The sequence below is a fragment of the Methylobacter sp. genome (genome assembly GCF_023227905.1).
GTDB lineage: Bacteria > Pseudomonadota > Gammaproteobacteria > Methylococcales > Methylomonadaceae > Methylobacter_A.
On sequence record NZ_JALOCF010000007.1, the window covers coordinates 1 to 115,343 of the forward strand.

At 48.2% G+C, this 115,343-nt stretch carries 110 protein-coding genes, 1 tRNA gene and 1 pseudogene (1 of these 112 running past the window's edge); 72 read left to right on the top strand and 40 right to left on the bottom strand.

Annotated elements, in window-relative coordinates; genetic code table 11:
- Window positions 1-229: 229 nt before the first annotated feature.
- The 13 genes from M0R47_RS04395 to M0R47_RS04460 form a co-directional block, all read right to left on the bottom strand.
- A complete protein-coding gene (locus tag M0R47_RS04395; protein ID WP_292550848.1) occupies window positions 230-988 on the bottom strand; it encodes a metal-dependent hydrolase in 759 nt (252 codons plus the stop codon).
- 116 nt (window positions 989-1,104) lie between these two features.
- Window positions 1,105-2,232, bottom strand: a complete 1,128-nt coding sequence (dapE, locus tag M0R47_RS04400; protein ID WP_292550851.1) for a succinyl-diaminopimelate desuccinylase — start codon at window positions 2,230-2,232, stop codon at window positions 1,105-1,107.
- Window positions 2,229-3,167 carry an ArsC family reductase gene (locus M0R47_RS21865; protein WP_366513167.1) on the bottom strand — a complete coding sequence of 313 codons (939 nt, stop codon included), beginning with the start codon at window positions 3,165-3,167 and terminating at the stop codon, window positions 2,229-2,231. The genes dapE and M0R47_RS21865 overlap by 4 nt, the downstream gene beginning before the upstream one ends.
- A 19-nt stretch (window positions 3,168-3,186) precedes the next feature.
- On the bottom strand, window positions 3,187-3,429 hold the full coding sequence (locus M0R47_RS04415; protein WP_292550854.1) for a hypothetical protein: 243 nt from the start codon (window positions 3,427-3,429) through the stop codon (window positions 3,187-3,189).
- Between the two features lie 48 nt (window positions 3,430-3,477).
- Window positions 3,478-3,948 (bottom strand): DUF1456 family protein, encoded by a 471-nt coding sequence (locus M0R47_RS04420; RefSeq protein WP_292550857.1) that lies wholly within the window; start codon window positions 3,946-3,948, stop codon window positions 3,478-3,480.
- Window positions 3,949-4,055: 107 nt separating this feature from the next.
- Complete coding sequence (gene dapD / locus M0R47_RS04425; protein WP_292550860.1) at window positions 4,056-4,874, bottom strand: 2,3,4,5-tetrahydropyridine-2,6-dicarboxylate N-succinyltransferase; 819 nt, start codon at window positions 4,872-4,874, stop codon at window positions 4,056-4,058.
- 8 nt (window positions 4,875-4,882) lie between these two features.
- Window positions 4,883-6,082, bottom strand: a complete 1,200-nt coding sequence (gene dapC / locus M0R47_RS04430; protein WP_292550863.1) for a succinyldiaminopimelate transaminase — start codon at window positions 6,080-6,082, stop codon at window positions 4,883-4,885.
- A 3-nt stretch (window positions 6,083-6,085) separates the two neighbouring features.
- Entirely contained in the window at window positions 6,086-6,865 is a 780-nt protein-coding gene (locus M0R47_RS04435; RefSeq protein ID WP_292550866.1) for a M48 family metallopeptidase, read from the bottom strand.
- A gap of 83 nt (window positions 6,866-6,948) precedes the next feature.
- The gene (locus M0R47_RS04440; protein ID WP_292550869.1) at window positions 6,949-7,437 is read right to left on the bottom strand and encodes a hypothetical protein; all 489 of its coding nucleotides are present in this window, start codon (window positions 7,435-7,437) and stop codon (window positions 6,949-6,951) included.
- A gap of 53 nt (window positions 7,438-7,490) precedes the next feature.
- A complete protein-coding gene (locus M0R47_RS04445; RefSeq protein ID WP_292550871.1) occupies window positions 7,491-7,907 on the bottom strand; it encodes a YeeE/YedE family protein in 417 nt (138 codons plus the stop codon).
- A gap of 2 nt (window positions 7,908-7,909) precedes the next feature.
- Entirely contained in the window at window positions 7,910-8,347 is a 438-nt protein-coding gene (locus M0R47_RS04450; RefSeq protein WP_292550874.1) for a YeeE/YedE family protein, read from the bottom strand.
- Window positions 8,348-8,393: 46 nt separating this feature from the next.
- A complete protein-coding gene (gene hemJ, locus M0R47_RS04455; protein ID WP_292550877.1) occupies window positions 8,394-8,819 on the bottom strand; it encodes a protoporphyrinogen oxidase HemJ in 426 nt (141 codons plus the stop codon).
- Between the two features lie 3 nt (window positions 8,820-8,822).
- The gene (locus tag M0R47_RS04460; protein ID WP_292550880.1) at window positions 8,823-9,323 is read right to left on the bottom strand and encodes a TlpA disulfide reductase family protein; all 501 of its coding nucleotides are present in this window, start codon (window positions 9,321-9,323) and stop codon (window positions 8,823-8,825) included.
- Window positions 9,324-9,520: 197 nt separating this feature from the next.
- Between M0R47_RS04460 and M0R47_RS04465 the strand changes: the two genes are divergently transcribed.
- Window positions 9,521-10,030, top strand: coding sequence for a hypothetical protein (locus tag M0R47_RS04465; RefSeq protein ID WP_292550883.1), 510 nt, complete (start codon window positions 9,521-9,523; stop codon window positions 10,028-10,030).
- Window positions 10,031-10,362: 332 nt separating this feature from the next.
- Window positions 10,363-10,521, top strand: coding sequence for a DUF3309 family protein (locus tag M0R47_RS04470; RefSeq protein WP_292550886.1), 159 nt, complete (start codon window positions 10,363-10,365; stop codon window positions 10,519-10,521).
- Between the two features lie 122 nt (window positions 10,522-10,643).
- Here the strand turns inward: M0R47_RS04470 and M0R47_RS04475 are convergent, their stop codons facing one another.
- Together M0R47_RS04475 and M0R47_RS04480 are read right to left on the bottom strand one after the other, a co-directional pair.
- Complete coding sequence (locus M0R47_RS04475; RefSeq protein WP_292550888.1) at window positions 10,644-11,519, bottom strand: DMT family transporter; 876 nt, start codon at window positions 11,517-11,519, stop codon at window positions 10,644-10,646.
- Window positions 11,520-11,589: 70 nt separating this feature from the next.
- Complete coding sequence (locus M0R47_RS04480; protein ID WP_292550890.1) at window positions 11,590-11,985, bottom strand: cupin domain-containing protein; 396 nt, start codon at window positions 11,983-11,985, stop codon at window positions 11,590-11,592.
- Between the two features lie 241 nt (window positions 11,986-12,226).
- On the opposite strand from M0R47_RS04480, the gene hemF reads away from it, so the two are divergent.
- The 7 genes and pseudogenes from hemF (at window position 12,227) to cpdA (ending at window position 18,836) form a co-directional block, all read left to right on the top strand.
- Window positions 12,227-13,141, top strand: a complete 915-nt coding sequence (hemF, locus tag M0R47_RS04485) for an oxygen-dependent coproporphyrinogen oxidase (RefSeq protein ID WP_292550892.1) — start codon at window positions 12,227-12,229, stop codon at window positions 13,139-13,141.
- Window positions 13,142-13,383: 242 nt separating this feature from the next.
- Window positions 13,384-14,571: an acetylornithine transaminase gene (locus M0R47_RS04490; protein ID WP_292550895.1), complete on the top strand. Its 1,188-nt coding sequence runs from the start codon at window positions 13,384-13,386 to the stop codon at window positions 14,569-14,571.
- Window positions 14,561-15,469, top strand: coding sequence for an ornithine carbamoyltransferase (gene argF / locus M0R47_RS04495; protein WP_292550897.1), 909 nt, complete (start codon window positions 14,561-14,563; stop codon window positions 15,467-15,469). The genes M0R47_RS04490 and argF overlap by 11 nt, the downstream gene beginning before the upstream one ends.
- A 139-nt stretch (window positions 15,470-15,608) precedes the next feature.
- Entirely contained in the window at window positions 15,609-16,280 is a 672-nt protein-coding gene (locus M0R47_RS04500) for a TIGR04211 family SH3 domain-containing protein (RefSeq protein WP_292550901.1), read from the top strand.
- Between the two features lie 142 nt (window positions 16,281-16,422).
- Window positions 16,423-16,677 (top strand): annotated as a pseudogene (locus tag M0R47_RS04505) (dihydroxy-acid dehydratase); the annotation flags it as partial.
- A 29-nt stretch (window positions 16,678-16,706) separates the two neighbouring features.
- The gene (argA, locus tag M0R47_RS04510; protein ID WP_292550904.1) at window positions 16,707-18,023 is read left to right on the top strand and encodes an amino-acid N-acetyltransferase; all 1,317 of its coding nucleotides are present in this window, start codon (window positions 16,707-16,709) and stop codon (window positions 18,021-18,023) included.
- A 9-nt stretch (window positions 18,024-18,032) separates the two neighbouring features.
- Window positions 18,033-18,836, top strand: coding sequence for a 3',5'-cyclic-AMP phosphodiesterase (cpdA, locus tag M0R47_RS04515; RefSeq protein WP_292550907.1), 804 nt, complete (start codon window positions 18,033-18,035; stop codon window positions 18,834-18,836).
- A gap of 14 nt (window positions 18,837-18,850) precedes the next feature.
- On the opposite strand, the gene M0R47_RS04520 is transcribed toward cpdA, so the two are convergent.
- The 4 genes from M0R47_RS04520 to M0R47_RS04535 form a co-directional block, all read right to left on the bottom strand.
- Window positions 18,851-19,177, bottom strand: a complete 327-nt coding sequence (locus M0R47_RS04520) for a hypothetical protein (protein WP_292550910.1) — start codon at window positions 19,175-19,177, stop codon at window positions 18,851-18,853.
- Window positions 19,178-19,268: 91 nt separating this feature from the next.
- Window positions 19,269-20,051 (bottom strand): peptidoglycan-binding protein, encoded by a 783-nt coding sequence (locus tag M0R47_RS04525; RefSeq protein ID WP_292550913.1) that lies wholly within the window; start codon window positions 20,049-20,051, stop codon window positions 19,269-19,271.
- 158 nt (window positions 20,052-20,209) lie between these two features.
- Window positions 20,210-20,974: an ABC transporter permease gene (locus tag M0R47_RS04530; RefSeq protein ID WP_292550915.1), complete on the bottom strand. Its 765-nt coding sequence runs from the start codon at window positions 20,972-20,974 to the stop codon at window positions 20,210-20,212.
- Window positions 20,971-21,915: an ABC transporter ATP-binding protein gene (locus tag M0R47_RS04535; protein WP_292550918.1), complete on the bottom strand. Its 945-nt coding sequence runs from the start codon at window positions 21,913-21,915 to the stop codon at window positions 20,971-20,973. Before M0R47_RS04535 ends, M0R47_RS04530 begins: the two co-directional genes overlap by 4 nt.
- A 129-nt stretch (window positions 21,916-22,044) precedes the next feature.
- Between M0R47_RS04535 and ppx the strand changes: the two genes are divergently transcribed.
- Together ppx and M0R47_RS04545 are read left to right on the top strand one after the other, a co-directional pair.
- Window positions 22,045-23,544, top strand: a complete 1,500-nt coding sequence (gene ppx, locus M0R47_RS04540; protein ID WP_292550921.1) for an exopolyphosphatase — start codon at window positions 22,045-22,047, stop codon at window positions 23,542-23,544.
- A gap of 8 nt (window positions 23,545-23,552) precedes the next feature.
- Window positions 23,553-24,878 carry a hypothetical protein gene (locus tag M0R47_RS04545; protein WP_292550923.1) on the top strand — a complete coding sequence of 442 codons (1,326 nt, stop codon included), beginning with the start codon at window positions 23,553-23,555 and terminating at the stop codon, window positions 24,876-24,878.
- Between the two features lie 67 nt (window positions 24,879-24,945).
- On the opposite strand, the gene M0R47_RS04550 is transcribed toward M0R47_RS04545, so the two are convergent.
- Entirely contained in the window at window positions 24,946-25,950 is a 1,005-nt protein-coding gene (locus M0R47_RS04550) for a cytochrome-c peroxidase (protein WP_292550926.1), read from the bottom strand.
- Between the two features lie 404 nt (window positions 25,951-26,354).
- Between M0R47_RS04550 and M0R47_RS04555 the strand changes: the two genes are divergently transcribed.
- The 19 genes from M0R47_RS04555 to M0R47_RS04645 all read left to right on the top strand — a co-directional run bounded on the left by M0R47_RS04555 (window position 26,355) and on the right by M0R47_RS04645 (window position 42,528).
- Window positions 26,355-26,834, top strand: coding sequence for a carbohydrate-binding protein (locus tag M0R47_RS04555; RefSeq protein WP_292550928.1), 480 nt, complete (start codon window positions 26,355-26,357; stop codon window positions 26,832-26,834).
- 101 nt (window positions 26,835-26,935) lie between these two features.
- Window positions 26,936-29,050, top strand: a complete 2,115-nt coding sequence (locus M0R47_RS04560; protein WP_292550930.1) for a sodium-translocating pyrophosphatase — start codon at window positions 26,936-26,938, stop codon at window positions 29,048-29,050.
- Between the two features lie 109 nt (window positions 29,051-29,159).
- A complete protein-coding gene (locus M0R47_RS04565) occupies window positions 29,160-29,765 on the top strand; it encodes a LemA family protein (RefSeq protein ID WP_292550932.1) in 606 nt (201 codons plus the stop codon).
- 1 nt (window position 29,766) lies between these two features.
- The gene (locus M0R47_RS04570) at window positions 29,767-30,621 is read left to right on the top strand and encodes a TPM domain-containing protein (protein WP_292550935.1); all 855 of its coding nucleotides are present in this window, start codon (window positions 29,767-29,769) and stop codon (window positions 30,619-30,621) included.
- Complete coding sequence (locus tag M0R47_RS04575; protein WP_292550937.1) at window positions 30,615-31,121, top strand: TPM domain-containing protein; 507 nt, start codon at window positions 30,615-30,617, stop codon at window positions 31,119-31,121. Before M0R47_RS04570 ends, M0R47_RS04575 begins: the two co-directional genes overlap by 7 nt.
- Before the next feature lie 123 nt (window positions 31,122-31,244).
- Window positions 31,245-31,772: a YceD family protein gene (locus M0R47_RS04580; protein WP_292550940.1), complete on the top strand. Its 528-nt coding sequence runs from the start codon at window positions 31,245-31,247 to the stop codon at window positions 31,770-31,772.
- Entirely contained in the window at window positions 31,772-31,954 is a 183-nt protein-coding gene (gene rpmF / locus M0R47_RS04585) for a 50S ribosomal protein L32 (RefSeq protein ID WP_006889999.1), read from the top strand. Before M0R47_RS04580 ends, rpmF begins: the two co-directional genes overlap by 1 nt.
- A gap of 96 nt (window positions 31,955-32,050) precedes the next feature.
- A complete protein-coding gene (gene plsX, locus M0R47_RS04590) occupies window positions 32,051-33,079 on the top strand; it encodes a phosphate acyltransferase PlsX (RefSeq protein WP_292550943.1) in 1,029 nt (342 codons plus the stop codon).
- Window positions 33,076-34,044, top strand: coding sequence for a beta-ketoacyl-ACP synthase III (locus M0R47_RS04595; RefSeq protein ID WP_292550945.1), 969 nt, complete (start codon window positions 33,076-33,078; stop codon window positions 34,042-34,044). The genes plsX and M0R47_RS04595 overlap by 4 nt, the downstream gene beginning before the upstream one ends.
- Before the next feature lie 12 nt (window positions 34,045-34,056).
- Complete coding sequence (gene fabD / locus M0R47_RS04600) at window positions 34,057-35,007, top strand: ACP S-malonyltransferase (RefSeq protein WP_292550948.1); 951 nt, start codon at window positions 34,057-34,059, stop codon at window positions 35,005-35,007.
- Window positions 35,000-35,728, top strand: coding sequence for a 3-oxoacyl-ACP reductase FabG (gene fabG / locus M0R47_RS04605; RefSeq protein ID WP_292550951.1), 729 nt, complete (start codon window positions 35,000-35,002; stop codon window positions 35,726-35,728). Before fabD ends, fabG begins: the two co-directional genes overlap by 8 nt.
- Window positions 35,729-35,917: 189 nt before the next feature.
- The gene (gene acpP / locus M0R47_RS04610) at window positions 35,918-36,148 is read left to right on the top strand and encodes an acyl carrier protein (RefSeq protein ID WP_006890004.1); all 231 of its coding nucleotides are present in this window, start codon (window positions 35,918-35,920) and stop codon (window positions 36,146-36,148) included.
- 285 nt (window positions 36,149-36,433) lie between these two features.
- On the top strand, window positions 36,434-37,678 hold the full coding sequence (fabF, locus tag M0R47_RS04615; protein WP_292550954.1) for a beta-ketoacyl-ACP synthase II: 1,245 nt from the start codon (window positions 36,434-36,436) through the stop codon (window positions 37,676-37,678).
- Window positions 37,679-37,726: 48 nt separating this feature from the next.
- Window positions 37,727-38,587, top strand: coding sequence for an aminodeoxychorismate lyase (gene pabC / locus M0R47_RS04620; RefSeq protein ID WP_292550956.1), 861 nt, complete (start codon window positions 37,727-37,729; stop codon window positions 38,585-38,587).
- Between the two features lie 35 nt (window positions 38,588-38,622).
- Window positions 38,623-39,621 carry an endolytic transglycosylase MltG gene (gene mltG, locus M0R47_RS04625; protein ID WP_292550958.1) on the top strand — a complete coding sequence of 333 codons (999 nt, stop codon included), beginning with the start codon at window positions 38,623-38,625 and terminating at the stop codon, window positions 39,619-39,621.
- Window positions 39,618-40,289: a dTMP kinase gene (gene tmk / locus M0R47_RS04630; protein WP_292550961.1), complete on the top strand. Its 672-nt coding sequence runs from the start codon at window positions 39,618-39,620 to the stop codon at window positions 40,287-40,289. The genes mltG and tmk overlap by 4 nt, the downstream gene beginning before the upstream one ends.
- Window positions 40,286-41,293, top strand: coding sequence for a DNA polymerase III subunit delta' (locus M0R47_RS04635; RefSeq protein ID WP_292550964.1), 1,008 nt, complete (start codon window positions 40,286-40,288; stop codon window positions 41,291-41,293). The genes tmk and M0R47_RS04635 overlap by 4 nt, the downstream gene beginning before the upstream one ends.
- A gap of 2 nt (window positions 41,294-41,295) precedes the next feature.
- Window positions 41,296-41,646 (top strand): PilZ domain-containing protein, encoded by a 351-nt coding sequence (locus M0R47_RS04640; RefSeq protein ID WP_292550967.1) that lies wholly within the window; start codon window positions 41,296-41,298, stop codon window positions 41,644-41,646.
- A gap of 108 nt (window positions 41,647-41,754) precedes the next feature.
- Window positions 41,755-42,528, top strand: coding sequence for a TatD family hydrolase (locus tag M0R47_RS04645; RefSeq protein ID WP_292550970.1), 774 nt, complete (start codon window positions 41,755-41,757; stop codon window positions 42,526-42,528).
- Between the two features lie 376 nt (window positions 42,529-42,904).
- Here the strand turns inward: M0R47_RS04645 and M0R47_RS04650 are convergent, their stop codons facing one another.
- From M0R47_RS04650 to M0R47_RS04675, 6 genes are all read right to left on the bottom strand, one after another.
- The gene (locus M0R47_RS04650; RefSeq protein ID WP_292550972.1) at window positions 42,905-46,354 is read right to left on the bottom strand and encodes a hypothetical protein; all 3,450 of its coding nucleotides are present in this window, start codon (window positions 46,352-46,354) and stop codon (window positions 42,905-42,907) included.
- 106 nt (window positions 46,355-46,460) lie between these two features.
- Complete coding sequence (locus M0R47_RS04655) at window positions 46,461-47,417, bottom strand: DHH family phosphoesterase (RefSeq protein ID WP_292550974.1); 957 nt, start codon at window positions 47,415-47,417, stop codon at window positions 46,461-46,463.
- Window positions 47,418-47,420: 3 nt separating this feature from the next.
- Window positions 47,421-48,035, bottom strand: a complete 615-nt coding sequence (gene cysC, locus M0R47_RS04660; RefSeq protein WP_292550977.1) for an adenylyl-sulfate kinase — start codon at window positions 48,033-48,035, stop codon at window positions 47,421-47,423.
- Between the two features lie 27 nt (window positions 48,036-48,062).
- Window positions 48,063-48,275, bottom strand: a complete 213-nt coding sequence (locus M0R47_RS04665; RefSeq protein ID WP_292551135.1) for a dodecin — start codon at window positions 48,273-48,275, stop codon at window positions 48,063-48,065.
- Between the two features lie 2 nt (window positions 48,276-48,277).
- On the bottom strand, window positions 48,278-48,949 hold the full coding sequence (gene murU, locus M0R47_RS04670) for an N-acetylmuramate alpha-1-phosphate uridylyltransferase MurU (RefSeq protein ID WP_292550979.1): 672 nt from the start codon (window positions 48,947-48,949) through the stop codon (window positions 48,278-48,280).
- A complete protein-coding gene (locus tag M0R47_RS04675) occupies window positions 48,946-49,980 on the bottom strand; it encodes a phosphotransferase (protein ID WP_292550981.1) in 1,035 nt (344 codons plus the stop codon). The genes murU and M0R47_RS04675 overlap by 4 nt, the downstream gene beginning before the upstream one ends.
- A 135-nt stretch (window positions 49,981-50,115) precedes the next feature.
- Between M0R47_RS04675 and lptD the strand changes: the two genes are divergently transcribed.
- Genes lptD through M0R47_RS04690 form a run of 3 tightly spaced genes read left to right on the top strand, consistent with a single transcriptional unit; the run spans window position 50,116 to window position 54,816 of the window.
- Window positions 50,116-53,013, top strand: coding sequence for an LPS assembly protein LptD (gene lptD, locus M0R47_RS04680; RefSeq protein ID WP_292550984.1), 2,898 nt, complete (start codon window positions 50,116-50,118; stop codon window positions 53,011-53,013).
- Window positions 53,014-53,023: 10 nt separating this feature from the next.
- A complete protein-coding gene (locus M0R47_RS04685; protein ID WP_292550986.1) occupies window positions 53,024-54,310 on the top strand; it encodes a peptidylprolyl isomerase in 1,287 nt (428 codons plus the stop codon).
- 59 nt (window positions 54,311-54,369) lie between these two features.
- Window positions 54,370-54,816 (top strand): DbpA RNA binding domain-containing protein, encoded by a 447-nt coding sequence (locus M0R47_RS04690; protein WP_292550989.1) that lies wholly within the window; start codon window positions 54,370-54,372, stop codon window positions 54,814-54,816.
- Between the two features lie 22 nt (window positions 54,817-54,838).
- On the opposite strand, the gene M0R47_RS04695 is transcribed toward M0R47_RS04690, so the two are convergent.
- A complete protein-coding gene (locus M0R47_RS04695; protein ID WP_292550992.1) occupies window positions 54,839-55,504 on the bottom strand; it encodes an MBL fold metallo-hydrolase in 666 nt (221 codons plus the stop codon).
- Between the two features lie 65 nt (window positions 55,505-55,569).
- Here M0R47_RS04695 and rnd point away from each other — a divergent pair, with 65 nt between their 5' ends.
- From rnd to M0R47_RS04730, 7 genes are all read left to right on the top strand, one after another.
- Complete coding sequence (gene rnd, locus M0R47_RS04700) at window positions 55,570-56,736, top strand: ribonuclease D (protein WP_292550995.1); 1,167 nt, start codon at window positions 55,570-55,572, stop codon at window positions 56,734-56,736.
- Between the two features lie 215 nt (window positions 56,737-56,951).
- Entirely contained in the window at window positions 56,952-57,515 is a 564-nt protein-coding gene (locus M0R47_RS04705; protein WP_292550997.1) for an SRPBCC family protein, read from the top strand.
- A 10-nt stretch (window positions 57,516-57,525) separates the two neighbouring features.
- Window positions 57,526-58,587 carry a beta-propeller fold lactonase family protein gene (locus tag M0R47_RS04710; protein ID WP_292551001.1) on the top strand — a complete coding sequence of 354 codons (1,062 nt, stop codon included), beginning with the start codon at window positions 57,526-57,528 and terminating at the stop codon, window positions 58,585-58,587.
- A gap of 114 nt (window positions 58,588-58,701) precedes the next feature.
- Window positions 58,702-60,081 (top strand): aminodeoxychorismate synthase component I, encoded by a 1,380-nt coding sequence (gene pabB / locus M0R47_RS04715; RefSeq protein WP_292551005.1) that lies wholly within the window; start codon window positions 58,702-58,704, stop codon window positions 60,079-60,081.
- Complete coding sequence (locus M0R47_RS04720) at window positions 60,081-60,341, top strand: hypothetical protein (protein WP_292551008.1); 261 nt, start codon at window positions 60,081-60,083, stop codon at window positions 60,339-60,341. Before pabB ends, M0R47_RS04720 begins: the two co-directional genes overlap by 1 nt.
- Window positions 60,338-60,898 carry a uridylate kinase gene (locus tag M0R47_RS04725; protein WP_292551011.1) on the top strand — a complete coding sequence of 187 codons (561 nt, stop codon included), beginning with the start codon at window positions 60,338-60,340 and terminating at the stop codon, window positions 60,896-60,898. The genes M0R47_RS04720 and M0R47_RS04725 overlap by 4 nt, the downstream gene beginning before the upstream one ends.
- Before the next feature lie 30 nt (window positions 60,899-60,928).
- Window positions 60,929-61,885: a bile acid:sodium symporter family protein gene (locus tag M0R47_RS04730; RefSeq protein WP_292551014.1), complete on the top strand. Its 957-nt coding sequence runs from the start codon at window positions 60,929-60,931 to the stop codon at window positions 61,883-61,885.
- A 28-nt stretch (window positions 61,886-61,913) separates the two neighbouring features.
- Here the strand turns inward: M0R47_RS04730 and M0R47_RS04735 are convergent, their stop codons facing one another.
- The 4 genes from M0R47_RS04735 to uvrA all read right to left on the bottom strand — a co-directional run bounded on the left by M0R47_RS04735 (window position 61,914) and on the right by uvrA (window position 69,125).
- Entirely contained in the window at window positions 61,914-62,924 is a 1,011-nt protein-coding gene (locus tag M0R47_RS04735; protein WP_366513168.1) for a M14 family metallopeptidase, read from the bottom strand.
- Entirely contained in the window at window positions 62,921-64,357 is a 1,437-nt protein-coding gene (locus M0R47_RS04740) for a glutamate--cysteine ligase (protein ID WP_292551019.1), read from the bottom strand. The genes M0R47_RS04735 and M0R47_RS04740 overlap by 4 nt, the downstream gene beginning before the upstream one ends.
- Before the next feature lie 507 nt (window positions 64,358-64,864).
- Window positions 64,865-65,122 carry a hypothetical protein gene (locus M0R47_RS04745; RefSeq protein WP_292551022.1) on the bottom strand — a complete coding sequence of 86 codons (258 nt, stop codon included), beginning with the start codon at window positions 65,120-65,122 and terminating at the stop codon, window positions 64,865-64,867.
- 1,186 nt (window positions 65,123-66,308) lie between these two features.
- Window positions 66,309-69,125 carry an excinuclease ABC subunit UvrA gene (uvrA, locus tag M0R47_RS04750; RefSeq protein ID WP_292551025.1) on the bottom strand — a complete coding sequence of 939 codons (2,817 nt, stop codon included), beginning with the start codon at window positions 69,123-69,125 and terminating at the stop codon, window positions 66,309-66,311.
- A 102-nt stretch (window positions 69,126-69,227) separates the two neighbouring features.
- Here uvrA and M0R47_RS04755 point away from each other — a divergent pair, with 102 nt between their 5' ends.
- The 5 genes from M0R47_RS04755 (at window position 69,228) to M0R47_RS04775 (ending at window position 74,762) form a co-directional block, all read left to right on the top strand.
- On the top strand, window positions 69,228-69,554 hold the full coding sequence (locus M0R47_RS04755) for a hypothetical protein (RefSeq protein ID WP_292551028.1): 327 nt from the start codon (window positions 69,228-69,230) through the stop codon (window positions 69,552-69,554).
- A 198-nt stretch (window positions 69,555-69,752) separates the two neighbouring features.
- On the top strand, window positions 69,753-71,135 hold the full coding sequence (locus M0R47_RS04760; RefSeq protein WP_292551138.1) for an MFS transporter: 1,383 nt from the start codon (window positions 69,753-69,755) through the stop codon (window positions 71,133-71,135).
- Between the two features lie 25 nt (window positions 71,136-71,160).
- Complete coding sequence (locus M0R47_RS04765) at window positions 71,161-71,640, top strand: single-stranded DNA-binding protein (RefSeq protein WP_292551030.1); 480 nt, start codon at window positions 71,161-71,163, stop codon at window positions 71,638-71,640.
- A gap of 357 nt (window positions 71,641-71,997) precedes the next feature.
- Entirely contained in the window at window positions 71,998-73,194 is a 1,197-nt protein-coding gene (locus M0R47_RS04770) for a GTPase (RefSeq protein ID WP_292551033.1), read from the top strand.
- Window positions 73,191-74,762, top strand: a complete 1,572-nt coding sequence (locus M0R47_RS04775; protein WP_292551036.1) for a GTPase — start codon at window positions 73,191-73,193, stop codon at window positions 74,760-74,762. The genes M0R47_RS04770 and M0R47_RS04775 overlap by 4 nt, the downstream gene beginning before the upstream one ends.
- 126 nt (window positions 74,763-74,888) lie before the next feature.
- Here the strand turns inward: M0R47_RS04775 and M0R47_RS04780 are convergent, their stop codons facing one another.
- Together M0R47_RS04780 and M0R47_RS04785 are read right to left on the bottom strand one after the other, a co-directional pair.
- Complete coding sequence (locus M0R47_RS04780; RefSeq protein ID WP_292551038.1) at window positions 74,889-77,114, bottom strand: GGDEF and EAL domain-containing protein; 2,226 nt, start codon at window positions 77,112-77,114, stop codon at window positions 74,889-74,891.
- A 94-nt stretch (window positions 77,115-77,208) separates the two neighbouring features.
- Complete coding sequence (locus M0R47_RS04785) at window positions 77,209-80,133, bottom strand: chemotaxis protein CheB (RefSeq protein WP_292551041.1); 2,925 nt, start codon at window positions 80,131-80,133, stop codon at window positions 77,209-77,211.
- Between the two features lie 435 nt (window positions 80,134-80,568).
- Between M0R47_RS04785 and M0R47_RS04790 the strand changes: the two genes are divergently transcribed.
- The 25 genes from M0R47_RS04790 to M0R47_RS04910 all read left to right on the top strand — a co-directional run bounded on the left by M0R47_RS04790 (window position 80,569) and on the right by M0R47_RS04910 (window position 108,549).
- Window positions 80,569-81,918, top strand: coding sequence for a Na(+)-translocating NADH-quinone reductase subunit A (locus M0R47_RS04790; protein WP_292551044.1), 1,350 nt, complete (start codon window positions 80,569-80,571; stop codon window positions 81,916-81,918).
- Window positions 81,918-83,120 carry an NADH:ubiquinone reductase (Na(+)-transporting) subunit B gene (locus tag M0R47_RS04795; protein WP_292551047.1) on the top strand — a complete coding sequence of 401 codons (1,203 nt, stop codon included), beginning with the start codon at window positions 81,918-81,920 and terminating at the stop codon, window positions 83,118-83,120. Before M0R47_RS04790 ends, M0R47_RS04795 begins: the two co-directional genes overlap by 1 nt.
- The gene (locus M0R47_RS04800; RefSeq protein ID WP_292551049.1) at window positions 83,113-84,033 is read left to right on the top strand and encodes a Na(+)-translocating NADH-quinone reductase subunit C; all 921 of its coding nucleotides are present in this window, start codon (window positions 83,113-83,115) and stop codon (window positions 84,031-84,033) included. Before M0R47_RS04795 ends, M0R47_RS04800 begins: the two co-directional genes overlap by 8 nt.
- Window positions 84,030-84,710: an NADH:ubiquinone reductase (Na(+)-transporting) subunit D gene (locus M0R47_RS04805; protein WP_292551052.1), complete on the top strand. Its 681-nt coding sequence runs from the start codon at window positions 84,030-84,032 to the stop codon at window positions 84,708-84,710. Before M0R47_RS04800 ends, M0R47_RS04805 begins: the two co-directional genes overlap by 4 nt.
- Window positions 84,710-85,318: an NADH:ubiquinone reductase (Na(+)-transporting) subunit E gene (nqrE, locus tag M0R47_RS04810; protein WP_292435736.1), complete on the top strand. Its 609-nt coding sequence runs from the start codon at window positions 84,710-84,712 to the stop codon at window positions 85,316-85,318. The genes M0R47_RS04805 and nqrE overlap by 1 nt, the downstream gene beginning before the upstream one ends.
- Window positions 85,319-85,327: 9 nt before the next feature.
- Complete coding sequence (nqrF, locus tag M0R47_RS04815; RefSeq protein WP_292551055.1) at window positions 85,328-86,548, top strand: NADH:ubiquinone reductase (Na(+)-transporting) subunit F; 1,221 nt, start codon at window positions 85,328-85,330, stop codon at window positions 86,546-86,548.
- Window positions 86,549-86,677: 129 nt separating this feature from the next.
- Complete coding sequence (nqrM, locus tag M0R47_RS04820; RefSeq protein ID WP_292551059.1) at window positions 86,678-86,872, top strand: (Na+)-NQR maturation NqrM; 195 nt, start codon at window positions 86,678-86,680, stop codon at window positions 86,870-86,872.
- A gap of 34 nt (window positions 86,873-86,906) precedes the next feature.
- Window positions 86,907-87,302 (top strand): CBS domain-containing protein, encoded by a 396-nt coding sequence (locus M0R47_RS04825; RefSeq protein ID WP_292551062.1) that lies wholly within the window; start codon window positions 86,907-86,909, stop codon window positions 87,300-87,302.
- 68 nt (window positions 87,303-87,370) lie between these two features.
- Window positions 87,371-88,831 carry an exodeoxyribonuclease I gene (gene sbcB, locus M0R47_RS04830; protein WP_292551066.1) on the top strand — a complete coding sequence of 487 codons (1,461 nt, stop codon included), beginning with the start codon at window positions 87,371-87,373 and terminating at the stop codon, window positions 88,829-88,831.
- 58 nt (window positions 88,832-88,889) lie between these two features.
- Window positions 88,890-88,966 (top strand) — tRNA-Met (locus M0R47_RS04835).
- A gap of 170 nt (window positions 88,967-89,136) precedes the next feature.
- A complete protein-coding gene (gene rimP / locus M0R47_RS04840; protein ID WP_292551141.1) occupies window positions 89,137-89,622 on the top strand; it encodes a ribosome maturation factor RimP in 486 nt (161 codons plus the stop codon).
- Complete coding sequence (gene nusA / locus M0R47_RS04845) at window positions 89,612-91,129, top strand: transcription termination factor NusA (RefSeq protein WP_292551068.1); 1,518 nt, start codon at window positions 89,612-89,614, stop codon at window positions 91,127-91,129. Before rimP ends, nusA begins: the two co-directional genes overlap by 11 nt.
- Window positions 91,130-91,139: 10 nt before the next feature.
- Window positions 91,140-93,767, top strand: coding sequence for a translation initiation factor IF-2 (infB, locus tag M0R47_RS04850; RefSeq protein WP_292551071.1), 2,628 nt, complete (start codon window positions 91,140-91,142; stop codon window positions 93,765-93,767).
- A gap of 5 nt (window positions 93,768-93,772) precedes the next feature.
- Complete coding sequence (gene rbfA / locus M0R47_RS04855) at window positions 93,773-94,141, top strand: 30S ribosome-binding factor RbfA (protein ID WP_292551074.1); 369 nt, start codon at window positions 93,773-93,775, stop codon at window positions 94,139-94,141.
- 5 nt (window positions 94,142-94,146) lie between these two features.
- A complete protein-coding gene (gene truB, locus M0R47_RS04860; RefSeq protein ID WP_292551076.1) occupies window positions 94,147-95,118 on the top strand; it encodes a tRNA pseudouridine(55) synthase TruB in 972 nt (323 codons plus the stop codon).
- A gap of 122 nt (window positions 95,119-95,240) precedes the next feature.
- The gene (rpsO, locus tag M0R47_RS04865; RefSeq protein ID WP_292551079.1) at window positions 95,241-95,510 is read left to right on the top strand and encodes a 30S ribosomal protein S15; all 270 of its coding nucleotides are present in this window, start codon (window positions 95,241-95,243) and stop codon (window positions 95,508-95,510) included.
- 100 nt (window positions 95,511-95,610) lie between these two features.
- Window positions 95,611-97,689, top strand: coding sequence for a polyribonucleotide nucleotidyltransferase (pnp, locus tag M0R47_RS04870; protein ID WP_366513169.1), 2,079 nt, complete (start codon window positions 95,611-95,613; stop codon window positions 97,687-97,689).
- A gap of 216 nt (window positions 97,690-97,905) precedes the next feature.
- Window positions 97,906-98,418 (top strand): M23 family metallopeptidase, encoded by a 513-nt coding sequence (locus tag M0R47_RS04875; RefSeq protein ID WP_292551082.1) that lies wholly within the window; start codon window positions 97,906-97,908, stop codon window positions 98,416-98,418.
- 193 nt (window positions 98,419-98,611) lie between these two features.
- Complete coding sequence (locus M0R47_RS04880; protein ID WP_292551085.1) at window positions 98,612-98,953, top strand: hypothetical protein; 342 nt, start codon at window positions 98,612-98,614, stop codon at window positions 98,951-98,953.
- Between the two features lie 598 nt (window positions 98,954-99,551).
- Window positions 99,552-100,604, top strand: a complete 1,053-nt coding sequence (locus tag M0R47_RS04885; RefSeq protein WP_292551088.1) for an alpha/beta fold hydrolase — start codon at window positions 99,552-99,554, stop codon at window positions 100,602-100,604.
- A 66-nt stretch (window positions 100,605-100,670) separates the two neighbouring features.
- Entirely contained in the window at window positions 100,671-101,534 is an 864-nt protein-coding gene (locus M0R47_RS04890; RefSeq protein ID WP_292551090.1) for an acetoacetate decarboxylase family protein, read from the top strand.
- A gap of 36 nt (window positions 101,535-101,570) precedes the next feature.
- Window positions 101,571-103,139 carry a patatin-like phospholipase family protein gene (locus M0R47_RS04895; protein WP_292551093.1) on the top strand — a complete coding sequence of 523 codons (1,569 nt, stop codon included), beginning with the start codon at window positions 101,571-101,573 and terminating at the stop codon, window positions 103,137-103,139.
- A 60-nt stretch (window positions 103,140-103,199) separates the two neighbouring features.
- Window positions 103,200-104,924 (top strand): GMC oxidoreductase, encoded by a 1,725-nt coding sequence (locus M0R47_RS04900; RefSeq protein WP_292551096.1) that lies wholly within the window; start codon window positions 103,200-103,202, stop codon window positions 104,922-104,924.
- A 165-nt stretch (window positions 104,925-105,089) separates the two neighbouring features.
- Window positions 105,090-106,589, top strand: a complete 1,500-nt coding sequence (locus M0R47_RS04905) for a metallophosphoesterase (protein WP_292551099.1) — start codon at window positions 105,090-105,092, stop codon at window positions 106,587-106,589.
- A 1-nt stretch (window position 106,590) separates the two neighbouring features.
- Complete coding sequence (locus M0R47_RS04910) at window positions 106,591-108,549, top strand: CHAT domain-containing protein (protein ID WP_292551102.1); 1,959 nt, start codon at window positions 106,591-106,593, stop codon at window positions 108,547-108,549.
- Between the two features lie 261 nt (window positions 108,550-108,810).
- On the opposite strand, the gene ispG is transcribed toward M0R47_RS04910, so the two are convergent.
- The gene (ispG, locus tag M0R47_RS04915) at window positions 108,811-110,028 is read right to left on the bottom strand and encodes a flavodoxin-dependent (E)-4-hydroxy-3-methylbut-2-enyl-diphosphate synthase (protein WP_292551106.1); all 1,218 of its coding nucleotides are present in this window, start codon (window positions 110,026-110,028) and stop codon (window positions 108,811-108,813) included.
- Between the two features lie 86 nt (window positions 110,029-110,114).
- On the opposite strand from ispG, the gene M0R47_RS04920 reads away from it, so the two are divergent.
- Window positions 110,115-110,843 carry a metallophosphoesterase gene (locus tag M0R47_RS04920; protein ID WP_292551108.1) on the top strand — a complete coding sequence of 243 codons (729 nt, stop codon included), beginning with the start codon at window positions 110,115-110,117 and terminating at the stop codon, window positions 110,841-110,843.
- 152 nt (window positions 110,844-110,995) lie between these two features.
- On the opposite strand, the gene M0R47_RS04925 is transcribed toward M0R47_RS04920, so the two are convergent.
- The 6 genes from M0R47_RS04925 to M0R47_RS04950 all read right to left on the bottom strand — a co-directional run bounded on the left by M0R47_RS04925 (window position 110,996) and on the right by M0R47_RS04950 (window position 115,034).
- Window positions 110,996-111,466 (bottom strand): VOC family protein, encoded by a 471-nt coding sequence (locus M0R47_RS04925; protein ID WP_292551111.1) that lies wholly within the window; start codon window positions 111,464-111,466, stop codon window positions 110,996-110,998.
- Window positions 111,467-111,578: 112 nt separating this feature from the next.
- Window positions 111,579-112,109, bottom strand: coding sequence for an SRPBCC family protein (locus M0R47_RS04930; RefSeq protein ID WP_292551115.1), 531 nt, complete (start codon window positions 112,107-112,109; stop codon window positions 111,579-111,581).
- A gap of 68 nt (window positions 112,110-112,177) precedes the next feature.
- Window positions 112,178-112,627 carry a nuclear transport factor 2 family protein gene (locus tag M0R47_RS04935; RefSeq protein ID WP_292551118.1) on the bottom strand — a complete coding sequence of 150 codons (450 nt, stop codon included), beginning with the start codon at window positions 112,625-112,627 and terminating at the stop codon, window positions 112,178-112,180.
- 339 nt (window positions 112,628-112,966) lie between these two features.
- Entirely contained in the window at window positions 112,967-113,596 is a 630-nt protein-coding gene (ycaC, locus tag M0R47_RS04940; RefSeq protein ID WP_292551121.1) for an isochorismate family cysteine hydrolase YcaC, read from the bottom strand.
- A 108-nt stretch (window positions 113,597-113,704) separates the two neighbouring features.
- A complete protein-coding gene (gene aqpZ, locus M0R47_RS04945) occupies window positions 113,705-114,394 on the bottom strand; it encodes an aquaporin Z (RefSeq protein WP_292551123.1) in 690 nt (229 codons plus the stop codon).
- A 223-nt stretch (window positions 114,395-114,617) separates the two neighbouring features.
- Complete coding sequence (locus tag M0R47_RS04950; protein WP_292551125.1) at window positions 114,618-115,034, bottom strand: DUF4186 domain-containing protein; 417 nt, start codon at window positions 115,032-115,034, stop codon at window positions 114,618-114,620.
- A 42-nt stretch (window positions 115,035-115,076) separates the two neighbouring features.
- Here M0R47_RS04950 and M0R47_RS04955 point away from each other — a divergent pair, with 42 nt between their 5' ends.
- A protein-coding gene (locus M0R47_RS04955) for a DUF434 domain-containing protein (protein ID WP_292551128.1) crosses the window boundary here: on the top strand, window positions 115,077-115,343 show its 5' portion. 474 nt of this gene lie beyond the right edge of the window; the window shows 267 of its 741 coding nt (coding positions 1-267); its start codon is at window positions 115,077-115,079; its stop codon lies beyond the right edge, outside the window.

Genomic DNA, 115,343 nt, shown 5'->3' on the forward strand with positions numbered 1-115,343 from the left:
AAAGAAAAGTATCCAAAAGAAAGGCGGCCCGGTTGCCGCTTGTGTCCTGCGCTCCTCGCTTTTGCCGAGGGTCGGCAGAAGGGGCTCCTGCCCCTCTGCCAACGTGCGGCCTCCCTGCCGCACCCCTCACGGGCCATTCTCGGCAAAAGCTCCGGTGCTCGGCGCGGCAAACGGGAGATGTACATCCTGTGCGTAACATCAGTTATCAGCCTGAAATATTCGCTAAGGTTTATAGTTTCATAAGGCGGCGAATATCTCTCTGTTCTCGCTGCTTGTCCAGTCGATTGTCGGATACTTCAAAACTGACTTGTGCCAAATAATTATTCCATTGCGTTTTTTTCCATACTTTAATCAAAGGTGTGGGTGATGGCGCTATCGAGTACAGCATTAATGTGCAAATAGTCATTAATGCCGTGGCCGTCATGTTGTTATAGCTGAATAACTTCAATGCGGTGCCAAACGATTTTTTCATTCTTAAATTGGATAAATCCGTGCTGTAGAGTTCATCCAATAGCAAATGAACCACAAGCCCCAAAGCAATAAAAATACCGTTTAACCATGCAAGTAGCGCGCTCCAATGCAAAAAATAAAAACTGATGCAGGTCATTAGCAATGAAAAAAACAGGGCTGCCAATATTGAGTGAAATACGCCGCGATGATCGGTAAGCTTATTAAACAAGGCAAACATTCCGTAGCGAATGAACAGGTAAGTGCCTACTGCAATCAATATTAACTGATGATGAGGAGCGTAACTGCTTTTAACCGTATAGAGTACGGCCGCTACGCCCGTTACAGCCAATACGTTGAACAACAGTTTTACCGGTTTTGAATTGTTCGCATCAATATCAGGCAGCAGTCCGCCTAATGTGCCCAGAAAAACAAGCCACGGTATATGAGCGGGCGTAATCAGATGGATATTTTCGGCAACTAGCGCAGCCCCGATGCTGGCAGCCGTTGCGGTGAAGAGATGGGTATTAAAATTAGCCATATAAAACAGAATCCTTTTTGAAACTAAAATGCAGATGACATTTCCTGTCTGCCATTGCGAAGTTGCCAGCACGCAAGTCTGAGCTTGTGCGCCGGCAATTGTGATGCCTGCCCGGCCTAAGCCAGCAAATTAATCAATATGTTTTCATAGATGCTGGACAAAATCTCCAAATCCTCTAAGCCGACATTTTCATTGATTTTATGGATGCTTTCATTCAGCGGGCCGAGTTCGATCACCTGTGCGCCAGTCGGGGCGATAAAGCGCCCGTCCGAGGTGCCGCCGCCGGTATCGTCAACGGTTTCAAAGCCGGTCACGGTTTTGATTGCGGCATGGGCGGCATCGGTTAATGCACCGGGTCCAGTCAGGAAAGGATTGCCGGACAAGCGCCATTCCAGCTCGTATTTAAAATCGTATTTGTCCAGTATCGCGTGGGTGCGTTGCTTGATGGTTTCCTCATCCAGTTCGGTGCAAAAACGCAGGTTGAACTGCACGTTGACGCTGCCGGGGATGATATTTTCCGCGCCGGTGCCGGCATTGATGTTAGAGACCTGCAAGCTGGTCGGCGGAAAAAACTCATTGCCGTGATCCCAGACTTCTTCGGTCAGCTCTTTTAAGGCCGGAGCAAAACTGTGGATAGGGTTGTCAGCCAGTTCAGGGTAGGCAACATGGCCTTGAATCCCCTTGATACACAGTTTGGCACACAAAGAACCGCGCCGGCCGACGCGGATCACGTCGCCGATTTTTTTATCGCTGGACGGTTCGCCAACCAAACACCAGTCTATTTTCTCGTTGCGCTGTTCCAGCACTTCGACGACTTTAACCACGCCATTGGTGGCGATGCCTTCTTCGTCGCTGGTCATCATTACCGCGATAGAGCCTTGATGACTCGGGTGTTTGGCAATAAAGCGCTCGACGGCGGTAATAAAGCAGGCGATGCCGCCTTTCATATCGGCAGCGCCGCGGCCGTAAAGCTTGTCGCCGATAATGGTCGGCTCAAAAGGCGGTGAAACCCAGGCATCGACCGGACCGGTAGGCACCACATCGGTGTGGCCGAGGAAGGTCAGCAACGGCTTGGCGTCGCCGCGCCTGAGCCAAATGTTTTGGGTGTCGTCAAAGTCCAGGCGTTCTTCGTTGAAGCCCAGTTTGATTAAGCGTGCCGCCAGCACATCCTGGCAACCGGCATCTTTTGGGGTGACCGACTCGCGGCTGATAAGGTCTTTAAGGAGTTCCAGTGTGTCGCTCATAGTAATTCAGTATGTTTGTTCTCGGTTTTTGCCGCGCCTGCTCCCGGCAGGCTTGCGGCATACCCACCATCCTTGGCGGTATAGCCAATGATTAGTTTGTTGCCGATATCTAAAACCGGGCGTTTAATCAGGGTAGGGATGGTCAGCATTAGCTGCATGGCTTTTTCCTGGGTCAGATCGCTTTGCTGTTCGGCGCTGAGCTGTCGCCAGCTGGTGCTGCTGCGGTTAAGCAGTTTTGTCCAGTCTGAATGATCGACGAAATGCTGTAGCAGTTCAGGCGTCAAGCCGTCGGTTCTAAAATCGTGGAAGCGATAGCTTATGCCGTTTTGATCCAGCCAGATACGCGCTTTTTTAACGGTATCGCAGTTCTTTATGCCGTAAAGCGTATGATTTTGTTGGTTTTGCAAATTTACAATCTCCATATGAAAGTTTCGCAACATCGCACGAATTGATTTTGAAATGGAAGGGTGCGCAGCAATCCCGGACTCGTCGAGGTTAGATCCGATAATAGGCAAGGTGATTGAGGCTGTTTCAACGACTTGAGCCGACATGACGGTCAGCGTCTCCTTGAGCGATGCCTGGGCGAGAGTCGCTCTCGGCGACGCATTCAGTAACGCAACCGGCTTGTTGACAAAAGCCTCGCAGCCGACCATCCAGTCCAAGGCATTTTTCATGACTCCCGTTACGCCGTGAGCGTATTCGGGGCTGGCGATGATAACGCCGTCCGCTTTAAGAACGCGCGCGTAAAAATCAGCGACCGCAGGCGAATCGGTTATTTCAAGATCGGGATTGAACAGCGGCAGATTGCCCAGTCCAGTGTACAGCTCGACGCAAACATTGCTAGGTGCCAGGGCGACAACGGCCCTCAGCAATGCAGAGTTCAACGATGCGGCACGCAGACTACCTGAGATAGCCAGCAATCTGACAGGCGGCATCGTTGACTCTATAGGGTGCTTACAATTGGCTGTTCAGCAATTCGTCTATGCTGGGTAGTTGCTTGTCTGATTTACAGCGGTTTTTGTAAAGGTCGACGAACTCCATGAAGGCTTGTTCCAGATCAGCCAGGATTTCTTCTTCGTTTTCGCGTTCATCTTCGGGAACGTCGGGCGAATCCAAATATTCGTGTTGCAGGGCGACTTCGCTGTTTAAAGCGAGCGTGGCGTAAATGATGGCATTGTTTGAAATTTGTTCGCTCATGGTATTGACCTCGGTTAAGTTATTGAAAGGATGCAAACAGGGCTGTTATCAGTCCTGTTCTCTAAAACGAATAGTAAGACCTTGTAAAAAGTTTCTTAAAACCTGATCGCCGCATTCGCGGTGATGTTTATGGCCTTTTTGCCTGAAAAATGAGCTGAGTTCGCCTTTGGATAACTCAAAATCAGCCAGTTTCAGGGTGTTAAGCATGTCCTCTTCTTTAAATTCCAGGGCAATTCTCAGTTTTTTGAGTATGGTGTTATTGGTTAACGGTTCCGGTTTTTTTGCCTGAGCGGGAGGGTTCTCCTGCCTGCCTCTTCTATAAACAATCAGTCCGTCCAAAAACTGTTCCATCAGCTTATTATTAAGCGGAACGAAATCCGTTTCATTGTTTTTTTTGAGCAGATTGCGCAGCTCGTCCCGGCTTATTTCTGCATCGCTTAAGGCAAAGATCTCGATCATGGTCTGATCTTTAAGCTCCAAAGCGTAGCGTACCCGGCGTAATACATCGTTGTTAATCATTGTTTGCTATTAAGTGGTTGTGTCGATTGGGATGACGCAAATCATGCTTGCGTCACCCGAGAGATAGATGGCAATGGCTGCAAAGCGAGGCCTGCACCCGGCGGCAATTAATCTCTCAACAACTCGTTAATGCCCGTTTTGCTGCGCGTTCTTTCATCAACCTGCTTGATAATAACCGCGCAGTACAGGCTGTATTTGCCGTCTGCAGATGGCAGGTTGCCCGAGACGACCACCGATCCGGCGGGAATGCGGCCATAGCTGATTTCGCCGGTCATGCGGTTGTAGATTTTGGTGCTTTGACCGATGTAAACGCCCATGGAAATAACCGAGCCTTGTTCAACGATAACGCCTTCGACGATTTCCGAACGCGCGCCGATAAAGCAGTTGTCTTCAATGATGGTTGGGCCGGCTTGCAGAGGCTCAAGAACGCCGCCGATGCCGACGCCGCCGGACAAATGCACGTTCTTGCCGATTTGCGCGCAAGAACCGACTGTAACCCAGGTATCGACCATCGTGCCGCTATCGACATAGCCGCCGATGTTCACGTAGGACGGCATCAAGATGGCGCCGGGGGCAATATAAGAACCGCGGCGGGCGACTGCGTTCGGTACGACGCGAACGCCGGCTTTGGCGAAATCTTCTTCGCTGTAGTTTGCGAATTTGCTATCAACTTTGTCGTAATAACGCGTGTTGCCGCCGTCCATCAGCTTGTTTTCGTTGATTCTGAACGACAACAATACGGCTTTTTTCAGCCACTGGTTAGTAACCCATTCACCGCTGGTTTTTTCGGCGACGCGGGCTTTGCCGCTGTCCAGTAAATTGATCGCCTCTTCGACAGCTGCGCGCACTTCAGCGGAAACGCTGCTAGGGGAAATGTCGGCACGGTTTTCAAAGGCGTCGTTAATAATTTTTTCTAGTTGTGACATGGTTTCTTTTATAAAGAGTTAAGGAAATTTTTTATGCGTTGCGCGGCTTCTACGCATTCGTCCAAGGGCGCAACCAGCGCAATTCTGACGTGGTTAAGGCCGGGATTAACACCATCGCAATCACGAGACAGGAAACTGCCGGGCAGCACAGTGATGTTTTGCCCAGCAAACAGCTGCTGGGCAAACTCGGTATCGGCAGTCGGCGTTTTCAACCAGACGTAAAAACTGGCTGGCGGTTTGGTGATTGTGCAGACGTCGCCGAGGATATCGATGAAGGCGGCGAATTTTTCCCGGTACAAACGGCGGTTTTCGATAACATGGCGCTCATCCTGCCAGGCCTGAATACTCGCATGTTGAGTAGGCAGAGGCATTGCGCAGCCATGATAAGTCCGGTATTGAAAATAATATTTCAATATCTCGGCGTCGCCCGCGACAAAGCCTGAGCGCAAGCCCGGCGCATTGGAGCGCTTGGATAAACTGTGGAAAATAACGCAGCGTTTGAATGCCGTGTTGCCTATGTTATAGGCGGTTTGCAGCAGACCGGGCGGCGGATTATTTTCGTCATCATAGATTTCGGTGTAGCACTCGTCGGAGGCGATCACGAAGTCATGTTTCTCCGCCAGCTTAAGCAGCTTCTCGTGGCTGGATTGGTCGATCACCGAACCGGTCGGATTGCCGGGCGAGCAGATATAAATCAACTGGCAGCGTTGCCATATTTCATCCGGCACCGCATCAAAATCTGGCAAATAACCGGAGTCTTCCAGCGTGTTCAAATAATAGGGTTCTGCTCCTGCCAGCAAGGCCGCGCCTTCATATATCTGATAAAACGGGTTCGGCATGATAACGACGGGATTGGCCTTGGTCGGATCGATAAGGCATTGGGCAAACGAAAACAATGCTTCACGGGTGCCGTTAACCGGTAAAACCTGGGTTTCAGGATTAATGCCGTCAGCCGGAATCTGAAAACGTCGGCTGATCCATTCGGCTATCGCCTGTCTGAGTTCAGGTATGCCTTTGGTGGTCGGGTAGTTAGCCAAACCATGCAAATGGGTTAGCAGCGCTTCCTGGACCAAATGCGGCGTGGCATGGGTTGGCTCGCCCATAGACAGGGCGATGTGCGATTTGTCTGCGGGCGGAGTAATACCTTGTTTAAGTTGCGCCAGCTTCTCAAACGGGTAGGGATGTAAGCGTTTTAAATTAGGGGTCATTGATTAATTGCAATGCGGTTGTTTACCCGCAGCTTGGGCTTGCTGAAACAGTCCCATCGCTTGCGGCATGTTCTTTTCCAGGTCTTGAATGCGTGTGGCATGCGAAGGGTGAGTCGACATAAATTCTATGGGCTGCTGGCCTTGCGCTGCCCGATCCATTTTTTGCCACAAGCCGATGCTTTGTCTTGGGTCAAAGCCCGCTTTGGCCATTAAATCCAGGCCGATCTTGTCGGCTTCGCTTTCGTGCACACGGCTGTAGGGCATCAAGATGCCGTATTGCGCGCCGACACCCAACATACCGAGCGCTGCTTGCCCGAGTACGGTTTGTGGTGCGCTGACTGCCTGAATGACGCTCATGCCCGAACTAACCGCCATTTCTTGCGATGCCCGCTCATTGCTGTGCTTGGCAAGGACGTGGCCGACTTCATGGCCGATGACCGCAGCCAATTGATCCTGGTTGTCGACCAATGCGAGCATGCCGGTGTGTACGCCGATTTTGTTGCCGGGCAAGGCAAAAGCGTTAGGCGAGGCGTCCTCAAAGACCACTACTTCCCAGGTGCCGCCCGTTTCCTGAGTAATTGACCGAGCAATGCAGCTTGCCAACTGGTTATGTTGACTGTTGGCGCTGACAGGTTTTTGTTGCTTCAGATCATTAAAAGCCTGTAGGCCCATTTGATTAATTTGTGTATCGGGCAGAAAAACAAATTGGGTTCTGCCTGTAGGGCTGGTGGCGCAAGCGTTTAATAAGAGGATAACCAGAACTGGAACTATTTTTTTGCACATAAAAAATGACCTCTAGCTGCTAATAAGACAGAGGCCATTTTAACGTAAGTTTTTATCCGAGGCTTAAAAATGTACCTGTTTGATCAAAATTTCAGGATTTTGGCGAACATCGCATCATAATCTTCTTTTGACAGCACACCGCTGACTCCGGTGCGCTGATGGGCTTTATCGAAGAAATAGGTTCTGGGCAGTTCGCCATACCATTTGGGATCGATTTCAAATTGCAGCTTCTGGGTATTGTCATCGGCATAAGCCCAGCTTTCAATGTCGGTTAACTGGTTTTTTGCAAGAATTTGCTGAATTTGCTCAGTTGAGCCCGGCTCATCCGCCGCCAGCATGATCATTTTAAGATCGGGTCTGTTTTTGTGAATATTGCTTAACAATTCCATGTCTTTCAGGCAGGAAGGACAGTTGATCGACCAGACCACCAGCATGAATGGCTGGTTGGCGTTGGCAGCTAATATTTGTTGATAACTTCCTGAGGTAAATGCAGACGGATCGGCCTGTGCCGGAATATTAAAAGCAGTGATAAATGTAAAGGCTACGCTTAGGAAAATTTGTTTTAAGGTCATGATTCAATTCCTGTGTCCGATTGTAAAAAGTTTGTTGTGTGGCTTGAGTAACATCATTTTCCGCGCCGCTCGAGAATGGTGTACAAAGCCATTCCGGACACCATCGATATAACGAATAGCCATGCTTTGGGTTGCCCTGCGGCAGCACTTACCACAGCAGGTCCCGGACAAAATCCTGAAAGCCCCCAGCCGATGCCGAACACCAGGCTGCCTAATAGCAAACGCGTATCCAGCTTGGTTGCGGAGGACAAGCGCATAGGTGCGCCAAGCAAACTGAACTGGCGCTTTTTGGCAATAGTAAAGCCAATAGCGCCGATCAAAATAGCGCCAGCCATGACGAAGGCGAGCGACGGGTCCCAAGCTCCAGCCAAATCCAGAAAACCGATGACCTTCGCTGGATCGGTCATTCCGGAAATAATCAGGCCCAACCCAAACAGCAGTCCAACGACAAAAGCATTAAGATTCAGCATGATTAGAGTCCTATCAAGTGGCGGGTCAGATAGACGGTGATAATGCCCGCCATCATGAAAGTCAATGTTGCCGCAATGGAGCGGATCGAACCGCGGGAAATGCCGCAAACGCCGTGGCCGCTGGTGCAGCCTGACGCATAGCTGGTGCCCAGGCCCACCAGCAGGCCGGCAATGATCAATTGCGCGGTGTCCGCTTCAATGGTCACAGCAGGCAGGTCGAAGGCGATTTGATAGAGATACGGCGAAGCCATCATGCCGAGCAGAAACATGATGCGCCAGATTTTGTCCCCTTGGGCGGCTTGAAGCAATCCGCCCAAAATCCCGCTAATCCCGGCAATCCGGCCATTCAATAACACAAACATTGCGGCGGCGATGCCAATCAATAAGCCGCCGAAGAGACCGGCAATGTAGGCGTCGTGAGTAAAGTCAGACAGATTCATAGATATTCTTCAAAATGTGGGCGCTATAGTTTAATCATTTGTATCATCAAAAAGGCTTAACCACCGCCAGGATTACAATGCCGACCAGAAACAAAACCGGCACTTCATTCATCCAGCGGTAAAAAACATGGCTACGGCGGTTGCGGTCATGTTTAAAATCAAGCAGCCATTGATAACAGAAATAGTGGTAAACCAGCGTCAACACCAACAGCGCCAGCTTTGCGTGCAGCCAGCCGGCAGTAGCATAAACAGCCCAGTCGTAAGCCACCAGCATCCAGATACCGAACAGCAAGGTCGCTATCATGCCCGGCGTCATAATGCCGAAGAACAGCTTGCGCTCCATTACCTTAAAACGCTCGTTGCTGATCTTGTCATTGCTCATCGCGTGATAAACATACAGGCGCGGCAGGTAAAACAGGCCTGCAAACCAAGTGACCATAAAAATCAGGTGTAGCGCTTTTAACCAGAGCATGGCTTAGCCTTTAAGTAGTGATTCGATATTTGTTTTCATTTTTGCTAAGTCAAAAAGGCCGATTTCTTTTTTAACGACCGAGCCGTCCGGGGCAATCAAAAAGGTGCTGGGCGTAAACATGATGCCACCGAAAGCCTGGGCGTGTTCCGAATTTAAATCCAGCGCCACAGGGTAGGGCAGTTGTTTGGCCTTGGTCATATCGACGACGTGGTTCGGCGGGTCGTAATACATCGCAACGGCAACCATCTCAAGGCCTGATGCATGGTATTGAGTGTAGAGGTCAATTAAGTCGGGAATTTCCTGGATACAAGACGGGCAGTCAGTCGCCCAGAACGTAACGATAACCGGTTTGCCGCGCAAATCTTTTAAAGCGATTTTTTGACCGGTGATCGTGGTGAAAGTCACATCCGGGGCGGAAGTGATGGTTTTGCCACAGCTTATTAAAGCGCTTATTAAAATGAGCGGTAACAGTAATAAACCGAACTGCCGGTATATTTTTTTCATGGGTTTGATTGCTTGAATGTCTGGGAATGGAAACAAAATAACATACCCAATTTAAAAAACCATAACAACTCCGGATTGAGTCTCTATATGCATAATTCCGGCGCAGCTTTTTAACCAGGTATAAATTTATAACTGCCCTAAATTATCCGGCAACTTCAATTTACGAGTTGGTCGAGAAGCTGCACCGGTACGGCATTATGGTACTGGGTTTGTTCATGTTCGGCTTTGAGGGTGACGAACCGTCGGTGTTCGAGGAGACTTTAAAATTCAATATCGATGCCAAGTTCGACATGTGCGGTTGTTCGTTGTTAACGCCGTACCCAGGCACTATCAACTGGTTTGAGATGATGCGCCGCAAGCAGATCGTGTCATTCGACTGGGATAAATACGATCAGTCCCATATTGTCTTCAAATCGGCCGGATTGTCGGTCGAGCAGTTCTATAACGGTTATCTGGACACTTATGACGGATTTTATACGCTGTCGCGTTTTCCGTGGGACTGCTCCCGCAACCCTGCAAACTGGGCTATCTACAACGCCTTCTTTCGCAAAGGCGGCGTTGTCACCCGTGACCCTGACCAGCTCATCGCAAGGCCGACGCCTGAACCCGAGTTCGCGGCCATGCCGCCGTTGATGCTGCAAAAAGCGGCATGGCGGGAATTGGTGATGGGCACTCCGGGAGGCGGTGGAGGAAGCACTTTTGAATAATGAGGGGGCTGCGTTCGCCAGCTACTTTGCAATAATGGCCGCGTATTGCAAAGTAGCCGGCGTATGTTCTATACCGTACAGACTAAGCTTAATCTTGCCGATAAGCTTTTGACATGAGGAGGATTTCAGAGATCACGATTGAGCTCTTACCGGCTTTATGTGATGGGTTATTAATATTGTTAGTTCCGAAGTCTTAAGTTATTTGTGGCCGTGCAATTTGTCGAAAGTATCTTGGCAACCGCATCGTCGATTTCATCGAAATGACGGTCTCAGAGGCAAGGCCATACTGTCTGGGTTTTCACTTAAAAGCGTTACCTATCAGGAGAACTACCATGTCAACTGGCACAATTTTACTAATAATCTTAATTATTATGCTGATCGGAGTCATTCCAGCATGGCCGCACAGCCGGGGATGGGGCTATGGACCCAGCGGAGGGCTTGGGCTGATATTGATTATCTTGTTAGTCTTGGTGTTGATGGGCGTCATCTAGCCGTAGATTAAGCGCCTTTTGCCGTATCTTTTATAATAACAGCCGATGCGGGTTGTCTCGTTAAGAGGCAAACCAAGCTGGAAGATATGCACTTATTCCGGCGTTTTAGTGCGAAGCTTGGTTTATTTTAAACCCGCTAAGCGGGCAGAGAGCTGATGCATCAGCAACGCGCCGAGTATAAGCAATGTGCCTGTCGCCACTTTCATGGTCAGCGGTTCGTTATTAACGGCATGACCTAACAGCAAAGCCATGACCGGTGAAATTAAGGCAACCAGTGCAACCTTGGTAGCGGTCTGGTGGATGAGCAAATAGTAATAAAGCACGAAACCAATCGTTGTTGCTATCGCCCCCAGATAGACAATGGACGCCATGCTAACAAGTGAAATTTCAGTCGGCCAATGGCCGTCAAACATTGCCCAGGTAATCAGATAAGCCGGCAGAGACAGCAACAGGCCGCCAGTCACCTGGGATAAAGCCGGTATTTTTCCATCAATGCGTTTGACCCAAACCGAACTGACAGCCTGCAAAAATGTAGACACCAGCACGCCGATGATACCCAGCGCAGCGTCATGCCCCAATTGCAATGCCGAGCCGAACATGATCCACAAACCGCTAATGCCCAGAATATAGGCCAGCAGGTTTCCCAGCGTCAGGCTCCGTTCCCCCAGCCAGATCGCCGCCAGCAAAGCCGTCATCAATGGCAAAAGGCCGAAGATCACCGAAATCCAGCCGGAAGGAATAAACTGCGCTGCCCAATAAACCACCAGCATCGACCCGTAAATTTGCACGGCCACGGCAAGGTAAGTCTGTAGCGCTTTAGAGTGCCAAGCCAAGCGTTGCCTGGACAGGCCCAGCATCAACAAGATACAAACTGTCCCGATTACCATTCGCCCGGTTACCCCGAACAGATAACCCGCTCCTTCGCCGCTCCATTTGATAGCCAGCGGTGTTGTCGACCAAAGTAAAATAACACTGATATAGGCTAGAGGTATGCGCATCAATTCAAATCGGATGGTGTAAAGAAAGGTGATAGCTATCGATTATCGATAGCTATCACCAATAGATAATTTACTTGGCCGGTGCTAATTCAAAAATGATGATTTCAGCCGCATCGTCGCCGACGTTTTCTACCGACATCAGCTCGCCCGATTCCCAAAAAACTTCGCCGGCAGAGTAGGTGTTGGCTTTGCCGCCTTCGACGACTTTTAACGTGCCTTTAACCACATAACGAGGCCCAGGGCCTTCATGGGTATGCCAAGGCGTTTTAAACGCAGGAGGAAACGCGACCCGTATCATTTTAGTATTGATGTTCGGGCTGGAAAGCTCCAGCTTCTTTTCCAGTAATACGGTTCTGTTCAGGTTGGTTTTCTCTTGAGCTGAGACAGTTTGTATGCCGCTCAAATATATCGCTGTAAGCGTTGCCAGAATAAATCCCGTTGCTTTGATAGTTGGTATTTTTGACATCTATTGGCCTCTCGGTTTTAGGTTAATTATTATTTAATTAATTCATCTTATAGCTTTATTAAAGCGGCTTAAATAAAAAAGTATACGCTAGCGCCAGCTTTTTCTAATTGTTAAATTCTTTAAATGCACACAGAATATGCGCATTATTATAACGCCTTGACCGGTTTGCCCACTGAAAGAGACGATGCTTATTGCTCTGGATTTTTAATGGCCGGCATTTAAATCACAACACCAACTGCGCATGAATATCGACAATATCACCCAAGTAAAAAACTACCTGCTTAATCTGCAAGATCAAATCTGCGCGGCACTGGAAAGCGTGGAACCTGAAGCCCGTTTTATTGAAGACCTTTGGAACAGGACCGAAGGAGGCGGCGGCAGAACGAGGGTGTTGGCTAATGGCCGGGTTATCGAGCAGGGCGGCGTTAATTTCTCGCATGTGTCCGGTTTTAAGTTACCTCCTTCTGCCACGGCTAAACGCCCGGAACTGGCAGACCGGCAATTTCAGGCGATGGGCGTGTCGCTGGTTATCCATCCCAACAATCCCTATGTGCCGACCTCGCATGCCAATGTGCGGTTTCTAATCGCGGAAAAACCGGGCGAACCGACTATCTGGTGGTTCGGCGGCGGTTTTGATTTAACGCCGTTTTATCCGTTTAAAGAAGATGTGCTGTACTGGCACCAAACCGCCCGGGCCGCTTGCCAGCCTTTCGGCGATGATATCTATCCGGCTTACAAAAAATGGTGCGACGAATACTTCTTCCTGAAACATCGGAATGAAACCCGTGGCGTAGGCGGGCTGTTTTTTGATGATTTGAACGAGTGGGGCTTTGATAAGTCATTCGCCTTTATGCAAAGCGTCGGCAATCATTATATTGACGCTTATCTGCCTATCGTGCAAAAACGCAAAGATACGCCGTATGGCGACAGGGAGCGCGATTTCCAGCTATACCGCCGGGGGCGTTATGTTGAATTTAACTTGGTTTACGATCGCGGCACATTGTTTGGCCTGCAATCGGGTGGACGCACCGAATCGATTTTAATGTCGATGCCGCCGGTAGCACACTGGAAATACAACTGGCAGCCCGAGCCCGGCAGTGCCGAAGCCGTGCTTTATGATGAATATTTAAAGCCGCAAAATTGGCTCGGTGCTTGAGTGGGTAATAAAAAAATATACGAAAATTAAAATTTTTACCATGAAGCCAAAAGTAGGCGCCTCTAGGCGACACGAAGAACACGAAGAAAAACAAAGCAAAAACTTCGTGTTTTCGTGGCGATATGTTTAATACTTCCTGCTTAGTCATTAGAACTTGCCTGAGAATAAATTGAAAACTATAATCGAGCATTTTTGTAATGGGCGGCAGATTGCGGCCTATTTATTAATTACAGACGGAAGCAATGACTAGCCACATTATGCCAACTTATGGACGCTTACCCATCACCTTCGAACGGGGAGAGGGTGCATGGCTTTTTGATCAAAACAATAACCGTTACCTGGATGCGGTATCCGGCGTAGCGGTGTGCAGCCTGGGTCATGCGCATCCTGCCGTGCATCAAGCGATCTGCAAACAAAGCGAAAAGCTGCTGCATACGTCAAACCTTTACAATATCGCCGTTCAGGAACAGTTGGCCGACAAGCTGATCGAAAAAAGCGGCATGGATAACGTCTTTTTTTGCAATTCCGGTGCCGAAGCTAATGAAGCAGCGATCAAATTGGCGCGCAAATACGGTCACGAACAAGGCATAGAAAACCCGGCGATTATCGTCATGGAAAAAAGCTTTCATGGCCGCACGCTGGCAACACTGAGCGCTACCGGCAATGCTAAAATCCAGCAAGGCTTTGCGCCGCTGGTTGAAGGCTTTATTCGGGTGCCGTACAACGATGTCAAGGCCATTGAACAGGCGGTTGAACAACATAAAAATGTCGTCGCCGTTTTGGTTGAACCCATACAAGGGGAAGGCGGCGTTAATGTTCCCGCTGACGATTATCTTAACCAAATCCGCAGTCTTTGCGACCGTCATCATTTGCTGATGATGCTTGATGAAATTCAAACCGGGGTTGGCCGTACCGGCAGATTCCTTGCTTTTCAGCACAACGGGATACTCCCGGATGTTTGCACCTTGGCCAAAGCCTTGGGCAACGGTGTGCCCATCGGCGCCTGCCTGGCACGAGGCAAAGCGGCCAAGGTATTCACAGCAGGCAATCACGGTTCCACATTCGGCGGCAATCCGTTAGCCTGTAGTGCGGCTTTAGCCGTGCTGGCGACACTGGATGCTGAAAACCTGATCGAACAAGCTGCGCAAAAAGGCGATGCGATCTGCTCGGCATTTAAAGAACAGTTACGTGGCAATACTCATGTGGTCGATATTCGCCACAAAGGCATGATGATCGGCATCGAGCTCGACAGCCCTTGCGCTGAGTTAGTGCAAGCTGCGCTGCAAAATAATTTATTGATCAATGTCACTAGTGAAAAAACTATCCGTTTGCTGCCGCCATTGATTATTAACGATCAACAAATCGCTCAACTCGTAGAAACTTTATCGACGCTTATTGTTAAGCACACGGACACCCCCCATGAATCCTAGACATTTCATCAGTCTGCTTGACTTATCCGGCGACGAATTTCGTAGTTTGATCAGTCGGGCTATCGCACTAAAAAATAACCGCGATCCTGATTATCAACCGTTAAAAGGTCAGGTCTTGGCAATGATTTTTGAAAAATCATCGACACGCACCCGTATTTCATTTGAAGCGGGTATGAGTCATTTTGGCGGCAGCGCATTATTTTTATCGCCCAGAGATACGCAGTTGGGTCGTGGCGAACCGCTGCAAGACAGCGCCAAAGTTATCTCAAGTATGGTCGATTGCATCATGCTTAGAACCGATAAGCACGAAACGGTGACTACATTCGCGCAATATTCAAGCGTTCCTGTAATCAATGGCTTAACCGACTTGCAGCACCCCTGCCAATTGCTGGCAGACATGCAGACTTATTTTGAACATCGCGGCGATATTAAAGGTAAGACGGTAACCTGGATCGGTGACGGCAATAATATGTGTCATTCTTATATCCATGCGGCCATGGTGCTGGGCTTTACGTTGAACATTGCCTGCCCGAAAAATTATCAGCCCTTAGCATCGATCGTTGACGCTGCCGGAGAACGCGTCCGGTTCTTTGATACGCCGCTGGAAGCCGCCCAGAATTCGGATCTGGTAGTCACTGATGTTTGGGCCAGTATGGGCCAGGAAGAAGAACAAAAACAACGCGAATTGGCCTTTAAGGATTATCAGGTCAACGCCGAGATCATGAAAGCTGCTCATAGCGATGCGCTGTTCATGCATTGTCTGCCCGCCCATCGGGGAGAGGAGGTCAGCGCCGAAGTGATTGACGGCTCTCAAAGCGTTATTTTCGATGAAGCTGAAAATCGCTTGCATGCACAAAAGGCATTACTGGAATTTCTCCTGTGCAACAAACCACGTTAGAATTAACCTTAGCCGCATCGGTTCACTGCCGGTTGAGACACGTCCGCCATTCCCGGCAGCCGGTCGCATCGGGTCCTTACCTATTGCGACACTTCCGCCATCTTTGGCAGTCGTCATACGACCAACAATAGAGATTCAAGTGAAAAAAATATTAAGCTCGTTTTTTATCTTATTGGTAGCTTTGGGTTCAGCTCAAGCTGAAACCGTCTACGTTACCGACAATTTGAATTTGTCTCTCAGGAGCGAAGAAAATAACACCAGCAAGGCTGTTAAACTGCTCCCGACCGGCACCCCGATGACGGTATTAGAGGAAAATAGAAGCACTGGGTTTGCTCACGTCCGCCTGAATGACGGCACGGAAGGCTATATGCCGATCCGTAATACCATGAAGGAACCGCCCAGCCGCGCTCAACTAGAGGTTGTCAATAAGAGTCTGGCAGTATTGCAGTCTGAAAATGCCACGCTCAAAGCCGAGCTGGCTACGGTAAAAGAATCCATTACCCCGGGGACGTCTCTTGAGCAGTCCTTGGCGACAGAACGCGATCATTTAAGCAGAGAGCTCAGTGAGCTGAAAAAAACCGCTGCCAGTACCATAGAATTAAAAAACCAGCGCGATGAGCTTCAAGAACGCGTGGTGAATGTTGAGCGGGAGTTGCAACAGTTCAAGCTTGAAAATCAGGCATTGCAAGACACCGCTAACCAAGACTGGTTTTTATACGGCGGCATACTCGCCCTTATCGGCGTAATCTTGGGATTCATTTTGCCTAAACTCAGTTGGAGACGTAGCAGAAGCAGCTGGGATTCTTATTAAACATTAAGGCAAAAGGCAAAAGGCAAAAGGCTAAAGGCTAAAGGCTAAAGGCAAAAAAAGCCCGGATCCTTCGCCCTTAGCCTTTAATTTTAATTATGAGTGACAAAACACCCGCACTTTTTCTTCCCAGGTCGTTGACGGCATGGAGCGCGCACCGAGCCGCGCCATGTTGCACGCTGTCGGCTTTAGCAATGAATATTTCAAAAAACCGCAAATAGGCGTTGCGCCAACCTGGAGCATGGTCACGCCGTGCAATATGCACATCAACAAACTGGCCGATGCGGCAGCGGTTGGCGTCAACAATGCCGATGGTAAGGCTGTGATTTTCAACATCATTACCATTTCCGACGGCATTTCGATGGGCACAGAGGGCATGAAATATTCGCTGGTATCCCGCATTGATAATAAGGATTCTATAAACCCATCATGGAACCACAACAATCATTCGTTAGCTGGTTTAGGGATTCATCCCCCTACATCCACGCCCACCGCAACAAGACCTTCGTTATTTCATTCGGTGGCGAAGCGGTGCTGGCTGATGATTTCAATCATCACGTTCACGATTTCGCCTTGCTGAACAGCCTGGGCATACGCCTGGTTTTAGTTCACGGCATACGGCCGCAAATCGACCAGCGTCTTGCCAAGCTGGACGTTCCCGCTCACTTTCACAATAACTTGCGCATTACCGACGATGTGGCGCTGCAATGCGTCAAAGAAGCGGCCGGCTTGGTCCGCGTGGAAATTGAAGCGCTGTTATCGATGGGGCTGGCTAACTCGCCGATGGCGGGGGCCAAAATCAAGGTGGCCTCGGGCAACTTTGTGGTCGCCAAACCCATCGGCGTAATTGACGGCATTGATTACTGCCATACCGGCGAAGTCCGCCGCATCGACAGCGCGGCCATTCACCAGCAGCTTGACCAGGACAATGTCGTGCTGATCTCGCCGGTCGGTTATTCGCCGAGTGGCGAAGTCTTTAACTTGTCGGCCGAACAGGTCGCCACCGCGGTTTCGATTGCGTTAAAAGCCGAAAAACTGGTTTTGCTGACCGAGCAAGGCTGTCTCAATCCAGACAACGGCGAACAAATCCAGCAAATGACTACCGCCGAAGCCGACGCTTTCTTACAGCAGCATCCGGACATATCCACCGATATCAGCTTGCCACTCAAGGCGGCGATGCAAAGCTGCCAATCCGGCATCGACCGCGTACATTTAATTGACAGAACCATCGACGGCGCGCTGTTGCTGGAGTTATTCAGCCGTGACGGCATCGGTACGCTGATCAGTTCGACGGCGTTTGAAGAACTGCGCCCGGCGACGCTGAACGATATAGGCGGCATTCTGGAGTTGATCAAGCCGCTGGAACAGCAAGGCAAGCTGGCCAAGCGCTCCAGGGAAAAGATCGAAATGGAAATCGCCGACTATATCGTTATCGAACGCGACGGTTTGATCATCGGTTGCACCGCTCTGCATCCTGATGTGCAAGGCCGGTTCGGCGCGATTGCCTGTCTTGCCGTGCATGCGGATTATCGAGGATCGAGCAGAGGCAACCGCATGCTTGAATATGTATACCGCAGGGCAGGGGAACTCGGGCTTAAAAAATTGTTCGTGCTGTCTACGCAAACCATGCATTGGTTTATTGAACGGGGTTTTTTATCGTCGTCTATTGCCGATCTTCCCGATCAGCTCAAGGCGCTATATAATCCGCAAAGAAATTCCAAGGTTCTCTGTAAAGATATTGGATAAGAGTTTCTCATGACTGATCACGCCGCCTGTTTATCAATTCTGCAACTATCTGATCTGCATATCTTGGCGGCTCCGGAAGATAGATTGCTGGGCATTAATACCGAGCATTATTTCCACGCTTGTCTTGAACAGGCCTTCTCTGAAAAACATCATTTCGATTTGATTCTGGTGACCGGCGACTTGGCTCAAGATCCTTGTCTTGCCAGCTACCGGCGCATCTTAAACAGTCTTGAGGCTTACGACACGCCCTGTATCTGTCTGCCTGGCAATCATGACGATTATGAACTCATGCAGCAGATATTAAATACCGGCAAGATTAACTGCCGCAAACAGGCTTTTCTGGGGAATTGGCAGCTAATTAGCCTGAACAGCCAAATCGTCGGAGACCCCGGCGGCCGTTTGGAAAATGAGGAATTGGACTTCCTTGAAAACTGCCTAATTGAAAATCCTGATCGCTACGCGCTTATCGCAGTCCATCACCATTTTCTGGAAACCAAAAGCCCGTGGATGGATACCATGATCATTGAAAATCGGCAGCAGTTATTGGCGATAATAGACAGGCATCCGCAAGTAAAAGTCGTAGTCAATGGTCATATCCATCAAGTCATGGATGTAAAGATGGCAAGCTTTCGAGTATTGGGTGCGCCCTCCACCTGTTTTCAATTTGTGCTGGAAGCCGCTGAATTCTGTGTCAGCGACACGGCTCCGGGTTATCGGTTAATACAACTGCATGCAGATGGCGGGGTTGAATCCGAGGTTATGCGTTTGCCGGAGCCATTGACGGGATTGCAAGCAAATACGCATGGATATTGAGCCGGCCAGGCTCATTATAAGAGAGTAATCTCCAGTATTTCCTGCCCGACCAGTAGACATTGATTTTCTGTTTGCGCGTAAATAAAGTGCATCCGATAAGTCCCTTTGTAGATGTGTCCGTATACTTCCAGAACGTCAAACTTGCCTTCTCCGGCAGGGTTTTTTATCGGCTTAAGCACGGTAACAAGCTCATTAATTTCAGTCCTTTCATCCAATCCGAAGTGAAAATCCAACAGTTTTTTGGCTTGAATCAGTGCATCTTTTGAACAATGATGCAGCGGTTTAGCGGCTGCAAACGTTGGCGTGATAAGTAATAAAACCAGTAACGCATATTTCATCATATTTCTCCCGAATAAAAAATTGCCGATGGTGGGTAAACATTTACCTGTTCCGTAGTTGGAAGCGCTGCTTGTGCTGAACAACCGCAATGCACTAACTTATTAACGCATAATATTGCTTAAAAAGCTGGGTACGCTCAGCCAAACCATTTGTTCCGCCATTAACTTTCTTGGTTACGGCGGTTATCACCGCGTCTGTTGAGCCACCGTCGCAGACTGTCCATATTTTATTTACATCAAAGAAAAAGCCAGCGGATGCCAATGGATAATCAGTGGCCACTAAATCAGGATTGGCAACGGTCTCGGCACGGACAGTTTTGCCAAAATCGGCGTAATTCGCTTTGCCTGTCAGTTGAATGTAGCCACGCCCCCTGAAAATATAGCCGTCACCGCTCGCTTCGTTGCCATTGCCCATTCTGTCCGCATAGACCCTAGCGCCAATCTTGGCTGGATTTCTTGCATAAGATTCATTTAACGGCTCAGGAAAGTATTTGGGAAATGTTGTTTTCAAGCCGTCGGCTGAATAATTCAAGTTCTCGTAGACGACCTTGAAACCGTCGCTTTCATCCGCGCATTGCGCTAAAAAGTGGGCCAAGCGTAAAGAGTTTGTTATAGCGGCTATAGCAGGTATCTGAGCAATGACTTCATCGGGAATATAGCCTTTAAGACTATCGGAATTAAATCCTGCTAAAGACGCCGGAAACAGCTTTGCCCATGTGGCATTTCCTACAATCCCGTCGGCGGCCAAACCATTTTCCGCTTGCCATGCTTTTACTTTCAGTTCGGTATCCGACCCGAAAATGCCATCGGCAGTTAAAGCTAGCCGAGTTTGAAGTTTTTTAACATCATCACCTTTTGAACCTTTTTCTAAAAACATGCTATCTCTCTTGTTAATTGTTTTAAATAGCGGTTAGACGCATTGCATAGGATCTTATATGGCTACTGCCGGGCGGAGTGCCGTGCCCGAAGTTACAAGGCATCAATGCAGAGGAACAGAAAGTTTTCCTAAAGTGTCTGGCTTGAGTGGCTACTTTATTAATTCTTAATTCCGATGCCTTTGTGCAAAAGATAAAGGCTGAATAATGTCAGGACAACAATAAATCCGCCGGTAATGATAAAGGTCAAATGAATATCGACATCCGTCACACCGATCAAGCCATAACGGAAGGCATTGATCATGTATAAGATGGGGTTTCCCATCGAGATGTTCTGCCAAATACCGGGCAGCATATTGACCGAATAGAAAACGCCTCCCAGGTAGCTTAATGGCGTTAACACAAAGTTCGGGATAATCGAAATGTCGTCAAAACTTTCCGCAAGTACTGCATTGATGAAGCCGGCCAAGGAAAATACGGTGGCTGTCAGCGCCGCGATTGACAGGGCGATGGCGAGGTTAGTTACGGTAATGTCTGTAAATAGCATGGATATCAAAGTTACCACGACGCCCACCAGTAATCCCCGGATAATGCCGCCACTCACGTATCCGCCCAGAATGACCCAGTTGGGTATCGGGGCAACCAGCAATTCTTCAATATTACGCTGGAATTTGGTTGAGTAAAACGAAGATACGACATTGGCGTAAGAATGACTGATAACCGACATTAAAATAATGCCGGGGACGATATAGTCCATGTAGCTGGCGCCGCTGATAGTCCCTATACGGTCGCCGATCAGCTTGCCGAAAATCAGGAAATACAGCGCGGTGGTGATAGCCGGAGGCAGCAGGGTTTGCGGCCAGATACGGATAAACCGGAATACTTCCTTGATAACAATGGTTTTAAACGCAATGGAGTAGTTCATTGTTTATCGCCTGCCGGTTTGGAGTCAGTGGAGGATGAGTCGATCAAATCCATAAATAACTGTTCCAGCCGATTGGATTTGTTTTTCAGGCTAATGACTTCAATGTTTTGTGCGCTTAACTGGGCAAAGAGTTTATTAAGCCCGTGCTCTTTAGGTACGGCAACGTTAAGCATTTTGTCGGACAGGAGTTCAATTTGACAGCCCTCAATTATCGGGGCGGTAGCAATAGGCTGGGCAAGATCCAGTACAAAATGCTCTATGTGCAGTCTTGCCAGCAAACTGGCCATATCGGAATTTTCGACTATTCGCCCGTGATTGATGATCGCGATATTGCGGCACAGGCTTTCCGCTTCTTCCAGATAGTGCGTAGTTAAAATGATCGTCGTGCCTTGCTGATTCACTTCCTGCATCATTTGCCACATGGAGCGGCGTATTTCTATATCGACGCCCGCGGTCGGCTCATCAAGAATCAATAGCTTGGGGGCATGCACTAAGGCACGGGCTATCATGACCCGGCGTTTCATGCCACCGGATAAGCGCCTGGATACAGTATCGCGCTTATCCCATAAGTCCATTTGTCTAAGGCAATATTCGGTCCGTTGCAGCGCAAGTTTGCGCGGCGTTCCATAATAGCCGGCCTGGTTTAATAGGATGCTTTTAACGGTGTCAAATTGATTGAAATTAACTTCTTGCGGAACCAGGCCGATACAGCTTTTGGCTTTTTCACGTTCGCGTCTTAAATCATGCCCAAAGATACTGACTGAGCCGCTGGATTCGGTGATCAGTGAACTGATAATGCCGATAGCCGTTGACTTGCCTGCGCCATTGGGCCCCAGCAAGGCAAAGAAATCGCCGGCCTCAACATCAAGATCGATGCCTTTTAAGGCTGTAAAGCCGTTATTATAGGTTTTTTTGAGATTACGCAGAGATAATGCATTCATGCTGAAACTAACACTTAACGGAAACCTTTAAATAAGTTAAATTACGCGCTGCATCCATGTATTTGGATGGTTAAAATCGTGTGATTTTATCAGATATTACCATGCTTCATAGACAAAACTGGATAACTCGTGCCGAAGAAACCTCCCGAAACCGTTGCTGCTGTAGACTTGGGGTCCAACAGTTTTCATATGATTGTTTGTAGTTTGACTAACGGTAATTTGCAAACTCTCGATCGCCTCAAGGAAATGGTAAGGCTTGCTTCCGGCCTGGACAAAAAAAATTATCTTGATACCGATACCCAGGAACGGGCTTTAGGCTGCCTTGAACGGTTTGGCCAAAGAATTCGCCACTTTCCGCCGGAAAGCGTCCGCGTTGTTGGCACCAGTACCTTGCGCCAAGCTAAAAACTCACAGCAGTTTTTAGAGAAAGCTGAAAAAGCGCTAAACCATCCTATCCACATCATTTCGGGAATAGAAGAAGCCCGTTTGATTTATCAGGGCGTTGCGCACAGCTTGGGCAGTAACGCCAATTTACGGTTGGTTATGGACATAGGTGGGGGCAGCACCGAATACATCATAGGTTCAGGCGACACGCCCAGGGTAAAGGAAAGTACGCCCATGGGCTGCGTAGTGGTCAGTAACGCCTTTTTTGAAAACGGTAAACTGTCCAGAGATGCCTTCACTCAAGCGACCTTGTTCGCGGAACAACAACTTGAACCGATTCAGAAACAATTTCAGCGTAAGAACTGGGACGAAGCCATCGGTGCATCAGGCAGTTTAAAAGCCATTGATAAGGTTCTTCAGGCCAAAAACTGGAGCAATAACGGTATCACCATGGAAGGCCTGGAGCATCTGGTCGCCCATATTAACCAGTGCAACCATATTGATGAGCTTAACTTGCCGGAACTCGATCCTGAGCGTCTTCCGGTATTTGTGGGCGGCGTAGCTATCGTTTATGCTACTTTCAAAAGTTTAGGTATTGAGCAAATGACCGTTTCCGATGGGGCGCTTAGAGAAGGCCTGATTCAGGATTTACTGGGACGGCTATACGATCATGATATTCGTTCGGCAACCGTGCATGTATTGGCCGACCGCTATCACATCGATAAAGAGCACGTTTTACGCGTTAAGCGGACGATTAGCTATATCCTGGATCAATTGGGCGATGATTTTTGCGGACCTAACCGCGAATATGTCGTGCAATTTTTAAACTGGGCGGCAGACCTGCACGAGATCGGCCAGGATATCGCCCACAGTCAGTACCATAAGCACAGTGCTTATATCATTGAGAATGGCGATTTTTCAGGTTTTTCCAAACAGGATCAGGTCTTATTGTCAACCATTGTAAAATCGCACCGACGCAAGATATCCCGTTCCCTGTTTAAAGAGTTACCATCTCCGTGGAATATTGATGCGCTCGTTGTGACCATTATTTTGCGCTTGTCAGTATTGTTGCACCGCAATCGGCAGGAGCATGACAAACCTGATTTTAAAATATCGTTAACAAAATCAAAGGTCCGCTTGCAGTTTCCAGACCATTGGTTGGCTCAGGCGCCGCTGACTCATGCCGATTTAATCCAGGAAGCAACTTATTTAAAATCGGCGGGATTCAAACTGGAGTTCTCTTAAACAGTCTCATGAAAACTTTTTTCAGCAACTACACCATGCGTTGTTCTCGGCATACCGTAGCGTTACTCAACGCAGGCTTACGCATGTTGTTGTATTGTGTTGGAGGATTATTAATTTTATGCATGATGCTGGTTTTTTTTGGTGTTGGCGACAAGCCTGAGCTAGAGGTGGGATGGTCGCCCACTCGTGATGACCTGGTCAGGGCGAAAAAAATTCTGCATGAAGGGGCTAAAACCAAACCTGATGAGGTTGGTATTATTGAGTTAACCGTCGCCGATCTTAATCTTGCCGGCAATTATTTGTTAAATCGTTATAGCAAAAGCGCAGTGGATTTGGAATTTAAGCATAACGAGCTGCGATTTAAAGTCACCATGACTTTGCCTGCAAACAAGGTGGGCAAGTATTTAAACGTCAGCTTCAGGTTAGGCAATGTCGAAGGCAATGAGCTTCCGGTCATAACCAAATTTAAAGCCGGAAAATTACTGTTACCGGCAAAATTGGCCGCCTTTGTTATTGACACTGTTATTCAGCATTCATCGTTGAATGAGTATTTCATTCTGGCAACCCGACCTATTAAGGCAGTTAAAATCGACGCGGAAAAGCTCACCATTACCTACTATCCGAACAAGGATACGTTGATCCAGGCGCGAAACTTCCTGACTCACACGGGCGACAATTCGACGCTTAACATATATCAGCAAAAACTCGCCGACATCGTTGCCAAACATGATGCCGCGTGGCGCTTATCGCTGGCGGACTTGTTGCGTCCATTGTTTGAGCTGGCCTACCAACGCTCTACATTGGAAAATGCCATAGATGAAAATAGGGTGGTTATTTCTGCGATTAATGACTACGTCAATAAAAAAGAAACCAAAAAACTGCTGTCTGTGCCTGATTCTATGCCTGCGACGGGGCAACAATACTCCGCTTTTTTATACAAGCGCATCGATTTGGCCCAACATTTTATAGGTTCAGCCGCGCTAACTGCCTCGGTAAACAAACAGGCGGCGCAAATCGCCGGCGAAGAAAAGGAATTAAGCGACGCGCAGGGCGGCAGCGGTTTCAGTTTTATCGATTTGGCTGCCGATAAAGCCGGTACACGCTTTGGAGAAATGGCGACATCGTCGCCGGAAAATGCACGTAAAATGCAAAAAGCCATGTCCGAGATAAAAGATTACAGCGATTTTATGCCGGACCCCAGAGATCTTCCCGAACACATGAATGAGGCAGATTTTAAACAGCGCTTTGAGTCCGTAAACAGTCCTGTTTACCAGGATATATTAAAGCAGATAGATGCCCGCATATCAGCGGCGCCCATTTACAACGCACAATAAAAAGGGAGCTAAAAAGCTCCCTTAATTTAATGGCAGGAATAACGGTTAGGCTATTCCTGAGTCAAGCTTAGTTAAAAGTAGAATCCACTGTGCCAGGCAGAGTCGGCATTGTCTGTTTAGGAAACTCGCCAGTCAAACCGTTCAAAAATGCCACAATATCGGCAACTTCTTCTTTAGATAGATCTTTGCCTAATTGCAACTTGGCCATCAAAGTAACCGCTTTATCCAGTGTTTTAACTGAGCCGTTGTGGAAGTAAGGCGCGGTCAAAGCGATGTTGCGTAAAGTCGGTACTTTCCACAAATGTTCATCGGCCTGATTTTTGCTGACTTCCGCTAAGCCTTTATCTTTGCCGAAGTGATGTTGCGCTTCCCAGTAGCCATTAGGAATGACAGGAAATTTCTGGAACATACCGGGGCCGTTAAATGCCGGACCGCTGTGGCAATTGGTGCAACCTAATTCCGCAACCTTTTCCATACCGCGAACTTGTTGGTCTGTTAAAGCCGATTTGTTGCCGGAAACATAACGGTCATAAGGGCTATTAGGTGTAATTAGAGTTCTTTCGTAAGCTGCGATGGCTTTAGTCGCAGTGTCTTTAGAGATTCCATCTTTGCCGAAAGCTTTTTCAAATGGTTCTTTATAACCTTCAATCGATTGCAAACGCGCGACGACTTCATCCCAATTTTTCATGCCCATTTCAATTGGATTGGTTACAGGACCTGCTGCCTGGTCTTCCAGGCTTGCTGCTCTGCCGTCCCAAAACTGGACTTTATTAAATGCGGCATTCCAAACTGTCGGTGCGCTACGTCCACCCGTTTGACCGTTAACGCCCATCGCAGTTGCTCTATTGTCTTCGCCGCCCAGCATGGTGTTATGACAAGAAGAACAAGAAACCGTACCGGTAGAAGATAAACGCGGATCATGATAAAGCATTTGACCTAGCTCGACTTTAGCTGCAGTCGTTGGATTATCAGCAGGCGCATCGGCCTTGGTTGGCAAAGTCTCCCAAGCCGAAGCGACCGAAATTGAACTTGCTAACGCTAACGCGGTAACCAGTGAACGAATTTTAAACATACCACACTCTCCAATTTTATTTTTAATGTTGTTAATGTGAGGGGAACCGTTGCGAGCCCGGTAACCTTAGTGCACATCTAATAGAATTGTAAGATATGCGGCGGATAAGGTACAACCAAATTTCCTTGTGCGGGTTTATGACTAGGGATGCTTATACTGCATCCTCAACAGAAATACAGGTTGAGCATGTCTTTGCAACAAGCTCACTGTATTCGTTGATAAATATTTATCTTTCATTGCTACAGTGGTTTACACTGTTTCTTAATCCTCGTTTGATACTTTATGCAGAGGAGATGGACAGCCTACCGCGTCATATCGCTACGTGAAAAGACACTGTTCTTTTGCTTTGTTCCTGTTTGACGCTTTTTTCACTACGAACGCTACACTGCACCAGGTGATTAATAATGCGCAAAATAATGATCAATCAGGCCGCTGAAAATACCCCCTCTTCCGATCTGAATTTTTTAGATATAGAACATCTTGCCCAAGTAGAGTTTACCTCGGAGTGCCGGGAGCACCCTGTTGAGTCCGCCTTGTTATTGACGGCGGATCAGGATGCCGGATGGCAGGCCGCAACTTCCGGTGAACAAACGATCCGTCTTGTTTTTGACCAGCCTCGCACTATCGAACGCATTTATTTGATATTCGATGAGCCACAACAGTCGCGCACCCAAGAGTTTGTCCTGCTTTGGTTGATGGAAAATGACAGCACTTATCGGGAAATTTTACGGCAGCAATATCATTTTAGTCCGCCTGACACGACCCGCGAAATTGAGAATTATGAGGTCAGGCTTGATCAGTTAAAGGTGCTGGAATTAAAAATAATTCCAGACATCAGCGGTAGTCAAGCTTGCGCCCGGCTTAAACAGTTGCGTCTTGCGTAAATGCCGATTTTAATCAGGTGCGGATGTCAATTGCATGCGATGGCTAAACAAATAATAAAAGACCGTGTGGGGTTATAGCTAAATCAACTAAAGAGGTAGTTATGATGTTTCCAGTATCTGCGTCAGTTGTTATTGCATTGTTGATGGGTATTGTAGGAGGCGTATTCGTGCTTTTGGAGCTGCGACGCGTTCTTAGCTATGATCAAGGCAATGAGGCTATGCAAGCCATTGCAAAGGCTATTCAAAAAGGATCGGCGGCCTTTTTGTCGCGCGAGTATCGTGTCATCGCGATTTTTGTAGTCATTGTCGCTACCCTTATTTCCGTGCTTTTACAATGGCAGACCGCGTTTTGTTTTGTGGTGGGTGCGAGTGCGTCTGCAAGCGCTGGCTGCCTGGGGATGTATGTGGCGGTTCGGGCCAACGTTCGAACTGCGGCGGCGGCTGGGCGCAGTTTGCATGAAGGATTGCGCGTTGCTTTTGGCAGCGGTTCTATTATGGGCATGGCTGTGGTTAGCTTTAGTCTTATCGGTATGACGGTATTGTTTTTGATATTTAACGGCAGTCCGAGCCAATTGGCCGACATTGCCGGCTTTGGTTTTGGCGCTAGCAGTATTGCGCTGTTTGCAAGAGTCGGTGGCGGTATTTACACCAAAGCCGCTGATGTCGGGGCTGATTTGGTGGGTAAGGTCGAACAAGGTATCCCCGAAGACGATCCACGCAATCCCGCCGTCATTGCCGATAATGTAGGCGATAATGTGGGCGATGTCGCGGGCATGGGCGCGGATTTATTTGAAAGCTATAGCGGTTCGATTATTGCTACCGCAACGTTGGGCGCCGCATTGGGTGCAAAGTCGTCGGCATTTATCGGATTGCCTTTCTTGATTGCCGCTGTTGGTATAGTTGCCAGTCTTTTTGGTATTTATATAGTCATTGGCAAACAGAAAAAACAGTCGAGCAGCAGCGAATCCAAAATCGCCCGCTTTATAGAACAATACAGAATAACAATCGACGAAAATGCCAGTCTGGATGACTTATTGGCGGCGCTACGCCATTCTGTCTGGGGGGCGTCGATGCTAATATTAGGGCTTTCTTTGATTGCCGTACTGATTTCAGGGATCAGCTTTAATTATTGGCTGGTTATTTTGACCGGCTTGATAGCGGGCAACGCCATTGCTTATGTGACTGAGTATTACACGGCATACACTGAAAAACCCACGCAAGCCATTGCTCGTGCTACGCAAACGGGCGCGGCAACTACCATTATCCAAGGCTTGGCAGTCGGTATGATAAGTACCGTTTTTCCTGTATTGATTGTCGCGACTGTTATCTTGCTGAGCATCGGACTGGGCTATGCAGCCGATGGTACTATGGCTGCCGGTCTCTATGCAGTAGCTTTAGCGGCTGTGGGTATGTTAAGTACTTTAGGTGTGACGTTGGCGACTGATGCTTACGGTCCGGTAGCCGATAATGCAGGCGGCATTGCTGAAATGAGTCATCTGCCCAGTGAAGTGCGTCATCGTACCGATGCGCTGGACAGCTTGGGCAATACCACCGCCGCTACCGGCAAAGGCTTTGCTATTGGCTCGGCGGTACTGACGGCGCTGGCTTTGTTGGCTGCTTATGTGACGGCTGCAAAGATTTATAGTTTGAATATTTTGGGAGCAACCCTGCTGCCGGGTATCTTGATTGGTGCGATGATGCCGTATCTGTTTTCTGCGTTAACTATGAGGGCGGTGGGCAGGGCGGCTCATAAGATTGTCATTGAGGTACGTCGTCAGTTTCACGAAATTCCCGGCTTGATGGACGGCACGGGGCAGCCTGACTACGAAACTTGTGTCGGCATCTGCACAGAAAGTGCTTTGCGTGAAATGGTATTGCCCGGTGCATTAGCAGTTATTGTGCCGCTGGTTGTGGGGAATATTTTGGGTAAAGAAGCCCTTGCGGGTATGTTGGTCGGCGCCATGTCATCGGGCTTTCTGCTGGCGGTGATGATGGCTAATGCGGGCGGCGCATGGGACAATGCGAAAAAATGGATTGAAACAGGGCAATATGGCGGCAAGGGTTCCGATTGCCACAAAGCTGCCGTGGTGGGCGATACTGTAGGTGATCCCTTTAAAGATACCAGCGGCCCGTCTTTAAATATTTTGATTAACCTGATGTCCATCGTCAGTCTTGTTTTTGCCACTTCCTTTGGTTCGGGGTGGTTTGGTTTTTAATATGCGCATCTATTAGGATGTACCATTTGCCGGGTTGTGTTATTAGGCAAATGGGGCATGCTCGGGTGCAAAGCTGCTTTAAGTTTGGAATCTAATCTGTGAGGTTGATATGTTTAAAAGACTGATCGTTTTGTGCATGATGACTTTTTTATCCGGTTGCGGTTATAACACGCTGCAGTCCGGCGACGAGAACGTTAAAGCGGCATGGGCGGAGGTGCTAAACCAGTATCAGCGCCGCGCTGATCTGGTGCCTAATCTGGTGAATGTGGTAAAGGGTTATGCGGCTCACGAAAAGGATGTGCTGACCGAAGTTACTGAGGCTCGCGCCAAGGTCGGATCGATTCAGGCTACACCGGAATTGGTTGATGATGAGCAGGCGTTCCAAAAATTTATTGCCGCTCAAGGGCAAATGACCAGTGCAATCTCGCGGCTGCTGGCAGTGGCGGAAAACTATCCGCAATTGAAAGCTGATGGATTGTTCCGTGACTTGCAAGCGCAGCTGGAGGGTACGGAAAACCGTATTACCGTGGCGCGCAATCGCTTTATTGCTGCGGTCAAGGAATACAATGTTACCGTGCGATCTTTTCCTACCAACCTTACGGCGATGATGTTCGGCCACAAAGCCAAGCCGAGCTTTACCGTAGAAAATGAGCAAGCTATTTCAAAGCCGCCTACAGTTGACTTTGGAGTGCCTGCACCGGTTGGCGGACAATAAAATGTTGAGAACGTTGTCTACGATATTTCCTCGTGCCCGTTACGGACTCGGGTTTTTCCTGCTGTTATTTTGCATGGAGACTTGGGCGATGGTCGGTGTGCCCGAGTTATCTCGTCGCGTCACTGATCTTACCGGCACGCTCAACGCAGAACAGGTCAACTCTTTGGAAAATAAGTTGGCAGCGTTCGAAGCCCAAAAAGGTAGCCAGATCGCAGTATTGATCGTCCCGACTACGCAACCTAAAGATATAGCTGAGTTTGGCATAGAGGTTGCCGATTTGTGGCAAATAGGTCGCAAGGGGGTCGATGACGGCGTTATTCTGATTGTGGCAAAAGATGATCGAAAAATGCGTCTTGAAGTGGGTTATGGCCTGGAGGGCGTCATTCCCGATGCAGTTGCTAAAAGAGTGATAGCGGAGACCATTACGCCGCGTTTTCAGCAGGATGATTTCGCGGGTGGTATTGATGCGGGAGTTACGCAGCTAATGAAGCTGATTGAAGGCGAACCTTTGCCGGCACCGTCTGAAAATTCGGGTGAGAATCTGGGCGAGGGATCCTTTATGTTCATTTTGGTTGGCGGCTTGATTGCAGGTTTTGCTTTGTCAGTCATGATGGGGCGGGTCATGGGCGGCATGCTGGCGGGATTGGGCACTGGCTTGGTGGCAGCGTTGGTTTTAGGGTTGGCTTTTTCGGCAGCGCTATTTGTCGGGTTAATGGTTTTTTTTATCGTTGGAGTTCGTTCGACAGGCGGACGCGGTTGGTCTAGCGGTGGCGGCTTTGGCGGCAGTAGTGGCGGCGGTTCATGGGGCGGTGGCGGTGGCCGCTTTGGCGGAGGAGGCGCATCAGGATCATGGTAAATATTAAACGTTGGTTTCGTCATGCTTTTATGCCGCCGTGGCGTTGGCGCATGCTGTTTCCCAAAGCGGCACTTGCGGACATTGAAACAGCAGTAAAGGACTCCGAGCATCGGCACAGTGCCGAGCTTCGTTTTGCTGTTGAAAATGCGCTTGCATTAAGCCAGGTTTGGCGAGGTGTTTCGGCTAGGCAGCGTGCGATAGAGGTGTTTTCGAATTTGCAGGTCTGGGATACCGAGCAAAACAGCGGCGTTTTGATTTATCTGTTGCTGGCAGATCATGAAGTCCATATTGTCGCGGATCGAGGTATTGCCAAGCGTGTGGAGCAAGTTGAGTGGAATGCCATTGCAGAAGCTATGCAGAAAGAGTTTCTGCACGGTGATTTTCTGAGCGGGTCGCTGCAAGGCATCGAGCGTATCACAACATTGCTGGCTATTCATTTTCCGCCTGGCGCAGATAATCCTAATGAGCTTTCCAATAAGCCAATTATCGTTAAACGTTGATTTAATTAATCAGCGTGCTTGTCAATTGCTAATGAAGTCACGGGCTTTTAGTTCGGTTTATTCATGCAGGACAGGTATTTAGGATTTGACGAATTTGTTGTTTCCATATACCATTGCGCGGTTATGTTAGCTCGATTACCTGAATATATAGACCCTTTGCACCTAGCTGATAAGCGCGGTGAATTGAAGGGGCAAATACCTGTAAGTAGCTTGGATCGTTTGGCCGATGTGCTGTTTAACGATACAGGAGTTGTAACTGTGGATCTTTTTTTTGGCCGGGAAGGAAGGTTGGCCAAAGTTGAAGGGCAAATAGAGGCGGTTTTGGAGCTTAAATGCCAAAGCTGCTTGCAAGCAGTGCAATGGCCTGTCAAAAATACTGTCAAGTTAGGTATTGTTACCTCAATAGATCAAGCAGACAGATTGCCCGAGGATTATGAACCGTTGTTGGTTGATGATGAAAAAATCCTTCTAAAGAACATTATTGAAGACGAATTACTGCTTGTTTTGCCTGCATTCCCCAAGCATCAGCACGATTGTCTCGCCAATAATTCATATGTCAATAAAGCGGGTTCTTTGACAGATGAGCAGCAATCGCCCCCTGAAAATCCTTTTTCCATTTTAGCCAAACTTAAAAACACTGGAGATTTATAATGGCCGTACAAAAAAGTAAAGTATCGCGTTCAAGACGTGGTCAACGTCGTTCGCATGACGCGTTAACCGGTAGAACTTTGTCTCAAGATCCGATGACAGGTGAAACTCACATTCGCCATCATGTTACTCCTGATGGCTTCTTTAAAGGTCGTCAAATCGTAAGCAACGGCGACGAAGATTAATAAATCTTTCCACCTTGCAGCATCATGATATGCCGAAGTTGATCAAATTAGGTCAGGTTCGGCTTTTTTATAATAACTCAGGAGTCATCCGTAAGCGTGAGCCTAACAATTTCGATTGATGCAATGGGCGGGGATTTCGGTCCTGAAGTCACCATTCCGGCATCGTTGGATTGTCTAAAGAGCAATCCAGACTTAAAACTGATCTTAGTGGGCGATGAAGCGGTTCTGAAACCGCAGTTAGCCCAAGCATTAATTGATTACCAAGACAGACTTACCATTCAGCACGCATCCCAGTGTGTCGAAATGGATGAGTCGCCATCCAAGGCATTAAAAAATAAAAAAGATTCGTCAATGCGGGTTGCTATCAACCTGGTCCATGGCGGACGGGCAGATGCTTGTGTTAGTGCCGGCAATACCGGAGCTTTAATGGCTACTGCCCGCTTTGTGCTTAAAATGATTCCCGGAATTGATCGGCCAGCCATCATTTCCACATTGCCGTCCATTAATGGACATACGCATGCGCTTGATCTAGGCGCTAATGTGGATTGCTCTGCGGAGCATCTTTTTCAATTTGCAGTGATGGGTGCCGAGCTGGTTAAAGCGGTTGAAAATATTGATAATCCCAAGGTGGGTTTATTAAATATTGGCGAAGAAGATGTGAAAGGTAATGAGCAGGTTAAAGCTGCGGCAAAATTACTGGAAAATTCATCGTTAAACTACATAGGCTACGTGGAAGGCGATTCTTTAAATGCGGGTCATATCGATGTTGATTTGATTGTTGCCGATGGTTTTGTCGGTAATGTCGCGCTCAAATCCATTGAAGGTGCGGCAAAAATGATTGGAACCGCATTAAAAGAAGCCTTTGGTAAAAATAGTATCACCAAATTGGCGGGGCTTTTGGCCTATCCGGTGCTCAAATCATTTAAAAAACGTATCGACCCGCGCTTGTATAACGGGGCCAGCTTTTTAGGATTACGCGGCCTGGTTATTAAAAGCCACGGAGGAGCTGATATACTGGCGTTTAAAACGGCGATTCATCTTGCTGAAATTGAAGTAAAAAAAGACGTTATAAGAAAAATAAGCGAACAAGTCGAAAAGACTTTGGCTCTGAGAGAGAATGCATGATTCGTTATTCAAGAGTAATCGGTACCGGCGGCTATCTGCCGGAGAAAGTTCTTACCAATGAACAAATATCACAAACTGTTGACACTTCCGATAGCTGGATTTTTGAGCGCACCGGCATCAAAAGCCGTCGCATTGCGGGAGCAGACGAAACGGCCTCAAGCATGGCCGAGATTGCCGCAAGACAAGCTATAGAAGCTGCCGCTTGTGATGCCGAAGAAATTGACTTAATTATTGTTGCGACCGGTACGCCGGATCGTGTTTATCCAAGTACAGGTTGTTTGTTGCAGCAGCGCTTGGGTATTAAAAATTGCGTCGCTTTTGACGTGCAGGCTGCCTGTTCAGGTTCGATTTTTGCCTTGAGCATTGCCGATCAGTATATCAAATCGGGTGCAGCCAAGAAGGTTCTGGTTGTGGGGACTGAAATCTGTTCACGCGTTGTTGACTGGACTGATCGGGGAACCTGTATCTTATTTGGGGATGGTGCTGGCGCGGTATTGCTGGGCGTATCGGATGAAGCCGGTATTTTATCGACGCATATTCATTCTGACGGTGAATATGAAGATCTACTTTATTGCCCAAATCCTCAGGCGGCTACTGAAGCCAATAAGCACGAACCCGGCTACATCAGTATGCGCGGCAACGAAGTGTTCAAGGTGGCTGTCAATACGCTGGGGCGTATAGTCGACGAAACTTTGGCGGCAAATGACATGCAGCAGTCTCATGTTGATTGGTTGGTTCCTCATCAGGCGAATACAAGAATTATCGCGGCGACAGCAAAAAAATTAAAAATGTCCATGGATCATGTCATTTTGACCCTTGAAAATCAGGGCAATACCTCATCTGCATCCGTGCTGCTTGCCCTCAATGAAGGGATTCGGGACGGTCGCATTCAGCGCGGGCAAATTATTTTGCTTGAAGCGTTTGGGGCGGGGTTCACTTGGGGTTCTGCGTTAATTAAATATTAAAAGCATATTGAAATGAATAACCAAATTTATAACTTAGCTTTTGTTTTTCCAGGCCAGGGATCGCAATCTGTCGGCATGCTAAATGATTTGGCTGCCAGTTATCCCGAGGTGAAGCATACTTTTGAACGGGCATCCGATGCGTTAGGCAAGGACTTGTGGGCTATTGTCGCAGAAGGCCCGGAGGAAGAGCTTAATCAAACACATAATACGCAGCCTGCAATGCTGGCCGCCGGTGTGGCTGTTTGGCAGCTATGGTGCAAACACAGTAACATTCGCCCTGCATGGATGGCTGGCCATAGTTTAGGTGAATATACAGCCTTGGTTTGTTCGGATGCCTTGTCGTTTGAAGACGGCATAAAGCTGGTTGCGGCAAGAGGGAGATTGATGCAGGAAGCTGTGCCTCCAGGTGTCGGCGCAATGGCGGCAATTCTGGGTCTTGAGGATCATCAGGTTGTTCAGGTTTGCGCGAACGCGGCTGAGGGTGAGATCGTTTCGGCGGTCAACTTTAATTCGCCGGGGCAGGTGGTTATTGCCGGTAACGTTGCCGCGGTTGAAAGGGCAATGCTTGCCGCGAAAGAAGCAGGTGCTAAGCGCGCCGTGCTTTTACCTGTTAGCGTTCCTTCGCATTGTGAATTAATGGAATCGGCATCCCAAAAACTGGATGAGCAATTGCAATACACTGTGATTGATACGCCAAAAGCAACGCTGATCCATAATGTAGATGTTGCGTCACACAGCGCACCTGAAGTCATCCGTAATGCATTAAAAGAGCAGCTCTATAAGCCGGTGCGCTGGGCTGATAGCATTAAATTCATGCATGACCAGGGCGTTACCAGTTTTGTTGAATGCGGTCCGGGCAAGGTGTTAATCGGGCTGAACAAACGCATCGCTAAGGATGCAGAGCATATGTCTATTTATGATCCGGAAACATTAAATAAGGTATTGGAGCAACTCAATGGATAAACAAGTAGCTTTAGTAACGGGTGCCAGTCGTGGCATCGGTCGGGCAATCGCAGAAAGATTGGCTCAGGATGGTTTTTTTGTTATCGGTACTGCTACCACTGATAACGGCGCCGATTCAATCTCCTCCTATCTGGGTGAGCATGGCAAGGGCCTAAAGCTTGATGTCGCTAACCCTGAATCTATTGAAGAAGTCGTGAAAATTGTTAATGACGAGTTTGGGGCTCCAGCTGTGCTGGTCAACAATGCAGGCATCACTCGTGACAATTTGTTGATGCGCATGAAGGACGATGAGTGGGATGATATTATCAGCACCAACCTGACTTCGGTATATCGCATGAGCAAGGCGGTGCTGCGCGGCATGATGAAAGCCAAAACAGGTCGTATTATTAATATTTCATCTGTAGTGGGCTCGACAGGTAATGCAGGACAGGCAAATTACGCCGCAGCAAAGGCCGGAATGGTTGGGTTTGCTAAGTCTATGGCCAAAGAAGTGGGGTCAAGGAATATCACTATCAATACTGTGTCGCCTGGATTTATTGATACTGATATGACTAAAGAGTTGAGTGATGATATTAAAAATACCTTGCTGACATCTATTCCCCTGTCCCGTTTGGGTAAAGCGGAAGAGATCGCTCATACGGTTTCATTTTTGGCATCCGACGGCGCAGCTTATATCACTGGTGAAAATATTCATGTTAATGGTGGCATGTTCATGCCGTAAGAGGTGTTGCCTATAGTCGGTATCAGTAATGTTCATGCCTTTATATTGTGATATTCTTGCAATATAAAGTATAATTCTCCCCGCCGTCTGGAATTTCCGGAGACGGGATTTCAAATAAAATTAATAACAATACTATTGTAGGTCTTGGATTAGACGCCGGGAAACTTACATTGTTTGAGGACAATAAATATGAGTAACATTGAAGAACGAGTAAAAAAGATTGTTGCAGAACAATTGGGTGTTAAAGAAGATATCGCTACTGATGCTTCATTTGTAGATGATCTTGGTGCTGATTCTCTTGATACAGTTGAACTCGTCATGGCTCTTGAAGAAGAATTCGAATGCGAAATTCCAGACGATGAAGCTGAAAAAATTACAACTGTTCAGCAAGCTATCGATTACGTAGTAAAAAACGCTTAAAAACTAATCTTAGTTTATGAACTTGTAGGTTGGGTTACGGGCTGCATGGACGCAGAAGGTACGGCTCCACGGATGGAGGAGGTAGAGCACAGGGAGCACCAAAAGCAGGCGCTCTAGGCGATGCAGGAGCAATTGTCGACGACTGCATGTATGCAGAAAGCACAGAGTAATTGCCAAACGTAAGCGTAACCCACACTTAGTGCTTCGGTGTCTTATGACGGCGCACTTTCGGCCTATATGACTAATTCTTTATTCCCTCCTTTATTTTTCTTACGGTAAATCACATTGAGCAAACGTCGAGTTGTAATAACTGGATTAGGCGCAATCACGCCTTTAGCTAACACGGTCTCAGAAACATGGGATGGTATTATTAATGGCAAAAGCGGCATAAGCCCAATTGATTCCTTCGATATTTCTCCTTTTGCCACCACTTTTGGCGGCGTTATAAGAAATTTTGATATTAGCCAATATATTCCGGAAAAAGATGCCAAACGCATGGATGGATTTATCCATTACGGCATCGCAGCGGGGTGTCAGGCGATTGAAGATTCAGGTATTGAAGTAACCGAAGCTAATGCCGAGCGTATTGGTGTTGCTATCGGGTCTGGTATAGGCGGAATTACCGGTATTGAAGAATGCTATGCACTCTATGATAAAAGCGGTCCACGCCGTATCTCGCCGTTTTTTGTTCCCGGTAACATTATCAACATGATTTCAGGCAACCTTTCGATCAAATATGGATTAAAAGGCCCGAATTACGCCATTGTTACGGCTTGTTCCACAGGTACGCATAACATCGGCGATGCTGCGCGTTTAATTAAATACGGCGATGCTGATGTAATGATTGCGGGCGGTGCGGAACGTTGCACAACCTCACCGACAGCAATGGGCGGTTTTGCTTCGGCAAAAGCCTTGTCCCGCCGCAACGATGATCCGCAAGCCGCCAGCCGCCCTTGGGACAAAGACCGTGACGGCTTTGTGCTCAGCGATGGCGCAGGTGTTGTGGTTCTTGAAGAACTGGAACATGCCAAAGCGCGAGGCGCAAAAATTTACGCTGAATTGGTAGGCTTTGGTATGAGCGGTGACGCTTATCACATGACTACACCTTCACCCGGTGGCGAAGGCGCTGCACGTTGCATGAAAAATGCCTTGCGTGATGCCGGACTGAATGCCGATGCTGTCGATTACATCAATGCGCATGGCACGTCAACACCGGCCGGCGATGTGGGCGAAACTCAAGCGATGAAAGCCGCATTGGGCGACCATGCCTATAAAGTTGCCGTCAGTTCGACAAAGTCGATGATCGGTCATTTATTAGGTGCAGCCGGTGGCATTGAAGCCGTACTGACCGCATTAAGCATCAAAAATCAAATTGCTCCGCCGACCATCAATCTGGAAAATCAAGACCCGGAATGTGATCTGGACTTTGTTCCGAATACTGCGAGAAACATGAAAATTGATGTAGCAATGTCCAATTCCTTTGGCTTTGGCGGTACTAATGGTTCGTTAATTTTTAAACGGTATGAGTAATTAGTTTTCAGTAATTCTCGCAAAAACTGAAAGCTATGAATCAAAAAAATGATTCTCATCAATGGTGAAAGCAAGGAGCATATCGAAATATCTGATCGCGGTTTTCAATACGGCGACGGACTCTTTGAAACCATTGAAATTAGAGACGGGCAAGCTGTTTTTCTCGAACGCCATTTGCAACGGCTGAATGCCGGTTGTCAGCGACTTTACATCCCTTTTCCAGATATAGAGGTATTGCGCTTTGAAGCTGGAGAGCTTTGTCGTCTGTCGGTTGGCGGCACGCACCCTTTACGGGCAGTGCTTAAAATTATAATCACGCGTGGCTCGGGCGGGCGAGGTTATCGCCAACCCGATGTCATTCATCCAACTCGCATATTAAGTCTTCATTCCTATCCTGACTATCCGGAAGTATATCGGCAGCAGGGTATAGTCGTTCGTATTTGCGCAACTCGTTTAGGCTTGAACCCTGCCTTAGCAGGTATCAAGCATCTGAATCGGCTTGAACAGGTTCTGGCTAGAGCTGAATGGAAGGACTCTTCCATTCAGGAAGGGCTTATGCTCGACGTCAACGGCCACGTTATTGAAGGAACAATGACTAATCTGTTCTACGTTAAAAATAACAGTCTTCATACGGCAATACTGGCTCAGTCAGGTGTTGCCGGCATTATGCGCGGCATTATAATGAAGATATCAGTTGATCGTGGTTTTTCGGTAGTTGAACATGAATTTACGAAAGATGAGTTATTATCGGCTGATGAAGTATTCGTTTGTAATTCAATTATTGGCATCTGGCCCGTCAATCAAATCGAAACTACGCGTTTTTCGGTTGGCCCGGCAACCAGAAATATTCAAATCCAGCTGGACAAGTTGATCAGTGACGATTCCATGGAGGTGGAATGCTGGAAGTAAAGCAATGCAGGGAGCGGCTATTGAGGCTCTTACTAATGAACAATAAAATCATTGGCTTTACCTTGTTGGTGTTAAGTTTTGCAAGCGGTTGGTTGTGGATGGATTATCAAAAAGCGTTACATCATCCGGCGCTGACCGATAAAACTGTTTATATAGAAATTGAAAAAGGCGATTCGCTTGATCTTATTAGCGATAAGCTTGCAGCTCAACAGCTTGATATTACACCCTTCTGGTTTAAGGTTATCGCCTTTCAAGACAATGCTTTTAAAAAAATTAAAACAGGGGAGTACGAGTTAACTTCCGGCATAACTATACCCCAAATATTGGCGTTATTCGTTCAGGGAAAAACCAAGCAGCATACTATTACTTTTCCGGAAGGCTGGAGCTTTAAAGAAATATTGCATGAGATTGAGAAAAACCCCAATCTAGAGCACACGTTAAATGGTGTCGATTTTGCCAGTTTAATGATCAAGTTCAAGTCCGACATGCAGTCGCCCGAAGGTTTGTTTTTTCCTGATACCTATTTCTTTGAGAAGCATACGTCCGATGTGTCTTTATTAAAAAGAGCCTACGAAAAAATGCAGCAGGTATTGCAGCAGGAGTGGCTTAATAAAGCCGAAGGACTGCCGTTTAAGACGCCTTATGAAGCTCTGATTCTTGCTTCCATTGTAGAAAAAGAAACCGGAGCTGCCGCCGAAAGACCCATCATCGCCGGCGTATTTATCCGAAGGCTGGAACAAAATATGCTGTTGCAAACCGATCCTACCGTCATTTACGGTATGGGTGAAAGTTATCACGGCGATATCAGAACCCAAGATTTAACCGCGGACACACCCTATAACACTTATATTATCAGTGGCTTGCCGCCAACACCGATCGCCATGCCGGGACGCGATGCACTTTATGCCGTCTTGCATCCCGATAAGGGAGACAGTCTTTATTTTGTAGCCCGTGGTGATGGAACGCATGAATTTTCGGTGAACTTAAAGGACCATATGACGGCCGTTGATAAATTTCAAAGGAACAAGAAATGATTAGAGGGAAATTTATTACACTGGAAGGCGTTGAAGGTGTCGGCAAGACTACCAATCTGGCGTTTATAAAAGACTACTTAGAGCAGCACAATATTTCTGTCGTTGTTACGCGCGAACCGGGCGGTACCCAACTTGCCGAAAAAATACGTCAATTATTGCTGGACAAGAAAAGCGAGGCCATTTCGGAACAGGCCGAGTTATTGATGATGTTTGCGGCAAGAGCCCAGCATATCAAACACGTCATTGAGCCGGCTTTGGCACAAGGGAAATGGGTGCTTTGCGATCGATTTACCGACGCCACATATGCTTACCAGGGCGGCGGCCGAGGCATGAAAATCAGCACTATCAAACTGCTGGAAGATCTGGTGCAAGGCACATTAAGGCCTGATTTAACTTTTCTGTTGGATGCACCGGTGGAGATAGGCATTGCGCGGGTCAGAGAACGCGGAGCGCTTGACCGTTTTGAATTGGAAAAAATCAGCTTTTTTGAAAACGTTCGGCGAGCTTACTTATTGCAGGCCGAATTAAACCCCGAGCGCATCAAACTAATCAAAGCCAATCAACCGCTAATCGATGTGCAAAGAGCCATTGCAGATGTCATGCGTACATCACTCGGTTTGTGTGCCTTGAATTGCCCAGCGTCTTCCCGACATGTCATCGTAAAATGACCGTGCCCAGCCAATTATTGCCTTGGCAACAACATTTATGGGGGCATCTTTGCAGTTATATCGAGCAAAAGCGCATTCCCCAGGCATTGCTCATCACTGGCAACAAAGGCTTGGGCAAGCAGCAGTTAGCCGGTCAGTTCGCCGTTGCGTTGCTTTGCGCAGCACCGCAGGGCAATGGTATGGCTTGCGGTTTGTGCAGCAGCTGTTTATTGGTTAATGCCGAAACTCATCCGGACTTTATTCAAGTACAGCCCGAGGAACCCGGCAAAGGCATCACTATCGGACAGATACGCAGCCTGGTTACCCGATTAACCTTAAAACCGCAGTTCGAGACTCATCGCATTGTTATCATTAATCCGGCAGACAAGATGAATAATGCCGCAGCCAATGCGTTCTTGAAATGTCTTGAAGAGCCGACCGAACGCACCGTCATCATATTAATTACCGAAAAACCGTCCAAATTACCGGCGACTATCATCAGCCGTTGCCAGAAGCTGGCTATCGTCTCACCGGATAAACAAACCGTGGCTGACTGGCTGACCATGACTGTGCAGTCAGATGCGGCAACGGACAAGAAAATGTACTGCAATATCTCTTTGGCGCAGGGAGCGCCTTTGCTGGCATTGGATTACGCTAATGATGGGACATTAACATTGCGTAACGAATGTTTCAAAACATGGATGGCAATAGCAAAGCGGCATGAATCTCCGGTCATTGTGGCTGAAGACTGGCACAAGCTACCGGCATTGCCGTTAATATTCTGGATGACTTCCTGGGTTATCGATTTGATTAAATGTTTTTATCATTCCGATGTCGAAAATTTATATAACCCCGACTTGCATGAGCAGTTGCAAGAACTGTCCCGGCAGCTAGAATTAAAAGGACTTTATAAGTTGTATGATCTATTATTGATAGGTCGGCAACGACTGGATACGCAAATAAACAAGCAATTATTGTTTGAAGAAATTCTAATACAATGGCACGAACTTAACCGGAGTCAATGACCATGGCAGATGCAGGAGCCGGACAAAGCATATTGTCCCTTTCAATTAAAGATAAAAACGCTTTATACGCAGCTTATATGCCTTTTGTTATCAATGGCGGATTGTTTATTCCCACCAATCGTGAATATGAAATGGGGCAGGAAGTGTTTATGCTGCTCAATTTAATGGATGAAACCGAACGTTTGCCGATAGCCGGAAAGATCATCTGGATCACTCCGCCCGGCTCGGAAGGCATAAGGGTCAGTGGTGTCGGCGTACAGTTTAGCAACCAGGATGGCGGCGTATCGCGCAATAAAATAGAAAACTATCTAGCCGGTTCCTTAGAGAATGACCGTTCAACGCATACTATGTAAACAAGATAAAAGGCTAAAGGCAAAGGGCAAAGGGCTAAGGGCCGACGTTGACGCCCGGTTCTTTCGCCCTTAGCCTTGTGCCTTTCGCCTGCTTTTATAAAAACTTTCATGTTAATAGATTCCCATTGTCACCTGGATCGTATTGATCTGGCACCCTACCAAAACGATTTTGCCTGTTTCATGCGTGAAGCGGCAAATAGCCAAATTGAACGTATGTTATGTATTGCGATAGATTTGGAATCTTATCCGGCAATGCTGGAGTTGGTCTCTCCTTATCCGGAAATATCCGTGACCGTGGGCGTGCATCCTAATGTTCAGGATGGTCAGGACCCAGGTATCGAAGAGCTTATTATTCTTGGTCAAGCCGACAAAGTTATCGGCATAGGTGAAACCGGGCTGGATTATTTCCGTAGCGAGGGCGATCTAGCCTGGCAACACCAGCGTTTCAGGAATCATATTAACGCCGCAAAAGTGTTGAAAAAACCGTTGATTATCCATACTCGTGAAGCCAAGCATGACACACTGCGTATTCTGGAAGAAGAAGGTGCTGATGAAGTAGGGGGAATTATCCATTGCTTTACCGAAGACTGGGAGTTTGCCCAAAAAGCCCTGGATTTGAATTTTTATATTTCTTTCTCCGGCATAGTGACATTTAACAGCGCTAAGGAAATTCAGGAAGTCGCTAAAAAAGTACCGGTCGACCGTTTTCTTATCGAGACCGATTCGCCTTATCTGGCCCCGGTGCCTTTCCGCGGCAAGCCTAATTATCCTACTTACGTGCGCTATGTTGCAGAAAAGCTGGCGGAGTTGCGTGGAACGACAATGAACAAAGTCGCAGAGTCATCGACTGAAAATTTCTGTCGATTATTCAAGATTTCTTAGTGTTAGACGATTGCTTGCTCTGAGGGGCAACGTTATAGGCCAAGCTTTACTTGTAATCCTGTATTGAAGCAATAGGTATTTGTCATTTTGATTTGGCGTCAATGATTTGCTTGTGCATGTATAGATTTACGCTAATTTGAATGTGGCAATAGTGTGAGGCGAGAAAACCGTGTATCCATCAAGCAGGGCAGTGCTCCGCCTCTCAATTAAAAGTTACCTGGGCAGACAATTAAAGGTAATGGTTTGAAGAAAATCAACTTGCAAGGCATAAACTTTTACACGCCATCCATGGCATGATGAAAGCTAAAAAAGTAAAGTTTCCTGTTGAAGAAAACTCATAAAATTGATGAATTGGGCTTGCGTTTTAAAAGAGTCTTTACGATTGATGCACCCAATCCGCACCTAAAGTTCCTTGCAGATCTTGCAGATAAGTCAGGCTGTTGATCTCATCCAGCATGCGCTCAGTTGCTTCGAGTTTTAAGTTTAACTCATTGCGGCTGGCCGAATCGTCATGTTCCGTTTTACTCAATTGCTGCTGGATATAAGTTTTGTGTTGTTGCCAAAGCGCAATGTCGCGTTGCTGTTTGATTTCAAGGCGCTGTTGATACCAGTCGCTTTGCAGTAAGTAGTCGCGGGTGAACATCGCGCGAATAGCCGGGTCGCTGACGGTTTTACCTTCATGCTGGCCTTCGGCCATGATATGCAGCAGCGCTTTCAGCGGCGGACAGGCATCATTGATGGAACCGTCCTGGAAGTACAGTTGCGCGACCCGTTGCTGCGCTTCATAGACATTGTCGATGCCGTCTACATAGCTGGCCAGATCCTGTGTTTCCGGCTTCAACATGGCTTCGTCAAATACCGCCGTCGGGTAATCGAACACTTTGCCGAAATTGGTATGTACGAAGCGTTCGGTAATACGATAGCCCAACCGACTTTGAAAGACGGTGCGTCCCTCGTATTCAAAATCTTCCAGTTTCTCCAGCTGTCCTTTTTCAATCAGGTACTGCGGGTCGCGCTGGGTGACCGGCAGGCGTGACCAGATTTCAGGAATCAGCAAACTAATATCATGATCGATCCGGCGCTTGGAACCTATGTAACCCGCAGCTGTGGAATAGCCATCGTAGCCGCACAGGATAAAGGAAACCAGGGCGGTGTTCAGGTCGGCGGTAGCCGATACGGCATTGAACGGACCTTTGGTTAATGCGCCCTCAGAACCTGCGCCGGTGGTGGACGGCGATTTTCCGGTCAGGCTGCAAATAAAATCCATAAACAGCTCAGGCAATTCCTGGTAATGGATAGGATTATAAATAGCCAGCGGGCGGATGCCTGACTCAAGGTCGGCTGGGTTGTTGCGCCGTCCGGTCAATACTTCGTTAACCGGGAAATAAACGGTCTGGTCGGCATCAAGTCCTCGAGCCAGGCGGGTGGAAAGCTCCGCAATATAACGCATTTTGGGGTTAGCGATGTCGGGACGAAGCTGTAAGTAACGGACGTTCTGGCTGGGTTTGCCGTCCACCAGTCGAGGGTGCGCAGACGATACGAAATATTCGCCTTCCTTGCCGTTGACTGCCTGATGAATGACGTCTTGCATCGGCTCGCTGAACTCGTCGAAGTGGATCACGTCTTCGATGAACTCGCGCGCGTCTTTTGCGGTCAGCGGCTGAAAATTGGAAATAAAATTGTCGGTGCGTGAAAAGTCCAGTTCGGTTTGTAAATCGGTGCCCCGGTGTACCGCATCGTCGGGGCGCTGAAAAAAGCTTTGCTCGCAATTTTCGACCAATTTGACGCTGGGGTTTTTATAATCGGGATTAAGTCCGGTCAGGTAGCGCACCGGCACGACCGTAGATGCGGAAATGTCGTCTTCCAGTTGGACCTTGGCCGAGGCGATAAAATCCTGGCGCAGTTTGAACACCCGCCATGCGCCTTTTTCGTCGAAGCCTACGCGCAGGTAACTGGCGATCAGTTTGCGGCCCTGGAATTTCAGTTCGTTGCCGGGATGACTGTTGACCATGTCGACGGAGAAATATTTCTTCCAGTCATGCCCCCATTCTTCCTTGTAAAAACGTTTGATCATCAGTGCTACCGCCAGGATATGCTGGGGTATGGTCGCCAGCCACTGGTTATGGGCGTCCGAAAATTCGGTTTCGGACGGCGTCAGCAGTTTGATGACCGAACCCAGCGTGCGTTCGTTGCTGAGCAGAGGGCGACGGTCGAGGCCATGCAAAGCCGGATCGCGGAACCGGGTTGAATAATCGTGTTCGAATATGGCGGTGACTATATCCATGTCCTTATCGAAATGATCGACAAAAACAGGGCCGAAAATGATGGCTCCGGCAATCGATTTGGAAATCTCCGATTTGCCACCGCCGGATACGGTGCTCGGCTTGTGGCAGAAAGTGCCTTCCTGATGGGTGCCGATCAAGCGCCAGCTAGGGGCGGTCGGGTGGCGTTCCATGTGGATTTTAAAGCCGTTGGGATAGACGTAGGTGTTGCCGAACAGTAATTTGAGCGAGTGCGTCTGCCGGTTATGCGTCCAGCTGACTTGCTGCTGCGGAATGTTGAACTTCGCCGTATTGGGAATATAAATAATGTCGGGATAGTTCCTGTCGACCGCATAGCCTTCGTCTTTGGTCTCTATGACCGGCGACAGCTGGCGGCAGACTCTGTCGAAAGAGTAATGCTCGCCGATGTATGAAGTATGCGGCAAAAAGATTTCGCCGAGGATAACTCGCGGGAAGGCCAGCGCGCCGCCGGAGTGCTCTTCTTCAGCGCCGCCGTACAGGTTGGCTGAGTAGCTGATATGGGACTTGATTTCCTTCTTGCTATAGCCGAAATAGTTGTCGGCGATAATGGTGACAATCACCCCCTGCATGTCGCGGCACACCAGCTTAAAAGGCTGGCCGTTATTGTACAGCTCATCCGCATTTTGCCAGCACATGCCGTCTTTGCGCTGGCGCTCGGTGGCGTCGCCGTAATGCGGCAGGCCGAGGTCTTTTTTCCGGCAATGAACCAGGTGAGAGGCAAGAATGATACAGCCGGTATGGCCGGTCCAGTGGTCGATATCCAGCGCGGCATCGTTTTCGGGCAGGAACGGATCGCCTGCATTGCCGAAAATGGATTCGACAAAATCCAGGTTGGCGACCAGTCCGCCGGGAGCGAAAAACCGGACTTCCATGGTCTTGACCGGCATCGATGCGGAAATTTCCGGGCATACGATTGGTCTAAGTAACGATGACACCCAGAGTTTGGCTGTGTTTGCCTGGGCGCTGGTAAAGGGCAGGGATAAAAGGTCGTCGGGAGGCGTTAAGGCTGCATGGAGCAGAGCCGCGTAAGCCTGCACCGGCACTTCGCTTTTATCGGCCGGAACCGGAAGGCCGCCGGCGGCAATGTGAAACACGCCTTTGGTGGTGCGCCGGTCATTTTTGGGGTTATGCAACACGCCTTGCTGAATCCGGTAGGAATCGATATAAGGCGAATGGAATTCGTTATGCTGAAAGGGCAGGGATAATTCCCGAGCCAGTCCTTTTTGCTCCAGCACAAAGGTTTCGCCCGGCAAGCGGATCGGAGAATCTATGCCGTTTTCAGTCAGGTACGTGTTAAGGAAATCCTGTATCCGCTGGTCGGCCGGACAACGGTATTTAGCCAACGCCAGCAGGCGGCGTTGCTGGGAATAGGTTTTTAACAAACCGCCGGCAATCTTGAGGTATTGCGGATCGTTTTCCACTTCGCAAGTCGGCTGGCCCAGTGCCGCAAGTTGGAGGTTGATGTGCTGTAATTGTTCCAGTCGATTCGGGGCGGATGATTTATTATTGTTATCTGAGTTCATTCGTGTGGATTCCGGCGGTCGTGGTTGGCGGATAAGGCTAATGTTTATTAGGATGGTTATTTAAAAAGCAATCGGTCAAGTAAATGGATGGCATTGTAACAGTTACTCACGAATAAAAAGCCTCAAACTTTTTAATGAAACTATTTAGCTTGTCGGCGGGCAAGTGATTGATGCCGGCAGCAGCTTTACGTCCACCGCCGGTTGGAAAGGCCGAACATAATTGGTCTGCGCCGGTTTGATTGATTAGCGGCGCTCTGACACTAACCTGGTAATCATGGTCTTTATTACGAGTGATTACGGCATGTGCTCTGGTTGGAGCATGGTTGGCCAGGAAATTTCCGAAGACGCCGTTAACGCGTCTTGCCCAGATGGTGTCGGGCAGGATGAATACGGCGACTGCGTCGCTTTGGTATTCCGGGGCAAGGCGTTGAGCATTTGCCATGTCTTCTTGATAGCCCTGTTTCAGTTGAGTAAAGATGTCATGGTTGCCGCTGATAAAGTCGAAAGGGGATTGGAATCCGGCCATTTCCAGATACAGTTTGTCGGGGGCAAAGTGCAGGTCAGCTATGCAACTGCCGTAGCCGTTGTAGTTGATGTAGATGCCAAGATTTTTCAGGGTTTCGAGTTCTATTTGGCTTAGATTTAGGGAGGCGGCCAGCTTTTCGGCACTGTGATTTAAATTGTCGCCAAAGGCTGCGGTTATTGCCCATAACGGGTATTTGCCATTCAGGTGCTGATTAACGAGCAGGCTGGTGCAGACCGCGCTGTCGGTGTTAATCAGGGTTTTTAGACGAGGATGCTTGGGAATATCGCCGGGCTGATGGTGGTCGACATAAAAAATATGAGCTCCTTGGCGTAAAAACTCATTAAGCCGTGCGCTGTTTTTTTGCAGGGAAATATCCAGTACGGTGACGTAATCGCCTGAGCTTACGTTGAATTTATCCAGCAATTGGATATCGCGTTTAATGCCGGTAATGAGATTTGATGCCAGCGGTCTATCCAGGCGCAGTTGAATTAGGGCGCAAATGCCGTCAGCGTCGCCATTGAAGACATCGAAGTGCATGGTTTATTCCACTGCGGACAGAATGTTTCGATCGCGTAACAGCGATATGACCAGCTGCGCACTTTCTTCGAGCGTAAATTGGCTGGTGTTAATTATTAACTCCGGGTTTTCCGGTTCTTCGTAAGGCGAGGAAATGCCGGTAAAGTCCTTTATTTCGCCCAGTCGCGCTTTTTTGTACAACCCTTTCACATCCCGTCGTTCACAAACCGGTAACGGGCAAAAGCAATAAATCTCGATAAAATCGCCATTCGGCATTAGGTTTCTAGCTGTGGCGCGTTCCGCTTTAAACGGTGAGATAAACGCGGTAAGCGTTATCACGCCCGCTTCCAGCAGTAGTTTGGCTGTTTCACTGATGCGGCGGATGTTTTCCTTGCGGTCTGTATCGCTAAAGCCCAGATCGTTACATAAGCCGTGGCGTACATTGTCGCCATCCAGGACAAAAGTACTCAAGCCGCTTAGAAATAGTTGTTCTTCCACTGTATGAGCCAGCGTTGATTTTCCGGAACCGGATAGGCCGGTAAACCAAAGGACTACTGATTTATGCGCATTTTTTTGTTCGCGGCGCTGTCGAGTGATGGTGGCACGGTGCCATACAGTATGGAGGCTTTTGTTCGGCATATTCACGAGGAATTAAAGATAGCGAGCTTATTCTGTGAGAGTCACACCGATTTTAACGGTGACTTGCCAGTGCGCGACTTTACCGTTTTCTATATGGCCTCGAGTTTCGACGACTTCAAACCAGCGCAAATTATCGTTGCTTTCTCCGGCCTTGCTGACGGCATTTTCGATAGCTTCTTGTATGCCGGTGGCGGATGAGCCGGTCAGTTCTATTTTTTTATAAACGTGGTTAGGCATAATCGTTACCTCTGGTGAGTGTAATAAAAATCCAGCTCTTGCAAACGTTCAGGCGTGCCTATGTCCATCCAGAATCCGTCCATTTTTTGTCCTGAAACCCGGCCGTCTGCTATGGCTTGGCGTAACAGCGGTCCCAGTTTACAAGGTCCTGAGGGAATGTCGTTAAAAAGTTCGGGACGATACAGTCCGATGCCGCTGAATGTGAATTGCTCGGTGTTGTTTGCAACGACTAATCCCGACTTATCCAGGCCGAAATCGCCCTCAGGATGATGCGCGGGATTATCGACCAGGATCAGATGAGCCAAATCGACAGTCTGGCTTTTGAGTTCGGCGAAAGGAAAGTCCGTGGCTATATCGCCATTGACCACCAAAAACACCTCATCGCCTAATAAATGTAAAGCGTTAATAATGCCGCCGGCTGTTTCCAGCGCTTGCTCGCCTTCGGGCGAATAGCTGATGGTTGCGCCAAACTGGTTGCCGTTGCCGAGCCGCTGTTCTATTTGCAAGCCCAAATGGGCATGATTGATGACTATCTCATTAAAGCCGGCCGCGACCAATTGTCCGATGGTGTGTTCGATCAGCGGCTTGCCTGCGGCGGTAAGCAAGGGTTTGGGGGTATGGTCGGTTAGCGGTCGCATTCTTTCGCCGCGCCCTGCCGCTAATATCATCGCTTTCATACTTCGGCCAAGCTCAGTGCAGGTAACACCTGTTCTTGCAGGAAAGCATTGAACTCGGCAAGTTCAGGGTAAGCCGCGCAAACGGTAGTGACATAGTTCAGGGTGCGCGGTATGTCGGCAAGGTAGTTGGACTTGCCGTCTCTCAAGTGCAAGCGGGAGAAAATGCCAATGGCTTTAAGGTGGCGCTGCATGCCCATCAGGTCAAACCAGCGTTTAAATTGGGCCGGGCTGCAAGTAATGAGGCCAGCTTGCCGGAGTCGCTCAAAATAGTTCAGTCGCCATTGCTCAACCTGTTGCTCAGGCCAGTCTATATAACAATCGCGCAATAATGACACCAGATCATAGGTAATGGGGCCGATAACAGCATCCTGAAAATCGATGATTCCTGGCGAGTCGCTGGCTAATACCATCAGGTTGCGCGAGTGGTAATCTCGATGGACGAAGGCGTGGGGCTGTTCCAGCGCCGATGCCGTAAGAAGGGTACGGACTCTCTCCCAAACCGAGATGGGAATTTGAACATCCAGTAACTCGGTTAAAAACCACTCGTCAAAAATAGCCAGCTCTCTGTGCAGGAGCGCTTCATCATAGCTGGGCAATCCGGCGTTTTGTACAGAGACTTGGGTTTGCAGTTTGAATAAACTATCTAAAGCGGTTTGATATAACTCGTCGACAGTGGTTTCATTAAGTTGGTCCAGAAAACACTGGTTACCAAAATCCTCCAGCAATAAAAATCCGTCAGTCAGGTTTTGTTGGAAAATAGTCGGAACGTTGATTTGATGCTGCGTTAGTAGCTTGGCGATTCTAATGAAAGGCTCGATATTTTCTTTGGCCGGGGGGGCATCCATGACAATAAACTGTTGCCCAGCGGCCGCCAGCGATTGTTCACTGAGTTGATCTGAGGCTATTCTTCCTGCATTCATGCAACCGCCTGACGTGCTGACTCTAAAGTAACGACGAAAGCTGGCATCGCTGGAGGCGGGAGCGCATGCAGCGATGGTGAACAATAAATCGTTTTCAAGCCAATCGAACATTGATATCGTTCTTAAGTCTTCAGGCATCATCATGTTTAGGATAGATTAGTATAATGTAGGGGTAGTAAGGTAAAATTAGCGTCCGGCATTTTATTCGATTTACGATTCTCTACGCTACTAAACTTGATATCACCTATGCGCCGCCGCTTATTACTGTTTTTTTTACCTTCTCTTTATACATCTGTTAGCAATGCCAATGAGGCACTTTGGAATTGTACGCAAAATAAAGATAGTAAAGAGTGGGTTTGTGTCGGTGAAAAAAAACCTTTGGAGAAAACCAGTGCCGAGCCGACTTCTGTCAGTCCTGCGTCTGCTAAAGATACACAGTCAGTACCCACAGAGGCTGTTGAAAGCCCTCAACCTGTTTTAGCAGAGCCTGCGCGCGATGCTGCTGAGAATGTCGAGCCGCTGTCCGTTCCTGTCGAGAAGGCCGAGATGGAAGTCGATGCACCCAAGCTTCCTGTCAGCACTAAGGCTGATAAAGACACAAGCCAAGTCAGTGTGGAGACTAAGCCAATCGATCAACCTTTGGCTGTTTCCAATTCTAAAAAAACACTTCAAACTGAAGCTAATCGCCCAGGCTGGACCTGCGACGCTAAAAACGCAGATAAAAACTGGGATTGCAAGTTGGTTGGCGCCGATCCTAAGGGACAGGCGCGAGCTGTTGAGACGGCCGGGTCCGGCATAAGTTTACTGACCCCGGCGTTTGATCATAATGAAGAGCTAACTTTTAACAACCTGAAATCACAATTGAAATACGATCCTTGGCAAAATTGCATGGCACCCGGCGCTCAAAAACCTGGATTTGTGCCTGAAAGGGATTTAAGAGATGTGTCTCCTCTGGATATCGATGCCGATTATGCGGAAATATTCGACAATGAAATCTACAGTTATACCGGCAATGTTGAAATGATTCGCGCAGATCAGCGCTCAGTTTCTAAGAAGGCCAATTATGACACCGTTTCGGGAACTCTGGATTTACAAGGCAGTGTTTATTACAGTGAAGATGAATTGGCGCTGCACAGTGAGTCGGCGTCTCTGAACCTGGCATCCGATAAGGCTAAGCTGAGGAACGCGCTGTTTATTGCCCCTGCTACGCCGATCAGGGGCAGAGCAAGTACGATTTATCGGGATAGCAGCGCCTTGTCCCGGTATAAAGATGTGGCCTATACCAGCTGCCGTCCCGGTAATCAGGATTGGGTTGTGCATGCGTCTGAGCTGAAGATGAATAAGACCACTGGTCAAGGCGCGGCCAAAAATACCTGGCTTGAGTTTAAAGGCACGCCTGTGTTCTATTCGCCTTATCTTTCTTTCCCGATTGACGACAGGCGGCTTTCCGGTTTTCTAGCGCCTTCATTCGGTAATACGCAACGGGGCGGATTTAGTTTAACAGCACCTTACTACTGGAATATAGCGCCTAATTATGATGCGACTTTACGTCCGCGATATCTCTCAAAAAGGGGCGCTCTATTGGGCGGGAGTTTCCGTTATTTGACGGAGATGACTGCAGGGCGTGCGGATCTGGAGTTTATGCCTAATGACAGTCTTCGTGATAAGGCCCGGTATTTCGCTGGCATTAAGAATACCAGTCAATTTACGCCGCATATCAGTTCGGATCTGGATTTGAACTATGTGTCGGATAATGAATATTTCCAGGATCTAGGCAATGCGCTTAGCACGACTACTTACAGCAGTTATCTTGTAAGTCAGGCTAACCTTGGTTATGCAAATACTTATGCAAATACAGGGATTTCATTAAGAGGCCATGTTGACAACTATCAATCGATTGATAAAGCGATTACAGATGCGGGTTTGCCATACCGAAGATTGCCGCAGGTAAATTTGAACTTGAATCGTTCATTCGATTTTATGCCGCTGAATGCATTGATGGGCGCTGAGTATGTCTATTTTCAGCATGATGCGATAGTGAATGGACAACGAACCAATGTTAGACCAACAGTCAATTTTCCGCTGCAAACCGCCAGCGCTTTTTTAACACCTAGTCTTTCCTTACAGCATACCCAGTATTTTCTTAGCAATCCAAAAGGCGGTGCTACATTAGCCCCGGATGACATATCAAGAACCCTGCCAATCTTTTCGGCGGATACCGGTTTGTTTATGGAAAAGAATGTCAATATTTTCAATAAATCTTACCTGCATACTCTTGAGCCCAGATTGTTTTATTTGTATGTTCCCAATACTAATCAAGACGATATTCCCATATTCGATACTGCGCCAAATGATTTTTCATTTAATAGTATGTTTTTGGAAAACCGCTTCAGCGGACAGGATAGAGTAGGGGATGCTAATCAGCTTACGGCAGCCTTAACAACACGCTTGATAGATGATAAGACCGGTAAGGAAAAGCTAAAGCTCAGTGTGGGTGAAATTGTTTATTTTCGGGATAGAAAAGTTATTTATCCAGGTTATCAGGAAACTTTACCGGGCTATTTTCCAGATACCGATCAGTTCTCAAATTTGGTAGCCGAACTGGGCGCGGGCTTGACGGATCATGTTTCGCTGAGTTCCGGGACGCAATGGAATCCGCATCTGAATGATTTTGTCAGGCACCACGCTATGCTGCATTATATGGATCAGCCCGGTGAGATTGTTAATCTGGGCTATCGATATAGGAAAAATACAATTTATCCGGATTTAAGCGGGGCGAGAACTTTTGACATTATTCAAAGTGATGTTAGCTTTCACTGGCCTGTTTATAACGATTGGTCTGCGGTAGGGCGCTGGACGTATTCGTTGCTGAATAATTCAACTCAGGAGAGCTTCTTTGGCGTGGAAAAGGAAAATTGTTGCTGGCGTTTCCGTGTTATCGGGCGGCGCTGGATTAACAGCATCAACCTTAATACAAACCCAAATATCCAAAATTCCCTTGCGATTGATGCTACTGGTATAAGCCAGACAGGCGTATTTTTTCAGATAGAACTTAAGAGTTTGACCGGTATTGGGGAAAAACTGGACGAGTTTTTTGAGCAGCAAATTTATGGTTATCAAGCACCGAAAGATAGAAATGATTAAGCAAATAAACATGAAAAGAACCATTGTAATCGTGCTGTTGTGTAATTTATTGTTCGGCAGCTTTTTAGTACACGCGGAAGTTCTCGATACTATCATCGCGGTGGTTGAAGAGGACGTTATTCTTGAGCGTGAATTGCAAAAAGAAGTGGCCGCTATTGAACAAAGAATACAGCAAAGTAACGCCGCAGTTCCGCCTATCTATGTACTGCGCAAGCAAGTACTGGAGAAAATGATCGTCGATAAACTCCAGCGGCAGTTAGCTGAAAAAGCCGGGATTAATGTCAACGAAGAAATGCTTAATAGTTCGGCCGCAGATATAGCCCGAAGAAATAATATGGATCTGGAGCAATTCAGGTCGGAGTTGGAGAGTCAGGGCATTAGCTATCAAAGCTTTTTGGATAATATACGTAATGAGATCGTTATTAACCAATTACGCGGCAGAGAGATAGGTGGACGTGTCAAGGTGACCGACCGAGAGGTTGAGCACTATATGGAAACCCAGGATAAAATCGGCGAAGAGTCTACGCAGTATCATTTGGGGCATATATTAATTGCGGTTAAAGAAGGCGCATCATCGACAGAAATACAAAAAGCAATGGGTAAAGCCGATGATCTTGTCCGGAAACTGCGAGAAGGACAGGATTTTACTCAGACAGCCATAAGCGATTCAGATGATGCGAATGCCCTAAAAGGCGGAGATCTGGGTTGGCGCACCATGAGCGCAATGCCTACCTTGTTTATTAATGTCATTGCTCAGATGAGGCAGGGCGATGTGTCTGACCCGATACGCAGTCCGAGCGGTTTTCATATTATTAAGATGCTAGAGCTAAAGGGCACCGACAATCACATGATTGTTAAAACCAAAGTTCGGCATATTTTAGTAAAAACCAATGAACTGGTTGATGATGCCGAAGCAAAAAAACGTCTGTACGCATTAAAAGCCCGTATTGCCGATGGCGATGATTTTGCTGCATTGGCACGGGCGCACTCCGATGACAAAGGTTCGGCATTAAAAGGCGGTTCGCTTGATTGGGTGGGGCCTGGCGATCTGGTTAAGCCGTTTGAAGACGCCATGACAAAACTCGGTATCAACGAAGTGAGCGAGCCTGTACAAACGCAGTTTGGCTGGCACGTTATTCAGGTTTTGGGCCGGGAAAATAAGGACGACAGTAGTGAGTTCAAAAAGAACCTGGTAAGAGAGGCTATCCGTAAGCGTAAGATCGAAGAAGAAACGGAGCTCTGGATACGCAGATTGCGCGACGAAGCTTTTGTGGAAATTTACCAGGATCGACTTTGAAACAGCGTCTTAATTAGTCTTTCGTTATCGGAATGATCAGCAATAAATAATAGGGTTGCATGGATACAGGAGCTATGGCGCTAATGAGGGGAAAGGCAGAGCAACGCAGGAAACGGTTGCCCAAAGCACCAACAGCAAGCGCTTTGGACAATGCAGAAGCGGTTATAGCCCCACCAAGCATTAAAATGGTTCGCTATCGGTTGGATGTGGGAAGTAAGCATCAGGTTACGTCGGAAGAGCTTAAAAAAATATTGATTGAAGAGTCAGGCGTCGACAAAAACAATATCAACAATATTAATATTCAAGGTGATTACACACTTGTTGAACTGCCCGATGAAATGCCACAGGATATTTTTCTGCATTTAAAAGCGGTAGAAATTAAGCAGCGTAAACTGGATATAAAACGGGTCAAGGCTCGCAACAAGAAACGCCACAATTATGGCCGACGTGGAAAAAAGCGCGCTTCTCAATCTAATAGCGACACTGATCAAACCAGTGGCGGTTGAACTGAGTAACCAACTATAAGGATTAAACCCTGACGTAGGGATTGCTGCGCATTTCTTCTCCAAAAGTGGACAGTGGGCCGTGGCCCGGAATAAAGGTGAATTGCTCACCCAAAGGCCATAAATTATTTTTAATCGAATTAATCAATGTATTGAAATCCCCTTTTGGCAAATCGGTTCGGCCAATTGATCCTTTAAATAGCACGTCGCCGACTATGGCCAGTTTTGTGTCGCGGTGAACAAAAACCACATGCCCCGGCGTATGACCAGGGCAGTGAAAGACTTCCAGTATTTCCTCGCCAACCTTAATAATATCGCCCTGATTTAGCCAGCGGGACGGTGTAAACGATTTGCAGGCGGGGAAACGAAAAGTCCGGCATTGTTCAGGAATGGCGTCAATCCAGAATTGGTCGTCCTGATGCGGGCCTATAACGGGGATCGAAAGCAGGGCCGACAACTCCGCAGTGGCGCCGATGTGATCAAGATGTCCGTGGGTAATCAAGATGGATTCGGGCGATACCTTTTCCCGGGCAATGGCTTTTAAAATCAGATCGATATCGCCGCCGGGATCAACAATGGCAGCTTTATGGGACTGTTCGCAAATCAGCAAAGAACAGTTCTGTTGGTAAGAAGTAACAGGAATAATACAAAATCGCATGGCTAAGTGAAGACAAAAATCAAATTTTATCATTAAAAATCACCACCAGCCGCAAAACGTATGTTTTACGGTATGTTAATAACTGCTCGTTTTACACTATGACAAACATCCAATATATAAATACCCCAGATCAGCTAACTGAATTATGTGAACAGATTAAGAAAGAACCTTGGTTGGCTCTTGATACGGAGTTTTTACGGGAGAAAACTTATTACCCAAAGTTTTGCCTGCTGCAAATAGCCACGCCGGAATGGGTAGCCTGCATTGACCCTATCGCCCTGCCATCGCTGGACATTCTCTTTGATGCCATCTATAGCCCATCTATCGTAAAAGTATTTCACTCTTGCCGGCAGGACTTGGAGATATTTTTTCAGCTGACCGGAAAAGTGCCCGAGCCACTTTTTGATACTCAAATCGCCGCACCGTTATTGGGTTTTCAGGAGAATCCGGGTTACGCGATGCTGGTTTCCAACCTGTTGAACGTGAATTTAAACAAGGCGCATACCCGGGCAGACTGGAGCAAGCGGCCGCTGATCACTGCGGAAATCCAATATGCCGCGGATGATGTGATTTATCTGTGCAAAATTTATCAAATGATGTTGCAGAAGTTAGCCGAACTGGGCAGGATCGATTGGCTTGAGCGTGATTTTGCCGAACTGGCAAATCCGGAAATTTATCAGGTCAGGCCTGAAAAAGCGTGGTTGAAAATTAAAGGCAAAAACAAGTTGACCGGCAGGCAATTATCAATCGTGCAAGCGTTGGCTGAATGGCGGGAAAGAACCGCACAGACTGAAGATCGTCCCAAAAGCTGGCTGCTGCGCGATGAATTGCTGTTCGATATAGCCAAGCTGCAACCGGAAACGACAACTGAACTAGCCAATGTTCGCGGCATTAACGAGCGCGTGGTTAATCGTTATGGCAATGAATTATGCCAGCTAATTACGGCTGCCAAAAATCGCGCGCCGCTACCTTTGAATGAAACAGGTCGACCCGCCAAAAAAACTCAGCAGCAGGAAGCGATACTGGATATTTTAACGGCGCTGGTCAGAATTCGTGCAGAAGAAAACTTGTTAAATCCGGTTATTCTTGCGACACGTAAGGATTTGGAAGTGTTGTTGTTCAATGACGATGACGAGTGCCCGCTGCTGCACGGTTGGCGTTATGAAATGGCCGGCAGGGAATTGGTGGGTTTGTTAAAAGGGGAATTGCTGCTCGGGATTCAAGCTGACCGATTGGCCATTATTGAAAATAAATCCCCGGCGTAAGCACAGCTTCGAGAACATCGTATTTAAGCAGAACTCTGTTTTAAGAAAACCTTATCGTTAACCGTCACGGGTCGTTAATGACGATCAAAAAAGCGGCAATTGTTGGCGGTATTTTTCCGATAGTGTATTTTAAGTTGGCAAGGCTGATGCTTGCAGCGGCCGGTTGTCATATAATGCGCGTTTTAATTTTTATGTTCCCATAAGGAAAAGTTAATATGAAAAAAATTATTTTGTTTGTTTCGGCCTTACTGGTCTTGTTTGCCTCAGTAGCCAATGCTCACGGTCCTGTGCGTCAAAAAGCCGAAGAAAAAATCACCATTGATGCACCTGCTGCAAAAGTTTGGGAGATTATTAAGAATTTCGGCGATATGTCTTGGCATCCCAGCATTATGAATACCACAGTTAAAGGCGACAATACCAAAGGTGCGGTTCGCGTTTTAACCTTGAAAGATGGCGGCACACTTACCGAAGAATTGAAAAAGTACGACGAAGCTAAAATGTCTTACGCTTATAAAATCACTGACATGAGCTCATCTAAATCTATTACTCATGCCGGTGCTGAAGAAAAAGTTCCTGCGTTACCTGTAAATGACTACGCAGCAAGCATTGAATTAGCCGATAAAGGCGGTAAAACCGAAGTAGTTTGGAAAGCAGGTTATTACCGCGCTTACATGAATAACAATCCGCCGGAAGAAATGAACGAAGAAGCCGCAAATACAGCAGTCAAAGCTGTTTTGGAAACTGGCTTGCTCAACCTGAAAAAACTGGCTGAAAAGTAAGGCTTAGCAAATGTTCCTTGCGAACTATCGCCACGCCAACTCCCGGCTGGTGCGTGGCATACACACCGTCCTTGGCGATCGCCACGCCAGTTCCCGACTGGCTAGTGGCATACACACCATCCTTGGCGATAAGGCTGTAGCGATTTTCATCGCTACAGTCTTTTTATCTACACCGCTTGCGGCCCAGCCGACTGCTTATATCAGTAATCAACTGGACGATAGCGTCTCTGTTATCGATACAGCAACAGGCAGTGTCGTTGAGACCATTGCTGTTCCGGGCAAACCGGCCGGGATTGCAGTTGCACCTGACGGCAATAAAGTTTATGTCAGTACGCCGGAAGCCAAAGGTTTCGCCGTTGTCGATACAAAAAAGCACGCAGTCATTGCCAAGGTTACTGTCAATGACGGTACGCTAGGTATTACTGTGGCGCCGGACGGCAAGCGGATTTATGTGGCGGACTGGTATAAGAATACCGTCTCGGCGATTGATGCGGACAGTCTACAGATCGTTAAAACGATCGGTGTCGGCGAATCACCGTCCGGCTTGGTTGTCAGTCCTGATAATCGCTGGTTATATGTCGCCAACCGGATCAGCAATTCAGTTTCCAAAATCGACCTGAACACCTTGACGGTCAAACAAGCCGCTCAGGTTGGCACGCATCCGTTCGGACTCACCATTGATGGCCGAGGCGAGCGCATTTATGTCGCCAACGTAAAAAGCGATGATGTCACGGTTGTCGAAACGGCAAGGATGAAGCCCATTGCTACCGTAAAGGTCAATATGTTGCCTTATGCAACAGCGCTGGCGCTTAACGACAGCCGCCTGTTGGTGACCAACCAGGATGACGGCTCGGTTTCTGTAATCGATACCGAAACCCTAAAGGAAATCGCCCTGATTACCGTCGGCACCAAACCTGAAGGCATCAGCACCCATCCGAATGATCGGCATGTCTACGTGGCGAACTGGTTTGACGGCAATGTTTCGGTGATCGATGCCCGAACCCTGAAAGTGATAGATACCATTAAAGCCGGGGAAGGCAGCCGTGCTTTTGGGCAGTTCATGGGCAAATAGCAATAAATAATTTTTATAGCCAAATAGCATGGACAGGTTTTTACTATGCTATTTGGCAATCCCGCTTTATTTAGCATTGTTAATGCACAACGCATCGCAAGCCTCCTCATAAAAATGTCGCCACCGAAACAATCTATCGCCGCTCTTCCTTATTTTACAGACAGTGCGGAACTATTTTCCGCCTATGCGGATAAAGCTTGGGCTGTTTTTCTGGATAGCGGCTTCCCCACCAGCACTCAGGGCCGGTACGATATTATTGCGGCTGAGCCGGTGTGTACTTTGGTCACGCACGGCGAAATCACCGAGATAACCTGCAACGGTGTGACTGCCCAATCAGCTGAAAATCCGTTTGATTTGGTCAAACAGCAGCTTCGTCAGTTTCCAGGTTTTAAACTGAGTGAGGATTTGCCTTTCAACGGCGGAGCCATCGGCTATTTTTCCTATGATTTAGCCCGTCGGCTGGAAGCGCTACCGGCTATGGCCGAAGATGAAGAGCATATCGCCGAAATGGCGGTAGGGATATACGAGTGGGCCGTCATCGTCGATCATCACCGGCAAGAAAGCTATCTGGTAGGGCATTGCGACCGGCAAAAATGGCAAGGTTTGATCAACCAGTTCAGCCAGGTGCCGGCCAGACCGGATTATCACGCCTTTAAGGTCGTCGGCGAGATCAAGTCCAATATGGACAAAAACACTTATTTTCACGGCTTTGACCGGATCAAGCATTATCTCAAGGAAGGCGATTGTTATCAGGTTAACCTGGCCCAGCGGTTTGTTGCAGAGTGCGAGGGCGATCCGTGGACAGCCTACCAAACTTTGCGCAAATTAAACGCAGCCCCGTTCAGCTGCTATCTCAATCTGCCTGAAGTGCAGATTTTAAGTTCATCTCCTGAGCGTTTCTTAAAGCTCACTGACGGCATGGTCGAGACCAAGCCCATTAAAGGCACACGGCCAAGAAAATCCGATTATGCCGAAGACCAGCAGCAGATAAAAGAGCTGGAAGCCAGCAGTAAAGATCGGGCCGAAAACCTGATGATCGTTGATTTACTGCGCAACGACATCAGTAAAACCTGCAAGAGCGGTTCGGTTAAAGTACCACTTTTGTTTGATATAGAAAGCTATGCCACCGTCCATCATCTGGTCAGCACGGTAACCGGTGTGCTTGCGGATGACCAGCATGCACTCGACTTATTAAAAAGTTGCTTTCCGGGCGGGTCGATTACCGGAGCACCGAAAATCCGGGCCATGGAAATCATCGAGGAGCTCGAGCCCAACCGGCGCGGTGTTTATTGCGGGGCTATTGGCTACATCGGTTTCAACGGCAACATGGATACCAATATCGCGATCAGGACACTGGTGCATTCGGAAAACACCATCCGTTTCTGGGCGGGCGGCGGCATTGTCAATGATTCCGTAGCAGAAGACGAATATCAGGAAAGCTTTGACAAAGCCGCGGCCATGCTCGATTTGCTGCGGCAATTTACGGCAAAGTAATGCACAACTTAACTGCCACGGATGACATTGTTGCATTGTTCCCACGCTCCGGCATCACTGCCATTAAGTTAAATCTAAATGATTTAGGCGGGAGTGCAGGCTTTGCCTGCCAAAGCCCTGAACATCATATCTTTACAGTAAAGCAAGCACCAAAAGTAGGCGCATTAGGCGAAGCTTGCACTCCTGCGTACTACTTTAACTTAATGGCAGTAATGCTCCAGCACCGCGTTTGGCGACTTCACTGTATGGACGTAACATGATTATTATCAAACTGGGCGGCAGCCTGTCCCGCACGGATAGCCTCATCAATTGCCTGAATGCGGTCGAGAAAAACTATCGGGGCAGGGCGGCGGTTATCGTCCCCGGCGGCGGCGCGTTTGCTGATCAAGTCAGGCTGGCGCAACAACACTGGCAATTTGACGATCATACCGCGCACCACATGGCTTTGTTGGCCATGCAGCAAATGGCCTTGATGTTTAAAGGGCTCAAGCCGGATTTTGTTATTACTCATACCGTCGGGGCGATTCAAGCTCAGCTAGACCGGAAACAAGTCGTTATCTGGTCGCCGGATATAAGCGAACTTGATAACGCCGGCATAAAGGCAAGCTGGGACATAACCTCGGATAGCCTCGCGGCATGGCTGGCGAAGACCCTTTCGGTAACCGAACTGATCCTTATAAAGTCGGCTGTTATTGATACCAATCTGAGCTTACACCAACTCGCCGAACAACAAATAGTCGATGAAGCCTTTTGCGATTTTGTCGCGCAAGCTGCGTTTAAAACTCGCATTGTTAATGCGCAAAGCTGGGCTGAATAACCCGGCCGTATCATTCATCCAAGGCAACTCATGTTAAAAGTCTGGCAAAAAACCTGCGTAAAAATAGCCGACTGGTTCCCGTTGTGGGTTGTCATCGGTTGTTTGTGGGCGTGGTGGCAACCGCAAGCTTGGCTATGGTTTCAGCCTTACATTACCATCGGGCTGAGCGTGATCATGTTAGGCATGGGCCTGACCCTGCGGCTGGCCGATTTTTCAGAAATCTTGCGCATGCCGAAGATTGTCGCCATTGGCGTTTTGATGCAGTTCATCATCATGCCCTCGGCAGCCTGGTTTTGGGCCAAAACACTGAATCTGGAAGCGGATTTGGCGATAGGCTTGATATTGGTCGGTTCCTGTCCCGGCGGCACCGCGTCGAATGTCATCTGCTATCTGGCACGTGCCAATGTGGCTTTGAGCGTATTGTTGACGATGTGTTCCACATTGGCGGCGGTAGTCATGACGCCATTGCTGACGAAATGGCTGGCGGGCGCCTATTTGCCGGTTGACGGTTGGGGCTTGTTTCGCTCAATGGTTGAAGTGGTATTGATCCCGTTGATAGCTGGCTTGTTGATCAACACTGCATTGGATCGTGTCCAGCAGCATAAACGTCATGCCGTACGCGCCGTCGTCAATACAGTCGGCCCTTTAGTCAGCGTCACAGTGATTATGTTGGTGGTCAGTAGTATTGTGGCGGGTAATAAAATAACGATAGCGCTGGCCGGGCCGAAATTGTTCGGTTCAGTTTTTCTACTGCATGCCACAGGCTTTGCCTTAGGCTATGTGGTGATGAAATGGCTGGGTTACGGCAAGGCGGAATGCCGCACAGTATCCATCGAAGTGGGCATGCAAAACAGTGGATTGGGCGCAGCGCTGGCTAAAACGCATTTTGCCGACATGGCGATGGCTCCCGTCCCGGCCGCGATTTCGGCGGTATTCCATTGTCTGATCGGTAGCGCGGTGGCGGGCGTTTGGGGTAGAAAAAGGTAGATACCGCCTTTGAGCAGATGCGGCCGAATTATAATTCTATACGTTCCATCAAATAGCATAAGCAATCCTGCCTGATTACGCGCTCATCTAAGGTCAGCATCGAAGGCATAGCCGGGCGGTTAAGTATCAATTGTTGCGCATCGTTGCTGAAAAATCGGCTGGTCACATCTTCGCCTTGTTCGTTCTTGGCAATCACCGGAAGACGGCCATGATTGGTTTTTCCCAAGACAGTACCGGCTGAAATGTCGGTAAAATTCATCCGTTCCAAATCATGGTTTAAAAACAGGTCGGCAGTTTCTTCGCTGAAACTGAATGTGGCATCGTCGGCAATTGTGACTTGAGCGGCAGTGTGATAAATATCGATATCCTGTTTGGCAATACGATGGGAAGGAATTTCCGCCAGATGCAGGCAGCTGTCGAGAAGCTCAAACGCATGTTCAGTGCCATATTCTTGACCGGGGCGGCCGCATTCCAAGGTCACGGCCGGACAAAACTCAGCGAAAGCCGCGGATTGCGTCCCTTTCGGGTGGGTGAAATGCACCAGTAGCCGCCCGAATAGCGCACCCAGCTGTAAAAAATCGTTATCCAGCTTGTTTACGCAGGCATAGTGCGGGTTCAAGCCGGTGTTATTATGGATATCGATACTGGCAAACAGCTTGCGTTGGCGCATGGCCGCGACGATTTGTTCCGTGATCTGCCGTTCAGGCGACTCAGGTAATGCCGTGCCGGGCCAGACCCGGTTGAAATCGGGTTGCCCATCCAATCGGCGTAAATTCAAGCGCGCCGCCTGGGTGTTGCCGAAAAAAAAACTGACCGGCCGGGGCAAGATTTGCCGATGGTATTTTTGCAATAAGCGTTGCAGGGCTAAAAAGCCGGTCGGTTCATTGCCGTGCAATAGCACAGAAACAAACAGCGTATCGGGTCGTTTGCCGGGAAGATGGAAAAGCGCAGGTTGCGGAATTAATTGATGCAGGTTTTCGGCCGAACTATCAAGCAAACCCGCAGGCAAGTCAGTGAACTGTTGAAGAGTGTTGATCAAGGTATTTCCCATTCGCCGACCGGTCGGTTACGGCGTTGATTATCTAAATAGCAGCGGGTCAAAGCGACAAAATCGCCTGGGTATTTTTGCATAAAACGGCGTTGCCAGATACTGCCGTTTTGCAGGCTCACAACCCGTTGGCGAATGATGTCTAAGTACAGATTGATGTCCGGTTGATTAATGTGCAGCGATTTTAGCCCCAAGGCTGCGCGCGGCAACAGCTCATTTTTCAAAAGGCTGGGCAAGCGCTGCTTTTGCTCATCAAACCAGACAATATGCGCCTCCAAGCCATAGCGGGCAGCTTGGTAGAAATTGTCCTTGGCTTGAGAAAAAGCTAACAATGGACTTTGTTGTGTTTGCAGTTCTTCGCACAGATTTTGGCAAAGGCCATAGAAAAACGCAGCATTGGCAATGGCGTCAATCACTGTCGGTCCTGCGGAAGGCGTGCGCTGCTCGATGCGGATATGCGGCGTGCCGTCGTCATCAAAACCGATCAACGGCCGGTTCCAACGCCAGATTGTGCCGTTATGCAGGCGTAAATATTGAAAACATTCCGGTTCGGTATCAAAACATTCCGGCAGTATGATGGGGAAATGTGCCAGATTCTCAGCGAAACACTCAAAAATGGAATGGCGGGCAAAATCCGAACCAAAACCCACTCGCCATAACGGCCCTTGCGCTACGCCACCCAATCCCCCGATGCCAACCGCTTGTTCAAATATCGGAATCCGCGAGTCGTGCCATAGGTCCTTGCCAAACACAAACGGCGCATTGGCACATAAAGCGACCATCGGTGCGGAAGCAAGAATTGAGGCATTGTAATAAAAATGGGCAAGGCTCAAAGGGCATTGCAAATGCAATTGAAACGAAGTCGCCGCCGCTTCCAGCATCACGTCGTGATGATCGACTCTCAGATGCTCGTGGCCTTGAATGTCCAGATGAATCGGCCTGTTGCGTGTTTTCAGGATTTGCTCATTGAGTGCCCGGTAACGGTTCATATCCGACAAATTGCCAAGATGAAGATCATCCAGCCGAAGCGTGGGCAAAGAGCCGATCATCAATAGATGGAGCTGCATTTTTCGGGCATGTTGCTCGGCTTGCTGCCAAGTGCCGAGCAAACCATTATTCAGCTGGATCAGCGCATTGCCCGCTAAAGGAATAGGCGGCGTATTGAACTCAACATTAAATTTGGCCAGTTCGGCGCTCGCTAATGGGTTGTTGAAGGATGATAGATAGCTTGCATTGCATGGCGCAGGGCGCATGTCATCACCCAGTAACCATGCCTCGATTTCAAAACCGGCAATGGGGCCGTGCTCTGAGCATGCGCCTTTCGTTATCAATTGTTCCAGTAGCTGGGTTTCTATTGCCAAGCGCTGCCGGAAGAGCTCGAAATCAGCTGGTTGGTAAAACTCGGTATGAACTTCTTGACCCATGATAATTCTCCCGGATAACAAACGTAGCTTTAAGCACGGCGTAAATTATGCTGTCAGGATAATCACAGTTGGGGGTGGTATCAAGCGATAGGTTTAATACGGAAATATTGGGCTTCATTTGCAACCGGCATCTGCTCCTGCGTTGCCTGCATGGACAGATTTTGCTCCTCGGCAATTGCTCCTGCATTGTTAAGCTAAATTACTAAGCTACAGATATTCAAAAAATCTATAAGGTAGGGTACGCATCGAGTACAGTTTTCAAAGTTTCCGTTAATTTGAATCCACAAAAATGGTACGCGATGCGTGTCCTACAGGGCATTATTCGATTTTTTCACTGAAGCGCCAAGATTCACTGTGTGAAAATAAAACCGTTTATAAAGACAGGACTGATCGGTATTTTTGCTACAAAAAATTGCTTAATGTGTAGCTAAGTCTCCTCTGATGCGCTTTCGCAAATAAAGTTAAGTCAATGTCCGCAACGATCTATTAATGGTTGAAACATAGGTTTTATTGTTTAGTAGAGTCATTAGGCGAGTTTTTAGACTCGCTGGTTGTTTTGTCATTTTGTTTTATCAGACGGTAAAACGTATTGGTATCTGTGTAACCGGAATGGTAGTCGTAGACCGATATATCATCATCTACGACTAACTTAATTTCAGTATTATTTTTAGCATCCCCTCTGGAATCGGCAAAAACGGGCGTTGCAAGACCCGAAGCAAAAATTGCCAATACGCAAATTTTTACTTTTTTATCGAATGTATCCATAGTGATCACCTCTGTAAGTTAATCAGTGAATCTTGGCGTTTAAGAGATTACCAGATTGCCTAACATATTAATATTACAGAAATATGACAATTTTAATAAAATAAATATCAATTAAAATCAATAGTCTATGGGTAATGCGGAGCGATTAAAAGAATAATGAAGCTAAGCAACTGCTACAGGTTGAGCACTGTGAAGTGTTGTAGGGTAGTTTCGCTCCAGCAAACCGCCACATGAAAATTCAACGGAGATAAACAGAAAAATTTCGGTTTGAAAAGACTGAGTAGGAAGATTTAAAGCGCCGTTCATGGTGGGGATTGCTGTGCGAAATCGGCTTACAGCCTTGGCGGCTGCCAAAGTTCTGTTGCGTTTCGCTGGGCCGTAGGTGCGATTAGCGCAGTAGTAGGGTACGCATCGCGTACCGTTTTCAAAGTTTCCCGTTAAACCGAATCCCAAAAAATGGTTACCCTACAGGGCTTATTACATCCATTCTGGAACATAAGCTCATACCGTGCGTAATTACTTTTAACATAAGGTTTCTGGATAAATGTGTTATTAATTGAAAGAAGCTATTCAGCAGCCGGCCGGAGAGCGTACGGATGCCAAAAGCAGGTGCGTCTTGTCTTATGCTGAAACCTTCGGCTCTGGACAATGATTAAAAATTAGACTAGATTCCTTTCATCAACTAACTATAGGCGGGGGGATTATGAAAAAATTGACCAGCTTGTTTGTTCTAGTATCGTTAATCTCTTGCTCCACGGTAGCACCCTCGCGAAACGTCGAGGAAGTACAGCCTGGCTTTGTAATGATGGATGTCCTGTTTTACCGGCCCGTGGGTTTGATCGCGACAGTTGTTGGTACCGGATTATATGTCGGGATAAGCCCCTTTACGGCCCTGGCTTCCATACCTGAACCACACGATGCGTTTGTCAAAACCGGCAAGATTCTCGTTCTCTCGCCCGCCAACTATACTTTTGTGAGGCCATTAGGTGACCGAAGCTTTCCTTATAAGTTGCCGCGGTATAAACATAGTCTGGTTGAAAGCCAGAGTGACGCCCAAACCTCTACTATGGCTGTGAAACCCGTGCCAGGCCCCGTACCTCCCAAAGCACCAGCAGTGCAGCCGCCGCGTTATCCCTGATGCGGGCTAATAAAGGACAGCCTCATCAGGTTTTATAACTCCCACGCATTATTCATAAAACCGCTTCAAATACTCCCCGGTATGCGAAGCTTTATTTTCGGAAACCTGCTTAGGCGTGCCTTCTGCAACCAACGTTCCACCGCCGTCACCGCCTTCGGGTCCCATGTCGATGATCCAGTCCGCGGTTTTTATGACATCCAGGTTGTGCTCGATGACAATCACGGTATTGCCGTGATCGCGCAGGGTGTGCAACACGTTCAGCAATTGCTTGATGTCATGGAAATGCAGGCCGGTGGTCGGTTCATCCAGTATATACAGGGTCTTGCCGGTGTCGCGTTTGGACAGTTCTTTGGCGAGCTTGACGCGTTGCGCTTCGCCGCCGGACAGCGTGGTCGCGTTTTGGCCCAGGGTGATGTAACTCAGGCCGACTTCAACCAATGTATGCAGCTTGCGGGCCAGCACCGGCACCGGGCTGAAAAAATCGGCCGCGTCTTCGACGGTCATGTCCAGCACTTCATGGATGGTTTTTCCTTTGTAGCGTATCTCCAGCGTTTCGCGGTTATAACGTTTGCCGTGGCAACTGTCGCAATTGACGAAAATATCCGGCAAGAAATGCATCTCGACTTTAATCACACCGTCGCCTTTGCAGGCTTCACAGCGGCCGCCTTTGACGTTAAAGCTGAACCGGCCGGGCGAATAACCGCGCGATCTTGCTTCGGGCGTCGCTGAAAACAATTCGCGTATCGGCGTGAACAGGCCGGTGTAAGTGGCCGGATTCGATCTGGGCGTACGGCCAATCGGGCTTTGGTCGATATCGACGACTTTATCGAAATGTTCCAGGCCTTCTATTGCATCGCAGGGAGCGGGAATGACGCCGGCACGGTTGATTAACCGCGCCGCATGACAGTACAAAGTGTCGTTGATCAGCGTCGATTTGCCGGAACCGGATACGCCGGTTATGCAGGTCAGCAAGCCGATCGGGAATGAAATGTCGACATTTTTCAGGTTGTTGCCGCGGGCATTGCGGATGACAATCTGTTTGTCTTTATCGACGGGCGTCAGTTTTTCGGGCACGGTAATGCCGACTTTTCCCGATAAATATTGACCGGTCAGTGAGGCAGGAGTATTGATGATGTCTTCCAGTGTGCCTTGGGCGATGATCTGGCCGCCATGTACCCCGGCGCCGGGGCCTATATCGACAATATGCTGAGCCGAGCGGATTGCGTCTTCGTCATGCTCGACCACGATCACGGTATTGCCGAGGTCGCGCAGCCGGAACAGAGTGTTTAGCAAGCGTTGGTTGTCGCGTTGGTGCAAGCCTATCGACGGCTCATCCAACACATACATCACGCCGACCAGCCCCGCGCCGATCTGGCTGGCAAGGCGGATGCGCTGCGCTTCGCCGCCGGAAAGGGTGTCCGCGCTACGGTCCAGCGTTAAGTAGTCGAGGCCGACATTGACTAAAAACTCCAGCCGCTCCTGGATTTCCTTGACAATTTTTATCGCGACTTCACCGCGTTTACCGGGTAAATGAAGATGCGCAAAAAAGTCCAGGGATTTGCGGATCGGGAAACGGGTCAGGTGGTGCAGCGGCAAATCTTCGACAAACACGTTTCTGGCGGAAACATTCAGCCTCGCGCCCTCGCAATCGTTACACGGTTTTTGGGATAGATATTTGGCCAGTTCATCGCGCACCAGTTGCGAATCGGTTTCGTGATAACGCCGGTCCATGTTGGCGACGATGCCTTCAAAGGTGTGGCGTCTTTTTTTGACCGAGCCGGTTCCGGTCATGAATTTGAATTCAATCGTTTCGTGGCCGCTGCCGTATAGAATGATGTCCTGGTGTTTCTTGGACAGTTCCGAGAACGGCGCTTCCGGGTCGAAGCTATAATGCCGGGCCAATGAGCAGATCAGTTGGTAATAATAGGCGTTGCGCCGGTCCCAGCCTCGAATCGCGCCCCCGGCCAGGCTGATGTCGGGGTTGTGGATAATCAGTTCGGGATCGAAATGCTGACGTACACCTAGCCCGTCGCAACTGCCGCATGCGCCCTTGGGGTTGTTGAACGAGAAAATTCGCGGTTCCAGTTCGGACAGGCTGTAGCCGCAATGAGGGCAGGCGTAGCGCTCGGAAAACATCAATTCGGTCGCGTCATCGATGCAGGCGGCGATCGCGATGCCGTCGGCAATGCGTAGAGCCGTTTCAAAAGATTCGGATAAGCGCAAGGCGATATCTTCGCGAATCTTGAAACGGTCGACGATGACTTCAATGGTATGTTTCTTTTTCAAATCCAGCGTTGGCGTCTCGTCCAGGTCGTACACCGTGCCGTCGATACGGGCGCGGATGAAGCCTTGGGCGCGCAGGTCATCGAGCAACTGGATATACTCGCCCTTGCGGTCGTTGACCACCGGAGCCAGCAGCATCCAACGCTGATCCTGAGGTTGCGAGAGTACATGGTCAACCATCTGGCTGACGGTTTGCGCTTCCAGTGAAACCTGGTGTTCAGGGCAACGCGGCGTACCTGCACGGGCATAGAGCAGTCTTAAATAATCGTAGATTTCGGTGATGGTGCCGACGGTGGAGCGTGGATTGTGCGAGGTGGATTTTTGTTCGATGGAAATAGCCGGGGACAAGCCTTCTATATGGTCGACATCGGGCTTTTCCATCATCGACAAGAACTGGCGGGCGTAAGTGGACAACGATTCCACATAGCGCCGTTGGCCTTCGGCATAAATGGTGTCGAAAGCGAGCGACGATTTACCCGAACCGGACAGTCCTGTGATAATAATGAGTTGATCCCTGGGTAGGTCAAGATCGATGTTTTTCAGGTTATGGGTTCTGGCGCCACGAATGCTGATCGTATCCATTAATTAAGTCCGGCAATTTCAACAACTCTATAATATACGTTCAAAGTTATCCTAATACAAACAACGCACTTCGCTACATTCTTACTATTAACCGTTTAAATAATGATCGCCACATTAAATTCATTCATATTCCAATACATCAAATTTATAGAAATGCTTGGCGTGCTGATGCGCATTTTCAGCTTTTCGCTGGTCAGTTGGCTGGGGCCGGAAAGTCCGTTTCTGTTCGTCTGGGCTTTTAATACCACCGATGCGGTGATTCTTTCCTGGTGCTCCATACTCAAAAAGGATAACGCCTATACCTTGCTGAACGTGTTCTGGATTATGGTCGGCGTTATCGGCATGGTTAGGGCCAGTCAAATTTCAGTCATTGATTTTAAAACCGCCGGGCTGCAATTCTTAACGCAGGTCATGGCGCTGGTTAGTTAAGCGGCAATTCAAGCACAATTGAGCAAATGCGCTGAACAAAGCTTGTTATAATGCACGGCATAAAATAGTGAGATAAACCACTGAGTTAGTAGGGTACGCCTCGCGTACCTTTTACTGAGAATGAGAACAACGGTACGCGATGCGTACCCTACATTTTTTAAAATTCTGGTCAAAAAGGAGAAGCTGGTTTTGACAACAATGCAGGACATTACGAGTTCGATGACATCATCGGAAAAACGCGCCACATGGTCGTTGGCAGGCATTTACGCTTTGCGGATGCTGGGGTTATTTATGATTTTGCCGGTGTTATCTTTATTCGCCGAGCAGCTTGAGGGTTCAACGCCTGCACTGATCGGCCTGGCGATGAGTATTTACGGATTGCCCCAGGTTCTGTTGCAAATCCCCTTTGGTCTGATGTCTGACCGCTTCGGCCGTAAAAAAATCATTATCATCGGCTTGGTGCTGTTTTTTATCGGTAGCGTGATTGCGGCGCTGTCGACCAGCATTTACGGGGTTCTGGCGGGCAGGGCTTTTCAGGGCGCAGGTGCGGTTTCGGCGGTTATCATGGCGCTGGTGGCCGATCTGACGCAGGAAGTTCACCGCACCAAGGCCATGGCGATTATCGGAATCAGCATCGGCGGATCGTTTGGCGTCGGCATTGTCGCCGGGCCTATTATTTCCGGATTCGGCGGAGTGCAGGGTGTTTTTGGCGTCACTGCGGTGCTTACGCTCCTGGCTATTTTAGCGATTATTTATATCGTTCCGAACCCCCAGCAATCCAAATTGCACCGGGATGCGGAGTTCGTTCCTGAAGAAGCGATGCAGGTGCTGAAAAATCCTGATTTATTGCGCCTGAATTACGGCATTTTTACCTTGCACCTGATTTTAATGGCTATCTTTGTGGTGGTTCCTTCGTTGATGCGTAACGCTGGATTAGTAGCCGGACATGAATGGCAGGTTTATTTGCCCGTTTTCGCGATTTCAATGGCATTCGCGGTGCCGTTCATTATCCTGGCGGAAAAGAAACGCAAGATGAAGCAGGTGTTTTTGGGAGCCATCGCGGTGTTGGTGTTGGCTGAACTGGGCTTATCGGCCGTTCATCAAAATTTGCTCGGAATTATAGGCTTTTTGTGGCTGTTTTTTTGCGGCTTCAACCTGCTGGAAGCAACCCTGCCTTCCTTAATATCCAAGACAGCGCCAGCTGACTTGAAAGGCACGGCAATGGGCGCTTATTCAAGCTCGCAGTTCATGGGGCTTTTTATGGGCGGGCTGGTCGGCGGCTGGTTTAACGGCGAATTCGGGGTTACCGCGGTGTTTTTATTCTGCGCCGCCGCCGCATTCAGCTGGCTGGCGGTATCCTTATGGATGAAGCCGCCGCGGTATGTGGCAAATCTGCTTATTTCGCTAGAAAAGCTCAGTGAGCAAGGCGCCAATGAGTTTGTTGCCGAAACGCTTAAGATCAGCGGCGTAGAGGATGTTACCTTGCATTATGAAGAGGGCTTGGTTTATCTTAAGGTTGATAATCAGAAACTTGATAAAGGCCAATTACAACGTCTGGTCACTCAGTACGTCAATGCGTAACCGCGCAAATAATGAGGAGAAATAGATGCTTAATAAAGTGATGTTAATAGGAAGGCTTGGCGCCGACCCTGAGGTTCGTTATATGCCAAGCGGCGGCGCTGTTACGACATTGAGTCTGGCGACTTCCAGGCGTTGGAAAGACCGGCAAACCGGCGAACGCCGCGAAGAAACCGAATGGCATAGGGTGGTGATGTTTAATCGCTTAGCCGAAATCGCCGGGGAATACCTGAAAAAAGGTAGCCAAGCCTACATTGAAGGCCATATTCGTACGCGCAAATGGCAGGCTCAAGACGGTCAGGATCGCTATACTACCGAAATTGTTGCCGACTCCATGAACATGCTGGACAGCCGTAGCGGCGGTACTTCCGATTTTGGCGGCGAACAGCCGCAGGGCGGGTACTCGAAGCCTGCCGCTCAGCCTCAGCAACCGGCGCCGCAAAGCAGCCCCGGTTCAATGCCGCCACCGCCAAATTATGACGATTTCGATGATGACATTCCGTTCTAGGAGTCACCTAAGACTGATTCTGTAAAGAATATAAAAAGCCACTGTTATCAGTGGCTTTTTTGTTTGGAGAGCTGCTGGTATGTCTGTTTAGATTGATAAGTGTTTGATAAGTTGTGGCAGTCAATAGGTCAGTGTTATCTGGCGCCGGTTTTTGACCGGAACAGGGTAATTGTTCGCATAGCGGTTGAGCTCAATACAGGCTTCTATATACGAAGTTGCCCTATTTAATCAATATCGATGTAATATGAAAAAACCATAGGGCTTATTTAGGGTTGGATTATGCTTCTGCTAATGAAACCCAAGAATAAGCTCTATGCCATTCATCATAAAATTTTTCTCCCTGTTTGAGGTTTTCGTATGTGGAAAAAAATTTACTCGACCGTTCTGACGCCTCGTCTTGATGACGAGGAACTCAACAAACATCTTAAAGCTATAAAATCGTCTATGCCCACGCCGGTCTTTTGGCTGTTGGGGAAAACGCAGTCGGGAAAAACTTCGATTATCAGAGCCTTGACCGGAGACAGCCGCGCGCAAATAGGCAACGGCATGAAGGCGTGTACCCAAACCGCATTCATTTACAATTTTCCTGATTCCCAGGATTGCATCATGCGCTTTCTGGATACGCGGGGATTGGGCGAAGTGGATTATGACCCGAAGCACGATATTGAAGCTTTCCGGGAACAGGCTCATGTTCTGATTGTGGTAATGAAGGCCATGGACCATTCCCAGCAAGCTGTTATGGAGGCTGTCCGTTCAATCCATAAAGCCAAGCCCGATTGGCCGGTTATTGTTGCGCAAACGTCATTGCATGAAGGTTACCCCGGCTCCGCTTTCGAACACTTGAGTCCCTATCCGTTTGATACCGAAGACTGGCCTGAAACAGTGCCTGAAAATCTGCGCCGATCTTTGCTTGAACAAAGAAAGCTGTTTAAAGACATCGATGCCCAGTTTGTCCCGGTTGACTTTACGCTGCCGGAAGATGGTTACCAGCCAGTCAATTACGGTTTGGAAGCCATCTGGCGTAGCCTGGAAACAGCATTGCCGCAGGGTATTGCTATCGTGCTTCATGATATGAAAGAAATCCGCAAGGAGCTGCATGATGCCTACAGCAAGGCGGCGCTTCCGCATATTATCGCCTATGCCCTGACTTCCGGAGCCGCCGGAGCCGTGCCAATCCCCTTTGTCAGTGTACCAGTGGTGACGCTGGTTCAGGCCAAAATGTTCCAGACTATCGCATCAATTTATAATTTCAAGCTGGACCGGAAAAGTTGGGTTGAAATCAGCAGTTCGCTGGGTATTACTCTACTGACTAATGTCGGCCGCCGCGAATTAGTCAAACTGATCCCCGGTTATGGCTCAGCCGTATCGTCTGTGCTGACTGCCGCAACCACTTATGCCTTAGGCAAGACATTAACGGTTTACTTTCAAAATTTACGTAGCGGGACAGCGTTATCCAGTGAGGCATTTCGGGGTATTTACCAGGAACAGTTTGAGCTGGGGCGAACCCTGTTAAAAGATTACGTAAGCGAAATTCAGCAGAAGGTGTTGAAATGAAAATGAAGACCCGCTGGATAGTTCATTTCCTGATCATAATGATCCCATTCAGCATCCCTTTGGCCGCAGGCTTTTACTGGTTATGGCTACAGCAAAAGCTGATTCTATGGTTTGCGGTTTCGGCAGCGTTAGGCGGAATATGGTGGCTCATTAACCAGCGCTTGAATAGGCGGGATATGCAACTGGAATTGCTCGACATTTCGCCGTCAGTCGAGAAAACCGCGCAAAGCCAACGGGCTTACGAAAAGATTGAACAAATTTCCGCGGCTCACAGAGCCGAGAATCCTGATCTGGAGTCTTCGGAATTCTATATGCAAACCCTGCTTGAAGTGATGCGGGCCGTTGCCGAGCAGTATTATCCGAAACGAAAAGACGCTCTGTTGGAAGTTAAGCTGCCTCATCTGCTTAAAGTCATCGAGATGCTGGCTCAGGAATTACGCGTCAGTCTTTCCGAAAGCGTGCCCGGCAGCCATATTTTCTCGGTGAGCGATATCGTCCGCAGCCGTCGCTTGGCTAGCCGCGGACGCGATCTCTATCGTTTGTTCCGCATCGTATCGGCCGGATTGGACCCGGTATCGGCAATAGTTCGCGAACTGAGAATTCTCACTACCGATAACCTGTTATCGTATTCCACCGAAGATCTCAAGCGCTGGCTTATCGACGCTTACATCAAGAAAATCGGCTATTACGCGATTGAACTTTATAGCGGGAACCTGGTCCTGGACAATAGTTTGTTCTCCAGCCCGACGCGGGCATCGCAACAGGAATTGGAAAAAATTAAGCGCCGGGAAGATGTTGCGACTGCGGAGCCGTTCCGCATAATGGTGCTGGGCCAGACCAATGCCGGCAAATCCAGTCTCATCAATGCCCTGTTCGGAGCTAAAAAAGCCGAAACCGATGTGATTCCTACGACCCAAGGTATCACGACTTATCTGTTGGAACGGCCCGGCTTGGAATCGGCGATTATATCGGACTGCGAAGGCTATGGCAGTGCCGATAGTCCGGCTTCGTTTTCCCGGATCTCCGACGAAATTATCCGCAGCGATATTATTATCATGACGATGTCAGCCGTTAACGCCGCGCGCGAGCCCGATAAAAAAATGCTGCAAGCCATTCGGGAGTGTTTTGCGAATCAGGACAAAAGCCGTTTGCCGCCCGTCGTTGTGGCATTGACGCATGTCGATCAGTTGCGGCCGGTCAGGGAGTGGAACCCGCCTTATGATGTGATGAAGACTCTCTCGGCGAAAGCTCAATCAATTAGATTGGCGATGGATGCGGTAGCGGAAGAGCTGGGATTGAATATCGATCAAATTGCGCCGGTCAACTTGAAGCCGGGCTTTGAATATAATATTGAGGAAGGGTTGGTTCCGGCTGTTTTTCAGCAGCTTGATCAGGCCAAGCAGGTGCGTTATCTGCGTTGTCTAAAGGAATATCATAAAGAAGATTATTGGCGCAGGCTTTGGAAGCAATCTAAAGGGGCAGGGCAGTTTATTGCGAAGCAAGGATTCAGTGCTTTTATCAAGTCGTCTGCCGCTCTGGTTGGAGAACGGAAAGGAAAGACCGACTAATCCGGCTATTCATGATACTGCTTTCTATGAAGAGTTTTGTAGGCTTACGACCCGGTAGATTTAATCAAGACTGAACTATTATGCGGTTATTTATGGGCTGGGCTTTACAAGCCTGAATCATATCATTCAAATTCCTAAAGAATGCTCAAACTCTTCCAGCGGCATGGCCTTGCCAATCAGGTTACCTTGATACACTTGGCAGCCGTGCGACTCTAAAAATGCGCGCTGCTGTTCCGTTTCTACGCCCTCGGCAATAATATCCATTCCCAGGTTGTGGGCCATGCCGATGATGGTCTGCACGATTACCGTGTCGGTGGGCTTAACCTCAATATTACGCACGAAAGACTTATCGATTTTCAGTTGGTCGAATGGCAGTTGCGCCAGGCAAGCCAGCGATGAATAGCCGGTGCCGAAATTATCGATAGAAAAGCTCAAGCCGACTTCTTTGAGTCTCTGCATTTTGGCAATGGTGTCGTCGATGTCGTCGAGTACCAGGCTCTCGGTAAATTCGAGCTTCAGTTGATTTGCTTTGATCGCGAATTTGTTGAGCGTGGCGCACACTTGTTCGATAAAGTCGGGCTGATGGAATTGGCGCGCGCTGACGTTAACGGCAAGCTGCAAATCGCGAGTTTGCGCCTGGTTTTCCCATTGTTTAAGTTGGGCGCAAGTAGCTTCCAGCACCCACTGTCCAAGAGGTATTATGAGTCCGATTTCTTCGGCCAGTGGAATGAATTCATGCGGCTGGACAAGTCCGCGTTCAGAATGATCCCATCGCAATAACGCTTCGGCGCCAACGGTTTTACCGTCATAGCGCGCCTGCCGCTGAAAAAAGAGCTTGAATTGATTCCTCATCAGCGCAAAGCGCAAGTCTGCTTCCAAAGCGGCCCGAGCCGTAACCGTCTCTTGCATATCCCGGTCGAAGAAACGCAGAGTGTTGCGGCCTGCGGACTTGGCGCCATACATGGCGATATCCGCCCGTTTCAGAAGAGTGCTTATTTCATGTTGGTGGTTGATGAATAGCGTGATGCCGATGCTCGGAGTGTTTCGATACTCATGGGTGGCGAGTTGGTAGGCCTGGTTTAGCGAGCTAATGATTTTTTCGCCAGTGGTTTTGGCCTTGACAGCGGCTTCTTCAATATTCCCGCTCAGTTCTTCCAACATGATTACAAACTCGTCGCCGCCCTGACGAGACACAGTGTCGCCTTCACGCACACAATCGATAAGCCGCCTTGCAACCTGTTGCAATAATATGTCTCCCATATCATGTCCCAGAAGGTCATTCAGGGATTTGAAGTTATCCAGGTCAATAAATAGCAGCGCCCCGTATTTTTTGCTACGCGTGCTGGTGGCCAGCGCTTGTTGCAGCCTGTCCAGCAGCAGTCTGCGGTTCGGCAAGGCAGTCAGCGGATCGTAATAAGCCAGCTGTTTTATTTCATCCTCTGAGGCTTTGCGGGCCGATATATCAGTATGCGAGCCGACATAGTGAGTGACGTTCCCGGCATTGTCCTTTACCGCGGTGATGGTGAGCCATTTGGGATAGATTTCGCCATTTTTGCGTTGATCCCATATTTCGCCTTGCCAAGAACCAGTACGATGAATGCACTCCCACATTTCAGCGTAAAAGGCCGTGTCATGGCACCCCGAATGAAACATACGCGGCGTATGACCGATGAGTTCCTCGGCGCTGTAACCGGTGATCTCGGTAAAGGCCCGGTTAACCCGTAAAATCTGATTATCGGCATTGGTGATCATGATGCCTTCCTGAGCCTCAAAGGCGACGGCGGCAATGCGCAATTCTTCTTCTGTATGTTTGCTTTCGGTGATATCGGCAAGAGTGATGCGTAACATTGATATTTCGGCGTTTCTCAATACCGGCAGGCAGTCCAGTCGGGCATGAAAGTAGCTGTCGCCGCGTTTCATCATCAGTTCGACGATTTTCTGCTCTTTTCCATGGGTCAGTGTATTTTTGAGCAGAAAATAGCAGCGGTCGCTGTCTTTGGGGGCGACCAAGCCGGCGAAATGTTGGTTTATCAGATTGTTGCGCTCCACTCCGAGCAGCGTGGCGGCGGTAAGATTGGCCTCGATGATCTTGCCTTCGGGCGTGAGGGTGATGTATCCGACGGGAGCGAACTCATAGAGATCGAGGTAACGGTTATGAGAGGCTTCCAGAGCGAGGCGGGCGCGCTGTAATTCATCGTTTTGCATCTCCAGTTCGATCTGATGCGTCTGTAATTCATGAAGCAATGTTTCCACAGAATGGAGCGATGGATCGACCGGAGGGCGGGCACGGCGATCCACGGCCCCGGTACGAGGTTTTAGTCGTCGATCCAGTTTGATGGGTTTGCTTTTCATGTAAACTCCATACTGTTATTTCCAGGTAAGACATATAAGGTTGAGTTCTTCCTTTTACTTACTTAAATGGTAGTTCTGGATAATATAATACAACCTATAGCCTGTCGGTAACATTATCCATCGCCAGCAGAATCAATTGCGGTTCGCCGGTCTGGCCGATGAGGCTGCGGGCGTTGAGCAGCATTTTGCGGTGACCGATGGTGGGAAAGTCATGCTCCATCGGATAGTTCTCAAAAGCTTGATGGTCGGACAGGACAGCCTTTAATAAATCGCGCAAGATTGGAATATTCCATTGGCCGTTACCCAGTTCGTAGATCGGCTGCCCCACGGTTTGCTCTATAGTCACCTGAAAACTTTGGTAAAACGAGCGGCTGGCAGCGACGACCTTCAACGCGTCATTGAGTACAATCAGCGGTTCGCACACTGTTTTTGCGATGCCTTCGGCCAATAATCTTGTTTCCAGTACCTGTATTGCCCGAGTGCGTTCGGTGATATTGGTGAAGGTCATCACTACGCCGTCAATCATGTTTTCCAGCGTCCGGTAAGGCTGGATGCGCGCCAGATACCAGTTGCCGTTCAATGTCTTTACTTCACGTTCTATGGGGATCAGGTTATCGAGTACCTGACGGACAACATCCAGCAGGTCTTCAGACTCCAGCTCGGATTTGATGTCGCTCAGGGCGCGTCCCATATCCGAGGCGGCAAGACGGTAAATTAATGTCGCATCGCGCGTGAAACGCCGGATTATCAGGTGCTGGTCGAGAAAAATGATGCCGATTTGAACGTTGTCGAGCAGGTTTTTCATGTCGTTTTGCATGTCGGCCAGTTGTGCAATTTTGGCCTGTAGTTCCGAGTTTACGGTGACCAGTTCTTCATTGATGGATTGAAGCTCCTCTTTGGAGGTTTCCAGTTCTTCATTGGAGGATTGTAATTCTTCGTTGGTTGACTGCATCTCTTCGTTGGTGCATTTAAGCTCCTCGTTGGAGGCATGCTGTTCCTCGATGGTGGCCTGGAGGTTTTCTTTGGTGTAAGCCAGTTCACGCTCCAGTTCTTCGATAAGCCGCAATTCATTCAGTTTGGCGGTGCGCTTGGTGTGCCCCGGTTTTCCGGGCTTCGGCTGGATTATGTCCTGAAAGCTTATTAGTAGCAGCTTTTGTTGATTATTCGGATCGGTCAGGAGACGTACGTTAAGGAGTGCCAGCTGAAAATCACCGTTGTTCTTGAATGACAGCTCCCGGTTCAGGGTGGGCTTGTCTTGGTTGGCGTTCTGAATGGCGGAGCGCAGTTCCGGTTGCAGGCCTTCTCTCGCCATATCGATTATGTTGAGGGTGGCCTGGCCGGGTGCAGGGCGCAAGTATTTGCCGGTCTCGCCATAGACGTAGAGGATATTGCCCTTGAGATCCGTCACTGCTGAGGCGGGGGCGTAACATTGCAGCAGCATACGCCGGGTCAGCTCGGCCAGATTGCTCTCCCAGGCGGTTTTTACGATGTCCACCGTCGCTTTGTGGGCCGGTTCTGTCGTCCAGTTTAAATTGCTGGTCAAAAGAGCGCGGGCTGAGGCGGAGATGTGGGTGCTGCGGTAGAGTTTCCATTTGCGGTTGAGTGGCGTAAACAGTTCGTTATGATTGCCGATGCTTTCCGACGGCGACAGAAACAGTATGCCGCCGGGCTTGAGTGCATAGTGAAAGGCCGGGATGAGCCGGTTTTGCAGTTCCGGCTCCAGATAAATCATCAGATTGCGGCAGCTGAGCAGATCCAGCTTGGTAAAAGGCGGGTCCTTAACGATGTTCTGGACGGCGAACACTATCATCTCGCGTATTTCTTTTTTCATCCGATAGCCTCCGTCTTCCTTGATAAAAAAACGGCGTAGCCGTTCAGGCGTGACATCCAGCGCGATGTTGGGTGGATATAACCCGGCACGGGCGACAGTAATGGTGTCGGCGGCAAGGTCGGTGCCGTAAATCTGTACTTTAAAATTGTAGTGTTTTTCATCCATTAGCTCGCGCAACACCATGGCAATGGAATAGGCTTCCTCACCCGTGGCGCAACCTGCCACCCAGGCACGGAAAACATAGGTTTCCGGTTTATCCGCGAGCAGTGTCGGCAGAATGTCCTGCTTCAGCACTACGAAAGCCTCCGGGTCGCGAAAGAAGTTGGTGACATTGATCAACAGTTCCTTGAACAGCGCCGATGTTTCGGACGGATGTTCCTTGAGGTAGCTGGCATAAGTTTCGGTGTTCTCAATGCCGTTTTGCGACATGCGGCGCTGAATGCGGCGAGTAATGGTGCTTTTTTTGTAGAGTGAAAAATCATGGCCGGTGCTGGTGCGTATCTGCATCAAAATGCGATTCATGCCGCTTAACGCCGGGGCGGCCGGAGGCTGCATGAGGAGCAGTGCGCGCGCGTCGGACAGCAGTGCTTCCGGCATTTTCTCTACCGGTAAAACGTGAGTGACGTAACCTGACTGAATGGCGCTGGACGGCATGCCGTCGAATTTGGCGGTAGCCGGTTCCTGGGCCATGGTAATGCCGCCTGCGCCGAGGATGGCGCGCAATCCCAGCGTACCGTCGGTGCCGGTGCCGGAGAGAATAATGCCGATAGCCTTTTCCGACTGATCTTCAGCCAGGGAGCGCAGGAAGGAATCAATAGGCATGCGTTGGCCGTGCGGCATTGCCGGTATGCTTAATTGCAATGCACCGTGGAATATAGACATGTCGCGGTTGGGAGGAATCACATAGACGCAGTTAGGCCTAGCTTGCATTTGATCTTCCGCCTCAGCTACCGGCATGGTCGTAGTGCGTTGCAAAATCTCTGTCAGAATACTGGCATGGCTCGGATCGAGATGCGAGATCAGCACGAAGGCCATGCCGGTATTTGCCGGAATATGGCGGAAGAATTGCTCTAAAGCTTCCAGTCCCCCGGCGGAAGCGCCTATGCCCACAATGGGAAAGTCAGTGCTTTGTTGAGACTGATTTTCAGGGTGAGCCGAAAGAATTGATGGGTTTATATTCTGGGTCATTGATAGGTGCTCTGTTCGCGTGTCACTGCGGCGTCGGGATCTTTGAATTATCAGGATTTAATAGCGCGTTATCGGGAAAGTCAATTCATTTTCCCGTGATGTGTTCAACGTCGAGTTAATCGCGCCATCCGGTTTTACCGTGCGTAGACGCTAAAGAAACGCAAATGGGTGGTGTGAACTACAGTCATTTTTTCCATCTTCAGGTCGGCGGCTTGAGCTCTGTTTACGGCTTGTCGAACACAGGGGTGGCAGGATGATCACAAGTAATGGAAACCATTTGTTAAAGCACTTTCGCTACGCCTTGTCGATGTTGAGAATGCCTCGTTTTTATGGTTTAATGCTACGGTTTTACGTCTTTATGCGCCTCTTGTTTTATTGATATTGAAATGAAAGGATGGTTTCGCCGCAACTTGATTGGAGAGCAGGCTATTAACTATGCAATTTATTATTAAAAAAGGTTTGGATCTACCTATCACTGGAGAGCCCGAACAAGTTATTGAGGATGGCAATAAGGTTAAGTCCGTTGCTATTCTGGGAATGGATTATGTGGGCATGAAGCCTACTATGATGGTCAGTGAAGGCGATACGGTCAAGCTGGGCCAAGTGCTTTTTTCTGACAAGAAGAATCCTGGTGTCAACTTTACTTCGCCTGGTGCGGGCGTTGTTCAATCCATTAACCGCGGTGCAAAACGTGTTTTGCAGTCTGTTGTGATCGAACTGAAAGGAACGGGACAAGAGTCATTTGCAAAATACAAAGCTTCCGAGTTAAGTGATCTGTCAGCAGAGCAGGTTAAAGAAAACCTGTTGGCGTCCGGCTTGTGGACAACATTGCGCACACGTCCTTACGGCAAAATTCCTGCTGTAGACAGCAAGCCCCGTTCTATTTTCGTGACCGCAATCGATACCAGCCCGTTAGCGGCAAATCCTGCGGTTATCATTAAAGAGCGTGGCGACGACTTTGCTAATGGTTTGGCGGTTATTGCCAAACTGACACAAGGTAAAACTTATGTTTGCAAAGCGACTGGCGCTGATGTTGCAACCGGTAACGCGTCTGTAACCACTGCCGAGTTTTCCGGTCCTCATCCTGCGGGACTGCCAAGCACCCATATTCATCTGATTGATCCGGTCAGTATCGATAAATTCGTCTGGCATTTGGATTATCAGGCGGTGATGGCTATTGGCGCGTTATTTACCACCGGTAAAATCAATGTCGAACGCATTGTTTCATTAGCAGGGCCTACCGTTAAAAAGCCGAGATTGATTCGTACCCGCGTCGGCGCAAACACGGATGATTTGGTTGCCGGCCAATTGGAAGAAGTTGAAAATCGGGTGATTTCAGGTTCGGTGCTGTATGGGCATCTTGCGGCAGATTGGGCGGCCTTTTTGGGTTGCTACAATACGCAGGTTTCTGTATTACAAGAAGGTCGCGCCCGTGAATTGTTCGGTTGGATTGTTCCTGGTAAAAACAAATATTCTGCATTGAATGTTTATACGTCAAGCGTTGATCGTAAGCTGAATCGCAAATTCCCATTAACAACTGACAAAAACGGCAGCAACCGGGCGATTGTTCCTGTTGGTGTTTATGAAGCCGTCATGCCGTTGGATATTTTGCCTACACCGCTGTTAAAAGCGCTGATAGTGGGTGATTCCGACCAGGCTCAGTTATTGGGTTGTTTGGAATTGGATGAGGAAGATGTGTCTTTATTTACGTTTGTGGATCCTGGTAAACACGATTTCGCCTCTGTTCTGAGAGCGAATTTAACTAAAATTGAGAAGGAAGGATAATGTCGCCTAGAGATATTTTAGATAGCATGGAGCCGCATTTCACCAAGGGTGGGCGGTTCGAAAAGTATTACGGTCTCTACGAGATGGTGGATACTTTTATCTATACACCGGCTGATGTAACGCGCGGAACCACGCATGTTCGGGACGGCAACGACCTGAAACGAACCATGACTTTTGTTGTGATCGCGACGTTTTTCTGTATTTTGATGGCTCTGTACAACACCGGCTACCAAGCTAACTTGGCTATGGCAAAGATGGGCTTGGAACAGGCTCAGGATTGGCGTCGTATTCCGATGATGATCTTCGGCTACAGCACGATGAATCCGCTTTCCAACCTGGTTCACGGCGCTTTGTACTTTCTGCCTATTTATTTAGTGACGTTGGCTATCGGCGGCATTTGGGAAGTATTGTTCGCAACGGTTCGCGGCCATGAAGTCAACGAAGGCTTTCTGGTGTCGTCAATGTTGTACACATTGATTTTGCCTCCCGATATGCCTTTATGGCAGGTGGCTTTGGGTATTTCCTTCGGTATTGTTATCGGTAAGGAAGTATTCGGCGGTACCGGTAAAAACTTTTTGAATCCTGCGTTGACTGGACGGGCGTTTTTATATTTTGCCTACCCAGCGTCTATTTCAGGCGATTCCGTTTGGGTTGCGGTTGACGGCTATACAGCGGCTACGCCTTTAGGTTTGGCGGCGAACGGCGGTCTTGATGCGGTTTATGCCGCTAATTACGGCTGGATGCAAAGCTTTTTCGGTTTTGAACCGGGCTGTCTTGGTGAAACATCAACACTGGCTATTTTGATCGGTGCGGCCTTCTTGTTGTACACCAAAGTTGCATCGTACCGCATTATGGGTGGCGTATTTGCTGGCATGGTAGCGACTTCGTTGCTGTTCAACATGATAGGCAGCGATACCAACCATATGTTTGCGATACCCTGGTACTGGCATTTGACCATGGGCGGTTTTGCTTTCGGTATGGTTTATATGGCCACCGACCCAGTGAGTGCGGCAATGACCGATACTGGTCGCTGGGTATTCGGCGCTTTAGTCGGAGTTATGACTGTATTGATCAGAGTTGTTAATCCTGCGTTTCCGGAAGGTATTATGCTGGCAATTCTATTTTCCAATATGTTCGCGCCTACGATTGATTATTTTGTCATTCAGGCCAATATCAGAAGAAGGATGAAACGCCATGCTTAATGAACAGTTAAATAAAGTATCCGCAAAATTGGATAAATGCGAGCATTACCAAAAATTCAAAGTCTACAGGGATAAAGTTCTAGCCTTGGGCAATGATAGCTTAGAAAAAACTATTGCTATTGCTGTTGCGCTTTGCTTGGTTTGTGCGGTTTTGGTTTCATTTTCAGCGGTTGCGTTAAAGCCTCTTCAAGTCAATAACAAAGAAGCGGACATGAAGAAGAACATTCTTGATGTAGCAGGCTTGCTTGAAGAAGGCGCTAATATCGATGCAGTGTTTAAAGACAAGATCGAAGCAAAAGTCGTTAACCTGGAAACAGGCGATTATGCTGAGGACATAAACCCAGCTGAATACGACCAGCGTAAAGCGGCAAAAGATCCGGCTATGAGCGTCGCTATTCCTAAGGAAAAAGACATTGCTCATATCAGGATAAAGCCTAAATACGCGAAAGTTTTCTTGGTTAAAGAGGGGGGTGCGATTAAGTCGATTATTCTGCCTATAAACGGTTACGGCTTGTGGTCAACCTTATACGGTTTCCTGTCATTGGAAGCCGATGGGCAAACCGTGCAAAGCATCAACTTTTACGATCAAGCGGAAACTCCGGGATTGGGTGGCGAAGTGGTTAACCCTAACTGGCGCGCGCTTTGGAAAGGCAAAAAAGTCTATGCCGAAACCGAGCAGGCTTCACTGGAAAAAGGTCTGATAGAGGAAGCCGAGATTGGCGAGCCTGCATTAGCCCTGATTAAAGGTGTGGTCGATAACAGCAAGCCGGGTTCTCAATATCAGGTTGACGGTCTTGCTGGAGCGTCATTAACCAGTACCGGTGTAACTAATCTGGTCAGATACTGGATGAGCAAAGAAGGCTTTGCCAAGTATTTAGCCAAAGTAAGAACGGTTAAAGGAAAAGAGTCATGAGTGAAATTTTAAATGATGAAACCAAAAAAGTACTGACCGAGCCGTTGGTTGACAACAACCCGATTACTTTACAAGTATTGGGTATCTGTTCGGCGTTAGCGGTGACCTCGCAAATGTCGACTTCGCTGATTATGGCGTTGGCCTTGACCTTGGTGACGGCGTTTTCCAGTGCGGCAATCAGTGCGATCAGAAACCACATTCCCGGCAGCATCAGGATCATCGTGCAGATGACTATTATTGCCTCCTTGGTTATCGTGGTAGACCAGATGCTGAAAGCCTTCGCTTACGAAATCAGCAAGCAATTGTCTGTATTCGTGGGCCTGATCATTACCAACTGTATCGTGATGGGGCGTGCCGAAGGTTATGCGATGAAAAATCCGCCTTTAGCAAGTTTTATGGACGGCATCGGTAATGGTTTGGGATACAGCTTGATTTTGATTACCGTCTCTTTTATTAGAGAGTTGCTGGGTTCAGGTAAGTTGCTGGGCATTGAAATGTTTACGCTCAGCAAAGATGGCGGCTGGTATGATCCGAACGGTCTGATGCTGTTGCCTCCGAGCGCATTTTTTATCATCGGTTTGATTATCTGGGGCGTCCGTCAATGGAAACCAAAGCAAGTTGAAGCTGCGGATTTCAAAATCATGTCGATTGCTCATGGTGAAGGAGGACATCACTAATGGAAGCTTATATTAGTCTTTTCATCAAGGCTGTCTTTATTGAAAACCTGGCGCTGTCCTTCTTTTTGGGCATGTGTACGTTTATCGCGGTTTCCAAGAAGATCTCGACAGCGATGGGTTTAGGTATTGCGGTCATGATGGTGCAAATTATTACCGTACCGGCCAATAACTTTATTTATCACGCCCTGTTAAAGGAAGATGCCTTATCCTGGATGGGCATTACCGGCGTTGATTTAAGCTTTTTGGCGCTGCTAAGCTGTATCGGCGTTATTGCTGCGTTAGTGCAAATTCTGGAAATGATTTTAGATAAATTCTTTCCTGCTTTGTACCATGCGTTAGGGATTTTCTTGCCTTTGATCACAGTGAACTGTGCGATTTTAGCCGGCAGTTTGTTCATGATTGAACGCGACTACAATCTGCCTGAAAGCGTTGTGTACGGTGTGGGCAGCGGCTTTGGTTGGGCGCTGGCTATTACTGTCATGGCAGGGGTGCGCGAAAAACTCAAATACAGTGATATACCTGCTGGTTTACAAGGTCTAGGTATTACCTTTATTACTGCGGGTCTGATGTCGCTTGGCTTCATGGCTTTCTCTGGAATCCAACTTTAAGGGTGCGGCATGCTTGAAATTCTATTAGGGATTATTATTTTCACGGCTTTTGTAATTGCGCTGGTATTTGTAATTATCGGTGCTAAAAGCAAATTGGTCGCTGAAGGGGATGTGGAAATTCTTATCAATGATGAAAAGAAAATTCATGTACCTGTAGGGTCTAAATTATTAACTGCTTTGGCTGATAACGGTTTGTTTGTTTCATCGGCTTGTGGCGGCGGCGGGACTTGCGGGCAATGCAAGGTGAAAGTCAATTCAGGCGGCGGTGAAATCTTAGCCACTGAATTAAGCCATATCAGTAAGCGGGAAGCGGCTCACGGCGAGCGTCTTGCTTGCCAGGTTTCGATTAAGCACAACATGGACATTGAAGTCGAAGACAGTGTTTTCGGCGTTAAAAAATGGGAATGCACGGTTAAATCGAATGATAACGTTGCCACTTTCATTAAGGAACTGGTGCTGGAGTTGCCGGCAGGCGAAGAAATCAAGTATCGCGCGGGCGGGTATATTCAAATCGAATGTCCTCCGCACGTTTCTAAATACAGTGATTTCAACGTCGAAGAACGATTCCGCGATGACTGGGATAAGTTTAACTTGTGGCGCTATGTCTCTACTGTAAAAGAGCCTGCGTTGCGCGCTTATTCGATGGCAAGTTATCCTGAAGAAAAAGAAATCATGCTGAACGTACGTATTGCGACACCGCCTCCCGGCGCGCCGGATAGCGTACCTCCAGGTATCATGTCTTCTTATATCTTTAACCTGAAACCCGGTGATAAATGTATTGTTTCCGGTCCTTATGGTGAATTCTTCGCAAAAGAAACTGATGCCGAAATGGTCTTTATTGGTGGTGGTGCGGGTATGGCGCCGATGCGTTCGCATATCTTCGATCAATTACGCAGGCTGAAATCCAAGCGTAAAATGAGCTTCTGGTATGGTGCTCGCAGTAAGCGCGAAATGTTCTATGTAGAAGATTTCGATATGCTGGCCAAGGAAAATGAAAATTTCGAATGGCATGTTGCATTGTCGGATCCATTGCCTGAAGATAATTGGACAGGCTATACCGGCTTTATTCATAATGTTCTTTTTGAAGAATATATTAAGAATCATCCGGCTCCGGAAGATTGTGAGTTTTATATGTGCGGACCGCCGATGATGAACTCGGCGGTAATCAAGATGCTGTTGGATAATGGCGTAGAGCCTGAAAATATCCTGCTGGACGATTTCGGCGGATAAGTAATCTAATAAATTCTCTTCTTGTTTAATAGACGGGAGAGAATGAAAGCATCAAACTAAACGAGGAGTGCGGCTTGACCTGCTCCTCGTTTTTTTATTGTCGGTTTTACAAACTTATGAGGTGGTACCATGACTTACTTTTTAGTGACTTTTGTGTTCATGGCTGTTGTTATTGCTATTATGGCGATAGGCGTTATTTTTGGTAGGCGCGCGATTAAAGGATCGTGTGGCGGCGCGGCAAACGGTGCAGATTGTGTTTGCGTGGAAAAATGTGATAAAAGAAAGAAAATGGAAGCGGAAGCTCGTTTGAATCAAGGATCTTAGGATTTCACAATAACAAACAACGCAGGAGTTTATCATGTTGGCAAAAATTACTGTTGCAGATTACATGTCAAAAAGATTGGTTACACTTGCAAAGGATAATGATGTAGTTGATGCAGTAAATAAACTACTGGATCATAAAATTACCGGTGCTCCTGTTGTTGACCAATCAGGCCGATTGCTGGGCATGTTTTCTGAAAAAGACGTCATGAATATTGTTTTGGAAGCAGCTTATAACCAAAGCATGACTGGCAAGGTTGGCGATTACATGACTAAAGAAATCATTAGCGTGGATGCTGAATCCAGCATTGTCGATTTGGCGGAGAAGTTCCAGCAAACTTCAGTCAGGAGTTTTCCTGTCTTTCAGGACCATGAGCTGGTGGGGATTGTCAGTCGTACGGATGTTTTAAGGGCTCTGGCTTCAATTCATTAAGGTTTTAAGGTAACCGTCGTCGTAGCGGCTTGTGCGGCGTTTTCAGTATTTATGGCCGTCAAAAAATAATGAGTGATGCGCAGACTTTCTATTGGCATGATTATGAAACTTTCGGTACGGATCCTCGAAGAGACAAACCGGTTCAATTTGCCGGGATTCGTACCGACTTAGATTTTAATATTGTAGATGAGCCTTTGGTTGTTTACTGCAAGCCTGCGACAGACTGCCTGCCTCATCCCGATGCCTGTTTAATTACCGGTATTACACCACAGCTTGCGGAGCAAAAAGGTGTCTGTGAAGCCGAGTTTATTCGTTTGATTCATGAGCAATTGGCTCGGCCTAATACGTGTACCCTCGGATATAACAGTCTTCGTTTTGATGATGAAGTTACTCGCAATTGTCTTTATCGCAATTTTTACGATCCCTACGCAAGAGAGTGGCAAAATGGCAACTCCCGGTGGGATTTAATCGATGTGGTTAGGGCTGCAAAAGCTCTGCGTCCGGATGGCATCGTTTGGCCTGTTAACGAAGAGGGTGGTCCCAGTTTTAGGTTGGATCAACTCACTCGTGCTAACAATATAGCCCATGAAGCAGCGCATGATGCGCTTTCAGATGTCTATGCCACCATTGCAATTACCAAGTTGGTTAAGCAGGCCCAGCCCAAGCTTTATCAGTTTTTGTTGCAGCATCGGGTTAAAGCTGAAGCACTTAGATTGCTTCAGTTGGGCAGTTTTAAACCTGTCGTGCATATTTCAGGCAAATACCCGGCCGTTAAAAATTGTCTGGCTGTAGTGCTTTCGATTTGCAAGCATCCTATCAATACCAACGGCGTAATTGTCTATGATTTATCCGTTGATCCTGAGCCGATGCTTAGCTTGACGGTGGAAGAAATCCAGCAAAGGATATTTACTGCAACTGCGGACTTGCCGGAAGGCGTGGAAAGAATTCCGCTAAAAACCGTGCACATTAATAAATGCCCTGTCTTGGCGCCCGTGTCTGTCATCGGGCCGGAGGATGCGCAGCGCCTGGATATCGATCTGGCGTTTTGCTACGCCAATATCGATAAGCTTAAAGCTGCTCCCGGCTTGTCTGAAAAGTTGGCGGCTGTTTTTAGTGGTTCAGCATACACCGAACAAGACTCTGATCCTGATCTGGAAATATACAGTGGCGGTTTTTTTTCTGAACATGATAAGAATCAAATGGCCAAAATCAGGGGATTTTCACCCGAACAATTAGCAAAATCTGAATTTAGGTTTGCTGATCGTCGATTGCCGGAAATGTTATTTAGATATCGTGCCAGAAATTATCCTGAAACGTTGGATGCGGGAGAGTTGCAAAGATGGAATGAGTTCTGTATAAACAGGCTAACAGGCCGTCAAACCGGGGGCGGCATTGTGTTCGATAATTATTTCAATCGACTGCAGGAACTGTGTCGAGACGAAAATACAAATACACAGATTATTAATGTTTTGGAAACTTATGCGCTTGAGAAAATGCAGTTTTTGGGCCTCACTAAGCCATTCATTTGAGCTGAATAGATAAATAGCTTGCCAAACCTTAAAAATGGCCTATAATACACAAATCAATCGCGGGGTGGAGCAGCTTGGTAGCTCGTCGGGCTCATAACCCGAAGGTCGTAGGTTCAAATCCTGCCCCCGCTACCACATAGAACTGCATGGATGCAGGCGTTTGAGTGACTTAGGGATTGGTTGCTGAGAAACCCCATTTTGGGGTTTTTTGTTTTCTGGGCTTTGATTATTTGAAAGCTCACAGTTGATTGTTAATGGAAGAGCCGTCGGCTCTTTTTTTTTGTGCGAAAGTAAGTGAGGAAAAAATGAAACAGGCTCCTGAGCACTTGGTTAATTTAATTGAGCCAATTGTTGAAGGTTTAGGTTATGAATGCGTAGGCATTGAATATAATCCTCATCCTAAACATGGCCTGTTAAGAATCTATATTGATAGCGATAACGGGATTCTGGTTGAAGACTGCTCTAAGGTCAGTCATCAAATCAGCGGTGTTTTGGATGTTGAAGACCCAATTCAAGGCAACTATCAGTTAGAGATTTCTTCACCGGGCGAAGACAGGCCTTTTTTTAAAGTGAGTCAGTTCGAACGGTATATTGGCAGTACGGCGTTGGTTAATTTATTTAAAGCAATAGATGGCCGTAGAAAAATTACGGGCGTTATTGAAAAAGTTGAGGACGATATTATTACGCTAAAGGAAGGCGAACAGGTTTTTGAGGTTCCATTTGTCGCGATGAGCAAAGCGCGTTTGGTTCCTGAGTATTTAATTGAAAAAGGGGGGCGCAGTGGCAAATAAAGAAATTTTGTTGGTAGTGGATGTTTTTTCTAATGAAAAAGATATCGAAAAAGAGATCGTTTTCCAAGCCATAGAATCAGCATTAGAAGCAGCTACAATCAAGCGTCACGCGAACCAAATTAAAGCCCGTGTCAGCATTAACAGAAAAACCGGCGACTATGTTACATACAGAGTTTGGGAAGTGGTTGATGCCAACAGTCAAATTGATGGCGATGTGGAGTTTCCTGAAACGCAAGTATTGCTGGAAGTAGCAAGGCTTGATAATCCGGATGTCCAGGTCGGCGATTTGGTGGAAGAGGAAATAGAATCTGTCGACTTCGGGCGCATTGCAGCGCAGACTGCCAAGCAGGTTATTATTCACAAAGTCAGGGAAGCAGAACGCAAGAAAATTGTCGATGCCTATAAAGGACGTGTGGGCGAACTGATCACCGGTATCGTTAAGCGCATTGAAAAAGGCAGTGTCTATCTGGATTTGGGTGGACATGTAGAGGCTTATATTGCCAAAGAAGACATGATTCCTCGTGAAGCCATTCGCATTGGCGATAGAATCCGGGGTTATTTAAAGGATGTGCGCTCAGAGCCTCGCGGCCCTCAATTATTTGTCAGCAGAACTGCACCTGAATTGTTGATTGCATTGTTTCGTCTTGAAGTGCCTGAAGTGGGCGAAGGTTTGATCGAAGTGATGGGCGCGGCGCGCGATCCCGGTTCCAGAGCCAAGATTGCCGTTAAAGGTAATGATCCGAGGTTGGATCCGGTCGGCGCTTGCGTAGGCATGAGAGGATCGAGGGTGCAGTCGGTTTCAAACGAACTGGCCGGAGAGCGGGTCGATATTATTCTTTGGAATCCAAGCGATGCCCAATTCGTAATTAATGCCATGTCACCGGCAGAAATTCAATCCATCGTTGTCGATGAAGATAAACATAGTATGGATCTGGCGGTAAGTTCAGACAATTTATCTCAAGCTATAGGTCGTGGCGGACAAAATGTACGTCTTGCAACACAGTTAACTGGTTGGGAGTTGAACGTCATTGATGCATCCAAAGCGGAACAAAACAGTGAGGCCGAGGCTGACAAGATAAAGCAGTTGTTTATTGAGCAGTTGGATGTCGATGAAGAGATTGCATTGATTCTGGTTGAAGAAGGTTTTAATACGGTTGAAGAGATTGCCTACGTTCCGGTCAGCGAAATGCTGGAAATTGAGGGCTTTGATGAAGAGCTTGTTACGGCACTTAGAAGCCGCGCTAAAGACGCCTTGCTGATCAGCGCAATTGCAGCTGAAGAAAAAATAGAAACAGCCGAACCTGCGCAGGATTTATTGGAAATGGAAGGCATGGACAGGGAATTGGCTTATGATATGGCAAGCCAAGGTATAATTACGATGGATGATTTGGCAGAGCAATCGGTAGATGATTTGCTGAAATTTTCAGGAATGAATGAAGATCGGGCGGCAAAATTGATTATGAAGGCGCGTGAGCCTTGGTTTGCTGAGGAACAGGCGAGTAGGTAAGGGGTATGAGATGAATAATAAAACGGTAAGGCAATTAGCAGAGGTGGTAAAAATTCCTCTGGAACGATTATTAGAGCAGCTGAAAGAAGCAGGATTATCTGCGAGTGCCCCTGATGATGTTATTAACGAAGACGAAAAAATGCAGCTTCTTGCGCATTTGCGTAAACGCCACGGTAAAAATGAAGGTGCGTCCGAAGTTTCGCTGAAACGAGTGACTTTAAAGCGAAGAACGGTAAGCGAGCTTAAGCAGGCGAGCATACCAGGAAGTACTACCAAGACGATTCCTGTTGAGGTCCGCAAACAGAAGACTTATATAAAGCGTAGCGAGGTAGCCGATTCCGCTGAGCAAAAGAGTTTGGAGCAAGCTAAACAAGCTCTACAGGAACCGGTTAGGCAACAAGTTGAAAACCTTGCCCCAGTTGAAGAACTGTTAAAGACTGAGGAAGTTGTTCTGGAACAACAGAAAGAGGACGTTATTGTAGAACCTGAAGCTAAACCTGTTGAAGGAGTGGTTGAGGCCGCTGTCACTATTGAGCCTGAATCTGAAGTTGAAGGAAGAGTTGAGACTTTACCTGCTGAGGATGTGTTGGAAGTTGGTCATAAAGAAGCGGCTTTAGATAGAGAAGCGGAAGAAGCCAAGAAAAAACAACGGGAAAAAGAGCTTCGTCTGGAAGAGTCCATCAAAAGAAATGCTGACAAAGTAAGGCAGCAGGCATCAGCCAAACAAGAAATTCTTCATAGAAAAAGACAAGAAGAAGGTTCCCATGCTGGAGCAGGCGGCAGAGACAGTAAAAAAGCCAAGAAAAAAGGCAAGAAGAACGAACGCGTCAGTGCGAAGCCGGAAGGCAAGCATCAATTTGAAATGCCGGTTGAGCCTATCGTTAAAGAGGTTGCCATTCCGGAAATGATTATGGTGTCCGATCTTGCGCAAAAGATGAGCGTTAAGGCGGCTATCGTAATCAAGCATCTGATGAAACTCGGCATTATGGCGACTATTAATCAAAGCATAGATCAGGAAACGGCGGCCATTTTGGTTGAAGAAATGGGTCACAAAGCGATTATGCAGAGTGATGACGATCTTGAGCAGGAAATGCTGGCTGAGGCGCAAGAAGACGATAACCGCGTTGAATTGCCGAGAGCGCCGATTGTTACCATCATGGGTCATGTCGATCACGGTAAAACATCGCTGTTGGATTATATTCGCAAAACCCGTGTCGCTGCCGGTGAGGCAGGCGGTATTACTCAGCACATCGGCGCTTATCAGGTAAAAACCGATCATGGTTCAGTAACCTTTTTAGATACTCCGGGTCACGCCGCGTTTACCGCCATGCGCGCCAGAGGCGCGGACGTTACCGATGTGGTGATTGTAGTGGTTGCAGCCGATGACGGCGTTATGCCGCAAACCAAGGAAGCGGTCGAGCATGCCAGGGCGGCCAATGTGCCAATTATCGTAGCAATTAACAAGATCGATAAGCCTGATGCGAATCCTGATAAAGTGATGCAGGAACTGTCTAATATTAACGTGCTAGCCGAAGAGTGGGGCGGCGATGTGCAGTTCCTGAAAATTTCTGCAAAAACCGGCGAAGGTATCGATGATTTAATTGAAGCATTGATTGTACAGACTGAAATTCTTGAATTGAAAGCACCTGTTGAAGGTGCGGCATCCGGTATTGTTATTGAGTCGAGGCTGGATAAAGGCCGCGGTGTCGTGGCAACGGTACTGATTCAAAAAGGCACCCTGGAAAGCGGGCAAATGGTTTTATGCGGTCATGAATACGGTCGTGTTCGAGCCATGTTTAACGAAAACGGATTGCCTATTAAAGAAGCCGGACCTTGTGCGCCTGTTGAGATTCTTGGGCTTTCGGGTACGCCGAATGCCGGTGATGAATTTTTGGTTGTGCAAAACGAGCGTATTGCCAAAGACTTGGCTAAGCATCGTGAAGACCGCAAAAAACTGTCTCGCCACGCCGTACAACAAGCCTCTAAACTGGACGAAGTATTCTCCAGAATGACTACCGGCGAAATTGCCAGCGTCAATTTAGTGCTTAAGACGGATGTTCAGGGCAGTCTGGAAGCGTTACGCAGCTCCTTGGTCGGGTTGTCGAATGACGAAGTCGAAGTTAAAGTCGTTTTTGGCGGCGTCGGCGGTATTAACGAAGGCGATGCGAACTTGGCATTGGCGTCCGGCGCGATCTTGATGGGCTTTAATGTTCGGGCTGATGCAGCCGCACGAAGATTGATTGAAGAAAAAGGCATCGACCTGCATTACTACAGCATCATTTATGAAGCGATTGATGAGGTTAAAAAAGCCATCAGTGGTATGTTGGCTCCTGAAATTAAAGAGCAAATTGTCGGTCTTGCCGAAGTGCGCGATGTATTCAGGTCGCCGAAATTCGGCGCGGTTGCCGGCTGTATGGTCGTTGACGGTTATGTTAAGAGAAACTTGCCTATCCGAGTCCTGCGAAATAACGTGGTGATTTATGAAGGACAGTTGGAATCTTTACGTCGATTTAAAGATGATATAGCTGAGGTCAAGATGGGTATGGAGTGCGGTATCGGTGTAAAGAATTACAACGATGTACAGCCAGGCGATCAGATCGAAGTGTTTGAACGCATAGAAGTTAAACGAGAACTGTAAATTTTATGGCAAAAGAGTTTGGTCGCAACGCGCGTGTTTCATCTGAGATGCAGAAAGAACTTTCGTTCATTCTGCAACGCGATATTGATGACTCCAGGCTGGGTTTTATTACTATTAATGAAGTTGTAGTCACTAAAGACCTTGCCGTTGCAAAAGTGTATGTCACGGTATTGAATGTTGATGAGCAGGGCAAAAAAGCCAATATTAAATTGCTTAACGAATTGGCGCCTGTGATTCGTCATCAATTGGCCAAGAGAATGCGCTTAAGGCACATTTCCGATTTGCGTTTTTACTATGATGATTCGTTTGATACCGGCATGCGGGTATCAGAACTGTTAAGCGGTTTGGATAAGCGCGACAAAGACGAAGGCTAGTTCAGATGAGCAAACGCAAGTCCGGGTGCAATATTCACGGCATATTGCTGCTAGATAAGCGCCTTGGGGTTTCTTCAAACAAAGCCTTGCAGGAAGTCAGGCGTTTGTTTAATGCCAATAAAGCGGGACATACCGGCAGTCTTGATCCTCTCGCCACCGGTTTGTTGCCGCTTTGTTTTGGCGAAGCGACCAAAGTGTCGGCCTTAATGCTCGATGACAATAAGCGCTATCAAGTTGTTGTTCAACTCGGGGTAATGACCGACACCGGAGATCGGGAGGGTACGGTAATAGAAACCAAGCCGGTGCCCGAACTGTCTATTGATGATATACAGGCCTGCCTGGAAAAGTTTACCGGCGAAATCGATCAAGTTCCCCCCATGTATTCGGCTTTAAAACATAACGGGAAAAAGCTTTATGAGCTGGCACGGGAAGGCAAAACCGTTGACCGTAAAGCCAGGCGTATTAACATATTTGAATTGAAACTGCTGACCGATCCCCGAACTCTAGCTTCGGAACCGGATCTATTAACGCTGGACGTATTTTGTTCAAAAGGCACTTATATTCGTTCTCTGGCCGAAGACATCGGGCACGCTTTGGGCTGCGGCGGAACGGTAAAAGAACTGCGCCGATTGGAGGCGGGGCAATTCAGCATTGAAAACGCCAAAACCATCGAACAGTTGACAGATATGGATCAGCAAAGCTTGCTTCAATGCCTGATTAACGTCGATAAGCCTCTTGAAGCATTGCCTGCTGTGCAGTTGTCTGATGAACAGACAATTTGCATAAAGCACGGCCAATCGCTTAATTTTTTGCCCACTGATGAGTCCATGACGAACGGAACGAGTGTAAGCCTGGAAAGGAGCCAAGGTACAGTGCGCATGTACAATAATGCGGTCTTTTTAGGCTTGGGGGAAATGCTAAGGGATGGTAAACTAGCGCCGAAAAAGTTGTTCAATTTGAGTAACGAACTGCTCTGAGTTTGTATCCTCAGGCAGAAAGAATACATCTGTTTCTACACCCTATCGTGGAAACAGTGTACTTAAGGAGTCGCCATATTGGCGGCTTTATTTTTTATTTTTAATCTAAATAGGGATTATAAATGCCATTTACAGCAGAACAAAAAAAAGCGGTCGTAGAAGAGTATCGTCAATCAGAATCCGATACAGGCTCACCTGAAGTACAGGTTGCTTTATTGACAGCACACATCACGCATTTAACACCACACTTTGCAGAACACAAAAAAGACAATCATTCACGTCGTGGATTGTTGCGCATGGTTAATCAGCGTCGTAAGTTACTGGATTATCTGAAAAATAAAGACGTAAATCGTTACCGTAATTTGATTGAACGCCTCGGATTACGTAAGTAATATGGGCAAAGAAACGGCACAGAGTCTTGTGCCGTTTCTGTTTTAACATTTCATGGATTGAACCAATTTTTAAACAACTTCTACACAAAGGAACCTTATAGTGAACCCTATCAGGAAAGAATTTCAGTACGGCGATCGACTCGTTAAATTAGAAACTGGTGAAGTAGCACGTCAAGCACACGGCGCTGTTATGATCGACGTAGATGGTACGACACTGTTGGTCACCGTCGTCGGTAAAAAACAGCCAAACGGCGGCGACTTTTTTCCGCTGACTGTTAATTATCAAGAAAAAGCTTACGCTGCCGGTAAAATTCCAGGCGGCTTTTTCAAGAGAGAAGGGCGTCCTAGTGAACAAGAGACATTAACGTCTCGTCTGATTGACCGTCCTATTCGCCCTCTTTTTCCAGAGGGCTATACTGACGAAGTTCAAATCATAGCGACAGTCGTATCGCTTAATCCTGAAGTTAATCCTGAAATTCCAGCTTTATTGGGCGCCTCCGCTGCTTTGGCCATTTCAGGTTTGCCTTTTAACGGACCAGTAGGCGCAGCCACTGTGGGTTATAAGGACGGAGAATATTTATTAAATCCATCCCCTGGTGCCTTAAAAGAATCGCAACTGGAATTGGTTGTTGCCGGAACGGAGCATGCCGTATTAATGGTTGAGTCTGAAGCTGACAATCTGTCTGAAGAAGTGATGCTGGGTGCGGTTTTATTCGGCCACCAGCAAATGCAGGTCGCCATTAGCGCCATTAACGAATTTGCAGCTGCTGCGGATAAAGGTGTTGTTGAGTGGGTAGCTCCCGAAGTTAATGCCGAACTCAAAAAACTGGTAACTGCAGAAGTTGAAGCTGGCATTAAGGCCGCTTATCAAGTCGCGGAAAAACTGGTTAGACAAGAAAAATTGAGAGAAATTAGAAATGCCGTGGTTGAGAAACTGACGGAAAATGGCGAGTATGCGGAAAAAGATATACGCGGCATTATCGAACATCTGGAATACAGCATCGTTCGTAACGCTATCCTTAACGAAGGCAAACGTATTGACGGACGCGGATTAGATAAAATCAGACCGATTACCATCAGAACCGGCGTATTGCCCAGAACCCACGGATCGGCATTGTTTACCCGTGGCGAAACTCAAGCTATAGTGGTTGCAACGCTGGGAACACAGCGTGATGCCCAAATCATTGATGCATTGGCCGGTGAATACAAAGAGCCGTTCATGTTGCATTACAACTTTCCTCCGTACAGCGTTGGCGAAACCGGTTTTGTCGGCTCACCAAAACGCCGTGAGATTGGTCATGGCCGCTTGGCGAAACGCGGCGTTGCCGCCGTACTGCCTAATATGGATGAATTCCCGTACACCATTCGCGTGGTTTCTGAAATCACTGAATCCAACGGATCAAGCTCTATGGCTTCAGTCTGCGGTAGCAGCTTGGCGTTAATGGATGCCGGTGTCCCCATTAAATCACCGGTTGCCGGTATTGCGATGGGCCTGATTAAAGAAGGCGACAATTTTGCCGTGTTGTCCGACATTATGGGCGATGAAGATCATCTGGGTGATATGGACTTTAAGGTTGCCGGTTCAGTGGACGGTATTACCGCTCTGCAAATGGACATCAAGATAGACGGCATTACCGCAGAAATCATGAAATCAGCTCTGGATCAAGCAAAATACGGTCGTTTGCATATCCTTGGAGAAATGAATAAAGCACTGGCTAACACCCGTGAAGAAATGTCCGACTTTGCACCGCGTATTATCACATTCAAGATCGACCCGGCCAAAATCCGCGAAGTTATCGGTAAAGGCGGCGCGACCATACGCAGCATTACCGAGCAGACTGGCGCCAGCGTTGATTTGACCGATGACGGTATCGTTAAAGTGGCATCCGTTGATAAAGCTGCCGGTGAAGAAGCACGCCGCCTTATCGAAGAAATTACCGCAGAAGTTGAGGTTGGTAAAGTCTACGAAGGCAAAGTAGTCAGATTAATGGACTTCGGCGCATTTGTTACCATACTTCCTGGTAAAGACGGCTTGGTTCATATTTCGCAAATTTCGGATGAACGCGTTGATAAAGTCAGCGACAGACTCAATGAAGGCGATGTGGTCAAAGTCAAAGTGCTCGAAATAGATCGCCAAGGCAGAGTCAGATTGAGTATGAAAGAAGTTGAAGTAGAGTAACCCGCGCTTTGTTTGCAGTCCTTTACAAAAGGGCTGCTTAAGGGTGAAAAAAAAGGGATTGTGATTCGTCGCAATCCCTTTTTTCGTTTAACTCACATGAAAGTTTAGGGCGACTAATAAGCGATAGGAAAGTATATTCGCATTCAGCGCTATATAGTAAGTGCGTTGTGGCATGCGATAGTATTTTCAGCAAACGCAAAAGTGATATACAAAGCCATGAAAATAACACCTTTGATCCTTTTATCCATAGTGATTGGCGGTGGCTTTCTAATTCCGGCAAGCCACAAGATTCCGGTACAGGGAGCGAGCGCCGCCGACTGGAATCCGGCATCATTCTGGTATCATCCTTGGGGGCGTTCCGGTACGCATAAGGGCATTGATATTTTCGCCAAAGAAGGAGTTCCAGTGTTGGCGGCGAGCAGCGGCGTAGTGGTCTATACTGGCTTTAATGACATGGGCGGCAATGTCATAGTGATATTGGGTGCGAAATGGCGTTTTTATTATTATGCTCATTTACAGCGGATAAACGCCCACAGCCTACAACTAGTCAGCACGGGGGATGTTATTGGTAACGTCGGAAATACCGGCAATGCACAAGGGAAACCACCGCATTTGCATTTTGTTATCCGTAGCTTGTTTCCATTGTTTTGGCAATACGACGAAAGAAAGCCGCAGCCCTGGAGTAGAATGTTTTACATTGATCCCGTTACACTGTTAACTCCACCGTAGATAGAAACTTTCCACGGGGGTAAAGGATGACCCAGAAGTTGACGCACTAACGTTGAGACGTATATTTAAAACCGAACTTCAAAGTCAGGAACCAGTCAATTGCTCCCATGGCCGAGTTAGCGTAGCCGACATTTATCGCATCGAGGCATAAGGCGATGCCAGTTAATCCACAAATAACTATTCGTAAATAAAAATGATCAGTGATAGCCAAAAAATACAAATTGCTAAAAAATTCGCAGAGTTACATCAAACACCATTCGCTGTATGGACGCCGGATGAGGAATATTCGTTAGAGGCTGACCGATATTTGGCTGTTTATGATAACCTTATTATGGGCGTTTACGGTGACTGCTACGGGCTTAACGCCGAGTATGATGAGGATGATAATTTAATACAGGAAGCTACAGAATTTGAAGTTGCGGTTGAAGGATTTGAATCAAAAGGGCAGGCTGAAGTATTCTTTTTTGAAATAACCAGGGAATCAACAGGGATAAGGAAATTTATCGAAGATCATGGTAGGCAAGGTGATTGGTAGCCTGGACAGGTTGGCGTAACAGCGATGTTCTTTATGTGATTCTGTTTAATCATCGACTTTCGTGGGTAAGAGAAGACTGAAAATTATGAACGATTAGATGTTTTTCTCGTATCGACCAAACGCCAAATCAACAGAATTAACTGGATGGTGTTTTAGATGTCTAGCTTTCCATGGGACTGATTAAATCTCTTATCGCGATCAGCCAAAACAAGTTAAATCTTCCAGCTTTGCCGGATAGATTTAATTGTAAAAGCACATTTTAAAGTATATTATCTTGAGTGTTTTTATAGGGATCTTAGAGCTTTAGCTTATGCTATTTAGTACCGCGAACTTTTACGGCTGAATCCAGATTAGAGTCGGTAAATTCTGCGAATAAGCAAGTGTTAGTGGTGTTTTTTGACGATTATAAATTAAAAAGTAAACAACTTATCAGGAGGCGTAACTAGTTGAAAGGTTGGCGGCCTTGGTGTGTTGTGGTTACGAATATAGCCAAAAGAATGCGACAGAGCATTCAAATTCTATTGAAAAAACTTTTCGTCTTTCCTAAAACCCTTAAGGGTTAATAATAAATACTAATAAATGCAAAGAGAGAATCTTTATGCCTTCGCAAACGTCGAATTGCCAAGCGCGCCATGATGAGCGCATTATCCCTTTTATTACCGATGATGGCGTAGAACTAAACCTGATCAATGTCCGAGGACGGAAAGCGCCGGAAAAAGGCCCGGTCATATTGGTGCATGGCGCTGGTGTACGCGCCTCTATATACCGGGCGCCGGTGGCGACAACCATAGTCGATGCGCTGATCGAACAGGGCTATGATGTGTGGCTGGAAAACTGGCGGGGCAGCATCGCTTTTCCGCCGAATTTATGGACGCTGGATCAGGCGGCCCTTTACGATCATCCCAAGGCTGTGAAGACCATTATTGCCGAAACCGGCGCGGACAAGGTCAAGGCCATCATCCATTGTCAGGGTTCGACCAGTTTTACGATGTCGGCCCTCGCGGGACTTGTCCCTGAAGTCACTACTATCGTCAGCAATGCCGTTTCCCTGCATCCGGTTGTACCGGGCTGGTCTTCGTTCAAGCTTCAATACCTGTTACCGCTCGTCAAACTGTTTACGCAATACCTGAACCCGCACTGGGGCGTTGAAGCGCCCGATCTGGCTGCAAAGCTGATTACCCAGATGGTCAATATGACGCATCATGAATGCCATAATGCCGTTTGCAAACAGGTCAGTTTTACCTACGGCAGCGGTTTTCCCGCCTTGTGGAGCCATGAAAATCTGAATGAAGAAACCCATGAGTGGCTGAAAGAAGAATTCGGCGCCGTGCCGCTGCGTTTTTTCGAGCAGATCACCCGCTGCACTCGGCAGGGCCATCTTGTTTCCGTGGAGGGCTTTAGCGAATTGCCCGAGGATTTTCTAAAGGTTGCGCCAAAAACCGACGCCAGGTTTGCGTTCTTTACCGGAGAGAATAACCGTTGTTTTCTGCCGGTCAGTCAGATCAATACGTACAACTATTTTTCGGGGTTGCGCCCCAATTACCATTCGCTTCATGTGCTGCCCGGCTACGGTCATCTGGATGTGTTTATGGGCAAGAATGCGGCTCGGGATACTTTTCCATTGATCATCGACGAACTCAATAAAGATTAATTAATAACAACAATAAAAACCGCGCTAAAAATCAACGGCGCTAAGGGAGATAAGATCATGTTTTGCATGCCAAAACGAATTAAACAATATGCGGGTCGCTTTTCACTGGTTGATGGCATTCCATTCAAGCTGCCCGTCGCCGCCACCAATTCACCGGCCTTGATGGCAGTATTCCCGATCAATCCGGAAAAAGCCAAGGCGTTCCTGCCCAAAGGCATCCATCCCTTCCGTTTGTGGAATACCGGGTTGCTGATAGTGACCGTTATCGATTACCGCGAGACACCCATAGGAAAATACGTCGAATACAGCATCGCCATCGCCTGTACGCATGGTGAGAAACCGGCGCCAAGATTACTGCCGGGTCTGTTCATGAATTTCTTCAAGACCGGCCAGTACGTCGTCGACTTGCCGGTATCGTCCGAAATATCGGTCAAGGGCGGCAAAGGCATTTGGGGCATGCCGAAGCACCAAGGGCATCTGGATTTCAAAATCACCGATGACAAAATCAGCAGCCAGTATGACTTGGATGGCAAACTGGTGACTTATGTTGAAATAGAGCCGCCGAAAACGACCTGCATACCGGTCAAGATGCGCGCCTCCAATTACTGTTCATTCCGCGGGATGCTGATGAAGTCGGACATTCTGCTCGATACTAAATGCGGCGTCCGCCTGTTAAAAAATGCCAAAGCCCGCTTTGTCATTGGCGATCATCCCCGCTTGCAGGCCATGAAGGAGCTGGAAATCGGCGACGCTATTGCCACGGTTTTCCTGCCTTCCATTACCGGCACGCTCGATGACCATATCGAAAGCTGGTTTCTCGATTTAGATCAGTTGCCCGAAAAAGCCCCGGAAGGCTTTGAATCCGTGATCAATCTGGGATTGAGCGAAGAATGGCTATCCCCGCCCGATGCGCCGATTCCACCGGTATAATTTTTTGGCAATAATCAATAGGCAGGAGTAATAGTTATGACGGCACAAGCCCACATTCCTCAAGGCGCGGCGGCAGATGACAGTCGATTGCCTAAAAGAGCGCTCATTCTACCGGGAGGCGGTATGCGTCTGTCATACGCAGCCGGCGCGTTAGCCGAAATTTTTGCGCATGACCTTAAATTTCAGCATATGGACGGTACTTCCGGAGGTTCGCTCAATCTGGCCATGCTACTTTCCGGCTTGAACATAGATGACATCTGCGAACGCTGGCGCACCTTGAACATGCGTAAGACGATCTCTTTCCTGCCCTTGGGCAATTATATCTGGCCGCCTAAATTTGTCGCCGCAGGTTCCGCAGCCGCTTTTCGTGAAAAAGTCTATCCGCATCTGGGCATCGACTTTGAAAAAATCCGCGCCGCAGAAGGCGTTCAGGGCACGTTTAACGTCTGTAACTTCGGCCAGAAAATGAATGAAGTCATCCTGCACCAGGATATGATAGAGGATTTTCTGGTGGCCGGCATGTCGTTGCCCGGTACGCTGCCGCCCGTCACGATCAAGGATGCGGTTTATCTGGATTCAGGATTTATCCAGGATGCCAATTTGCTGGAGGCCGTCAAGCGCGGTGCCAATGAATTATGGCTGGTCTGGGTTATGGGCAATATCCCAAATTACCGAAGCGGCCCGCTGAATGCCTATGTGCAACTGCTGGAAATGAGCGCAAACGGTGCGTTAATTAAAGAACTTCAACAAATCAAGGATATTAATGCCCGCATAGCCAATGGCGAACAACTCTATGGACATCAACAACCCATCACTCTTCATCTGATTAAGCCCGCGCACCCGCTACCACTGGACTCGGCGTTGTATACGGGAGCAATCAGCCATAACGATCTGATCGAAATGGGGCGAACCGATGCGAGAGCTTATTTTAACAGCATGAAACCGGAGGGGGTTCCGTTCGAACCTTATATACTAAAAATGACAACACAAAAAACAGGTCTTCAATTTAAAGAAACAATGAAGGGCGGTTTTTCGCTCGATGCAGTTGACCCGCGGGACGGCCAAACAAAAGGCAAGCAGGCGAATACCCAATTAGCCATGCACGCTACTGTTAGCATCGACGATATGGATGCTTTTGTTAAGGATGCCAATCATCCCGGCCACTTAACCGGCACCATCGATTTTGCGCCATTAGGTATGGGCATGGTCGCCAATACCGGTGTATTCAACCTGTTCAAGCCCACGGATGATCCGAAATTGACCTTGATGGTTTATGAGCTGGGTTTTGAGTATCAGGGCGAAGCCTATTACCTGGCCGGCAGAAAGGAAGTGCGCGATGGCTCGGTATTCAAGCTGTGGCCGGAGACCACCACCTTGTATACCCAATTGCACAAGGGCGCCGATAAATCAGGGCCAATTATCGGCGCAGGCATTCTGACATTAGGCGCGGTTGACCTGACGAAGCTGGTGTCGACTCTGACTGTTACGCATGCCGATAGCTTCCAGGAAAAAATAAAGACAATAGGCGTTTTCAGCGGCTTTTTTATGCAGGAACTTTGGGATACCTACGTCAAGCAGGCACATAAAACCAGCGCGAAAGCCTAAATTCATTCCTGAATTTTTAAAATAATTTAATAAAAACAAAAAAGTATCTGGGAGAATACGATGGATATCAAATACGATTACGAAGCAATTGTCATCGGCAGTGGTTTTGGCGGGTCAATCAGTACCTGCCGTTTAGCAAAAAAATGGCCCGCCAAAGTTATGCTATTGGAACGCGGCAAGCGCTACCCGATGGGGTCTTTCCCGCGCTCGCCGCGTGGCATGGCTAACAACTTCTGGAATCTTCTGCCGGAAAAACGCAACAGGCCGCAAAATATCGCCGACAAGGAAACGCACGGCATGTTCGATATACGCAACTTCGAACATATCGATGCCTTGGTCAGTGCAGGCTTGGGCGGCGGCTCACTGATCTATGCCAATGTCTTTCTTCAACCACCCGATGAAGTGTTTGATCAAAGCTGGCCGGAAACCAGCAAAAAAGAGGCTTTACAACCTTATTACGAGGTCAGCAAGAAAGTCCTGGGTGCCAGGCCGATTCCGCAAGGCGATGATCCGCGTAGACAAGTTATACGCACAGGCTTGTTTCAGGAATTCGCCAAGGCAGATGGCCGCGAGTCGCAATTGCTCGATATCAACGTATTTTTTGGTAATGATTTCAATAATCCGACCGAGATCGGCGTGCAGGAAAAGAACCGTTACGGCGCCTTGCAAACATCTTGTGTTTATTGTGCCGAATGCGATCTGGGCTGTAACACGCAATCGAAAAATTCGCTGGATTTGAATTATCTGCATGTAGCTGAAACGCGTTATAAAGCCGCTATTAAAACCGAAGTTCTTGGGGAAAAAATAGTGCCCCTGGATGCGCAAGGCAATGAAAATCTCGCTGCCAGCGGCGAGTTCGGTTATCGGGTTTATTGGCAGGACTTGAATGATGGCCATGCGCAGCACAGCGCAGTAACCCGCCGAGTGGTGGTTTCGGCCGGCACGCTAGGCTCAAACGAGCTGCTGATGCGCTGCCGTGATGTTTACAAAACACTGCCCAATATCAGCCAAAAGCTGGGCCAGCATTTTTCAGGCAATGGGGATTTTCTCTCTTTTGTTATCGATGGCGACAAACCCGCCGACCCCAATTACGGACCGGTCATTACCCAGGGCACTGATTATAATCTGTTCAAAAATTTCAATCGGGATCATGCCTTTATATTGGAGGATGCCAGCTACCCCAATTTTGCAGCCTGGTATACAGAAGGGCTTAAGCCCGGCTTTTCGCATTTCAACGCCTTTATCCGAACCGCTAAATTGGCCATTGCCCGCTTCATTCAGGGCATCACTAACGGGCAGATCGGCTATGCCTTCAATGAATTGCTGAAAGGCGATCTTTCCTATACCAGCAGCGTTTTGTTGTGCATGGGCATAGATAAAAGCAACGGTGTCATGGAATTGAATGATGACGGTTTTCTGCATGTGAAATGGCCTTATAAAGACAGCATGTCCCTGTATCAGACCATCCTCGATATGGGCAACCGATTCAAGGAGTGGAGCGGGGGGAAAGCATTCATTCCCCTGCCGAATTGGTTATGGCCTATGAAAAGCAATATTACTGTCCATTCCTTGGGTGGTTGCCGTTTAGCGAATGACCCCGCCGAAGGCGTCACCAGCGCGGCAGTCGATACCTTTGGCCAGGTGTTCGGTTATACCGGCTTATATGTTGCGGATGGGGCATTATTACCGACGGCGGTGGGAGCCAATCCGGTTGCGACGATCTGTGCATTGTCGGAACGCGTCGCGGAAGGCATTACCGGTATCAAGCCGGATGCGGATTTATAACCCTCGTTTTTCTCATTGATGCCGGTCGTCTGTTGATTGAGTCTTTTGCACAGATCAGCAGACGATAAACAGCACAAAAATTATGAATACCGAGGAACAAATGCCTGCACTCCAAATTGACTTAGCATTTATCCTGCGGTTTTATTTCAATTTAAAGGTAGAAGTATGAGCGATTTTCCTGCTTATGATGAGATTCATGTGATCTCGGACATCCATATGGGCGGCAATAAGCCCAATTTTCAGATATTGAAAGAGACCCAAAGACTGGCCGGTTATATAGGCTGGGTCAGCAAGCAGTGCCCGACAGGCAATGTCGCACTGGTACTGAACGGGGATGTCTTCGATACGCTGGCCGAGGAACTGCCGGGTTATATCGTTGTTGAACAGGCCGTCGCTACCGTTGACCGGATCATGAAAGATGCGTCATTTGTCGGCGTCTGGGATGCTCTTGCCGCTTTCGTGGCAACCGAGCGGCGCACGCTGATCTTTATCATCGGCAACCACGATATCGAAATGTCTTTCCCGACGGTTCAGCGCTTGATCATGTCCCAGTTGGCGGGCGATGATCTGATTAAACGCGCCCGGATTGAATTCTCGACCATCGGCGCCGGCTATACCTGCATGGTCGGTAATGCCCGCGTTTACTGCACGCACGGCAATGAAGTCGATGCCTGGAACTACAATCGTTACGAAGATCTGGCCAAGGTCGGGCGGCGCCTCAATGCCGGCCGTACGCTTGATCCCAAGGAATGGTATCCGAACGCCGGCACGCGAATGGTTAAGGAGGTTATGAACGAGGTCAAGAAAAAATATAAATGGATCGATTTGCTAAAACCCGAAACTCAGGCGGCGGTTGGCACCTTGGTCGTTCTCGACCCGTCCCAAGCCACAAAAATTACCGATCTGGTGTCTATCGTTGGCGAAAAAGTGCGTGATGGCAAGGAGGTTAACCAGCGCTTGTCTGCGGAAGGGTTTCTGCCACGTGAGCAGGTGGCTGCTTCGACTGTGACTGTCGACCAATTGCTGGGCCCCAATCTCAGCGAAGGCATCAAGGGTTACTCGCAACAGGATTCACAGAATGTTGACCAGATGCTGGAAATGGCCGAGGCCAATCTCGGCCGCCCCAATGCCCAGATCGTTGAGCCGGAGGCGCCGCTGGGTACCTGGGAATTGATTTTCGACCGGTTGACCGGCTGGCTGAGGAATGTTCCCAAGGATGAGGCATTACGCCGAGCCCTGAAAGACTGGTTGGCTGACGACAAAACCTTCGATCATACAGATCAGGACGACACCTTCAAAGATGTAACAGCGGCAGTAGGATCCTCGATTGATTTTATCATTACCGGGCACACGCATCTTGAGCGCGCTATCGACATGGGCGGCGGGCGGTTTTACTTCAATTGCGGCACTTGGATCCGGTTGCTGCGCTTCACCGATGCGATGCTGAAGGACAGGGACGCATTCAAGCCGGTTTATGATGTGCTGATCGATGGTCGCATGGAGTTGATCGACAGCGCGAAATTCGGTGGCCAGAGCTTCGTTATGAACCAGACCAGTGCCGTCTCGGTTAAGGTTGAAGATGGCGGCGTCATAGGCCGTTTAAACCATATCATCAATGACGGAACCGGCGCGCCCCAGACTATTCAGCAATTTATGAGGAAGTGATATGACCGAAAATCACACGTCAGAAATCCGTAATGTCAAACTTGAACTTCTGCGGTCCGGCCCGGCCCACAATCAATTGCTATCTCCGCTGACCAATTATATTGCCTTATGCGGCTCCGACGGACCCGTGACGCTGCAAATGCCGTTCGAGCATCGCCAACTGCTGATGAGGCTGCGGCGGCTCAGATACCCTTTGGATAAAGATCCCGCCACCGATGATCAGCGGCAATCGGAAGTCCGTGACATAGGCGAAGCCATTGGCCGGGTGTTCGGCCAGGTGCCCGCCCTGCTTTCAGAGCTCGGCAATGCCGGCGCTGAGAACGGCAAACTCGTTCATCTGCGATTGGCGATGTCAGCGTTTGAGCTGGGTCTGGTTCCCTTCGAAGCGGCCGTGGCTCCGGACGGTTTTCCCGGATCGGGATCGCCGCTGTTCCTGCAAATGCGCACCCCGATCTCGATTACGCGGGAAATCCGCCGAGGCCGTCCACTGCCGGTCAACTGGATACGCCCGCCGCGCATCCTGTTCGCCTTCGCGGCTCCGGCCGGGCTTTACGTGCCCGCGCAAACCCATTTGCAAGCTCTGCGCGAGGCCATTGAGCCGTGGGTCAAGATCAAGGACGAGAATCGCATCGAGGAAGTCAAAAAGCTGCTGACCGTACTGCCCAATGCCACGCTTGAGCAAATTCGCGCGCTTTGTGCTTCAACCGAATTCACTCATGTCCATATCCTGGCGCATGGTGCGCCGTTCAAATATTCCGGCGATGAGCGCTATGGCGTGGCCTTGTGCAGCGAGACCAGCGATAGTGTCGATATTGTCGACGGCGAGCGCCTCGCTATCGCCCTGACTTCTCGGGACTCGGCCGGCAATACGCGATTCCGTCCGACGCTCGTTACGCTCGCGACTTGCGATTCCGGCAATATCGAATCGGTGCTGACGCCTGGCGGCAGCATTGCCCACGAACTAAACGCGGCGGGTATTCCATGGGTCATTGCTTCCCAGTTTCCGTTATGGATGAAGGCATCGGCCATCGCGGCTAAAGTGCTCTACAGCGGGTTGCTGAACGGTGCCGATCCGCGCTGGGTGCTCTACGAACTGCGGCAACGACTGCGTACGGATTCGCCGGAAACGCATGACTGGGCCAGTATCGTCGCGTATTCAACGGTGCCGTGGAATTTCGAACGGCAGGTCAACCTGTTCCGCGACAAGCAGACACAGCGGAAAATCGAAGTAAAGTTTGATCGCATCGACGAACTGGTGGGGGCGAATGAGGATCGGAGCGACAGCGTCGGAAAGGTCCTTAACGATGCCCAAAACAAGGAATTGGCAGCGCTGTGCGAATCGGTCCGCGAAGATCTGAAAAACTGGCGCGAGGAGTCACACGCTATCACTTCAACCAAGGACAAAGCGCAGCGCCTGGGTCTTAGCGCCGCCAGCGAGAAACGCATTGGTATCGCCTATACCCTGGCGGAAGAGCAACCGATGGCCCAGAAAGCTTATGAAGCCTGCCGCGATTTTTACCGTGACGCCTGGGAAATCGATCCCTGCAACCACTGGGTGATTACGCAGTACCTGTCGATTATCGCCATACTGAATCGGGACGACGATGGCCCCGTGCTTAAGGAACTGGCACATAAATACGGCATATTATGGAACGCGGCCCGGCAGATCGTGGAATGGCAGATACGCAAATCATCAGGCGATGAGCGGGCTTATGCGTTCAGCACACACGCGGAACTCAGTTTACTGGGCTCGGTTTACGGTGGGCAAACCATCGATCCTGAATCACTGGAAGCCGATATCACGTATTACTGCAAAGAGATGTTAAACGAATTGTGTTCCGATGCGTTTCCGATTATTGCAACACAGCGCCAGTTCAGGCGTTATCTGAAGGATTGGAACACCCCGGTATGGGCTAGCTTGGCGCAGGCGGCCTTGGACGCCTTGGGAGATAACTATTAAGCCTCGGCCTGATAATATAAGATAGCAGGAAAGGATTTCCTGATTGAATGCAATAACTTGTGCATAGTTACTGAAGCGGGGTTGTACTGGATTGACGAAGTTCTTATGATGGACAAATTAAAAGCGGTTGTTTAGTTACTACGCGGTTTAGGAAGCAGATAGATCGTAAAATCACGAAAAAGAATGTCATTTACCTAAAATGCTTTTGATAGTGGGGCAGAGGGGTGAGATAGCAAACACCCCCTGCCTCATTGATGACGCCTAAGGCGCGTAATGCGTTTCAATATAGCGTTGCACGATTTCCTGAAATTCTTCGGCGATTCTTTCGCCTTTCAGCGTGACGGTTTTTTCGCCGTCTTCATAAACCGGCGCTACCGGGGACTCGCCGGTGCCGGGCAGGCTAATGCCGATATTGGCGTTTTTGCTTTCGCCGGGTCCATTAACCACACAACCCATAACCGCCACTTCCATGGTTTCAACACCCGGATATTGGGTGCGCCAGACCGGCATTTGATCGCGCAAATAGCTCTGAATGTCCATCGCCAGTTTCTGGAAATAATCGCTGGTGGTGCGGCCGCAACCAGGGCAGGAGATAACCATCGGGGTGAATGAACGAAAGCCCATGGTTTGCAGGATTTCTTGGCCGACTATGACTTCCTGGGTTCTTGATGCGCCGGGTTCCGGCGTCAGCGAAATGCGGATAGTGTCGCCTATGCCTTGTTGCATGAGTACCGATAAAGCCGCGGCTGATGAGACGATGCCTTTGGAACCCATGCCCGCTTCGGTCAGTCCCAGATGCAGTGCGTAATCGCAACGGCTGGAAAGATCCTGATAGATGTTGATCAGTTCCTGCACATTGCTGATTTTGCAGGATAGGATGATTTTGTCTTTGCCCAGTCCCAGTTCTTCTGCTTTAGCGGCGCTTTCAAGTGCCGACAGTACGATTGCCTTGCGGGTGACGGCTGCCAAAGGTTCGGGTGTTTTCAGGCTTCTGTTTTCATCCAGTAAGCGGGTCAATACTGCTTGATCCAAGCTGCCGCCGTTGACGCCGATGCGCACCGGTTTGTTATATTGGCAGGCAAACTCAATCATTTGCTGAAATTGCGGGTCACGGCTTTTGCCGCGGCCGACATTGCCCGGATTGATACGGTATTTGTCCAAAGCCTGGGCGCAGTCCGGGTATTTTTCCAGCAGTTTGTGACCGTTAAAATGAAAGTCGCCAACGATGGGTGTTGAGTTGCCTTTTTTATCCAATTGATTACGGATTTCGGCAACGGCTTTAGCTGCCTCTTCCGAATTGACCGTAATGCGGACCAGCTCGGAACCGGCGGCGGCCAGTTCTATAATTTGGTTCACGGTCGCAGAAACATTGGCGGTATCGGTATTGGTCATAGACTGAACAACGATCGGAGCGCCGCCGCCGACTTTAACATCGCCGACTAAAACTTGATGGGTGATTTTTCTAAGGCTAATAGACATATACAAAATCTTTTGAAAAAGGTTACGGTTATCTGGAAGAAATTGTTAAATTATACGCTTATACCGGCTATTAAGTAGAGTTTAGTGTGAGGATAAATTATTTTTCTGATATACATTTGGAATTCGGGGCATTGGAAGCTCCAGATAATGATGCCGATATCATTATCGCGGCAGGCGATATAGGCGTCAGTACGCAAGGTGTAGAGTGGCTTAAAACTTTTAATAAACCGGTTGTTTATATTGCCGGTAATCACGAGTTTTATACTCATGAATATCAGCAAACGTTGCAGTTGATCCGTAAGCGATGCGCCGGCAGCAATGTGCATTTTCTTGAGAACGACTGCTTTATATTTCAAGGTGTACGTTTTTTAGGTTGCACTCTCTGGGCCGATTTGTTTGTTGAAGGCGACAAAACAGCAGAGGCTTTAGGCAAAACATTAAATGATTTCAGGCGGATAAAATTTGCCGAAAGGCCTTTTGATGCGGTGCAGTTCAGTCAATTACACCAAAACTCAAAGACTTGGCTGGAACAAGAATTAGCTCAGCCGTACTCAGGGAAAACTGTCGTGGTCACTCATCATGCGCCGTCTTTATGGAGTTGGAACGATACGGCATATGCGCTTAAAAAACTGGCTTATTGTAATGATATGAAACCGTTGCTGCATGAATACGAGATTGCCGCCTGGTTCCACGGCCATGTCCACTGCCAGATAGACTACCGCATAGCGGGTGCAAGAATATTATGCAATCCCAGAGGTTATGCAGGTACAAAAGTCGCCCCCCGATTTGATCAGGACAGGACGGTGGATATTTAGATCGATGCTGACTATTGGTAAAAAATACCTATAGTCAGTTAAAGACTGGGTACAAGACAAAAACTATGCTTCACATGGCCTTTTGACTTGCGCCCGTCTGGCAGCACAACGTTCGGTGAACAAACAAACCTAACTTTTGTCAAACGCAACCGTCAGGTATTGCTCTGTTGGAAGAGTGCTTCAGCGCGCTTGCTGATTTCTTCCGGCGTTATATCTTTCTTATGGGTAGCAAGAAACCAAATATGCCCGAAAGGGTCTTGCAGCATACCGCTGCGATCACCGTAAAACTGGTCGAATACCGGCCTGACTGCTTTTGCTCCAGCGCTAACAGCCTGATTAAATTGAGCGTCCACGTCCTCTACATAGACATGCAAAGCAACCGACGAGCCACCCAATGACTCGGGAGGATGGAATTCACTTTGTTCACAGGAGTCGGCCAGCATGATAGGCGAATCACCGATTTTGATTTCGGCATGCCCAATTTGACCGTTTGGGTGAGATAAGCGGAATATTTCAATTGCACCAAATGCCCGCTTATAAAATTCAATGGCTTCGGACGCCCCTTTAATCATCAGGTACGGGGTTATGGAGTGATAGCCATCCGGAATTGGTTTTACTGTCATGGATTTCTCCTTTATTTATAATAACTAAGATGAAAATAACAGGCGTTGCACAGCTTGGCGCACAGCGGTTGTATTGTTAGACTGGATGAGTAATTGCAAGTTCCCATGCTTCTTATCTCTCAGCGATTGCCTTTAGATTGGCAAGACCTTCCTCAAAATCTCTACCGATCATGCTGTCCCGGTCGTAAAAGATTTCCATGATTTTGCCAATGTAGGGATTGGTGCCATGCATGGCCCATGTGACGTCGGTTTCGGCATCTTTGCTTTCCAATATAAATTCCAGGATGCAGTGGCTTTCGATAGGTTTGACCAAATCCAGTTCGATAGCGATCTTGGACGGTGGCGATGACTCGATGATTTCCATACGCCCTATACCAGCTTTACTGCCAGTACTTTCCCACTCGTACACGGCACCTTTGCCACGTGACTTACCGCTGAGGTTTCGTTTCATCTCCGGGTCCATTTTCTCGTAAGGCGACCAGGCGTCCCAATTGTGGAAGTCGCTGATTAGCGCAAAGATTCTGTCGGGAGCCGCTTTGATACTGGCGGTGCGGCAGACACGGAATATATCAGGCTTGGCCGCTACATAGAGGAGCAGGGCGGCGAACAGAACGGCGGCTATGATGATTGTTTCCTTAACCATTTATTACCTCGGTACGGGGCAGACATCATGTATGGCGATCAGGGGCCGCTCTTGCGGCTGGGTTTGGGCTAACGTTCAAGGGCGAATATATCTTTAGACGTTTCCGGATCGAAAGAGATCGCGCAATGCTCATACACGATTTGCCATCGGTCCTGATGCCGTTGATAGCCGACAGTGCTCCGTGTCCACGTCTGCATTGTCGGATGGTCTTTGTCCATTCCTGTAAAGCGCCAGAACCAGTGGGCAAGCGCCAAGTCACCGCTAACGAAAATACCAAGATCGCGTATTTCTGTACCGAATGTGGCTGGGAGGCAAGGCAAGCATGTATCCCAAGCGCGGCGGAGCTCATTTACATTCTTGATTTTTTGGAACGGCGGTTTCACGTCGAAGATGATAGCTTCCGGAGCATAATGGCTTATGATTTGATTTGTATTTTTCATACAAATAGCGCTCATTTGGTCATTAATGAGTTGTCGAATTTGGCCTTTGTCATGCGTTTTGGCGGTCTCAGTTCTCATCGGGCATCCCTTTATATTTTAATTGTTAACTCATGATTGCTTTTTAGGCTTGTTAGAGACTCCATGAAGATGATTTTCTAAGTGTTGCCAGTCCCAAATCCCAAAACTCATACTCGTACATAAACCGGTCCTGCGGTTGGTTATAAATTGCTCGGCGGCCATTTCATCAGTTTTTTTCATAATTTCGAATGTCGATCACACAAGCACTTTTGCAATCCGTGGCTTTGCCGATTTCTTTTGGGCAAAACCTTAAAGCCAGACTCAGTCACTAACGCTTCACTATAACCGGCATTCTCAGCGGCGCAGCGACTGCGAGGGTATTTACCGTACCCTATATTGCTAGGCTCGGCTTTTAGCGGCATAACTGACCATGAGGTCCTGGTACATTGGAGTATGGCCGCAAAGGAGCTTACCGAAGCCCTGGACGTCGTTGCGCCAGTCGCGTTGCAGTTCGGAGCCCACGGCGAACCAATTCAACAGTTGCACCCCCGCAGTTGCCATCCGAAGCCATGCCGCCTCACGGCTGGTCTGGTTGAATGTGCCGCTTGCATCGGTGACGACGAAAACCTCGTAGCCAGCCTCTAACGCAGATAGCGCAGGAAACGCTACGCAGACTTCAGTCACTATGCCGGCGATGATAAGCTGTTTGCGGCCGGTATCCTTCACGGCGTTAACGAAATCTTCGTTATCCCAGGCGTTGATTTGGCCTGGGCGGGCGATAAACGGAACGTGAGGAAACATTTCTTTTAGCTCGGGCATAATGGGACCGTTCGGCCCTGTCTCGAAACTGGTCGTGAGAATAGTCGGTAGATTGAAGAATTTCGCCATATCGGCCAAGGCCATAATGCTGTTCTTGAATTCGCTAGGCGGATAATCCTGTACTAACGCAGTCAGGCCGCACTGGTGATCCACGAAGAGAACCGCCGCGTCTTTTTTACATATGCGACGGTACTGATAAGTGCTGCTCATAATGTCACCTTTATCATGGTTTCGATGTGGCGTAGTCAAGGTTGGGGGTTTTGTCTTTTTGCATTTTCATTATGCATGGCGGTGCAATTTATTTGGCATTTCGCACTCTCAATTTTCCGCTCTACTGATGAATCGATAGATGACCGCGCCTAGTGCTGCACCAACGATCGGGGCTAGCCAAAACAACCAAAGCTGGGCAAGAGCCCAGTCGCCAACGTAGATAGCGACACCTGTACTCCGGGCAGGATTAACAGAAGTATTAGTTACGGGAATACTGATCAGGTGAATCAGGGTAAGACAAAGACCGATAGCTATAGGCGCCATCCCCTGCGGCGCGCGTTTGTCGGTCGCACCGAGAATGACCAACAAAAACATCATGGTCATAACAACTTCAGTCACTAAGGCAGCAAATAAGGAATAACCCCCGGGCGAATGGATGCCATAGCCGTTGGAAGCGAAACCTGCGGAAACATCGAAGCCCGCCTTACCGCTGGCGATAAGATAAAGAACGCCTCCTGCAATAATAGCTCCGAATACTTGAGCGACAATATAAGGCAGTAATTGGTTTGCCGGGAAACGACCGCCAACCCATAGTCCCACAGAAACTGCCGGGTTTAGATGACAGCCGGAGATATGTCCGATTGCGAAAGCCATGGTGAGTACGGTTAAGCCAAAAGCCAACGAAACTCCGAGCAACCCGATGCCAACATCAGGAAACGCTGCTGCCAATACAGCACTGCCACACCCGCCAAGAACCAGCCAAAATGTCCCCAAAAATTCCGCAAGATATATTTTCATGAATGATCTTCCTTTACGCCATCGACAAGTGATTATTATTTACTGCACAATTTTTTTATTAAAATATCAATATCCAATCGGAGCACACAATTCGTATAAATACCTATGTGGACTAACTTGCAGTAGCAGTGGCCGGGAATGTCGACGTCTGTTTAAAGGGTTATTGGCAAGGTATGAAGCTCCAACGAAATATAGTCGGGTGCAGACAGGATACGGGCGTTTTTTAAGCAAGCGTTCTCATTTCATTTTGCAGCCATCGTTCCAGGACTTTGATCACATAGGCTTGCTCTTCCTGAGTGAGGGCGCGGCCCTTCGGTATTCGGTGCCATTTTTCCAGGCAACTGCGGCAGCAGCATGCTGTTGCATGTTGTGCTACAAAAACCGGATGCCCCCGAAAAGGGGTTTGTTTGCCATCATTTTTAGGCAATGGCGGCGACAGGCGCTGTGCAATAAAGTCTCCTGCATGAACGACAACCGTTGGCAATCCTTTGGCATGCAGATAAACAAGATCTTTGCCTTGGAGGCGGAATTGGCTGCGGAAAGCCGACTTTGAGAGTGCCTCAAAGAGGCTGTCTAAATCTCTCATACGAGTTTTATAAATAGTTGAATACTGTTTCATTATGGGCGGATGTTTTATCATGAATCAAGTTCCGAATATTAATAAGTGCCGGCTTCCGACTATATGAATACCCATGAACAAAGACATCGCAATGGGCATCTGAATGATCGAGCATTGTTCAGCGGTAACCAATTGCTTCATTTGCATGATGCTGTTTATGAGCTGTGCTGGCTGTTAAATCGCGGTTATGCACGGCATTCGGCTATCCAATTGGTCGGCGACCACCATCAGCTTGCCAAGCGTCAACGTCTGGCGATTTCCAGGGCAGCCTGTTCGACTGTCAATCGGGAGTTAAGAAATGCAAAACGCCTTGAGATTGCACAAATCAAA

Coding starts and splice junctions, on each gene's coding strand:
- M0R47_RS04570 (WP_292550935.1), top strand. CDS start 29,767: ATGTTGAGAACGTTGTCTACGATATTTCCTCGTGCCCGTTACGGACTC.
- fabD (WP_292550948.1), top strand. CDS start 34,057: ATGAATAACCAAATTTATAACTTAGCTTTTGTTTTTCCAGGCCAGGGA.
- M0R47_RS04470 (WP_292550886.1), top strand. CDS start 10,363: ATGTCAACTGGCACAATTTTACTAATAATCTTAATTATTATGCTGATC.
- M0R47_RS04805 (WP_292551052.1), top strand. CDS start 84,030: ATGAGTGAAATTTTAAATGATGAAACCAAAAAAGTACTGACCGAGCCG.
- rimP (WP_292551141.1), top strand. CDS start 89,137: ATGAAACAGGCTCCTGAGCACTTGGTTAATTTAATTGAGCCAATTGTT.
- nqrE (WP_292435736.1), top strand. CDS start 84,710: ATGGAAGCTTATATTAGTCTTTTCATCAAGGCTGTCTTTATTGAAAAC.
- M0R47_RS04795 (WP_292551047.1), top strand. CDS start 81,918: ATGTCGCCTAGAGATATTTTAGATAGCATGGAGCCGCATTTCACCAAG.
- M0R47_RS04650 (WP_292550972.1), bottom strand. CDS start 46,354: ATGAACTCAGATAACAATAATAAATCATCCGCCCCGAATCGACTGGAA.
- M0R47_RS04935 (WP_292551118.1), bottom strand. CDS start 112,627: ATGAGAACTGAGACCGCCAAAACGCATGACAAAGGCCAAATTCGACAA.
- tmk (WP_292550961.1), top strand. CDS start 39,618: ATGATTAGAGGGAAATTTATTACACTGGAAGGCGTTGAAGGTGTCGGC.
- M0R47_RS04640 (WP_292550967.1), top strand. CDS start 41,296: ATGGCAGATGCAGGAGCCGGACAAAGCATATTGTCCCTTTCAATTAAA.
- M0R47_RS04645 (WP_292550970.1), top strand. CDS start 41,755: ATGTTAATAGATTCCCATTGTCACCTGGATCGTATTGATCTGGCACCC.
- M0R47_RS04950 (WP_292551125.1), bottom strand. CDS start 115,034: ATGATAAAACATCCGCCCATAATGAAACAGTATTCAACTATTTATAAA.
- cysC (WP_292550977.1), bottom strand. CDS start 48,035: ATGCCGAACAAAAGCCTCCATACTGTATGGCACCGTGCCACCATCACT.
- M0R47_RS04530 (WP_292550915.1), bottom strand. CDS start 20,974: ATGAACTACTCCATTGCGTTTAAAACCATTGTTATCAAGGAAGTATTC.
- rpsO (WP_292551079.1), top strand. CDS start 95,241: ATGCCATTTACAGCAGAACAAAAAAAAGCGGTCGTAGAAGAGTATCGT.
- M0R47_RS04745 (WP_292551022.1), bottom strand. CDS start 65,122: ATGGATACATTCGATAAAAAAGTAAAAATTTGCGTATTGGCAATTTTT.
- M0R47_RS04705 (WP_292550997.1), top strand. CDS start 56,952: ATGAAAAAAATTATTTTGTTTGTTTCGGCCTTACTGGTCTTGTTTGCC.
- M0R47_RS04905 (WP_292551099.1), top strand. CDS start 105,090: ATGAGCGATTTTCCTGCTTATGATGAGATTCATGTGATCTCGGACATC.
- M0R47_RS04755 (WP_292551028.1), top strand. CDS start 69,228: ATGATCGCCACATTAAATTCATTCATATTCCAATACATCAAATTTATA.
- M0R47_RS04490 (WP_292550895.1), top strand. CDS start 13,384: ATGACTAGCCACATTATGCCAACTTATGGACGCTTACCCATCACCTTC.
- M0R47_RS04580 (WP_292550940.1), top strand. CDS start 31,245: ATGTTAGCTCGATTACCTGAATATATAGACCCTTTGCACCTAGCTGAT.
- M0R47_RS04535 (WP_292550918.1), bottom strand. CDS start 21,915: ATGAATGCATTATCTCTGCGTAATCTCAAAAAAACCTATAATAACGGC.
- M0R47_RS04930 (WP_292551115.1), bottom strand. CDS start 112,109: ATGGTTAAGGAAACAATCATCATAGCCGCCGTTCTGTTCGCCGCCCTG.
- M0R47_RS04415 (WP_292550854.1), bottom strand. CDS start 3,429: ATGAGCGAACAAATTTCAAACAATGCCATCATTTACGCCACGCTCGCT.
- M0R47_RS04730 (WP_292551014.1), top strand. CDS start 60,929: ATGTTAAAAGTCTGGCAAAAAACCTGCGTAAAAATAGCCGACTGGTTC.
- M0R47_RS04655 (WP_292550974.1), bottom strand. CDS start 47,417: ATGCACTTCGATGTCTTCAATGGCGACGCTGACGGCATTTGCGCCCTA.
- pabB (WP_292551005.1), top strand. CDS start 58,702: ATGTCGCCACCGAAACAATCTATCGCCGCTCTTCCTTATTTTACAGAC.
- M0R47_RS04760 (WP_292551138.1), top strand. CDS start 69,753: ATGCAGGACATTACGAGTTCGATGACATCATCGGAAAAACGCGCCACA.
- M0R47_RS04690 (WP_292550989.1), top strand. CDS start 54,370: ATGGATACAGGAGCTATGGCGCTAATGAGGGGAAAGGCAGAGCAACGC.
- M0R47_RS04775 (WP_292551036.1), top strand. CDS start 73,191: ATGAAAATGAAGACCCGCTGGATAGTTCATTTCCTGATCATAATGATC.
- pabC (WP_292550956.1), top strand. CDS start 37,727: ATGATTCTCATCAATGGTGAAAGCAAGGAGCATATCGAAATATCTGAT.
- nqrF (WP_292551055.1), top strand. CDS start 85,328: ATGCTTGAAATTCTATTAGGGATTATTATTTTCACGGCTTTTGTAATT.
- M0R47_RS04465 (WP_292550883.1), top strand. CDS start 9,521: ATGGTACTGGGTTTGTTCATGTTCGGCTTTGAGGGTGACGAACCGTCG.
- murU (WP_292550979.1), bottom strand. CDS start 48,949: ATGAAAGCGATGATATTAGCGGCAGGGCGCGGCGAAAGAATGCGACCG.
- M0R47_RS04890 (WP_292551090.1), top strand. CDS start 100,671: ATGCCAAAACGAATTAAACAATATGCGGGTCGCTTTTCACTGGTTGAT.
- dapC (WP_292550863.1), bottom strand. CDS start 6,082: ATGACCCCTAATTTAAAACGCTTACATCCCTACCCGTTTGAGAAGCTG.
- M0R47_RS04765 (WP_292551030.1), top strand. CDS start 71,161: ATGCTTAATAAAGTGATGTTAATAGGAAGGCTTGGCGCCGACCCTGAG.
- M0R47_RS04450 (WP_292550874.1), bottom strand. CDS start 8,347: ATGAATCTGTCTGACTTTACTCACGACGCCTACATTGCCGGTCTCTTC.
- M0R47_RS04395 (WP_292550848.1), bottom strand. CDS start 988: ATGGCTAATTTTAATACCCATCTCTTCACCGCAACGGCTGCCAGCATC.
- M0R47_RS04565 (WP_292550932.1), top strand. CDS start 29,160: ATGTTTAAAAGACTGATCGTTTTGTGCATGATGACTTTTTTATCCGGT.
- M0R47_RS04925 (WP_292551111.1), bottom strand. CDS start 111,466: ATGACAGTAAAACCAATTCCGGATGGCTATCACTCCATAACCCCGTAC.
- ispG (WP_292551106.1), bottom strand. CDS start 110,028: ATGTCTATTAGCCTTAGAAAAATCACCCATCAAGTTTTAGTCGGCGAT.
- M0R47_RS04595 (WP_292550945.1), top strand. CDS start 33,076: ATGATTCGTTATTCAAGAGTAATCGGTACCGGCGGCTATCTGCCGGAG.
- M0R47_RS04740 (WP_292551019.1), bottom strand. CDS start 64,357: ATGGGTCAAGAAGTTCATACCGAGTTTTACCAACCAGCTGATTTCGAG.
- rnd (WP_292550995.1), top strand. CDS start 55,570: ATGACAAACATCCAATATATAAATACCCCAGATCAGCTAACTGAATTA.
- M0R47_RS04725 (WP_292551011.1), top strand. CDS start 60,338: ATGATTATTATCAAACTGGGCGGCAGCCTGTCCCGCACGGATAGCCTC.
- M0R47_RS04675 (WP_292550981.1), bottom strand. CDS start 49,980: ATGTTCGATTGGCTTGAAAACGATTTATTGTTCACCATCGCTGCATGC.
- M0R47_RS04710 (WP_292551001.1), top strand. CDS start 57,526: ATGTTCCTTGCGAACTATCGCCACGCCAACTCCCGGCTGGTGCGTGGC.
- argA (WP_292550904.1), top strand. CDS start 16,707: ATGGAACCACAACAATCATTCGTTAGCTGGTTTAGGGATTCATCCCCC.
- acpP (WP_006890004.1), top strand. CDS start 35,918: ATGAGTAACATTGAAGAACGAGTAAAAAAGATTGTTGCAGAACAATTG.
- M0R47_RS04875 (WP_292551082.1), top strand. CDS start 97,906: ATGAAAATAACACCTTTGATCCTTTTATCCATAGTGATTGGCGGTGGC.
- dapD (WP_292550860.1), bottom strand. CDS start 4,874: ATGTCACAACTAGAAAAAATTATTAACGACGCCTTTGAAAACCGTGCC.
- M0R47_RS04790 (WP_292551044.1), top strand. CDS start 80,569: ATGCAATTTATTATTAAAAAAGGTTTGGATCTACCTATCACTGGAGAG.
- M0R47_RS04770 (WP_292551033.1), top strand. CDS start 71,998: ATGTGGAAAAAAATTTACTCGACCGTTCTGACGCCTCGTCTTGATGAC.
- M0R47_RS04480 (WP_292550890.1), bottom strand. CDS start 11,985: ATGTCAAAAATACCAACTATCAAAGCAACGGGATTTATTCTGGCAACG.
- hemF (WP_292550892.1), top strand. CDS start 12,227: ATGAATATCGACAATATCACCCAAGTAAAAAACTACCTGCTTAATCTG.
- M0R47_RS04720 (WP_292551008.1), top strand. CDS start 60,081: ATGCACAACTTAACTGCCACGGATGACATTGTTGCATTGTTCCCACGC.
- M0R47_RS04575 (WP_292550937.1), top strand. CDS start 30,615: ATGGTAAATATTAAACGTTGGTTTCGTCATGCTTTTATGCCGCCGTGG.
- rbfA (WP_292551074.1), top strand. CDS start 93,773: ATGGCAAAAGAGTTTGGTCGCAACGCGCGTGTTTCATCTGAGATGCAG.
- M0R47_RS04475 (WP_292550888.1), bottom strand. CDS start 11,519: ATGCGCATACCTCTAGCCTATATCAGTGTTATTTTACTTTGGTCGACA.
- nqrM (WP_292551059.1), top strand. CDS start 86,678: ATGACTTACTTTTTAGTGACTTTTGTGTTCATGGCTGTTGTTATTGCT.
- mltG (WP_292550958.1), top strand. CDS start 38,623: ATGAACAATAAAATCATTGGCTTTACCTTGTTGGTGTTAAGTTTTGCA.
- hemJ (WP_292550877.1), bottom strand. CDS start 8,819: ATGCTCTGGTTAAAAGCGCTACACCTGATTTTTATGGTCACTTGGTTT.
- M0R47_RS04550 (WP_292550926.1), bottom strand. CDS start 25,950: ATGTTTAAAATTCGTTCACTGGTTACCGCGTTAGCGTTAGCAAGTTCA.
- M0R47_RS04440 (WP_292550869.1), bottom strand. CDS start 7,437: ATGACCTTAAAACAAATTTTCCTAAGCGTAGCCTTTACATTTATCACT.
- M0R47_RS04460 (WP_292550880.1), bottom strand. CDS start 9,323: ATGAAAAAAATATACCGGCAGTTCGGTTTATTACTGTTACCGCTCATT.
- M0R47_RS04635 (WP_292550964.1), top strand. CDS start 40,286: ATGACCGTGCCCAGCCAATTATTGCCTTGGCAACAACATTTATGGGGG.
- M0R47_RS04910 (WP_292551102.1), top strand. CDS start 106,591: ATGACCGAAAATCACACGTCAGAAATCCGTAATGTCAAACTTGAACTT.
- M0R47_RS04895 (WP_292551093.1), top strand. CDS start 101,571: ATGACGGCACAAGCCCACATTCCTCAAGGCGCGGCGGCAGATGACAGT.
- dapE (WP_292550851.1), bottom strand. CDS start 2,232: ATGAGCGACACACTGGAACTCCTTAAAGACCTTATCAGCCGCGAGTCG.
- aqpZ (WP_292551123.1), bottom strand. CDS start 114,394: ATGAAAATATATCTTGCGGAATTTTTGGGGACATTTTGGCTGGTTCTT.
- M0R47_RS04435 (WP_292550866.1), bottom strand. CDS start 6,865: ATGTGCAAAAAAATAGTTCCAGTTCTGGTTATCCTCTTATTAAACGCT.
- M0R47_RS04520 (WP_292550910.1), bottom strand. CDS start 19,177: ATGATGAAATATGCGTTACTGGTTTTATTACTTATCACGCCAACGTTT.
- M0R47_RS04780 (WP_292551038.1), bottom strand. CDS start 77,114: ATGAAAAGCAAACCCATCAAACTGGATCGACGACTAAAACCTCGTACC.
- M0R47_RS04560 (WP_292550930.1), top strand. CDS start 26,936: ATGATGTTTCCAGTATCTGCGTCAGTTGTTATTGCATTGTTGATGGGT.
- M0R47_RS04900 (WP_292551096.1), top strand. CDS start 103,200: ATGGATATCAAATACGATTACGAAGCAATTGTCATCGGCAGTGGTTTT.
- M0R47_RS04825 (WP_292551062.1), top strand. CDS start 86,907: ATGTTGGCAAAAATTACTGTTGCAGATTACATGTCAAAAAGATTGGTT.
- M0R47_RS21865 (WP_366513167.1), bottom strand. CDS start 3,167: ATGCCGCCTGTCAGATTGCTGGCTATCTCAGGTAGTCTGCGTGCCGCA.
- M0R47_RS04555 (WP_292550928.1), top strand. CDS start 26,355: ATGCGCAAAATAATGATCAATCAGGCCGCTGAAAATACCCCCTCTTCC.
- M0R47_RS04445 (WP_292550871.1), bottom strand. CDS start 7,907: ATGCTGAATCTTAATGCTTTTGTCGTTGGACTGCTGTTTGGGTTGGGC.
- uvrA (WP_292551025.1), bottom strand. CDS start 69,125: ATGGATACGATCAGCATTCGTGGCGCCAGAACCCATAACCTGAAAAAC.
- lptD (WP_292550984.1), top strand. CDS start 50,116: ATGCGCCGCCGCTTATTACTGTTTTTTTTACCTTCTCTTTATACATCT.
- cpdA (WP_292550907.1), top strand. CDS start 18,033: ATGACTGATCACGCCGCCTGTTTATCAATTCTGCAACTATCTGATCTG.
- M0R47_RS04785 (WP_292551041.1), bottom strand. CDS start 80,133: ATGACCCAGAATATAAACCCATCAATTCTTTCGGCTCACCCTGAAAAT.
- M0R47_RS04695 (WP_292550992.1), bottom strand. CDS start 55,504: ATGATAAAATTTGATTTTTGTCTTCACTTAGCCATGCGATTTTGTATT.
- infB (WP_292551071.1), top strand. CDS start 91,140: ATGAATAATAAAACGGTAAGGCAATTAGCAGAGGTGGTAAAAATTCCT.
- M0R47_RS04880 (WP_292551085.1), top strand. CDS start 98,612: ATGATCAGTGATAGCCAAAAAATACAAATTGCTAAAAAATTCGCAGAG.
- argF (WP_292550897.1), top strand. CDS start 14,561: ATGAATCCTAGACATTTCATCAGTCTGCTTGACTTATCCGGCGACGAA.
- ycaC (WP_292551121.1), bottom strand. CDS start 113,596: ATGAGCAGCACTTATCAGTACCGTCGCATATGTAAAAAAGACGCGGCG.
- M0R47_RS04545 (WP_292550923.1), top strand. CDS start 23,553: ATGAAAACTTTTTTCAGCAACTACACCATGCGTTGTTCTCGGCATACC.
- M0R47_RS04885 (WP_292551088.1), top strand. CDS start 99,552: ATGCCTTCGCAAACGTCGAATTGCCAAGCGCGCCATGATGAGCGCATT.
- sbcB (WP_292551066.1), top strand. CDS start 87,371: ATGAGTGATGCGCAGACTTTCTATTGGCATGATTATGAAACTTTCGGT.
- M0R47_RS04685 (WP_292550986.1), top strand. CDS start 53,024: ATGAAAAGAACCATTGTAATCGTGCTGTTGTGTAATTTATTGTTCGGC.
- rpmF (WP_006889999.1), top strand. CDS start 31,772: ATGGCCGTACAAAAAAGTAAAGTATCGCGTTCAAGACGTGGTCAACGT.
- M0R47_RS04525 (WP_292550913.1), bottom strand. CDS start 20,051: ATGTTTTTAGAAAAAGGTTCAAAAGGTGATGATGTTAAAAAACTTCAA.
- fabG (WP_292550951.1), top strand. CDS start 35,000: ATGGATAAACAAGTAGCTTTAGTAACGGGTGCCAGTCGTGGCATCGGT.
- M0R47_RS04420 (WP_292550857.1), bottom strand. CDS start 3,948: ATGATTAACAACGATGTATTACGCCGGGTACGCTACGCTTTGGAGCTT.
- M0R47_RS04800 (WP_292551049.1), top strand. CDS start 83,113: ATGCTTAATGAACAGTTAAATAAAGTATCCGCAAAATTGGATAAATGC.
- truB (WP_292551076.1), top strand. CDS start 94,147: ATGAGCAAACGCAAGTCCGGGTGCAATATTCACGGCATATTGCTGCTA.